The sequence below is a fragment of the Rhodobacteraceae bacterium M385 genome (assembly GCA_025141835.1).
In the GTDB taxonomy this organism is placed as follows: Bacteria; Pseudomonadota; Alphaproteobacteria; order Rhodobacterales; family Rhodobacteraceae; genus Gymnodinialimonas.
This window is the reverse complement of the sequence record CP081102.1, coordinates 2,275,834-2,389,438: the sequence shown is the minus strand read 5'-3', so window position 1 is coordinate 2,389,438 and position 113,605 is coordinate 2,275,834. Positions and strand designations below refer to the sequence as shown.

Here is a 113,605-nt window from a genome sequence, read left to right as displayed (position 1 = left end):
CGAAAAAATTCAGGATGACCAGATCTTCGCCCTCTAGGGCATCGCGGGTCAGAAGCGGGGTTCCGGGCACCAGCTCCAGATCAAGAGGCGGGGCAGGGTGGCCTTCCTGCGGCGACGGCAGGGCTTGTGTGTCAATGCCCGCGGTTTGAGCGTCTTGATTGTTCATCAACTGCCAGCCGGCAATTCCGAAAAAGCTGGCGGTCAGCGCCAGCGGAAGGATCATTAACCAGTTGAGTTTCAAGACGGACGTCCCGATGCTTTGCGGGCCTCAACCTCGGCCAAGCGTCTTGCAACCCGACGCGAACGGGCCACGGAGGCAGCGATCAGCGCACAAAGGCATAATATCGTCCCACCGTAAGCTGCCAGAACCGGCACGGCATATTGTCCAAGATCAACCATCAAGCCATTTGCTCCTGTGCGATCAGAGCCTTCAGCCGTCGAGCGCGGATTTCAGTTCGAGTGCGAAACAGGACGAGCGCCACGAACAACAGGAAAAACCCGCCGATACAGGTCCACAGCGGATAGGCGAAAACATCGGCGACGTTTTCTTCGGCATCCATGCTCAGCGACGCGCCCTGATGCAGGCTCTGGTTCCAGAACAAGATCGCATAGCGCGAGATGACCGCGAACACCGTCCCCACAAGGCACAGGACCGAGGTCAGATCAGCCGCCGCATCGGGGTTTTCGACCGCCTCCCACAGGGCAATATAGCCCAGATAGAACAGGAACAGGATCAGGAACGCGGTCAAGCGCGGGTCCCATTCCCACCAAGTGCCCCACATTGGTTGGCCCCAAACCGCCCCGGTCAATAGGCCGATCAATGCGAAGACCATACCCACCGGCGCGGCCGCTTTGGCCGCCAAGGCGCTGACGTGATGGCGGCGCACAACCCAGATGATAGAGGCGACCAGCATCATGAACCAAGCCGAGGTCGCCATGATCGCGGCGGGCACATGGATGTAGATGATCTTGACCGTCGAGCCTTGGCGGAAGTCATTGGGAGTAAAGAAGAAACCCCAGATCAGCCCACCCACCAAAAACAGCGCGGCCAATGCAGAAATCCAAGGCAGAAGCGCCCCAGAGGTTGCCATGAACCGTCGCGGGTTCGCGTATTCCCAGATCGAGGACATGGGCGGAACATAGGCGGGGTGTCAGCGGGTCACAATGGGGCGTTCGGACGCAAAGCTAGCGCAGATTGACGCGGAGGGCGCTGGCCGCCGCGAAGGGCAAAATCGCGCAGGCTCCAAGGGTGATCCCGGCCAATAGAAACAGCGGCGCGGCGGCGTCCAACCCCTGCGCCCCGCGGGTCACCGTCAACGCCCCAAAGATCAGCGTCGGCACGTAAAGCGGCAGGACCAGCAACGACAGGAGGAGCCCGCCGCGCTTAATCCCTACGGTCAGTGCGGCCCCGAAGGTGCCGATGGCCGACAGGGCCGGGGTGCCCACCGCCAGAGAGGCTATTAACCAAGGATAAGCAGCGCCGGGCAGGTTCAGCAAAAGGGCCAGAACCGGGGCCACTGCCACCAGCGGCAAGCCGGTCGTCAGCCAATGGGCCAGCGCTTTCACGGCGGCGGCGGCCTCCAACGGTAGGGGGGAGGTGGCGATCAGGTCCAGCGTGCCATCCTCCCAATCCAGTTGAAAGATGCGGTCCAACGACAAAAGGCACGCCAGCAAGGCCCCAAGCCACAAAAGGCCTGCCGCAATCTCGGACAGGCGCGCGGTTTCCGGCCCAATCCCCAAGGGGACAAGGGCGGTGAAGACTAGGAAAAACGCAAGGCTTAGACCAAAGCCGCCCCCCGCCCGGAAGGCGAGAGTGAGGTCGCGCTTCAGCAATGCAATCACAACGCCTCTCCCAAGAACGGGTCATCGGCGAAGGGATCGCTTGCGGGAAGACCTTTGGCGATGAAGGGCGTGATGTCCAGGGTGCGCGCGGTCGGCAAGCCAAGGTCGATATGGGTGGCGATGATGGCCGCGCCGCCGTCGCGCAAATGCGCCTCTACGGCAGAGGCAAAGCGGGCGGTGTTCTCGGTATCAAGGGAGACTGTCGGTTCGTCCAGCGCCCAGATCGAGCGGCCCGTGACCAGGAGGCGGGCTAAGGACAGGCGGCGTTTCTGTCCGGCAGAAAGCTCTCCGGCAGGGCGATCAGCAAGAGGGTGCAGGGCGAAGGCAGCAAGGGCGGGTTCGATATCCGAGCGTCCAAATATCCCGGCCCAAAACATCAGATTTTCTTGCACGGAAAGCTGTGACTTCAATCCATCCGCATGGCCGGCATAGGCGATGGAGTCCTCTGCTTGGGTAATGGTGCCGGCAAGGGGCGGGGTCAGGCCCGCTAGGGTGCGCAGCAGGGTGGTTTTCCCCGCGCCATTGGGACCACGCAAGATAAGCGCCTCTCCTGCCGCGAGGGAAAAGGACACGCCCGCAAGGACTTGGGCAGGCCCACGGGCGCAGGCTAGATCGGTGACGGTTAAGACCATTCTCTTTCGGTAACGGGTTTGGTGCGAACGGGGAAGGGGGACAGAGGGGCACATGAGTTGCCTTTTTCCTTAAATCGCCCAATCGGATTGCTTATGGACCTTGGGGGTGCCGGAATGTATGCAATTGCATACAAAAATTGTCGCAGGGACCTTTTGACCGCTTGTTTACATGCGGCAGAGGTGGCACATGCACCCGTGACAAGACCTTCGCAGCACACACCGGACAGGAGCCGCTTTATGCCCATCACCGTTGGCCACGATTCATCCAAGACCCGAAAGACATTGACCGTCGGGGACCAGTCGGTCGCCTATTACTCGATCGCCGCCGCAGAGGCCGCCGGCCTTGGCGATTTCTCCAAACTGCCCGCCGCCCTGAAAGTGGTGCTGGAGAACATGCTGCGGTTTGAGGACGGCAAGACCGTTTCCGTGGACGACATTAAGGCGTTCAGCGAATGGGCAACCAAGGGCGGCAAGAACCCCCGCGAAATCGCCTACCGCCCCGCCCGCGTTTTGATGCAGGATTTCACCGGCGTTCCCGCCGTGGTTGACCTTGCCGCCATGCGTGATGGCATCAAGGCCCTGGGTGGTGATCCGCAAAAGATTAACCCCCTTAACCCTGTTGATCTGGTCATCGACCACTCGGTCATGATCGACGAATTCGGCAACCCGCGCGCGTTCCAGATGAACGTGGACCGCGAGTATGAGCGCAATATGGAGCGTTACACGTTCCTTAAGTGGGGCCAGACCGCGTTTAACAACTTCCGCGTTGTGCCCCCCGGCACCGGCATCTGCCACCAGGTGAACCTGGAATACCTGTCGCAGACCGTTTGGACCGATACGGACCAGTCCGGCGAAGAAGTCGCCTATCCTGACACGCTTGTGGGCACCGACAGCCACACGACAATGGTTAACGGCGCCGCCGTTCTGGGTTGGGGCGTTGGCGGGATCGAGGCTGAGGCCGCGATGCTGGGCCAGCCGATTTCCATGCTGATCCCTGAGGTCGTCGGCTTCGAGCTGACTGGCGCGATGATGGAAGGCACAACCGGCACCGACCTCGTGTTGAAAGTCGTTGAAATGCTGCGCGAACGCGGCGTTGTGGGCAAATTCGTGGAGTTCTACGGCAAGGGACTTGATAGCCTGCCGCTGGCCGACCGCGCGACGATCGCCAACATGGCGCCCGAATACGGCGCGACCTGTGGCTTCTTCCCGATCGACGGCGAAACCCTGCGCTACCTGCGCACCACGGGCCGGGACGAGGACCGCATCGCGCTGGTCGAAGCCTACGCCAAGGAGAACGGTTTCTGGCGCGGCGACGATTACGCGCCTGTCTACACCGACACGCTTCACCTTGACATGGGCACCATCGTGCCTGCGATCTCGGGCCCCAAACGGCCGCAGGATTACGTTGCCCTGACAGAAGCGTCCAAGGTCTTTGGCGAATACATTTCCGGCCAGCGCCCTGAATGGTCCGCCGACCAAGAAGACAAGGCAGAGTGGACCGACGAGGGGGGGCAACCAGCGCCCCGCACGATCCCCGGCGATGAGGGCAAGCACAAGCGCGCCAAAGTTGCGGGCGAAGACTACACGATCCACGACGGTACAATCGTCATCGCTTCGATCACGTCGTGCACAAACACGTCGAACCCCTACGTGATGATCGGCGCGGGCCTTGTGGCGCGCAAAGCGCGCGCATTGGGCCTGACGCGGAAGCCTTGGGTCAAAACATCTCTCGCGCCCGGCTCTCAGGTGGTTTCGGCCTATCTGGAAGCGGCTGAATTGCAGGACGATCTGGACGCCATCGGCTTCAACCTTGTCGGCTACGGTTGCACAACTTGCATCGGCAACTCCGGCCCGATCCAGAAAGAACTGTCGGACGCCGTGAACGCGGGTGACATCATTGCGACCTCCGTTTTGTCGGGCAACCGCAACTTTGAGGGCCGGATCAGCCCGGACGTTCGCGCCAACTATCTGGCATCGCCGCCGCTGGTTGTGGCCTATGCGCTGGCTGGTGACATGAATGTCGACCTGACCAAGGACTCGCTCGGCAAGGACAAGGACGGCAACGACGTTTACCTGAAGGACATCTGGCCCACGACGCAGGAAGTCGCGGAATTGGTCGAAAAGACAGTCACGCGCAAAGCCTTCCAAGAGAAGTACGCGTCGGTCTTTGAGGGCGACGAGAAGTGGCAGGGCGTCGAGGTTCCCAAGCAGGAAACCTACGATTGGCCAGCGGCGTCCACCTACATCCAGAACCCGCCTTACTTCCAAGGCATGACCATGGACACCAAGAAGATCGAGAACATCGAAGGCGCGAAAGTGCTGGCGTTGTTGGGTGACATGATCACGACGGACCACATCTCTCCTGCGGGCTCGTTCAAAGAAACGCACCCTGCCGGTCAGTATCTGGTGGAGCGTCAGGTGCCGGTGCGCGAGTTCAACTCTTACGGGTCGCGTCGTGGTAACCACGAAGTCATGATGCGCGGCACCTTCGCCAACATCCGCATCAAGAACGAGATGCTGGACGGCGTGGAAGGCGGCTACACACTTGGGCCAGACGGCAAGCAGACCTCGATCTTTGACGCGGCCATGGCCTACCAGGATGCTGGCACCCCGCTTGTCATCTTCGGTGGCGAGCAGTACGGCGCGGGGTCTTCCCGTGACTGGGCGGCGAAGGGCACAAACCTTCTGGGCGTCAAAGCCGTGATCGCGGAATCGTTCGAGCGTATTCACCGTTCCAACCTTGTGGGCATGGGCGTTATCCCGTTCGAGTTCACCGGTGGCGACACCCGCAAATCCCTTGGCCTGAAGGGGGATGAGACGGTGTCGATCCACGGGCTCGACAGTGTGACCCCGCTGGCCGAAGTGCCTGCAACGATCACCATGGGCGACGGTTCCGTGAAGGAAATCACGCTGAAGTGCCGGATCGATACAGGCGTCGAGATCGAGTACATCGAAAACGGCGGCGTTCTGCACTACGTGCTGCGCAACCTCGCGCGCGATCCCATCGCGGCGGAGTAAACGCCAATTATGGCAATACAGGCGGGGCTCCTTCGGGGGCCCCGTTTGCGTTTAGGAGGTTAGCGCTTCCGGATCATAGACATCACGCACCCATGCCTCAAACCCGATACCGGTGGCGGCATGGGCCTTGGCGTAGCTGTCGAGAAGCAGGTTAACCACGCCCGCGCGCCCAAAAGGGTTGTGCATGTATTTCATCGCCAGTTGTTCCCGTGCTTGCGCGAGGGGGACGCCTTTAAAGACATGCAGGTACACAATGGCCGCAAACCCCGTGCGATCCGCACCGGATTTACAGTGAATGACCATAGGTTTGGGGCTATCGCGCAGCGCGTCGAGCAGTTCCAGCAGTGCGGCCTTTCGGGGCAGTTGCACGGCCCTAAGGGCGATGGCGTGGAACTCCAGTCCCAAATCGGCGCAGATCGCCGCCTCGCGGACGCTGTGGGTCGAGTCCTTCCCACGCAGGCTGAGGATAGAAGCCGCCCCCATCTCTTGCAGTCGCGCAAGTCGGGCGGCACTGGGGTGATTGTGACGCCACACGTCATCATCGAGCTTATGGAAATTGCGCCAGAACGCCCGAAGAACCCCATGGTCTTTCAGCCAGTATTGGAACCACGTCGAAAGGGCGGAAAGGGGGGGCGTCGTCTGCGTCATGCACCCGGCGGTATCATGGGCGGGCTTACATGGTCCAGTGATCCTTATGCGGTGGGACTGGTGTGGTGCGAAAACATCTATGTCACATGATCTCGCGAACGCTTGATTGGCGTTCAGGGCAGGGATGACATAGCTGTTGCGAGACAGGACATTCAACGGATGACCAACCACATGACACATCGTTTCGGGATTCTCAGCGCGGCAGCACTTTCGGTGGTGTCTCTTGGCACGACCGCATCGGCGGATGAGCCTGTGGTGGTGGAGCTTTTCACCTCGCAGGGGTGCGTTTCCTGCCCCCCCGCCGATGCGTTTTTAGCTGAATTGGCCGAGCGTGATGACGTGATCGCCTTGGCGCTGCACGTGGACTACTGGGACTACATCGGCTGGCAGGATACCTTCGCGCAAGCGGCCTTCACGCAGCGCCAGCACGCCTATGGGCGTGCCGCCCACTCCACTGTGGTTTACACGCCGCAGATGGTGATCGGTGGCGTGGATCACGTGATTGGGACCCACGCGATGGAAGTGGCCGAAGCCATTGCCGCCCATCGCAATACGCCAGACCCCGTCTCGGTCGAGGCGACGCAAACCCCGAACGGTTGGCAAGTCCACGCGACCTGGGAGGGGCAGGGACAAGCCCCCGCCATGGTGGTGCAAGTCGTGACCTATTCCCCCGCCGAAGAGGTCGCGATCAGCCGGGGCGAAAACGCCGGTCTGTCGGTGCAATACCATAACATCGTGCGGTCTTGGCAGGTCGTGGCCGAATGGTCCGGCGCGGCTGAGTTTGAGGCGCAAGTCGTGCCGTCCAGCGACATCCCCCATGTGGTGATCGTTCAAGCCGCCTCCCATGGCCCGATTTTGGGCGCTGAGCGTCTGAACTAACGCGGCGCCTCTTGGGTGGCTTTGTCCGCGCGTTCGGGCTTCCACCGATTGTGAACCCAAAACCATTGTTCGGGCGCGGCATGAACCCGCGCGGAAAGGCTGTCGTTCAGGGTGCGGGTCATGGTCTTGGCATCGGAATGGGGGATCGGGGCTTCCAGCTCGACCGAGAAATCAAGGCCATTTTCCAAGCGCGTAGAATAGATAGGCACAAGCAAAGCGTTGTATTTCAACGCCATTTCCGCCGCCGCAAGGGAGGTCGGCGCAGGGACGCCCATGAAATCAAGGATCGTCCCACCGTAGAGGTATTGGTCGATCAGGATCGCCCCTTGCGCCCCGGAACGCAGATGCTTCACGAAGCCCGCAAGGCCGCGTCTGTCGCGGGTGAACGCGCCGCCGCCGACATCGTCAATCGTGGCGACATAATGGTCGTTGAGGTAGTCGTTATTGAGCGGACGGTAGAGCCCCCCCATCTGATACCCCCGCGCATTCAGCGCCGCGCGGCCCGCTTGGTAGTTGCCGTAGTGGCCCGAGATAAACAGGATCGGGCGACCCTGCGCACGGGCCGTCTCGCAAGCGCTCCAGCCGGGCCCGGTAGGCTGCCACGTGAGCGCACGGGTCATTTGATAGGGGGTGGCGTAGTTCTCCATCACCACACGGCCCACGTTGTCCAGAACGGCGCGGGTGATGCGGCGACGCTCTCGCAAGGGCATATCGGGATAGACCATTGCAAGGTTCGCATCGGCCTGACGCGAACGGCCCGTAAGCGGCCCCAAGATACTGCGAAACAGCCAGCCCATTGCCGCCACCCGTGTCCGGTGGGGCAAGCGCAGCGCGGCCCAGATCAGCCCGCGCCAAAGGCGATCAATGATCCAGTCGGACGTTGTGCGCCCGGGTCCGGGGGCGGGGGTGGACATAGGTTTAAGCTCCGGTGGCAGTGGCGCGCATTTCGCGGTGCCAGACATAGACACCAGCCCCAACGATCACAAGCGCACCCACAATGGTCGCCGTGTCGGGCACCTCGGAAAACAGGGTCAGTCCCCAGATGCTGGAAAAGACCACCCCCGAGTAGCCAAAGGGGGCCACAGCGCCTGCCTCGGCGATGGTGAGCGAGCGGATCAACAGGAATTGCCCCGCCGCGCCGATGATCCCGAACACAAGGAAGATGCCCCAATCCACGGGCGCCACAGGCTGCCATTGCGGCACCACAAGGCAGGTCGCGGCCAGGGTACCGATCAGGGCGGTGTAAAGGAAGGACGTCAGGATCGGTTCGTCGCGCCCCAGAAAACGTGTCGTCAAAGCGTAGGAGGCATAGCAGCACCCGGCCGCCAAGGGCAGAAGTGAGGACCACGTCATCACGTCCGAGCCGGGGCGAATGATGATAAGCGCCCCGGTCAGGGCGAGGGCGATGCCGATGATCCGCCGCGGGCCAAGGCGTTCGCGCAGGATCAGCGCGGCCCCAAGGGTCAATAGAACGGGGTGGATGTTCATCACCGCGGTCGCCGAGGCGATCTCCATGAAAGAGAGCGAGGTGAAAAAGCAGTAGGTCGCCGCAAAAAGGAATGCAGAGCGCAGTAATTGCAGGCCAAGGTGCTTTGTGCGGATCAAGCTAGGCAGACGCGGCAGCAGGAGGACGGCGACGATAAACATCTGCCCCGCGTAGCGCGCCCAGACCACTTGAAGGACGTCAAAGCGCCCCATCAGCATCTTGGCCGTGGCGTCCATCGTCGAGAATAAAAAGATCGCGGCCAGCATCAACAAGATGCCTTGGGCCGTGGGGGAACGTTCCTTCACCCCAGGTTCCGGGCGGCGGCGGCCTCTAGCGCGGGGCGCAATTGCTCGAACGGGTAGCCGTAGGAGGTGGCGAGCGCGATGATCTCGTCAACCGGAACATGACCGGCGGCGCCGAACGCCCATACCACCGTGCAGCGATTGCCCGAGGCGCAGTATCCCACAACGGGGCCTTCCGCATCGGCCAGCGCGTCGCGCTGCTCGTCCACATGATCCTGGGTCATGGTGTGGCCCTGGAAGGGGTTAAAGATGAAGTCGATCCCGTGGGCCTCGGCCTCGGCCTGCATGGCGGCGGCTTGGAGGGGGGCAGGGTTTTCCGCATCGGGGCGGTTACAGATAAGGGTTTTGACCCCCATGCTTGCCAAGGTGGCGACATCGGATGGGTCGATCTGGGGGGTGACGGAATAGGTGTCGGTGATCTTGCGAAGGTCCATAGGGCGTGTCCGTGCTAGATTGGGTTGCGCGCAACCTGCCTTAAACCGGCGCGAAGGGCCAGAGCTGTGCCTGCGCCAATGGGCAGCAGATGCGTGCCGGCGATTTTGGGGGTGCTGGTATCGGGGTTGAGAGGGGGCTCTGCCCCCGCCGCATCGAAGATGCGCCTCCCCCGGAGGTGTAAGGCCAAGGTGAATTGGGGGGGGCGTGGGCTAGCTAAGGAAAACGCCCAGAACAACGAACATCAGGCCGAGAACAGAGAGCAAGAGGGCCCCCATGTTGATGGCCACGATTTTTTGCAGCCGTTGGCGCATGGCGGCGTCGTCAAGCCCGGAGCGTTTGGCGGAGATGGCTTGAAAGATGCAATAGCCGAGCAGGCACAGGCCGATACACGCAAGGACGCTGCCAACTAATACCAACCAACCCATGATGAACCCTCTCGTCGTTTTGGGAGACACTAGTGATGTTGGCGCGGGCTGCAAGTCTTGCAGGCGCGGTGCGGCGCGGCTACGGAAGAGTTATCGAGAAGTCCGGTGAATTAACAAGGATCAGGCCCCATGGAAGACATGCAAGAAACCGACGCCCGCCCCGATAGCTACCGCGTAACAGCCGATGAACTACGCCAGTTCATTGAGCGGTTTGAGCGTTTGGAGGCGGAGAAAAAGGACATCGCGGAGCAACAGAAGGAAGTGATGGCCGAGGCGAAATCTCGGGGTTACGACACGAAGGTGATCCGCAAGGTCGTGGCGCTGCGCAAGCGAGAGCCCGATGATATCGCCGAGGAAGAGGCCGTTCTGGAGATGTACAAAGAAGCGCTTGGCATGAGCTAAGCGTCCGGCGCTTTGGGCAGGGGCAGCCATTGCCCCGCCCGCAACGCTGCCACATCGGCTTGCGTGTTGAGGCGCAGAAGGTTGGAGATGGCGCCGTGATGGCTGCGGTCCTGGGCTGTCAGCCAAGGAGAGAGTGCGTCTCTTGCGGCGTGGAGAACCTTTGTGAGTGCAAGGTTCATGGAAGGCGTCCCCCGCGGAACGGATGAAGTTGGGGCGGTCTGGCCGAGAGCGTGCAGGGTCGCGAAGGCGATGGCGGCACGATCTGGCATGGCGTGCAGCGCGGCAAAATCCTGGGGCGTGATCCTAAGGCAAAAGCGGCGATCTAAATGGCCCATATCAACGGGCACCTCGAGGACAAGGCCGGATGCGGTTTCGACCACCAGCGGCTTCCAGGCCCCAACATAATATAAATTAGGGTCCGCATTACCCAGTGCCCGCACCCAAAGCTGGCTTGGCGCGCCTCCTAGTTGCACCTTTCCGGCGTTTCTGAATCCTGTTTTCTGCAACACACGGCCGGAGGCAGGGTTGGCGGGCCGTGCCAAGCCGTGAAGATACGTCACCTTCAGGGAGACCTCTGCCAAGGTGACCAGGCTGTTAGTCAGGAGGCTTGCCCATCCTTTACCCTAGTCCTGCGGCGTAGGTGATAGGAAAGGTTCAGGCCCGGAAATTGCCGTCGAACTGACAAGCCGCACAGGCCGATCTTGGCGTCGCCGGCCATCACCACATAGCGCCCCAGACCGTGGCGTTCCCAATGGCTGAGGTTTTCGCCATGGTCCGCCGCAATGGCCGCTTCCGTCGGCAGCTTCGGGTCCGGCTTGTGGCTATGCATCTGAGGGGCGGCCATCAAGCTTTGGACGAACGCCAAATCCTCTGCCCTGATGCGCCGTGCCGTTAAATTGCCTGCGGTAAAGGCTTCCGGCGCGGGGGCAGGGCGGGTCTTCATGGGGTCAGAAGGTTCACACCGGGAATGCGGGCGATGACGTCCATATCTTCATCATAGCTTTGGGACATCTCGTCCATCAGCTCTGCCGTCCAGCCGGGCAGGTTGAGGGTTTCCTCAATCTCGGCGTCCTTTGCATAGCGCTCTAGAAAGGCGGCAAGGACACGGCGGCGCTGGGTCTCGGTCTCGGGCGGGTTCTGATCCAGCCAGCCACGCATCCGCCGGTAGCCTTCCTCCTCCATAATCGAGGCGGCGAGATCATCTATCCCGTCGAGCTCAGCGCCGGGGCCTACGCCGGCCATTTCGCGCAGGATCTCTCCCCACAGAAGCGGCGTATCTTCGTTGCACCATGTGGTGATGTGGCAATCGGGATGGGCCATTTGCAGGCGACGCAAGGTTTCAGACCACGCGACGGCGTGGGGCTGCATGTTTTCGGTAAACTCTTGAAAATCCGAGAAACGAGAGGCCTTGAACAGGGCAGGGATCAACGTGGCGGGATCGCGCATACCGATAAAGAACTCGATCTGCGCTTGAGGGAAAAGGGCGCGTAACCCCGTCGCGGCGCGCTCCACCATGGGCCAGATTTGCGCACCTTGGACCACAAGGCGGTTGATGCAGACAAAGCGCGGGTCCGACAGAACCAGGCGATCCACCTCGGCATCATCGACGATGGCGTCCAGCAAAGCGTCCTGCACATCCTCGCCCGCTGGCCGCCCCTTGAGCGCCCGTGCCGTATCGCGGATCACGGAGCGATAGCGCCCCGGGGTCGGCACCGAAATCCCCGCCTGCGCCAACCGCAGACGGTTCTTCAACAACGACATCATTAGCTGGTCTGCATCGGTGCAGGGTGCGCCGAGATGATAGACAACCTGCATGGTCTGATTTCTGCCCTGATCAGAGTTTTGAAGGAGTGTAACCCCAAGCGGCAACAGGGTGCAATTGCCCTTCGCAGCCCACCGGTGTTGGAGATCCGGGGCCGCGTCCCGCCAAGATCGGAAGATTTGAGCAATTTCTGTCGACCCAGAGGCGTTTTCCCCGTTGCCCGTCGCTGCAAAACCTTGCTATAGCGCGTCCCGTAGCCAATGCGCTGCATGTGCCCCTATAGCTCAGCTGGTAGAGCAACTGATTTGTAATCAGTAGGTCCGCGGTTCGAGTCCGTGTGGGGGCACCACTTTCCAATCCGAATATGGTCAGCCGCATCCGATATCGCGGCCCTTACTGGGGTCTTCCGATGCGGCGTTGAACGAAGGCATCCAGCCGCAACCGGTGAAATGGCCGCCGTTTTTCGGGGAGGCATCGCGCAGACGCAAAATAGGATGCTCCCGGATGTTTCAGAGCGATGCCATACGACGCACGGGCAAGCCGACGCGACAGTGGGCGAAACAATGGTCACTGGGCTTGGCTTGCGGGAATTCGGGCCCTCCCAGTTGCGTCTACCACCGCGCCGATAATCCTAGCTGTTTGCGCGCGGTAGCAGCGGTGGGGAACGTTCAAACCGTCAAGCCTCGTGCACGGTCATGGGGTCGTTTCGCGACAAATCAAAAGCCGCAATGGATTGACTAATTTTTGGCTCATTGCGCGATGGTGTGACCGGTGACGAGCGTTCGGCAACCTCCCATGAAGAACCGTATCGGCCGAACTTGCGCCGCGCATAGAATCCTATGGGGGGAGGGAAGGGCGGATGTAAGTGATTTACGGTTTTCGACCTCTCGTATGGGAACGGGGATCGAAGAGTTTTTGCTAAGGCATTGAATAACATATGAAATATGAAATCATACTGGCTGTGCTCGACGATAGTTGACAGGTTAATTAAATGAAGATTAACATGTTAAATTAATTGGTGGGCCGGGAGGGCCGATCGGTTCGGCCATGGCCAGATTTGGGAGGAGAACACTATGAATAGGAATATCCGCAACATAACTTTCGGGGCGTTCGTCACGCTCAGCGTGGGCGCTTCCGGCGTCTATGCTCAAAGTGCCGGGCAGTTTGCTCTTGGTTTGCCCGGTGGGGCAGGGCCGACTGATGTTCCGACAATTCTGGCGATGGAGAGCTTTGCCGCAGACGGAATGGAAACGAGCACGATTGAGTTCGATTCTCCCGACATCCAGACGCAAGCGCTTCTGAACGGCGATATCCAAGTGGCGCTGATGGGGCCGGCCACTGTCTTTGCGGCGAACGCTGCGGGGGCCGATTTGCGGATGATCGCGCCAAACAACTCGATTGACCTGATGGTGGTGGCCGGGGCGGATATCGCCACGTGCGAGGACCTAGATGGTGAATTGGTTGCCTATCATTCTGCGGGATCCACCAGCACAGCGCATTTGCGCAAGTACCTCGAAGACACATGTCCCGATGCATCCCCCAATTTTGTTGTAATCTCGGGCTCGTCCAACCGAGCGGCGGCGCTTTTGGAAGGTCAGATCGCGGGCACGATTGTTCGTTTGGAAGACTGGCTGGCCGTCACCGGCGGCAACGATGAACGGGTGCATGTGCTGGCGATGCTGTCCGAGGCGCAAGCGACACTGCTGACCTCGACTATTGTGGTTACTGCCAGCACCCTTGAAGAGAACCGCCCGCAGTTGGAAGGCTACCTTGCCACACTGCAAGACCAGTACGCAGCCGCCTACGAGGACCCTGCGGCCTACGCTGCTCTCGCGCTGCCGCATCTTGCCGGTGCCACCCAAGAGAGCATGGAAATGGTTTTCGGTGCGCTTGCAGAGGCCAACCTGTTCCCCACCGACATGTCCTTTAGCGAAGTACAGGTGATCGATACGCTTACCTTCTACGAGAATGCTGACCGTATCGACGCCGGGGCGCTTTCTGCTGCCGACGTTGCGGACTTCTCGTTCTCGTCGAACTAGGAGAACCTCGTGGTGATATCTGCACCAACTGGGGTTGAGGCTCAGGCTTCAACCCCACGCCAAGTTTCGGTTCTGGAGTTGCGCGGCAGGCTTGGCTTGGGGGGGACGATTGTCAGCCGAGTGGTTGCTTTCATCGTCTTTGCGCTTTTGTGGGAAGTTTCGGCAACGGCGGCGGATTCAATCCTGATCCCGACATTCAGGGAAACTCTCGCCGCCCTTTACGAGACGATGTTTCTTACAGGAGAGATCTGGCCCGCCCTGTGGGTGAGCAATATCCCCCTCATAATGGGATACGCGATTGCCATAGCCATATCCGTCCCCTTGGGGCTGATGATGGCCCGATGGAAAACCGTGGATCGGGCGCTTAGCCCCATTACAGCACTCGCCTTGGCACTTCCGATCTCGCCGCTGATACCTATCGTTCTGGTTGCCCTCGGCTTTGGGCTCGCGCCCAAGGTTGTGATTATCGTCCTGTTTTCGTGGGTTTTCATAACCACCAACGTCCGGGCGGGTGCCCGCATGGTCGATAAGTCACTGGTCGAGATGGCGCGTAGTCTGGGGGCGAGTGAACGCCAGGTCTGGTTCCGCATCTTGATCCCCGGCGCCATTCCAGCGGTTTTCGCGGGGCTACGTATCGGATTGGGCCGGGCCTTTGCCGGGATGGTGATCGTCGAATTGATCATGCTGCCAGTCGGTATTGGGGCGCTCCTGCTCGACTACCGAGGAGATTTCGAGGCGGCACTGCTCTACGCGACAACGATCCTTGTGGTCATCGAAGCTGTGGCCTTGGCAATTTTAATGCAGGCGCTCGAACGCCATTTGATTAGGTGGAAGTGACGACATGGGAATGATCAACGTAGCATCTGTGACGCACCGTTATGGCGCGCCGGGGCGGGAACAGACCTTGGCTTTGTCAGAGGTGAACTTGGAGGTCGAGAAGAATGAATTCGTGACCCTTCTTGGCCCATCGGGCTGCGGCAAGACCACTCTAATGCGCGCGATCGGCGGGCTGGTGACGCCATCTCAGGGGAAAATCACCGTTAATGGGCGTGCGGTGTCCGGCCCCAACCAAGATTGTGCGATCGTATTCCAGAGCTTTGCCCTGATGCCTTGGGCCACTGTCTTGCAGAACGTGGCATTCGGATTGGAAATGCGCGGCGTTGAGAAGGCGGGGCGAATGGAAAAGGCCATGGCCGGGATCGAATTGGTCGGCCTGAAGGGATTTGAGAACAAATACCCAAAAGAGCTATCCGGTGGCATGCAGCAACGGGTCGGCCTTGCCCGCGCGCTGGTGATCTCGACACCGATCATGCTGATGGATGAACCCTTCGGCGCCTTGGACCATCAAACACGGCGATACATGCAGGAAGAGCTGCTACGCATTTGGCAGCAAGATCAGCGCACCGTCGTTTTCGTCACCCACGATATGGAAGAGGCGATCCTGTTGGGCGACAAGGTTGTGCTGATGTCCAACCGCCCCGGTCGCATTGAAGAGGTGATCGACGTGAGCTTCACCCGTCCCCGTGACCCGGAAGAAGTAGAGCGCTTGCCTGAGTTCACGGAGCTCAAGGAATACCTCTGGAACCGTCTGAAACAAATGCATGAAATGAGCATGGCATGAGTAGTGCTTCGCCAAATATGCCCGACGCAACAGCGGCCCCGACACCGTTCCGCGATGGTATGACATATCTCTTCACCAACTGGGGCGGGCTTTTCGGGATCGCATTGATCTGGGAAATCGCGGGGCAATTGATTGATTTACGCTGGTTGCCGCCGTTTTCCTCTGTGGTCGTCAGGCTCTTTGGGATGGTGTTCTCAGGCGAGATCACCCCGCATCTTCTGGGCAGTTTGGGGTCGCTGGCGATCGGTTTCTCCATTGCGCTGGTGATCGGATTGACGGTCGGCTTGTTGATGGGGTTATTCACTTGGGTAAACACGGCGCTTGACGTCTATGTGAATGCCTTACTTTTCACGCCGGGCTTGATATTCGCCCCAATTCTCTTCGCGATTTTCGGCCTGTCCTACGCCACGCGCGTCAGCGTCGTGGTGATCTATGCCGTCTTCATCATTATCATCAACACGGCCGCCGCAATCCGAAATGTCGATCAACCCTTGCTGGAAATGGCAGCCTCTTACGGGGCCAGCCGGACCTCTGCCCTATGGCGCATCGTGTTGCCCGCTGCTTTTCCGCTTATCGTGGCAGGCATTCGCATGGGCGTCGGCCGTGCCGTCAAAGGCATGGTCAACGGTGAGATTTTCATCTCTCTCGTCGGGATCGGCGGCCAAGCGGCCCGGTTTGGTAACCAGTTTGACTTCGTCTCTGTCTGGGCAATTTCCCTGTTCATCATGTGCTTGGCTGTCACGATCAACCAGACCGTAAGTCTCACAGAGCGCCGATTGACAGCATGGGTGGATTAACGAAGGCCGCAACCTAGGTTTCTTTGCGGTGTCAGGTTGTGTGACGCGCAACGGTTGGGCCGTTCACTTGGAAAAAATGCAGCAAAATGCTACGGCAACGCGCCGAGGGTCCGAGCTTGGCCAGCAGAGAAAACAATAGCGAGGCCAAAGCATGGGCATGTCGAACGTAGAGCGCGAAAGAAAGATGGCCGAAACGCTTGCCCGTACGCAGCGCACGCTTCCCATCGCTCTGTTGCGGGTTCGGGAGGCGGTTATGGACCGCCTGCGTCCCGTCCTAAGCGGCTATGGCATCAGCGAAGCGCAATGGCGGGTGTTGCGGGTGTTGCAGGAAATCGGCCACGCCGACGCCTCGCAACTCGCTCAACAGGCCTGCATCTCGCCACCGTCCTTGACGCGTATCCTAAGAAATCTGGCTGAACGCGATTTTCTTTCCATAGAGAAAGACAAAGCCGACGGGCGGCGTACGGTGATTGAGTTGTCACCAGATGGAGAGGCCCTAATTGTCAAGTTGACGCCGCCGGTCACCCAAATCCACATGGACATCGAAGCCAGACTGGATGCCGAAAGGGTCGAGAATTTCTTAAATGAACTTGAATACTTCCACACGGCCCTAAGCGCCCCCAGCCAATAATTCTAGACTGATGCTTGGGCAGGTGATGGCGCGCCATGTGGGCGGCTTTACCTAAGGGAACTATGGCAGAGACTTTTGCCGCGATAGCCGGTATACTGAGGGCCATAGATCGTTGCGCGGATTTTACGCGCCATCTTTATTGTACTGACTATTTTACCAAAAAAAGTTGGAAGGATTTCCTTTGTCTCGTTGTTTTCTCACCGTTGCTGGCATTGCTTTCTTCGCCGCGCCCGTCTTCGCCCAAGAGGTTGACCCCGCCCGATCCGCTGAGTTTGTCTCGGCGCTGGAAGCGCATGGTTGCGTGCTGTCGCAAGCGGATACACAGAATTTCGTGCTCTCCAATGGCTTTGCCGATGCTCGTGAAACCCAAGGGATCGTCGGGGCGCTGATTGCCGCAGGCACGGCGCGCACCGAAGGGGCTAACTTGATTTTGGAAAGCCCCAATTGTGCGAACGGGGCGGCGCAGGCGATACCGCAACCCGTTCCTGTTCCCGTTCCTACGCCGCAACCTGCGCCTGCACCGCAACCGGTCCCCGTGCAAACCCCGCAGCCCGTCCCGGTTCCGGTTCCCCAAGCCACGGCCACACTGGCGCTTTGCCCGTCAAACGCGCTGTCGCTGTCCGACAACATTCAATGCGCTTGCCCGGCGGGGGCGGCCAGTGGCTCGCTCTGGGGAACGGGGATCTATACCGCAGACAGCAGCATTTGTGCGGCGGCCCTTCATGGGGGCGCGATCTCTGCCAATGGGGGCAACATCAATGTCTTCCTCAGCGGACGGCTAGAGGCTTTCGCAGGATCATCGCAAAATGGCGTTACTTCCAGTGAATGGGGCGCCTACGATCGCAGCTTCACTGTTTCCCCGATGCAAGCCGCCGCAGCCCCTGCGCCGCAGCCGGTGCCGGTACCCGTGCCGCAAACCGCCAACGCTTGTCCAACGTTTGAGCAGATGGGCCAAACCTACACCATGACCGGTGACCAGCTTTATAGCCCGCACTCCCTGACGCTTCAGGCCGGCGGCTCTACCGATATTAGCGGTTGCAACGTCGGCGGCGTGGGCTTTGCCAACGCGGTACCGCATCTGTCCATAGGCCTGTCCGGGATGGAGGCCTATGGCCGTCTGGAGATCGAGGTGGATGCCCAATGCGACACCACTTTGCTGGTGAATACGCCGACTGCGCAATGGGTCTTTGACGATGACAGCGGCGGCAATTTCCAACCCCTGTTGAACCTGCCGTCCTCTGCGGCGCTGAACGGGAGGCTCGATATCTGGGTCGGCACCTACAACGGCTCTGCCTGTGCCGCCACGATCGAGCTAGAGACCTGGCACGGCTAAACGCCTCGCACCATCAGCGGTATGAACGAAAAAGGCCCGAGGGTGAGAACCTTCGGGCCTTTGTTAATGGCGAACGTCACAAAGCGCGGGCCTAGCTGTTGCGGCCACGCCCCTCAAACCGCGGCAACATGGCCGAGAAGTCTCGTCCCATGCCGTCCTCATCCTCTACGAACTTCTGATAAAGCGCCAAGGCGGCGGCCCCCATAGGCGTGTCCGCATCAGCAGCTTCTGCGGCGGCTTGGGCAAGGCCCAGATCCTTCAGCATCAATTCGGCCGCGAAACCGGGCTGATAGTCGTTGTCGGCCGGGCTCGCGGGGCCAACGCCGGGGGCAGGGCAGTAGGCGTTCATCGTCCAGCTATAGCCGCTGGAGGTGGAGACCACGTCAAACATGGATTGCCGCGCCAGCCCCAACTTGTCGGCCATGGCGAAGGCCTCGCAAGTGGCGATCATGGTGACGCCCAAGATCATGTTGTTGCAGATCTTTGCCGCTTGTCCGTTGCCCGCAGGCCCGCACAACACGGCCTTTTGGCCCATGATATCAAACAGCGGCGTGACCGTTGCGAAGGCGTCCTCTCCGCCGCCGACCATAAAGGTCAACGTGCCGCCCGCCGCGCCGCCAATGCCGCCCGATACAGGGGCGTCCAGCCACCCAAGGCCCGCCGCCTCGGCGGAAATGGCAACCTCACGCGCCGCGTCCACTTCCACGGTAGAGCAATCGACGAACACCGCGCCGGGGCGCATCTGGGGGATGACCTCGGCGGCAACCGCGCGCAGGATGGCTCCGTTCGGCAGCATGGTGATAACAACATCCGCGCCCTTGGCCGCCTCCGCGCCGCTGGCAACAGCGGTCACGCCCTCAGGCGCATCGGCGATGGTGTCGAACCCCATTACCTCATGTCCGGCCTTGGCCAGATTAGTCGCCATGGGCGCGCCCATGTTTCCAAGCCCGATAAACCCAATCCGCATCACGTCATCCTCCATTCATCTGGCCCAAGGGGCCGCAACATGGCTGCCACCTCCACCAGAGCCACATCCTTCGCGGCGCTATGTTTCCATGTCGGCGATCTGTCCTTGTCGATGATCGCCGCCCGAATGCCTTCCAGAAAATCCCCGTGCTCCATGGCGCGGGCGGTAAAGCGATACTCATGCTGCAGCGCCCTCACGATATCGTCGTGCATCCTTGCGCGGTGCACCAACTCAAGCGTGCATGCCATCGCGAGAGGAGAGTTCCGCCCCATCATCTTCAACGCCTTGTCGCCAAACTCCGATGGCGCATGGGCGATGTCCACCAAGACATCTCGCAACCCTTCGCCCCCGAACAGATGGTCAATCTCAGCCTGCTGCGCGGCCAGCTCGCTTTTCGGTGGCGTTTGCGCGGCCCGGTCCACCGCCTCCCAATCTCCGTTCAATAGCTCAGCTTTCAACGCATCCCATTCGGCTTCCGGTACGAAATAATCGGCAAACTCTGCGTGGATCGCGTCCCCCGGACCCATGCGCGAGGCCGTCAGCCCAAGATATTCCCCAAGCCGTCCCGGCGCGCGCGACAGCAACAATGTCCCGCCCACGTCAGGGACCAACCCGATCCCCACTTCCGGCATCGCTACCCGCGAGCTCTCGCCCACAATCCGGTGGGATCCGTGGCAGCCAATGCCAACACCGCCGCCCATCGTAAACCCATGTAAAAACGCTACCACCGGCTTGGGAAACGCAAACATCTTGGCGTTCATCCGGTATTCATCGGCCCAAAACTTGCGCCCATAGGCAAAGTCCCCGGCCACACCCGTCTCGTACATCTCCTGAATGTCGCCGCCCGCGCAAAAGGCCCGCTCTCCTTCGGCGTCGATCATCACCAAAGTGACCGCATCGTCCTCGGCCCAGGCATCCAGCGCCGCCTCTATCTCCAAACACATCTGGTAACTCAGCGCGTTCAACGCTTTGGGCCGCGTCAGGGTGATCCGCCCGGCGCGCCCCTCAATGCGGATGTCAATGTCCTCACTCATTGGGCGCTCCCCCCCTGCTTCACCTTTTCACAAATATCGAATCCCGCAGCCGCCACGCAGCGCAACCTCACCCGCGATCCGCCAACATCTGCCGCGAGACAATCATCCGCATGATCTCGTTAGTGCCCTCAAGGATCTGGTGAACCCTCAGGTCTCGTACGATCTTCTCGATCCCGTAATCGGCCAAGTACCCATAGCCCCCGTGCAATTGCAGGCACTGATCCGCAATCCGTGACCCGGCCTCGGTGCAGAATTTCTTGGCCATCGCGCAGGCCTTGGTCGCGTCCGGCGCCTCAGTGTCCAACTTCCATGCCGCTTGCCGCAGAAAGACCCTTGCCGCCTCCAACTCAATCTCCATGTCCGCCAACCGGAACTGGAGCGCCTGGAACTGGTCAATACTCTGCCCAAAGGCCTTGCGCTCACCCATATAGGTCAACGTCGCCCGCAGCGCCGCCGCGGCGCCGCCAAGGGAGCAAGCCGCAATGTTCAACCGCCCCCCATCAAGCCCCGCCATCGCATAGCGAAAGCCCTTGCCCTCGTCGCCCAAGAGGTTGCCCGCGGGCACGGCGCAATCGTCCATCTGCACGGCCCTTGTGGGCTGGGACCGCCAGCCCATCTTGTCTTCCAACCCGCCATAAGACAGCCCCTCGGTGCCGTCCTCGATAATCACCGCCGAAATCCCGCGCGGCCCGTCCTCCCCGGTGCGGCACATCACGACATAGGCGTCAGAATATCCTCCCCCGGAAATGAACGCCTTGGTGCCGTTCAGCCTGTAGCCATCGTCAGTACGCTCGGCGCGGGTCTTCAACGCTGCTGCATCCGAGCCTGATCCCGGCTCTGTCAGGCAATACGACAGCACCGTCTCCATGGTCAGCGCCTTGGGCAGGAACTTCGCCTTCACCTCGTCCGAGCCGAATTTCTCGATCATCTTGGCGCACATATTGTGGATCGACAAAAACGCCGCGACCGAGGCGCAGGATTCCGACAACGCCTCAAACACCAGCGTCGCCTCCAGCCGTGACAGGCCCGAGCCGCCGTTCTCTTCACTTACGTAGAGCCCGGCAAATCCCAGTTCTGCCAGCTTGGGCCAAATGGACTTCGGAATTTCCTCTGCGCGTTCCCAGGCATGGGCGTGGGGGGCGATTTCTGCCTCTCCGAACGCGCGGGCCATATCGTAGATGGCCTGCGCCTCTTCGCTCAGTGCAAATTCCATGTCATCCCTCCCAAGATCCGAATTGAACGCCCGTTTAATTAACGAGTGTTACATGAATATTGCAACCTCACACCCGGCGTTTCGCCAATAGCAACAAGATCAGCCCCAAAGTGGCTGGCACTGCCTGCACAAACAAGATCCTAGGCGAGACCGTCAGGGCACCAAATACGCCCGCGACCAGCACGAACCCAAGAAAGCAGATCCCCACATTGATCCGCCAAACGCTGTCGCGGATCAGCAGGGACCAGATCAAGCCCGCTGCCAAGAAGGCGTTGTATAGCCCCTGATTGGCGGCCATGGCGGTGGTCGGCTCAAATAATTCCCGGGGCAGGGTGGCGAAAACAACCGGGCCCCTCGTGGTCCAGGCGAAGATCTCAAACCAGGCAATGTAAAGGTGCAAGGCGGCGATCAGGGCAATAACAAGGGCGGCGGCTCTGTACATGGTGGCTCTCCAAAAAATCGCGCCACGATGATCGCCAGCGCGCGGCGATGTCGCCTGCGCATCGGCCTATCCCCACCGCCGCGCCCCGTCAAATCTGCGGTTTCACGGATCACCGATCATTTTCCGTTGGTCCGGTTTTCCGCAGTCGCGTGGAAAGGGGACATCGGGCAGAACGTCCCCATCAGTCCCACATTTTCGGGACACATTTGAACGAACCACATTTAAGGACCCATTATTATGAACCGTCGCTCCTTCCTCACCGCTTCCCTTCTTGCCGCTCCTTCGATCATGACCCTCTCCAGTCTTCCCGCCCTCGCAGGCTCTACCGGCTCCACCCTGATCGAGGCCGCGGGCCTCTCAGCCTCGGGCACTGTGGACATTCCGGGCTTCGGCGCGGGGGGCAACGGTTTGGTCAATATGGCCTTCACGTCCGGCCCCAATATCAACGCCCAATTCGGCCCCGCCGCTGTGTCCCGGGTGATGGGGGCCGCCTCCGGTGATCGCTTCGGCGTGGTATTCAATGGCTACAATGGCTCCGACACCCACCGCACCGAATGGATACTGGACGGCGCCTCAGCCGCGGGTGCCCATGGCCGCTTCCGTGTCGATGGCGGGCTGGAGGCCGACGCCTCCGCCGTCATCGGCGGCGACCAATACCAAGGTGCCGGCGTTGCCGCGATGATCATGGCGGCCCTCTCTGCGGGCTCCACTCTGCGTGGCTCTTCGGCCAGCTTGGTTCAAGCCCTCGTGCGCCCCCAAACCGCCCCCGCAGGCATGGCCTTCGGCCTCGAAGTGACCGTGCGCGCTGTCTGATCCGCGCACGCGGCCCTCGGCCCCTTTGGGCCGGGGGCTTTTTGCCAATAGGGTAAGGCTATCCAGCCCCTTCTACCGCTCCCGGTAAGGTTTCCCGCAATACCGCCGCTCTCACGCGCCAGCTACAACTAGGACAACGCTTTAAAGGAGACACTGCCATGCTCATCCGCTCAATCCTCACCGTTGCTGTCCTTGCCTCTTTCGTCTTTGGCGCCGCCGCGAACGCCTCTCCCCGGGCGCCTGCCTCAAACCTGACGGCCCAGATCGACGGTATCGCTGCCCCGGTGAGCGATGGCTTTGCCTCTGCCGGTGGCCTCGGCTCCGTGCGCCGCTAACTTAATTCCTGACGACCTCCCTGTTGGACTTGCCCCTCGGACCTCCCTCCGAGGGGTTCTTTTTTGCGCCAAGCCCCGAAAGCCACCGTCCCCCAATTCCTCGTTCTTAAAATATCCCGGGGTATGCGCATCTTCAGATGCGCAAAAGGGGCAGCGCCCCTTCCTCTTAAACATATAAAAAGAGGGGCCCACTGGGGGCCCCTCACTATTTTCAAACGGTGATCCGTTTGCTTATTCCATGACAGGAATGGTGAACTCGCCGCCCTCTTTGATGCCCGAGGGCCAGCGCGACGTGACTGTCTTGGTCTTGGTGTAGAACTTGAACGCATCGGGGCCGTGCTGGTTCAGGTCGCCAAAGGCCGATTTCTTCCAGCCGCCGAAGGTGTGGTAGGCCAGTGGCACGGGGATTGGCACGTTGATGCCGACCATGCCCACGTTGACCCGAGAGGCAAAGTCCCGCGCCGCGTCGCCGTCGCGGGTGAAGATCGCGGTGCCGTTGCCATACTCGTTATCCATCGCCAGCTTCAGCGCTTCCTCGTAGGACCCTGCGCGGACTGTGCTCAGGACCGGGCCAAAGATCTCTTGCTTGTAGATGTCCATATCAGGTGTCACCCGGTCAAACAGGTGTGGGCCGACAAAGAAGCCGTCCTCATAACCCTGCAAGCTGAAGTCACGACCGTCCACGACCAGTTCCGCCCCTTGATCCACGCCGGTTTGCACCAGCCGCAGGATGTTTTCCTTGGCCATAGGCGTCACGACAGGGCCGTAGTCCACATCGTTGCCGGAGGTATATGGGCCAACTTTCAGCGCTTCGATCTTCGGCACCAGCTTCTCGATCAGACGATCCGCGGTTTCCTCACCCACAGGCACAGCAACAGAAATGGCCATACACCGCTCGCCCGCGGCACCGTAACCAGCACCCACCAGCGCGTCGGCTGCCTGGTCCATATCGGCGTCAGGCATGATGATCATGTGGTTCTTCGCGCCGCCAAAGCACTGCACGCGCTTGCCGTTGGAACAGCCACGACCGTAGATATATTCCGCAATCGGGGTCGAGCCGACAAAGCCCACAGCCGAGATGGTCTCGTTATCCAGGATCGCATCAACGCTTTCCTTATCGCCGTTGATGACCTGCAAGACACCATCGGGCAGACCGGCTTCCTGCAACAGCTCGGCCAGCATCATCGGCACCGATGGATCACGCTCGGACGGCTTCAGGATGAAGGCGTTACCGCACACAAGGGCAGGGGCCATCTTCCACAAAGGGATCATCGCGGGGAAGTTGAAGGGCGTGATGCCAGCAGCCACGCCCACGGGCTGACGCATGGAATACATGTCGATGCCGGGGCCCGCGCCGTCGGTGAATTCGCCTTTCAGGTGGTGGGGCGCGCCGATGCAGAATTCCACAACCTCAAGACCACGCTGAACGTCGCCTTTGGCGTCAGGGATGGTCTTGCCGTGCTCGCGCGACAGCGCCTCGGCCAGCTTTTCCATGTCGCGGTGCAGCAGGCTGACGAAGGCCATCATAACCCGTGCGCGACGTTGGGGGTTGGTGGCGGCCCATTTGACCTGCGCTTGCGCGGCGTCTGCCACAGCCGCGTCCAGTTCCGCCTTTGAAGCCAGCGCCACCTTGGCCTGCACTTCGCCCGTGGCAGGGTTCCACACGTCCTGTGTGCGGCCTGATGTGCCCGCGACGTGTTTGCCGTTAATCCAGTGACCAATCTGTTGCATCTGTCTTCTCCCAAAAGGTTACGCTTTGGGGGCTTATACGCTTGCATTTGTGCCGGGAAAAGAGACAGGTTCGCAGGGTCATTTTGCAAAAATAGGCGTATAGGATGAATTGGGACGATCTTCGCGTATTCCTGGCCACGGCGCGGGCAGAAAGTCTGACGGCGGCGCGGGGCAGCTTGCGGATGGACCCTGCCACAATCGCGCGGCGGATTGCCCGGTTGGAACACTCGGCGGGCACCGCGCTGTTTCTGAAATCCCCTCAAGGCTATCGTCTGACCGAGGCGGGCCTGCGCCTTTTGTCCCATGCAGAAGAGGCCGAAGCCGCCCTGTCACGGGGCATCGGCGCGCTAACCGGCAGTGCCGAACAGCTTTCCGGCACCATCCGCATCGGCGCCCCGGACGGCTGCGCCACCTACCTTCTGCCGCAGGTCTGTGCACGGATCGCCGATCAACATCCCGACCTCGACCTGCAAATTCTTGCCTTGCCGCGTATCGTCAACCTGTCACGTCGCGAGGCGGATCTGGCCATCACCGTCAGCCGCCCCAAAACCGACCGGCTGGAGGGGGAAAGGCTCAGCGACTACAAGCTGTCGCTTGCGGCCTCTCGCACTTGGTTGGCCGAGAATGGCGCGCCTACTTCTCTTGGCGATATCAAGGGGATGCGGGTTATCGGCTATATCCCGGATATGATCTTCGACGCCGAGTTGGATTATCTTTCCTCCCTTGGGGTGGGACGGGTGGCCTTGGCCTCCACCTCGGTTTCGGTGCAACTGCAAATGGCTCGCGCGGGCGGCGGGCTGGCGGTGGTTCACGACTTTGCCTTGCCCACAGCGCCGGAATTGGTGCGGGTTTTGCCAGATGATGTCAGCCTTACGCGGACGTTCTGGCTGACCACCCACGCCGGACCGAAAGACGCACGCCTTGACCGGATCACGGCCCTTCTGCGCGACGGTATCCGCGATGAAATCGCCCGCCTAGAGGCCGAGGCAGCGCTTCCCCCGGTCTAGACGAATAGCAACGGGCATGGCCGAAAGTCTTGACAGGTTGGCGGTTTAGCGACGACGCTGAACCTCACCATTTTGTGAAGGAGGCGCCAAAATGCTCGTGCAACAGATCCTGAAAGACAAGGACGGGGACAAAGCAGGAGAGGGCGTTGTGACAATCACGCCCTCTGCCAGCGTGGGAGAGGCGGCAAAGGTGCTTTCTGCAAAGCGGATCGGTGCCTTGATTGTCTCTAACGATGGCACAGACGTGCAGGGTATTTTGTCGGAGCGTGACATCGTGCGGGCCATCGGGGCGGGCGGGCCGGGGTGCCTTGCGGACCCCGTGACATCGCTGATGACGGCTGAAATCATCTCGGCCACCCGTGATGAGACTGTGCAATCGGTGCTGGGGAAAATGACCCAGGGCCGGTTCCGCCACATGCCTGTGATGGATGGCGCGGCGATGGTTGGCCTTATCTCCATCGGCGATGTGGTAAAGGCGCAATTGGCCGAACTTTCCATGGAAAAAGAGGCGCTGGAAGGCATGATCAAGGGCTTCTAGCCCCAGAAATCCGCCATTTTGGTGCCGGTTTGCCCGCGTTCCGGTTGCAACCCGTGCAGCAATCGTGTTTGCGTCCTGCCCTAGAAAAAGGGGGACAGCCATGCGCACTGGGCTTTATCCGGGGACATTCGACCCGATCACTATGGGCCATGTCGATATCATCAAGCGGGCCTGTAAATTGGTCGACAAGCTGGTGATCGGCGTGGCGATCAACCGTGACAAGGGGCCGTTGTTCTCCCTTGAAGAGCGGGTCGCCATGGTCGAGGCCGAATGCGCCAAGATGACCGAGGCCTTCGGCACCGAGATTGTCGCCCATCCCTTCGAGAACCTGCTGATCAACTGCGCCCGCGACGTGGGGGCGGAATTCATCATTCGTGGCCTGCGTGCGGTTGCGGATTTTGAATACGAATACCAGATGGTGGGCATGAACCGGAAACTCGACGCCAGCGTCACGACCGTCTTTTTGATGGCCGAGGCCGAGCATCAGGCAATCGCCTCGAAGCTGGTGAAAGAAATCGCCCGCCTGGGCGGCGATGTGTCGTCATTCGTCACACCCGCCGTCAACGCGGCGCTACGCGAGAAATACCCGCGCTGAGAGCGGGGCAAATATACCAAAAGGAGAGCCAAAGTGGCCGATATCAAAGATCCCGAAAACACGATCCTGATCGAGTTGAAAGACGGCACTGTTGCCATTGAACTGCTGCCCGACGTGGCGCCAGAGCATTCCAACCGGATGAAAGAACTGGCCCGTGAAGGCGCCTACGACGGCGTTGTCTTTCACCGTGTAATCGATGGCTTCATGGCACAGACCGGCGACGTGCAGCACGGCAAAAAAGGCGGCAACCTGCGGGCTGCGGGCACCGGCGGTTCCGACAAGCCGGACCTTCCTGCCGAATTCTCCAAGCTGCCCCATTCCCGTGGCACCCTTGGCGCGGCGCGGTCGTCCAACCCGAACTCGGCCAACAGCCAGTTCTTCATCAACTTCAAAGACAACGACTTCCTGAACGGTCAATACACGGTCTATGGCCGCGTGATTGACGGCATGGAGCATGTCGACGCGATCACCAAGGGCGAGCCGCCCGCGAACCCTGACGAGATGATCTCGGTCAAGGTGGCGGCAGATGTCTAAGACACCTCGCTTTGCTCGGTCGGGGGGGCTGCTCCTCGCTGCGCTCCTCGCCGCGTCCCCGATTGGGGCGACAGGCATCGAGATTGACGTGACAGGCGAAGCTGAGGGCACGATCATCATCGACCTGTTCGAAGATGTCGCCCCTTTGCATGTCGAGCGGATCACCACATTGGCCGAAGAAGGCGCCTACAACGATGTCGTGTTCCACCGCGTGATTGACGGTTTCATGGCGCAAACCGGGGATGTCGAATTCGGCAACCTTGGCCAAGACATGCGCTACGCCGGGCGCGGCGGGTCCTCGTATGACGACCTGCCTGCCGAATTCTCGGACCTGCCGTTCGAGCAGGGCACCCTAGGCATGGCGCGGTCGCAGCGCCCGGACTCGGCCAACAGTCAGTTCTTCATCGTGTTCGAGGCCTCGCCCCACCTGAACGGGCAATATACCGTTTTCGGTCAAGTGGTTGAGGGCATGGACATCGTGGACATGATCCGTCGGGGCAGGGGCCGTAACGGCGCCGTCACCGGAGAACCTGACCGCATGACCGCTGTGCGTGTGCTGGACTACGATCCCGTAGCGCCCGAGCCTGAAGAAGAAGAAGCGACGGAGTAGACCTTCGATTGCTATTGATCCAATGAACGGGCGTGCCGCTAGGTGCGCCCGTTTCTTGTTTCCTACGCGCGGCGCTTGCCCGTTTCCTGCGCGCGGCGCTTGATTGTCCGGCCTTCGTGCCGTACGCCGCGTTCATGGCCAGACCTCCTCTCTTACAGCTTTCCGACATCGCCCTGACTTTCGGCGGCGATCCCGTATTTTCCTCGCTGGACCTTGTGGTTCAGGCAGGCGACCGCATGGCGCTTGTGGGGCGCAACGGATCGGGCAAGTCGACCCTTATGAAGGTGATGGCAGGGCTGGTAGAGGCCGACGCCGGCAGCCGCGTTCTGCCCGATGGCACGACAGTGGGCTATCTGGAACAGGAACCCGATTTTGAGGGGTTCGAGACCCTCGGCGAATTCGCCCTTGCGACCCTTGGCCCGTCGGAAGCGTGGCGCGTGGAAGCTGCGGCAGAGGGCCTGAAGCTGAACCTTGAGGCTCGCGTGGACGCGGCCTCGGGTGGGGAACGCCGCCGCGCCGCTTTGGCGCGTCTGCTGGCGGAAGCGCCCGAATTGATGCTCCTCGACGAGCCGACCAACCACCTTGATATCGACGCGATTGAATGGCTGGAGGGAGAGCTGAAATCGACCAAAGCGGGCTTTATCCTGATCTCTCACGACCGGGCGTTTCTTAAGGCTTTGGCCCGTGGCACCCTTTGGCTGGATCGCGGCGTCGTGCGCCGGCGCGACGGCAGTTTTGACGGCTTTGAAGAATGGCGCGATACCGTTTGGGCCGAAGAGGACATGCAGCGCCACAAGCTGGATCGGAAGATCAAGGCCGAGGCCCGTTGGGCGGTTGAGGGCATCTCGGCGCGGCGCAAGCGCAACCAGGGCCGGGTGCGGGCGTTGGGGGATTTGCGGGCTGAGCGGTCTTCGATGATCCGGCGTCAGGGCACGGCGGCGATGCAGTTGGAAGCTGGCAATGCATCGGGCAAGCGCGTGATCGAAGCGCGTGGCATATCAAAGACTTACGGCGACAAGGTGATCTTGCAACCGTTTGACCTGCGGGTGCTGCGCGGTGACCGTGTCGCCTTTGTCGGCCCCAACGGGGCGGGCAAAACCACGCTGCTGAAAATGCTGGTCGGAGAGCTGGCACCAGACACCGGGGAAGTCATCATTGGCACCGGGATCGAGATGGCGGTGTTCGACCAAACCCGCTCTGCGCTAGACCCAAACGCGACCCTTTGGGAGAGCCTTACCAACGACCCGACCTTGGGCGTCTCCGGCAGCTCGGACCAAGTTCTGGTGCGCGGTGCGCCGCGCCATGTGGTGGGCTATCTTAAGGATTTCCTCTTCGATGAGGCCCAGGCCCGCGCCCCCGTTCGCTCCCTCTCTGGCGGTGAAAAAGCGCGGCTTCTGCTCGCGCGGATCATGGCCAAGGAAAGCAACCTTCTGGTTCTGGATGAACCGACCAACGATCTGGACGTCGAGACGCTAGATCTTCTGCAAGATCTTTTGGGCGACTACCCCGGTACGGTGCTTCTGGTGTCCCACGATCGTGACTTTCTGGACCGGGTGGCGACGGCCACCATCGCGCTGGAAGGCGCGGGTAAGGCGGTTGTCTATGCGGGCGGCTGGACCGATATGCTGGCCCAACGCGGCGACAAACCGCGCCCGGATTCCGAGAAGGCCCGTGCGAAGGCCGCGAAGAAAGCGGAGCAACCCGTTGAGAAAGCGGCGAAATCTGCGCTGTCCTTCACCGAAAAACACAGGCTGGAAGAACTGCCGTCGGTCATCGCACGGCTAGAGGCCGAGATTGCGAAACTGTCCGAGTTGTTGTCCGATCCGCAGATATACACGACCCAAGCGGTGAAGGCGCAAAAGGCTTCGGACGCGCTGGCAGAACGTCAGGCGCTGCTGGAAGAGGCAGAGATTGAATGGTTAACGCTGGAAGAGAAGGCTGGGTAGCGGAGTTGGTTAACGGGCCGCGCCCATCTGCGTGATTGCGACCCCAAGCGCCATAACGGAAATCCCTGCCAGTCGCAGGCCCGTCACCGTATGCACCTGCGCCCCGAACAGCCCGAAATGGTCGATCGCGGCTGAGCTGACCAACTGTCCCACAATGACGAAGAACACCGCGTTCCCCACACCAAATGTGGGCGCCACATAGGTGATGCTCAGCACGTAGAAGGCGACGAGAATCCCCGCCAGAAACAAGTGTTTGGGCTGCGCCGGAATGGCTCGCAGGGCCTCTGGCCCGGTCACGATCATGGTGACAGTCGCGGTGATGAATGCCACGATGAAAAGCACCGTCGCGGCCGCCGCAGGAGATCCGATATTGGCCCCCAACCGCGCGTTCAATGCGGCCAGAACCGGGATGCCGATCCCGGCGGCGAACATGATAAGGGCTTGGGTGGGCATGGGGTAAGCCTTTGACTAAGAACAGATACCGCGAATGGGCGCATCTTCCCACGGCAGAAAAACGGGGGTGCTGTCGGCGCGGTCTTGCAAGGGCGTGACAGGCATCACTTGGCCGATAAGCGCCTCTAGCCGTGCGGTCCGCGCGCCCTGCGGGTCGGTGGCGCGGCAACAAACGTATTCCTCTACCAAAGAGGCCTGTTGCTCGTACCCATAGGACAGGAACGGCCGAGGGTCGTCGTTGGAAAAAAGGTAAGGATCGTCGATCGTTGCGTGTTCTGCAAAGGCGCGGAACGGGTGGTATCCGGTCAGCTCTCGGTTCTGCCATTGCCAGATGTGGGTCATCTCATGGGCAAAGAACATCGCCGCCACAAGGCTTCGGGTGCCATCGGGGAATTGGGTGTAGTCGTCGATGACCAAATCTTCGCGCAAATGTAGCGTGTTGAAAAAGACGATCCCCCCCGTCCGCGCCGAGATTGTGGGCGTTTGCGGTGGCGGAACGATGCGCTCGCGGCAGGTGGTGGGGGGGCGTGTGGCGTAGGTCTGGGTGATGAGGCCGACAAAGGGGTTTTGGGTGATGCGCACGGCGCTTGGATCAAAGGTTTCGCCTTGCAAATCAGCCATATAGGCGGCTTCAGCATCCGTTAACGGACGCCCGCATGCGGCCAGAAACGCCGTGGCGGCCAAGGTTAACAGGATCAGGTGCAATCTACGCATACGCGAGAACGTGCCGTGATTTCAGAAGGGACACAAGCGCTTAGGGCAGGGCCAGCGTGGCCGTCGCGGTCGCCACCAACTTGCCGCTGTCCTGAGCCGTCAAATCGGCCCGCGCGAATGCCATCGAGCGGCCCGCACGGATGATCTCGGCCCGGCACAAGATCGCGGTTCCCGTGCCGGGCCGCAGGAATTGCGTGTCGAGCGTGACCGTTCCCGCCGGAACAAACGCGCCGCGATGTCCCGCCAGCGCAAGGATCACGCTGGTGTCGGCCAGCGCCGTCAGGGCCTGCCCGCTGACGATCCCGCCCACACGCATTAACCGCGCCGACAGGGGCATTCGGGTGATCGTGTGGTTTGCAGCGACTTCAACCACCGATAGGTCCAAGTCCAACACCCAAGGGGCAAAATGTTCGGCCAAAGTGGCCTGCAGATCGGCGGGCGTCATTGCACGGTCAGCACGTGATACATGTCTCGGGCCAGCATGATTTGGCCGTCAATGACCTGCCAAAGGTGCATGTAACGGGTCACGATCCGGTTCTCTCCCACCTGCAAAACGACTTCTCCGATGGCGACGGCAGAGGTCTCGGTGGCTTGGATGTCGAAAGTGGTAAACTGCACGTCCCGCGCACCGCCTGCAATGGCATCGGCGTAGTGCTGCATGATCGCATCGCGCCCGATTATCATCCGCTCACCGGGGGCCAGAAGCGCCGCGTCGGGGGCATAAACCGCGCCAATCGCGGCCACATCTTGGGCGTTGTAGGCGGCCACAAGGGCATCAATGCGGGCGATGATCGGGTTAGAGGTGTCATTGGTTTGGCCATGAAGGGCCGCGGGAAGCAACAGGGCGAGGGCAAGGAAAAGAGCGCGCATGAAAACAGCTTTCGGTTGTGAATATGCGCGTAAGTGTGGGACAGAGCGGGCGATTTGGGAAGGGTAGACCGGGCCTTGGCCCGGATTTCCGCCATTCCCGGGCCGAGGCCCGGTCTACCAGTTGGCCTTGGGGATCAAGCCACTTGCAGGTCGAACACTTCGCCATCGGTGGTTTCGCATACGCCAATCGCGTTGATTGTTACGCCCGTGTAGCGGAATTCACACCGCATGGATCGCCCGCCATCACTCGTCAAAATCGCTGTTCCAAAACCCGCCTCAGTCTCGGACAACAGCCGCGCGGTGGAGCGTAGGACCGATCCATTGCCGTAGGCTTGCAGCAATTCAAGGCTTTGGTTCGCCCCTTCACGCACCGCGACCCAGCGGCCTGAGAATGTCTCGTGGGGGGTGATGATCGTCATGTCGCCCGAGTTGCGCAGCACGCCTTGGGTAATCTCTCCCGATCCGGTCAGACCGGTGCGGCGGCTCATGATCAGGGTTTCCGGGTCCGAGCCGCAGGCGGTTAGAGAGAGGGCGGCGATGATGGTTAATGCTGTTAACCTAAACATCCAATTCCTCCACAAACCGCGCGTTTTCCTGAATGTACTGGAACCGCATCTCGGGCTTCTTGCCCATCAAACGTTCCACCAGATCGCCGGTTTCGCCCGGCACTTCGTCGTCCACGGACACGCGGATCAACTTGCGTGAGCCCGGGTCCATCGTGGTTTCCTTCAGGTCTTTCGCGTCCATCTCCCCCAGACCCTTGAAGCGGGACACATCGATTTTGCCGCGTCCGCCGATGCCCTTTTCCAGCCACGCATCACGCTCTTCCTCGTCGACGCAATAGACGCGGTGGGCGCCTTGGGTCAGGCGGAACAGGGGCGGGCAGGCCAGATACAGGTGGCCGCCATCAATCATCGGGCGCATCTGGCTGAAGAAGAACGTCATCAGAAGCGCCGCAATATGCGCGCCATCCACGTCCGCATCGGTCATGATGATGATCTTGTCGTAGCGCAGGTCTTCAATGTTGAACTTAGTGCCCATCCCAACGCCAAGGGCCTGACACAAATCAGAAATCTCGGCGTTCTGACCCAGCTTGGACGAGGCCGCCCCCAGCACGTTCAGGATCTTCCCGCGCAACGGCAGCAGCGCCTGATTTTTCCGGTTCCGCGCCATTTTGGCCGAGCCACCCGCAGAGTCGCCCTCCACGATGAACAATTCGGTCCCATCGCGCGCCGATTGAGAGCAATCCACCAGCTTGCCGGGCAGGCGCAGCTTCTTGGTGGCGGTCTTGCGCTGAGTCTCTTTCTCCTGCTTGCGACGCAGGCGTTCCTCGGCGCGCAGCACAAGGAAATCAAGGATCGCGCCTGCTTCCTTCGTATTCTGCCCCAGCCAGTTGTCGAAATGGTCCCGCACTGCTCCTTCGACAAGGCGTTGGGCCTCGGTCGTGGCGAGGCGGTCCTTGGTCTGACCCACGAATTCCGGTTCCGAGATGAAGCACGAGACCAGCGCACAGGCGCCGTTTTGCAGGTCGTCGCGGGTGATGTTGGCGGCCTTCTTGTTGCCCGCCAGTTCACCGTAGGCCTTGATGCCTTTAAGGACGGCGGCGAAGAAACCTCCGACATGGGTGCCGCCTTCGGGAGTGGGCACGGTGTTACAATAGGATTGCATGAATCCGTCGCGAGCCGGGGTCCAGTTGATCGCCCATTCGACCTTGCCGGGCACGCCGTATTTTTCCTGGAAGTCGACGGTGCCTGCGAAAGGGTTATCCGAGTATGTGGAAGCACCGCCCAAGGTTTCGGCAAGGTAATCGGCAAGCCCGCCGGGGAAGTGGAAGGTGGCCTCAAGCGGCGTATCACCGTCATCGATGGCAGATTTCCAACGGATTTCGACGCCCGAGAAGAGGTAGGCCTTGGAACGGATGGACTTGAACATCCGCGCGGGTTTGAACCGGTGCGACCCGAAAATCTGCTCGTCCGCGTGGAACGTCGTGGTGGTCCCTCGGCGGTTGGGGGCAGAGCCGATTTCCTCAACCGGACCCAGAGGGATACCACGCGAAAAGCGTTGCTCGACCAACTTACGGTCCCGCGCCACCTGAACAACCATGCTATCGGACAATGCGTTGACCACCGAGGCGCCAACCCCGTGTAGACCGCCCGAGGTCTGATAGGCTTTGCCGCTGAACTTACCGCCCGCGTGAAGGGTGCAAAGGATCACTTCCAGCGCGGATTTGCCGGGGAACTTGGGGTGCGGATCAAAGGGCATGCCGCGCCCGTTATCGCGGATAGTGACAGAATAATCGGCGTGCAGCTCTACCTCGATCCGGTTGGCGTGGCCTGCGACGGCCTCGTCCATGGAGTTGTCGAGCACCTCAGCCACAAGGTGGTGCAACGCCCGCTCATCCGTGCCGCCGATATACATACCGGGGCGTTTGCGGACGGGCTCCAACCCTTCAAGAACCTCAATGGAGGAGGCGTCATAGGCCTGCGCGTCGGGCGTGCCGGAGAGAAGGTCGTCAGCCATGTGTCTGCTCTATGTTGTGGGCGGTTTTCCCAATAATGGCAGGTTTGGGGGGCAGGGGGAAGGGCACTCCGCAGGGCAGTGCCGCGAAGGGGGGCAGAAAAACAAAAGCACCCGGCGCGGTCCGACCAGACCACAGCAGGTGTAACACAACTAGAGGGATTTAAGTTTAGTTGGTGGCCGTAGGCGCGTTGGCCATGGTCATGTAATACGGGGTGGAACCGCCAAAGCCGAAGTAGTGATCCAAGACACCGTCATCCACGATGTTGCGCTGATACGCGACGGAGGCGAGCGCGACCAAAGTAACAAGCTCTTGTTCCGTAATCGTGCCTTCTTCCATCTGTGTGATGCCGGCGGCCAAGTTGGTGATGACATCGTGGTTCATCAGCTCTTCAACGTCCGTGTAGGCTGTTTCTGCCTGTGTTTCGGAGATGGCGCCAACAGCAAGGATCGGTTCGAAGTGGTTGGCATAGAATTGTACCCACTCATCGCCCAACTGACGCGATCGCAATTCGCTATCCATACGCATGGATAGGTTATCAATGGTGTCAGTCATGATCGCCGTGGTGGCGATGGCAACACTTACGGCGCCGGCAGACAGGACAGTCCAATCGACGCTCATCGAGCCACTGTCGTCTGCCAAGTAGTTTGATACGAGTGTAAGAACAGTCACAAAACTAGCCTCTTCATGGGTGGGGCTGTTTTGCGCAATGAAAAGGGCAGCAATGTGGCGCATTGTATCAAGACTTGTGAACAATACGAATTAGATTGAGCAACAATCCGCATGACCGTCTTGGGACCGCTTGCAGCAGGGCCGTGAGCGGATAATAAAGCGGCATGAAAAATCCACTGTCAATGTCCCGCCACGGGTTAAGCATCGCGCTGGGTGCCCTTGTAGGCTTGTGGCCAAGCGGCATTTGGGCGCATCCGCACATCTTTGTGGATGCCGGGTTAACCATTGTGGTGGAAGAAGGGCGCGTCACATCTGTCGAGGTCACATGGCTCTACGATGAGCTTTATTCCCTGATTTTGATGGAAGACTACAACCTCGATCCCGACTTTGACCTGCAACTGACGGAACAAGAAATTGCCCAAACCCTTGGGTTCGATCTGGATTGGTCCTACGGATTTGAAGGCGGTTTGGTGATGCAGCGCGATGGTGTGGCGTTGGAACTCGGCGCGCCCGAGCCAGTGTCGCTGGAGCTGGTGGCAGACGGCCAGTTGCGCACGGTCCACCGCCGCGCGGTCGTGGATACCGGTGCCGAGGCAGATCTTTTGGCGCAGGTGTTTGATCCAGAATTTTACGTCGCCTTTGAAATGACCGGAGAGATGAGCGTGAACGGCGCCCAATGCACGCCGCAGCTGATCCGCGCCGACATTGATGCCGCCTATGCCGGGTTAGAAGCCGCGATGGACACCATCGGCGGAGCGGTGGCTGCAGAAGATAACTTTCCCGCCGTCGGGGAATTGTTTGCAGACCGGGTGGTTTTTGAATGCGGGCCATGATCCCGAAGGTCATTGCAACGGTTGTCGTGGCCCTTGTTCTGGCAGGCGCCGTGCTGTGGCTCTTGGGGGCGGACCGGATCGTGTCTACCTGGGCGCTTGAGGGACAGCGCGAGGCACAGGGCGCCATGGCGGGCGCCTTGCGCCGCTTGCGTAGCGGCGACGCCACGGCGGTGGCCTCACTTATGGCGGTGTGCTTTGGCTATGGCTTTTTCCACGCGGCCGGTCCCGGACACGGCAAAGTGTTGATCGGTGGCTACGGCGCTGCCCGACAGGTAAGTGCGGCGCGGCTTTCGCTGGTGGCGCTGGCCTCCAGCCTCGCCCAAGGGCTGACGGCGGTGGTCCTAGTGGGCGCAGGTCTGTGGTTGGTGGGCTGGAGCCGAGAGCGGATGACCCAGTTGGCGGACGAGCTCTTTGCCCCCCTCAGCTTTCTGGCAATTGCGCTGGTGGGTCTTTGGCTGGTCTGGCGCGGCGCGCGCGGCTTGTGGCGTTTGCAACAGGCCCGTGCCGAAACCCATGACCATGGGCACGACCACGCCCATCACCACCACGACCACGCCCATGAAGGCCCCGACCACGTTTGCAGCAGCTGCGGCCATGCCCACGCCCCGTCGCCCGAGGCCGTCGCCCATGCCACCGGATTGCGAGAGATCATCGCCCTGATCGCCGCCGTCGCCATTCGCCCCTGTACTGGGGCGCTATTCGTGCTGATCCTGACCGCGCAGATGGATGCGTTCTGGGCCGGGGTCATGGGCGCTTTCGCGATGGCCCTGGGTACCGCCAGCGTCACCATTCTGGTCGCTTTGGCCTCTGTCGGACTGCGTAAGGGCGCTCTTGCGGGTTTGGCTGAAAGCGCGGCATTGGCCCGGGCACAGCCAATAATCGAGCTTGCGGTAGGCGCCATCATTGCGGTGATTGCCTTTCAACTGGCCCTCGCCGCCCTGTAGGACCGTCGAAAGCGCGCGCGCGACCTTTTTGCCTTGCCTGAAAACTGTGCGCTTGCCCCTTCCGAAAAGCCCTCGTAAGGCAATGGAATGACACTCAGTTCCCACATCCGCGCCACCTTGAAATTGGGCCTGCCCCTGATCGGCGGCCAATTGGCTCAGGTCTTTATTGGCGTGACGGACACGGTGATGATCGGCTGGTACGGGGTGGAGGAGCTGGCCGCCGTGGCGCTTGGCTCGTCCTATTTCCACCTGATCTTGATCCTTGGCATGGGCTTTGGCTTGGCCGTCATGCCCATGGTCGCCTCGGCTGCCGCGCGCGATGATGACCAACAAGTGCGCCGGGTCACGCGCATGGGGTTGTGGATCTCTTTGGGATTTGCGGCGCTGGTGATGCCGCTGTTTTGGTACTCCGAGGCGCTTTTGCTGTGGTCGGGCCAAACGGCACAGGTATCGGCGGACGCGCAAACCTATCTGCGCATCGCCGGATGGGCGATCTGGCCCGGTTGCCTGTTGGTGGTCTTGCGGTCCCACCTCAGCGCGTTGGAGCGGCCCAATATTGTGCTTTGGGCTTGGGTGGGCGGCGTGTTCCTGAACGCAGGCATCAATTGGGTGCTGATCTTCGGCAACCTGGGCGCGCCCGAGATGGGGATCGCAGGCGCGGCGACGGCTTCGGTCTTTACCAATCTGCTCATCCTGCTGATCCTCGCGCTCTATGCCTCCCGCGCCGAGGGCCTGCGCCACTACGCGCTATTCACCCGCTTCTGGCGCCCCGATTGGGAGGCGCTCTTGCAGGTCTTCCGCTTGGGCTGGCCAATCGCGATCACGTTGTTGTCGGAGGCCGGGTTGTTCATGGCCACGATGATCATGATGGGCTGGATCGGCACGATGGAACTGGCCGCCCACGGGATCGCGCTCCAGATCATATCGGTCACATTCATGATCCACATCGGCCTCAGCTCTGCGGCGACAGTCCGCATTGGCCGCACCCGAAGCCGCAACGACGCGCCCGCCCTGCGCCTCGCCGCTTGGGCCGCGCTTATCCTGTCGGGCGTCACGGTGGCTGTGACGATCGTGGCGCTGATGTCCTTTGCCGAGCCATTGGTGGGCCTTTTCGTAGACCCCTCCGACGCCTTGCGCCCGCAGATCATTGCCATCGGCGCCAGCCTGTTGATCGTGGCCTGTATCTTTCAATTGGCCGATGCCGCACAGGTCATGGCGCTGGGCCTGCTGCGCGGCGTGCAGGATACCAACGTGCCCATGGTCTACGCCTTCATCAGCTACTGGATCATTGGGGTGCCCCTGGCCTATGCGCTCGGCTTTCCCCTGGGATGGGAGGGCGAAGGCATTTGGGTCGGTCTGGCAATCGGCCTCGCGGTGGCTGGTTTCGTCTTGGTGATCCGTTTCTGGCGCATCGCGGCGCGGCTGGGATCAGAGCCATCGTCTGCCTAGGGTTACGGCCTCCAACCAGCGCTTCGTCTGCGGCATCGGTTGTGCAGTTAAGATGGATATTTGAAGAACGAGGAATTTAAGGTCAGCCCCCAGTTTAAAACCGGGGGCCTTCCTCGTTCACGGTCATCGGCTTCCCAGCCTGTACCGTGCCATGACACTAGCGCGCGATTGGTTAAGAAAGCGTTACGGGCCGCTTCCTCGTTCTAAAAATATTCCCGGGGGGCGGCTTTTCCTTGGGAAAAGACGTGGGGGCAGAGCCCCCTAGGGCATTGCCGATCGCGATTACCCCCATGGGGCAGGTTCTCCCTCCAACGCGCGCCCGAATACATTCTCGCGGTGCCATCGGAGGTTTTCGGGGTGGGGCGTATTGCGCTCATCGACGGGGCGGACAAGCTTCCCGTTCTTGGGCAGAAGGCGGGTCACCACGTCGCTGGGCACCTTGTTGTGAGAGACGAGGATGGTTTGGCAGTCGTCGGCGACCGAGATCAGCCCACGGTCGAACATCCAATGCAATGTGCCTGACAAGGCGAGCCCGTTGCGAACGGAATCGCTGCCCTGATGCTCGACGGGTCGGATGTGGGCCGCCTGGACTTCCGGCCGGCCGCCGCCGTTGCGGAGCATCAGGCCCGACATGGCACACCGATAGTCGTAGGCCTCTCGGACTTTCCGGCGAAAGGCGACATCACGATAGGGTCTTCGGGTAAGACGCTCCAGCACCGGGCGCCGAAAGATCTGCGCCCCTTCGTTGAGGGTTGCGCCTTGCGGTTCATAGCGGGTCGCTTCAATCTGCTCGAGGTCCTGCGGCAGGCCGAGGTTCACGATGCGGGCGAAGTCGGGCTCGGGCAGTCGGCGCACGGCGCGTTGAATGGCGCCCCCTTTCTTCGGCGTGCCGTCTGGCTCAGTGAGGGCACTTTCCAGGGGGCGCCCCTTTACCAGGCGGGGCACGTTCTGGTCGAAGGGCAGGAAGGTTCCGGGCGCAATCATCGCGAGGAACCGGCCCTCGACGCCCGGCTTGGGAATGACGCGGTCGATCTTGGCCACGGCGAAATAGCCGCGTGGGCCAGCTTTAACCGGTTCGTAGTAGACGATCCAATCTCCCACAGCCTCTGATGCCGCTTTCAGGTAGGCGCGCGGGAAATCATAGACGACGTCCGGCTCATCTTCGTAGATCGAGTCCGCCTTATGCATCAGTACCAACTTTGTCATGCGCCTAGCAAAGCGGTAACGGGCCGGAATGCAAGGGTTCTATCGCGCTGGTTGTGGCGAACCCAAGCAACGCCCGCTCGTCTTACCCCTGCGCCAAGCCGCCCAAGACCCGCGCCCAGGACCGGATGCCGCGGTGGAAGCTTTCCACGTCGTACTTCTCATTGGGCGAATGGATGGCGTCGTCATCCTTGCCGAAGCCGGCCAGCACCGAGTCCATGCCGAGGATCTCTTTGAAATAGCCGGCCACGGGGATCGAGCCGCCGCAGCCGATGAACGCGGCATCGCCGGGCCATTCGTCGCTAAGTGCCTTCAGCGTTGTCTCGAAGATCGGGTGGCTCGTGTCCATCTGACTGGCCGGAGAGCCGATGGCGGGCGCGAAGCTGGCGGTGCAGTCGGGCGGCAATTGCGCCTCGACCCAGGCCACGAAATTGTCGTGCAATCGCACAGGGTCTTGGCCTGCCACCAACCGGAAGCTGACCTTGGCGTGGGCCTGCGAAGGCAGGACCGTCTTGAACCCCGCGCCGGTGTAGCCGCCCCAGATGCCGTTGACCTCTGCCGTGGGGCGCGACCAGATCATCTCTAGCGGTGTGCGCCCCACTTCGCCCGCAGGCGCGCTCAACCCTACGGGGGCCAGGAACTCCTGCGCGTCGAAATTCAGCTTGTCCCAACTTTTCCGCAAGGCCTCGCTGATCTCGGGCACGTCATCGTAGAAGCCCGGCACCGTGACGGCGCCGTTTTCGTCGTGCAGGCCCGCCAAAATGCCCGACAACACCCGGATCGGGTTCATCGCGATGCCGCCGAACATGCCGGAATGCAGGTCGATGCTTGGCCCCGTGATGGTCAGCTCTTCCTTCATCATCCCGCGCAATTGCGTCACGATCGCGGGCACGCCCTCGGCAAACAGGCCCGTGTCGCAGATGAAGGCCACTTCCGCTTTCAACTCGTCCGCATGGGCCTCCATGAACGGCACCAACGACGGCGAGCCGCTTTCCTCTTCGCCTTCCAGAAAGATCGTCACCTTGGCGGGCAACTTCCCGGTCACCGCTTTCCACGCGCGGCACGCTTCGATGAAGGTCATCAACTGGCCTTTGTCGTCCGACGCCCCACGGGCGCGGATCACGGGCTTGCCGTTTTGCTCCTCTATCACCGGATCAAAGGGGTCGCGGTTCCACAGCGCCAGCGGGTCCACCGGTTGCACATCATAGTGGCCGTAGAACAGCACGTGCGGCCCCGCGTCATTGCCATGGGCCACCACCATCGGGTGTCCCGTTGTCTCTCGCACCGAGGCGTCGAACCCAAGCTCGCTCAGGTCATCGGCCAAGATCTGCGCCGCCTGCGCCACATCGCCATCATAGGCCGGATCGGTCGAGATTGAGGGCACGCGCAGCAGCGTCATCAGACGCTCTGTTGCGGCATCCAGATCGGCGTCCACACGGGCGAGAACGGCATCGAGGGTCATGGGGGCACTCCTAAAGGGGGAACATTTGCCGCCATCTTGGCGAGCCGGGCAGGGGGGCGCAACGCGATTGCAGGGCAGCGGGCCTATGCAATTGGTTAACTCCGCTCTCGATAACGTGAACGTGGTTTATTTCGTTAACCGAAAGGTAGCGATTAGCGTGCTTTTACCACGGGATCAAAACCAGCAGGACAGCCAGATATGTACACCCGCCTTTTCCTTTCCGCCGCCCTCGTAGCGGCCACCAGCAGCGTGGCTTTTGCCGACGCGCATTCTTGCACGTTCGAGGCTGATATCCTCGATTTCACCCAAGATCAGATTGACGCGTTGTACGACTGCGTAAGCGACGAATTGCTGGAGAACTACCAATCCGGCGACAATGAAATCGCCGCCGTGTACCGCGACTGGGGACACGCCCAAACCGGCCCCGCCGCGCCCGGCTTTCACGGGGGCCGCTTCCTGAATACCTTCGTCAACGACGTGGGCTTTGACGCTTACGTTCAATACGAAGAGGACGACGAAACCTTCGAGATGCCCGTAGGCTCTGTCATTGCCAAGGAAAGCTACACTCTGCGCGACGGCGCACCGCGCCGGGGTCCGCTGTTCATTATGACCCGTGCCGAAACCGCCGATTACCCCGATACCGATGGCTGGGTCTATTCCGCGGTGCAGCCCAATGGCGATCCCATGGGGATCTCGCAAAGCTTTTGCCACGACTGCCACGGCGGCTACACACATTCCGACAGCCTCGGCTATCCGGCCTTCGATGTACGTTTGAGCCAATAACACCGCTTCCCCATGGCCCCCGCAGCGCTGTGATGCGACGTAAGCGGGGGCCGTTTTCCCTTTTCTTTCGCATGTTTGATGCAGATCAAGGCCCACCTCGCGGCAAAATGTAGCTTGGCGTTATGGGGGCCGGCGCAATATGTCTGCACCAACGCGGGAATCCCCCGCTTTAGCCATCTATCTGCGGAGGCGACTGCGCCCCCGATGAGGAGACCGCCAGTGAACTACGATTCCGCGCTCGATTCTGCCCTTGGCAAGCTGCACGATGAAGGCCGCTACCGGACCTTCATTGATATTGAGCGTCGTAAAGGCCAGTTCCCCCACGCTGTCTGGAAAAAGCCCGACGGGTCCGAGCAGGAAATCACCGTTTGGTGTGGCAACGACTACCTTGGCATGGGCCAGCATCCGGTGGTTCTGGAAGCGATGCACGAGGCGCTGGAAGCCACGGGCGCAGGCTCGGGCGGGACGCGCAACATTTCCGGCACGACCGTGTACCACAAGGCGCTGGAGGCAGAGCTTTGCGATCTGCACGGCAAGGAAGCGGCGCTGGTTTTCACCTCGGCCTATATCGCCAATGACGCGACGCTTTCCACGCTGCCGAAGCTGTTTCCCGGCCTGATCATCTATTCCGACGCGCTCAACCATGCCTCCATGATCGAAGGCGTGCGCCGCAATGGCGGGGCCAAGCGCATCTTCCGCCACAACGATGTGGCGCACCTGCGCGAGTTGCTGGAGGCCGACGATCCCGCCGCGCCCAAGCTGATCGCGTTTGAATCGATCTATTCCATGGATGGCGATTTCGGGCCGATCAAGGAGCTCTGCGATCTGGCCGACGAATTCGGCGCTCTGACCTACCTCGATGAAGTCCATGCCGTGGGCCTATACGGTCCGCGCGGGGCCGGGGTGGCCGAACGGGACGGCCTGATGGACCGCCTCGACATCATCAACGGCACCTTGGGCAAGGCGTTTGGCGTCCACGGTGGCTATATCGCGGCCTCTGAAAAGATGTGTGACGCGGTGCGCAGCTACGCGCCCGGTTTCATCTTCACCACCTCCATTCCGCCAGCGGTTGCGGCGGGGGCGGCGGCCTCGGTGCGGCACTTGAAGACGGATCAAGCCCTGCGTGATCTGCACCAGGAACGTGCTGCCGTGCTGAAACTGCGCCTGAAGGGCATGGGACTGCCGGTGATTGACCACGGCAGCCACATCGTTCCTGTAATGGTCGGCAACCCCGTCCACACCAAAGCCATTTCCGATGCGCTTCTGGCCGATTTCGGCATCTATGCGCAGCCGATCAATTACCCGACCGTGCCCCGCGGGACCGAGCGTTTGCGCTTCACCCCTTCTCCGGTGCACGACATGGGCATGATCGACGGGCTGGTGCGGGCAATGGATGGCCTTTGGTCCCACTGCGCATTGAACCGGCAGGAACTGGCGGGCTGACGCCTATTTGTGGGGTAAAATTGTGAGCCTGCGCAATCTTTGTGCAGGCGCGATCTATGCCCTTATTTAGCAATGAAAATGATGCGCGTGTTCTCGCCTAGGGTTGCGATTTTGCAATGTTGCGGGGTGCATTCGTGCAACGCACCATGATATCTACGGCGCAACGCGGCAGACGCCCTTTGGGAATCACGCCGAATGGGGTAACATTTAGTTGTATTTGGACGCACCACTACTAGGCAGAGTGGGCTAACCATAGAATCGGGGCAGGCCGCATGGGCCAGGACAACGGGCAGTATTGGGACCACGAGACAGAGGGCCAGGCGCAAGCCTCTGGCACCCCGTCTTCGGCTGTGTCCCCTTCGGCCATGTCCGACGTGCCCGCCATGCCGGCGTTTGACGGCTATGACCTGAACGATGTCCCCCTTGGCGACCTGATGCGCGGCGAACGCGCCACCCTCGGCAAGTCGCTGCTTGATGTGGAGCGAGAGCTTCGCATTCGCGCCACCTACATTGCCGCCATCGAAAATGCCGATGTGGGCGCGTTCCAGTCTCCGGGCTTTATTGCGGGTTACGTGCGCTCTTACGCCCGTTACCTCAATATCGATCCCGAATGGACGTTCCGCCGCTTCTGCGATGAAACCGGGTTCCGGGGCATCCACGGCAGTGCCAGCAATCAGGCGGCTACGGTCAAACGCTCTGTCTCTACGGCGCCGCGCCGGATGGACCCGAATGAGGTCATGTCCTCGTCACGGATTTCCTACGCGCAAACAAGCGATAGCCTGCTGTCGCGGGTCGAACCCGGCGCACTGGGCTCGGTCGCTGTGCTGGTCGTTCTGGCGCTTGGCATCGGCTACGGCGCTTGGGCGATCCTGCACGACATCCAACGCCTGCAAATCGCCCCGATTGATGAAGCACCGGCCTTACCCCTCGCGCAACTCGATCCCTTGTCCGGGGTGCAGACAGGTACGCCAACGTTCGGTGGCGACCAAAGCTTTGATATCGCCATGCCGGGCCCCGAGGCGGGCAATACGCTCTACCGTCCTCAAGCCCTTGAGGCCCCGGTGCTGACACCCCGCGATGGCGCACTGGCCACCCTGAACCCCGATGAGGTCGGCACCCTGCCAGCCAGCGCAGGTACAACCACTGCCGCAGCTCCAACAATCGTGGCCGATGCAGGGGCCAGCGCGAATAGCGCCGTTCAAGTCACCGCAGGCCGAGCCGATGAGGTGATGATCTTCGCGACCCGTCCTACATGGGTCCGCATTTCCTCGGCCGATGGCTCGACCCTCTATGAGGCGACGCTCAACGCGGGCGATAGCTACGTGGTGCCCGCCTCCGATGGTGCGCCGCGCCTGCGCTCCGGCAACGCGGGCTCTCTCTATTTTGCGGTCAACGGCGTGGCGCTCGGACCCGCAGGCACAGGTGCTACAATCGTGCGCGACGTGGAACTTACCGCCGATGCGGTAACGGCCACCTATCAAATCGCCGATACCGAGGCTGACCCAGACCTCACCCAAGTCGCCTCCTTGATGTTCGACGCCACATCCGTGCCCGATGTGGCCCCCGTTGTGCCCGCCACGCCCAACCCGGCCCCGGCGGCTCTGGCCTACAACCCCACAGGCCCCGCGCCCGACGAGACCCAGGCACAGACCCTCGCGCTGTTCCCCGGTATCCCCGCCGATGTCGCCGCCGCCATCCACGCCAGCAACGCGCTGCCGGTGACGGTGCAGACCCCCTCGGCCACGGATGAGCGTCCGATCCCACGCCCCTAAGGCGCGGCGCCCAACAAACAGCGCCCCAATACCGCCCGCCTCCCCACAAACCGCGCGGCTTGGCCACAACGCCCTCCCTTCACCTTTTTACAAATATCGAATCCTCCCCCCACCTCCCTCGGGTCGGTGTCTTTTTGCCGCGACCCGAACCATCGCGTTGTCCCTGCGTCCCGACAGCCTTATCTAGAGCTTAACCAGCACGAGAAGGCCTGCGCCCCATGTCCCATAATCCGATCCGCCCTTGGCGCAACATCGACCGGCGCAAGAGCCGTCAGATCATGGTGGGCAACGTGCCTGTGGGCGGCGATGCGCCAATCTCGGTGCAGACCATGACCAACACGCTGACCACGGACGCCAGCGCCACGATCAAGCAAGTGATCGCCGCGGCCGAGGCCGGGGCAGACATCGTCCGCGTCTCGGTCCCCGACGCCGACAGCGCGCGCGCCATGAAGGAAATCTGCCGCGAAAGCCCGGTGCCGATCGTGGCTGACATCCACTTCCACTACAAACGCGGGATCGAGGCCGCCGAGGCGGGCGCCGCCTGCCTGCGCATCAACCCCGGCAACATTGGCGACGCCTCCCGCGTGAAAGAGGTTGTCAAAGCCGCCCGCGACCACAATTGCTCCATCCGTATCGGCGTGAACGCAGGAAGTCTGGAAAAGCAATTGCTGGAGAAATACGGAGAGCCTTGCCCCGACGCGATGGTCGAATCCGGCATGGCCCACATCAAGCTTCTGGAAGACAACGACTTTCACGAGTTCAAGATCTCCATGAAGGCCTCTGACATCTTCATGACCGCCGCCGCCTACAGCCAGCTCGCGGATCAAACCGACGCGCCATTCCACATGGGCATCACCGAGGCCGGGGGCTTCGTCGGTGGCACGGTGAAATCGGCCATCGGGCTTGGGAACCTGCTGTGGTCGGGGATCGGCGACACCATGCGCGTGTCCCTGTCGGCCGATCCGGTGGAAGAGGTGAAGATCGGGTTCGAGATCCTGAAATCCCTCGGCCTGCGCCACCGGGGGGTGAACATCATCTCCTGCCCCTCCTGCGCGCGGCAGGGCTTCGACGTGATCAAAACAGTGGAAAAGCTGGAAGAACGGCTGGAGCACATCAAAACGCCCATGAGCCTGTCGATCATCGGCTGTGTCGTGAATGGCCCGGGAGAGGCGTTGATGACGGACGTCGGCTTCACCGGCGGCGGCGCGGGCAGCGGCATGGTCTATTTGGCGGGCAAGCAAAGCCATAAGATGAGCAACGACCAGATGGTGGATCACATTGTTGAGCAGGTCGAAAAGCGTGCCGAAGTTATCGAAGCGCAGCGCCGCGCCGAGGAGGCAGCGCTTTAGCTGCCGAGGAGGCGGTTGGCGCAGAGCGAAGCGTTTGAGACGCCGATGGATTGCTTGGGGATAGGACGGGATTGAGTTGTATTTACCAAGATGAAGGAGCCAGCACTTGAGAGCCGCCAGCGGGGACGATAGACGTACGGAAAGTGAATAGGGAGGCTCCGATGGGCATGAACAAAGACATTCGGCGAAACGATGAGGGTATCGCCACGGCGCTTGGCATTCTAACGCAAGCCTATGGTCCTCGGGTGGAGACGGGCCAAGCGCTGCGCGAGCAGCATGGTCACACGACGACTTGGTTGCGAAACCAGGCCCCCGACGCGGTGATCTTCCCCAAGTCAACCGAAGAAGTGCAGGACATTGTGCGGATTTGTGCCGCCCATAAGGTGCCAATCATTGCCTTTGGCACCGGGACGTCGTTGGAGGGACATGTGAATGCACCTGTGGGCGGGATCTCGTTGGATTTCAGTCAGATGGATGCGATCCTTGAGGTGCACGCCGAGGATATGGATGTGGTCATTCAACCCGGCGTGACACGTAAAGCGCTCAACACCTATCTGCGTGATACGGGGTTGTTCTTTCCCATTGATCCGGGTGCTGACGCGTCCTTGGGCGGGATGGCGGCCACGCGCGCCAGCGGCACCTGTGCCGTGCGCTATGGCACGATGAAAGACAACGTCTTGGCATTGAAGGCGGTTTTGCCGTCGGGGGAAGTTGTGAAGACAGCGGCCCGGGCGCGAAAGACTTCGGCCGGTTATGATTTAACCCGGCTGATGGTTGGCTCTGAGGGCACGCTTGGTATCATCACGGAGCTTACCTTGAAGCTTCAGGGTATCCCCGAGGCGACCTCGGCGGCGACCTGTTCGTTTCCGAGCTTGGAGGATGCGTGCAATGCGGTCATTACGTGCTTCCAGTATGGTCTTCCAGTGGCCCGGATCGAGTTGCTCAATGAGTTGCAAGTGAAGGCCTGCAATGCCTATTCCAAGCTTTCCCTGCCCGAGACGCCCTTGCTGTTGCTGGAGTTCCACGGATCAGAGACCGGCGTGACCGAGCAGGCAGAGTTATTCGGTGAGATTGCCGCAGATCACGGCGGGACGGGGTTTGAGTTGACCGCCAAGGAAGAGGATCGCGCGAAGCTATGGCAGGCGCGTCACGATTCCTACTGGGCCGCGCTGCAATTGCGCCCCGGTGCGAAGGCGATTTCCACTGATGCCTGCGTGCCGATCTCTCGACTGGCGGATTGTGTTGCGGCGGCAGAGGTGAAGTTGGAAGAAATGGGGCTGATGGCCCCCATTGTAGGTCACGTGGGAGACGGAAACTTCCACGCTCTCTTGTTGCTCGACATGGAGAACCCTGCCGAGATTGAGACGGCAGAAAGTTTCATCGGGTGGCTTAATGACTTGGCGATCTCGATGGACGGGACCTGTACCGGTGAACATGGCATCGGGCAGGGCAAAGCCAAGTATCTGGAGCGAGAGCTTGGCCCCGGCGCGATGCAGGTGATGGGCGCGATCAAGCGGGGCATCGACCCCGACAATATCTTTAACCCCGGCAAGCTGGCGCTGTCGTAATGGTGCGCCCAACGGCCTCGGCGGTGCCCTCCGCCCATGCAGAACCGCATCTGTCGGGCCGAGCGGGCTGGCTTCGGGCAGCGGTCATGGGGGCCAATGATGGCATTTTGTCCACGGCGTCGCTGATTGCCGGTGTCGCGGCGGGCACGGGCGATCATGGGACGATCTTTTTGGCAGGTCTTGCCGGATTGGTCGCCGGTGCCCTTTCCATGGCGGCGGGCGAATACGTTTCTGTTTCCAGTCAGGCCGATGCCGAACACGCCGATATGGAGCGTGAACGCGAGGAATTGGAACGTAACCCAGAAGCGGAATTGGCTGAATTGACCGCCATCTACGTGGAACGCGGATTGGCGCCCGATTTGGCTGAGCGTGTGGCAATTGATCTGACCGAAGTGGATGCCTTGACCGCCCATTTGCGCGATGAGATCGGGCTTACCGATTTGTCGCCTCCGCGTCCGGTTCAGGCGGCGGTCGTGTCGGGGTTAACCTTTGCAGGCGGCGCGGCGGTGCCGTTGCTTGTCTCATGGATCGCACCACTTGATGGCGTGGTGATCTGGGTGGCCGTGGCGACCTTGGTGGCCTTGGGATCGCTCGGTGCCCTTGGGGCGCAAGCAGGGGGGGCGCACAAGGGCCGAGCGGCTTTGCGGGTTATGTTGTGGGGGGCTTTGGCAATGGCCGCGACAACAGTAATTGGCGCGATGGTGGGCGGCGCGATTTAAAGCTTGAGCTGTCGGCTCAATCCCGCCGATCCCCTTCGACTTCTGCAAAAAGTTTGCTTACGCCCCTAATGTTAAGGGGAAATTAACCAATTTCTTCACATTTGACGGGGGCATGACCGTTCGATATCGCGGGCGGTAGTGAATGTTGCAACTTGTAAGTTGATTGATCGCTGGCTGACCTTGGTCTTTCATGACCGGCCGCGTTATTGGGGCCTTGATGAACTTAAGCTCTCTTTCCCGTAAGCAGAAGCGGATCATGTTTCTGGTGTTCGATTGCGGCCTTGCCCCGATCGCGCTTTACTTGGCCTTTGCCTTGCGGTTCGGCACGGGACTGCCCTTGGATCAAATCCGGGGATCCTCGCCGCTTTTTGCGGTGATTATCTTCCTCGCGCCGTTTCTGATCATCGCGTTCCGCCTGCCTTGGATCAAGCTGACCGCGCTGGAATTTTCTTCTTTAACAAGGATCGCTTCTGCCGCCGCCGTCCTTGGCCTCGTCGCCATGTCGTCAAGCTACGTGATGAGCCTTGGCGCCCCGCGGTCCGTGCCCATCATCTTCGCCGTGACCTTCTTTGGTCTGTCAATCTTCGGCCGAACCATCCTATTCCTGCTCGTTCAACGCTCGTGGAATGACCGGGGCGGCGTGCCAGTGGCCATCTACGGAGCGGGCGCTGCGGGCATTCAATTGGCTTCTGCTCTGCGTCGCAGCTCCGAAGTGAACCCGGTCACGTTTGTTGATGATAACCCTTCTTTGCATGGTCTCATAATCTCGGGCTTGTTCGTGGCCGCTCCGCGAAAATTGCGCGAGATGGTGGAGACGGGGAGCGTGAAACGCATCCTCGTGGCGATGCCGTCGATGCCCAAGGGCCAGTTGGATACCCTTCTGGCGCGGCTGGGTGAATTGCCCTGCGAAGTCCAGGTCTTGCCCTCCTACGTGGATCTGATCTCGGGACGATCGACCCAATTGAACACCGTTTCACCCGACGCGCTCTTGGGCCGTGACAAGGTGGCGCTGGATGTGCCTGATATCGCAAAGGCCTATGCCGGGCGCTCGGTGATGGTAACCGGGGCTGGGGGCTCGATCGGGTCAGAACTGTGCCGACAATTGCTGGAATGTAACCCGGCGCGGATCGTGTTTCTGGAACGTTCGGAACTGGCGCTTTACCAGATCGACCGGGAAATTCGCCCCGCCGCGGCCCTGCGCGGGATTGATGTGACGGCTCGGCTCGGTTCGGTCACCGACGAGGCGCGGGTTCGCGCGGTGTTGGAGCAAGAAGGCGTTGAAATCGTTATCCACGCCGCCGCCTACAAACACGTGCCGCTGGTGGAAGAGAATGAACTGGAAGGCGCGCGCAACAACACCCTTGGCACCCAAACCGTTGCCGCCGCGGCAGAGGCGGCAGGGTGTGAGCGTTTCATTCTGGTCTCCACAGACAAGGCCGTGCGCCCGACCAACATCATGGGGGCCACCAAACGAATGGCGGAACTGGTCATTCAGGACATGGCGTCGCGGGCGATTAAAACCCGGTTTTCCATGGTGCGCTTCGGCAATGTTCTGGGCTCTTCCGGCTCGGTCCTTCCGCTGTTTCAAGACCAGATCCGCAAAGGCGGCCCCGTGACCGTAACCCACGGGGAAGTCACGCGTTTCTTCATGACCATACCGGAAGCGGCACGGCTAGTACTGCTGGCGGGGGCCTATTCCGAAGGGGGGGATGTCTTTGTCTTGGATATGGGCAAACCGATGCGGATCATCGACATCGCCAAACGCATGATCCTGATGTCGGGCGCCACCGTGCGCGAAGGGGATGATGGCCCCGGCATCGCGATTGAAATCACCGGCCTACGTCCCGGGGAAAAGCTTTATGAAGAACTGCTGATCGACTCGGCCTCGATGCAAACCACCCCGCACGAAAAGATTCTGCGTGCCCAGGAAGATCGCCTCAGTCAGATCGAAGTGGCCGGAATGCTTCGGGAACTGCGTGGCGCCATTGACGCGGGCGAAGCGTCCCGTGTTCGGGCCGCAGTGGTGGCCTCTGTGAAGGGATATCACGTGCCGGAAGTCGAAGGTGACGCAGAAAGATCCACCACCCCCGACGTTTCTGCTTAACGGCTTGCCTGGTTTCGATCGCGGAGCTAGCTCAGATCAATCGCGCGGCCCGTACGTGCGCTTTCCTGCGCCGCCATGCCCATGCGAACCGCCATAGCACCGTCATTCAAAGTGACCTGCGGACTTGCTCCGTTGCGGATGACATCCAGAAACTGGACGTGCTGGTAGTAGGTCGATCCGTGGTGATCGCCCGCGGTCAGCAGATCCTTATCGACTGGCGTGTCATGGACAACTTGTCCCGTAGTCGGCGCGCGGGGGCTGACCACAACTTTGGGCATCGGCGCAGGGCCCAGATCGGGGTTCCAGAACCTCGTGGGGCCGGGTACCAATGCCTCGATCTTGCCGGTCGGACCTACAGCGCTGATCTCTTCTTGATACTCGCTGCCCTCGGCGAACATGCACAACTCCAGCAGCGCACGCGCGCCGCCTTTGAAGTCCACAATCACATAGCCGTTGTCCCAAATGTCCGGTGTCTCACCGGCGTAGCTTTCGTCCAGATGGTTCACCGACTGCCCGGCACTGGCCATAATGCGGATAGGTTCATCGTTTAAAATCAAACGCATAAGGTCGAAGAAGTGGCAGCACTTTTCGACAAATGTGCCGCCAGAGTTGCGATTGAAGCGGTTCCAGTCGCCGACTTTCTCCAGAAACGGGAACCGATGCTCACGGATCGTCAGCATCTTGATCCCGCCCGTCGCGCCGGCCACCATCTCGCGGAATTTGGCGACCGGAGGCATGTAGCGATATTCCATCGCCACCCAGATCGGAGCGCCATAACTTTGCAACGCAGCCACCTCTGCGGCGTCCTCGGGCGCGGTGTAAAGCGGCTTCTCGCACAAGATCGGCAGTGTCACCTTGGCGGTAATCTCCTTAAGTTGCCCGACGTGGCAAAAGTTCGGAGAGGCGATCACAAGCGCGTCGATATCATCGCGCGCCAACAACGCATCAAGACTGTCGCAGCGCACAGCATCAGGCACCAGCGCCAGCGATTTGGCCGCCATTTCGTCGTTAGGTTCATAAAACGCCGTCACTGCCGTGTCTGGCAGCAAAGCGATGTTGCGGATGTGCTCTTGGCCCATCATGCCCGCGCCCACGAGACCGTATCTTGTCATGTCACTTGTCCTTTTTGCGGCCCCGGGGCCGGTGTCTCGGGAGCCGTCGGATCACGGAACTCTCGAATAATATTGAGCGAGTTCAGGGTTGAACCACGTCCAGGACGCCTCGCACGGCATCCCGTGTTGGTCATAGGCGCGGCGTTCCACAAAGCCCGCGAAGGTGCCCGGTACCAGCCCCAATTCGGGCGGCGTCCAATCGGGCAGGGGGGCCGCACTAATGACGTCCTCGGCCTCGCGAATGTGCAGGCCAAGGCGGTCGGCGTAGGTGCGATACAGCGATTCCGAGACCGTCCGCGCGTTCAGCCCGTTGTCATCATGCCACCGAAGGTCCAGCCATATTTCCTCGACTGCTACCGGAATATCCGCCAAAAACCGCAGCCGTCGCATCCGAATGCCCACATCAAAACTGCGGCCGATGTTAGGCAGGTCGTCGGGCTTTTTCGTCTTCTGGATATCCAGCAATCGCGCCGTGGGAAGCCCGCCCCCGATCCCGCGCAGCTCTAACCGAAACAGCGCGTAGGTGCCGATGTTCGTGGCCCCGCCAAGCACGTAGTTGCCTGAGCCCTGTCGCCGCTCAATCAACCCGCGTTCCACCAGAAGTTTCAGTGCCTTTCGCAAGGTCGCCACAGCCACGCCTTTGTCACGAGCCATCGCACGTTCGGGGGGCAATTTCTCGCCCGGTGCCAAACGGCCGCCGCCAATGTCGATGGTTAACGCCTCCGCGATCCGCAGATAGGTCGGCAACGCGCCCGAGGCGGCGTCGATGGTTGTCGCGGTGTTTTCTGTGTCCTCGGACATCACGACCTCCCTCGCGTTTTCCGAAATTGATATACCATTGATATACCCTTGTCGGATTGCTACGCCTTAGGTCTAGAACGGTCAAGGGCCCGACATGGGCGAGGGGAGAGCGCGCATGACAGTGGTTCCAGTCACATCAGCAGATTTAGACGCGGCGGAGGTCAGCTGGTTCGCCGCGCTCTGCTCGGACGATTATGAATTCCTTGGCGTGCCCGACGGAAAATTGCGGTCCTCTTGGGACCATTGCAGCGGTTTGGTGCGCGAAGCCGAGGCGCAGGGCTTCCGCAACATCCTGTGTCCGTCCTCCTATCAAGTCGGTCAAGACACCCTGTCTTTTGTGGCGGGTTGTGCGCCAATCACCAGCAAAATCAACATGTTGGCCGCAGTCCGCTGTGGTGAGATGCAGCCTATCATGCTGGCCCGTACCGTGGCCACGCTGGACCATATGCTGCAAGGGCGTCTGACGGTTAACATCATTTCCTCCGACTTCCCGGGCGAGAAGGCCGACAGCGCGTTCCGCTACCAACGCTCCCGCGAGGTGGTGGAGATCCTCAAGCAAGCCTGGACCCAGGACGAGATCAATTATCATGGCCAAGTCTATGATTTTGAAGGGTTAACCACTGATCCCGTGCGCCCCTATCAGACCGGCGGGCCGCTTTTGTACTTCGGCGGTTATTCCCCATCGGCGCTGGAGTTGTGCGGCCAGCATTGCGACGTCTATCTGATGTGGCCCGAGCCGAAAGAGGCCTTGGCACAGCGGATGAAAGACGTGAACCAAGTGGCTGAAAAGTATGGCAGAACGTTGGATTACGGCCTGCGCGTCCACATGATCGTGCGCGACACCGAAGCGGAGGCGCGGGAATATGCCGAGCATCTGACCTCCAAGCTGGATGACGAATACGGCCAGCTGATCCGCGAACGCGCCCTCGACAGCACGTCCTTGGGCGTGTCGCATCAGGCTAAGGCACGGGAATTGGCCGATAAATTTGGCTACGTGGAGCCGCATTTGTGGACTGGCATTGGCCGCGCCCGATCCGGTTGTGGGGCGGCTTTGGTGGGCTCTGCCGATCAGGTTCTCACCCAGATCGAGGAGTATAGAAAGATGGGCATCCGCGCCTTCATCTTCTCGGGCTATCCGCATATGGATGAGTGCAAGCACTTCGGCAGATTGGTCATGCCAGAGCTGAAAACATGTTCATTGCCAGAGGCTTACGGGCGCGTCCCGACCTCGGCACCAGCCACGCCGTTGGGCGTAGGGGAGAGACGATAATGGATCGCGTTACACTTGGCGGGGTTGATATGTCCCGCATCGTTTACGGGATGTGGCGCTTGGGCGACGATGCGGATACCTCTGCGGCCCATGTGCAAGCGAAGGTGGAGGCCTGTTTGGCACAAGGCATCACCACGATGGATCAGGCCGACATCTATGGCGGCTACGCCGCCGAGGCGCTCCTCGGGCAAGCCCTCCTCGCCGCGCCCGCGCTGCGCGATCAGATCGAGATCGTGACGAAATGCGATATCGTGGCGCCTATGGGCGTGCATGCGGACAAGCGGGTGAAATACTATGACACCAGTGCGGAGTATGTGACGGCGGCAGTCGATAGGTCATTGAAAAACATGAATATTGACGTGATCGACCTGTTGTTGATCCACCGCCCTGATCCGTTGATGGATCATGTCGAAACGGGCGCTTGTCTGGATGCTTTGGTGGCATCGGGCAAGGTGCGCGCGGTTGGCACGTCGAATTTCCGCCCCTGGGATTGGGAGCTTCTGCAATCGGCGATGAAAACTCAGCTGGCGACGAACCAGATCGAGACCTCGGTCCTGTGCCACGCGCCGTTTACCAATGGCGATGTTGCGTTCCATCAGCGCCAAGGCCAGCCGATCATGGCGTGGTCACCGCTGGCGGGCGGGGCGTTGTTTGCCGAGGAAGGGGCCGCCGTTCGTGCGGTGCTGGAACGGATCGGCGCCGATCACGGCGTGGGTGCCGATGCGGTTGCCGTGGCGTGGCTGCTGCGTCACCCGGCGCAGATCTTGCCGGTGATGGGGACGAATAACCTGAACCGGATCAAGGGCTTGTCTGACGCGATGCAGGTCACGCTGGACCGCCAAGATTGGTACGAGATCTACACCGCTGCCCTCGGTCACGAGGTCGCCTAACGCGGCGAGAACGGCTTGGCCCCATCAAGGGGCCGGGCCGGCGGAGCCGTTTGAAGCGGGGCGTCTCAGGCCCGTGACAGGTGGCTCGCACAGCCCGTCAAGGCGGCATAGTCATCGCTGACAACCGACACGCCGAACTGTTCCATGAAACCAGAGAATCGCCCTTTGGACCGGAACGCGCCCACGAAATCGAATTGTTCTAGATAGGGCGCGAAGGCGCGGGTCACGCCGCCCACAAGGAATACGCCGCCAAAGGGCAGATGCGACAGCACGAGGTTGCCCGCAACGTCGCCCAAGACCTTCACAAACAACGCGCCGGTGTCGCAGGCCAAGGCCTCACCTTCGCCGATGCGGGCCAAAATGTCTGCGGGATCAATGGTTTCCTCGTGTAGCGCCGCGTGAAGGTGGCTCACGCCTCGGCCTGACAGCACCTCTTCCACCGACGGGTAGCCGCCGGAATCCTTCAGTTTCTCTAGAAGCGGATGCAGCTCGGCAATAGATGTGGGCAGGCTCACGTGCCCCGCCTCCGATGGGGGCACAAAGCGGCCCGCGTTGGTGTCAAACACGGGGCAAGCGTTGAAGCCAGTTCCCAGGCCGATCACCAATTTCGCAGCTGTTTCAGGCACTTGCGGTTGCGGTAGCACCTCTTCCAGATCGCCCGCCGCGATGTTCCCGATGGCATGGCCCTGGGCTTGCAAGTCGTTCAGAACTGCCACACGCTCGGCGCTTAACACTTCGGCCAGCACGGCCTTGTCGATGCGCCAATCAAGGTTGGTCAGCGTGCCCACGCCGTCATGCACAGGTCCCGCCATCGCGACGCAAACCCCTGAAATCCCTGCCGCATCTTGGCCGCTATCGGTCAGATACCGCGCGATGACAGAGCCGATACCGTCGAATTCGGCGTTCCGGTATCGGCGCACGCTATCGACGCGCACGGTGGCGGCATTGGCCAAAGCGACGCGGGTGTTGGTGCCGCCGATATCGGCCACCAGCGAAAGGGTTGCGGGAACCATAATTCTTTTCCTTAACACGCGGTTAGCGCGGCCACTGTGCCAGCCGAAGGCGGCACGCGCCACCTCTTAGCTGCTCATTTCCTGTTAGCGCCACCAGTTTGCCAAAGCGTGATAGGACGCTTTGGGCGTCCGTGCCAAGGTGTCAAAATCAACATGGACAAGGCCAAAGCGTTTCTCGTAGCCCAGTGCCCATTCATAATTGTCCATTAACGACCACACATAATAGCCAGCCACGGGCGCGCCCTCGGCGATGGCGGCGCGGGTCGCGGTCAAATGATCGGTCAAAAACGCGATCCGGTCCGGGTCTGGATCGGTTGCCGAAGCCATGCCGTTTTCGGTCACATAGATCGGCAAATCGCCGGTGTATTCGCGGGCCGTGCGGGTCAGGAAATCTTGCAGACCTTGGGGGTAGATCTCCCATCCCATATCGGTCAGCGGGCCTTCGGCTGGCTCGTAGGCATAGGCGGGCCAGGGTTCATCCGTGGCCGAGATGCGCTTGCGGGTGTAATAGTTAAGGCCAACCCAATCGAGGGGGGATTGGATGGTGGCGAAATCGTCTTGCCAGCCTTGGGGCAGGTGGGGTTCCAGCCCCTCCAGCACGTCGGCGGGATATTCGCCCTTGAACAGGCCGCCCAAGAAAAAGCGGTTGTAAATCGCATCATAGCGGCGCGCGGCGGCCACATCGGCAGGGCTGTCGGTGGCGGGCGTGGACCATTCAAAGTTGCACACCGCCCCCAGATTCGACACGCCCAAACCTTTCATCACCTGTGTCGCGCGTCCATGGCTCAGCAAGACATGATGCATCGCGCGGGCGGTGGCGCGGATATCGCGCAGACCGGGGGCGTGGTGGCCCTCAAAATGCGATAGCCAACCGACGCACCAAGGCTCGTTAATCGGGGCGGCGGACCAAGTACGGTCGCCGATACGCCCCATGATGACCTCGGTGTATTCGGCGAACCAATTGGGCATATCGGCGTTGCGCCACCCCCCCAGATCAGCAAGCGCTTGGGGCAATTCCCAATGATAGAGCGTCACAGCGGGGTTAATGCCCCGTTCCAGCAGGCCGTCCACAAGGCGGTCGTAGTAGTCCAACCCTTCGGCATTCGGCGTGCCGCGAACCTCGGGTATGACCCGCGCCCAAGAGGTCGAGAAGCGATACACATCCGCCCCAAGATCGCGAATAAGATCAAGGTCTTCATCCATGCGGTTGTAATGGTCACAAGCCAAATCGCCGTTCTCGAACCGGACAACATTGCCCGGGGTGGCGGCGAAACTGTCCCAATGGGTCTGGCCCGCCCCGCCATGGGCGTGTCCCTCGATTTGATAGGCAGAGGTTGCGACCCCGAAGCGAAAACCCTCGGGGAAATCGGCGCGTGTGAAGTTCATGGTAAATCCTTAACGGCGTTAACTTGGAGCAGGTCCGGTGGAGCGCCCAAGGGTCAGGTCGGTTTCCCAAAGCTCCTGGACAGGTGGCTGGCTGGGATCATCAATGAGGGAGAGCAGGATTTCCGCGCAGCGCTCTCCGGCGTCGCGGATCGAGGACCGCGTGGCGGTAAACGCGGGGCCTTTGGGGGCGTTGATTCCATCGTTATCCATATAGCTCAGCACATCATCGTGGCAGATGATGGAGATATCGCGCCCGGTCCGCAGTCCCCGTTCTCCGGCCGCACGGCGCACGCCGACGGCAGGGATCATGGACGACACGATAAAGGCGGTCGGCGCATCATCGCGGTCCAGAAGCGCGCTGGCGGTGCGGTAGCCATATTGCTCGGTCATGGCGTCGGCCCGCATGAAATCAGGGTTCACGGGCACGCCGCGCTCGGCCATGGCTTCTTCAAAGCCCCGGCGGCGGCGCAATGCGAAATCGAGGGTTTCCTGGCCGTTCAAGAGGCAAATCCGCCGATGCCCAAGGTCCAACAGCAATTCCGTCGCCCGGCGAAAGGCGCGGACGTTGGCCACATCCAGCCAGCTATAGCTTTCCGCCGCGGCAGTGCGCCCGTGGACCACAAAGGGCAAACCAAGTTCCTGCAACAAGGAGATTCGCGGATCATGTAGGGTAGGGGCCTGCACCATCACGCCATCCACCGACGCGTTGGCCGCCATCTGGCGGTAGGCGGCCTCGACCCCATCGACGGGCACCATGGAGAGCAGAAGATCGTACCCTTCGCGAGCATAGACTTCGCCTACACCGGTGATGAAGTCGGCGAAAATCGGGTTCACCAATTCCTCTCGCCCGGACAACGGCAGCACATGGCCAATCGCCATAGATCGCCCTGTTGCCAATTTCCGCGCCCGCGAGTTGGGCGAATAATTCGCAGCCTTTGCAGCAGCTTGCACGCGCTGGCGCGTAGCTTCCCGAACCTCCGGGTAGCCGTTCAAAGCTCGGCTGACAGTTGTTTGACTAAGTCCGAGTTGCTCGGACAATTGCTTGAGGTTCATTGCGGGGCGGCTTCCAAAGCGCTTCGAATTGTGGGGAGGCTATGAAAGCTTGCCGGGTCTGTCAAAGGGTGAATTTCCGGCGTTGCCTTGGCGCTTTGCTTGAAAAGATGCTATTTCATCAAGAAACAAAGAGACTCGTTGACTCGGTTAAAATAATACGCAAGGTTGCGGGCGATCCAAAGCGCTTTGGGAATTGCGCGATGGACTTGGAGATAATGGACTGCCGGAGCTTGAGCTATCATTCGGGCGCACGGTAAACTGACTGGGAGGTCACCTAATGAAGAAGTTTTATTTGGCCAGCGCCGCCGCGCTGGCGATTTCCGCGACAGGTGCGCTGGCTGATGGCCATGTCGAGCATGTCTTCCCCGTGGGCGAGGGCGCTTTCAACTGGGATAGCTACACCGCCTATGCGGATGCGTTCGATCTGTCTGGCCAAGAGCTGACGATCACCGGGCCTTGGACCGGCGCGGATGCGGAACTGGTTAACTCCGTTATTGATTACTTCGAAAGCGCGACCGGCGCGACCGTACAGTATTCCGGTTCTGACAACTTCGAGCAGGACATCGTGATTGCAACGCAAGCGGGTTCGGCGCCAAACATCGCTGTTTTCCCTCAGCCCGGCTTGATGACGGACCTCGCCGCGCGTGGCGCACTGACACCTCTGTCGGCTGAAACCGCCGATTGGATCCGCGCCAACTATGCTGCGGGCGATAGCTGGGTGTCCCTTGGCACCGCCGCCGGCGCTGACGGCGAAGAGGGGCTTTATGGCTTCTTCTATAAAGTCGATCTGAAATCGCTAGTCTGGTATTCGCCAGAAGCGTTTGAGGAAGCGGGCTACGACGTTCCAGAAACCATGGAAGAACTGCTGGCGTTGAACGACCAGATCGTGGCCGACGGCGAAACCCCCTGGTGCATCGGTCTGGGTTCCGGTGGCGCTACGGGTTGGCCAGCAACTGATTGGGTCGAAGACCTGATGCTGCGCACGCAATCGCCAGACGTTTATGACGCCTGGGTGTCGAACGAGATGCCGTTCAACTCCCCAGAAGTGGTTAACGCGATCGAGACCTTCGGCACGTTCGCCCGCAACGGCGACTATGTGAACGGTGGCGTTGAAGCCGTTGCTTCCACGGACTTCCGCGAAAGCCCCCTTGGCCTCTTCACCTTCCCGGCAGAATGCTACATGCACCGTCAGGCGTCGTTCATCCCGACGTTCTTCCCAGAAGACGCGGACAGCGATTTCTTCTACTTCCCGGCCTATGAAAGCGAAGATCTGGGTTCCCCAGTTCTGGGCGCAGGTACGTTGTTCGGCATCACCCAAGACAGCGACGCGGCACAAGCGTTCATGGCGTTCTTGCAGACCGAGATCAGCCACGAAATCTGGATGGCGCAATCTGGCTTCCTGACACCGCACACCGGCGTCAACAGCGAGCTGTTCGCTTCGGACACGCTGCGTCAGATGAACGACATCCTTCTGGGCGCCACGACCTTCCGTTTCGACGCATCCGACCTGATGCCGTCCGAGATCGGTCAGGGCATCTTCTGGTCCGGCATGGTTGACTATGTGGGCGGCGAAGACGCAGCATCAGTTGCGGGCCGCATTCAGGACCGTTGGGCAGAGATCCAGTAAGTCGCTGACCTAACAAAATTTCCCGGCCCCGCGATACACATCGGCGGGGCCGGGCTCCGGGCCAAGGTCCGGTCTACGGCTTGGCAGCGCTTTCGGGGGCAGTTGGCCGATCCAGGCACAGGGGGAGGGCATGGGCATGCCGCCAATTCTTCAAGGCATCATCACGATCATCATCGGCGTCGGTGGCTGCGTTGGCTATTTCTACGCCGCTAACTTGTTCCTCGACAAAGTGCTGTTTCCAGCCCGTGGGCCAAACGCCGGGCGCAACATCAACCGCGCCAATATCGTCCGCCCTTGGGTGTTCCTGTTTCCCGCTGTCTTCGCCTTGGGCCTTTACCTTGTCTATCCGGTAGTCGGCTCTTTCATCCGGTCCATGTACGACCGCTCGGGCGATGAGTTCGTGGGGGCGGGCAACTATATCCGCTTGTTTAACAACCCAGATTTCCGCCAAGCCTTCCTGAATAACATCCTTTGGGCCTTGGTCGTGCCTGCTGTCACCACGTTTATGGGGCTGCTGATCGCGCAACTCACCGACCGCTTGAAGTGGGGCAATATCGCCAAGTCGATCATCTTCATGCCGATGGCGATTTCCTTTGTGGGCGCGTCCTTGATCTGGAAATTTGTCTACGCCCAAGACCCCGATCTGGGCATCATCAACGCCATTCGCGCCAGCTTCGGCGGCGAGGCGTTGGACCCTTTGCAAATCCCGTTCTGGAATAACTTCCTGCTAATGGTGATCCTGATTTGGATTCAAACCGGCTTTTCTATGGTGATCCTGTCCGCAGCCCTGCGTGGCGTGCCTGAAGAAACGATCGAGGCCGCGATCATCGATGGCGCCAACCCATTCCAGGTCTTCTTCAAGATCAAAGTGCCGCAGATTATCGGCACGATTGTCGTGGTCTGGACCACGATCACCATCCTCGTGCTGAAGGTCTTCGACATCGTCTACACGATGACTGGGGGCAACTATGGCACCGAAATTCTGCCGTCTTTCATGATGGATTTCATGTTCCGCGATGACGGGCAGGCGACGGCGGTGGCCTTCGTCATCATGCTGGTCGTCTTGCCAGTGATGATCTGGAACATCGTGCAAGCCCGCAAGGAGATGCGCTAATGGCCCGTGACGTGAGGAGCGAAATCAATGGATAACATCGCAGGACAGAAATCCGGCCTTTCCATTGTGACCAATGTGGCTGTGTTCATCATCGTATTGTTGTGGTTGATCCCGACGGTGGGTCTATTCGTGTCCTCTTTCCGGGACCGCGACCAGATCAGCGCCTCGGGCTGGTGGGAGGCGCCTTTCTCGGTGGAACTCAGCTACCGAACCCGCGCCGACGATGCGCCGACCCGCGACGGTGATCTTTTCGTGGCCCAAGGCAATATCTTCGAGACCGGTGAAGTACGCGATCAGTTCGCCTCAGGGGCAAACTCCATTGCCGCTTTTGGTCTCCGGGGCCGAGAGCCGGGGGCCTTTGCCGCTGGCGAAACCGTTGAGAACCGCGATGGCGGGACGGTTGTGGTGAATGCCGATGGCGGGTACGTCTACACCTCGCCCGAGCCGATTGATGACGCGGGCCCCAGGCTCTACTTCCTTGCCGAAACGCCCCCCGATTTCACTATGAGCAACTACGCCGAGGTCCTGACCGGCTTGGATGAGGAAGAACGCGCGCAAGAGATTGCTTCGGGCGCCACCTTTGGTGAGCTGTTATTTGAAGAGACGGGTATTTTCCGCAACTTTATCAACACATTGACCGTCACCATCCCCGCCACGATCATTCCGATCCTGATTGCAGCTTTCGCGGCATATGCGTTGGCGTGGATGGATTTCCCGGGGCGTGGGTTCTTAATTGCCTGCGTCGTAGGTCTGCTTGTGGTGCCGTTGCAATTGGCGCTGGTGCCGCTGCTGAACCTGCATAACCAGATCGGGATTGGGCAATCTTTCCTGGGGATATGGCTGGCCCACACGGGCTTTGGCTTGCCGCTGGCAGTCTATCTGTTGCGCAACTACATGGTCGGTCTACCCCGCGATATCATCGAGTCCGCCAAGGTCGATGGGGCCACGGATTTCCAGATCTTCACCAAGATCATTCTGCCGCTCTCATTCCCGGCGCTGGCCAGTTTCGCGATCTTCCAGTTCCTGTGGACGTGGAACGACCTTCTGGTCGCCAAAGTGTTCTTGCCCTCCACCGGGGACGCGCAGGTGATGACCGTCAAAATCGCCGATGACCTTCTGGGGTCTCGCGGTGGCGATTGGGGCATCCTTGCGACGGCGGCTTTTGTTTCCATCGCGATCCCGCTCGTCGTCTTCTTCTCCATGCAACGCTATCTCGTGCGTGGCCTTCTGGCCGGGTCCGTGAAGTAAACCCTCTAGCGCAGAGTTCTTGCCAATGTCCGCTATTCAAGCCTTGCACCCTGAACAAATCCTTGCACCTGACGCCGATTGGTGGCGCGGGGCGGTGATCTATCAGATCTATCCACGCAGCTATCAAGACAGCAATGGCGACGGGATCGGTGACCTTAACGGGATCACCCAACGTCTGTCGCACATCCAGTCCCTTGGGGTGGATGCGATCTGGATCAGCCCTTTCTTCACCTCTCCGATGAAGGATTTTGGCTATGATGTCAGTGACTACTGCGATGTGGACCCGATGTTCGGATCGCTCTCGGATTTTGATGTCCTGATCGAAACCGCCCACAGCCTTGGCCTGAAGGTGATGATTGATCTGGTGCTGTCGCACACTTCGGACGCGCATCCTTGGTTTGCGCAAAGCCGTGCGAGCCGCGACAACGACCGCGCCAATTGGTACGTCTGGGCGGACCCAAACGAAGATGGCACGCCCCCCAATAACTGGCTGTCGATCTTTGGCGGCTCTGCCTGGCATTGGGATGCGCGGCGCGAGCAGTATTACCTGCACAACTTCCTTGTCTCGCAACCCGACCTGAATTTCCACGAACCTGCGGTGCAGGACGCGCTACTAGACGTGGTGCGCTTTTGGCTGGATCGGGGCGTGGATGGGTTCCGCCTTGATACAATCAACTTCTACATGCACGACAAGCAGCTCCGCTCGAACCCGGCGCTGCCCAAGGATCAGCGCGACGATTCAATTGCGCCAAGCGTGAACCCCTATAACCACCAGCTGCACCTCTACTCCAAAAACCAGCCCGAGAACCTAGAATTCCTGCGGCGGTTCCGCGCTGTCTTGGATGAATTCCCCGCCGCCACCGCCGTGGGTGAAGTGGGCGATGCGCAGTTCGGGCTAGAGATCATGGGTCAGTACACCGCTGGCGATGACATGGTTCACATGTGCTACAGCTTTGAATTCCTGTCGAAAGAACGCCCCACCGCCGCGCGGTTTGCGGACGTTCTGGCAAAGATCGACGAGGCCGCTCCTGATGGGTGGGCCTGCCTTGCGTTTTCCAACCACGATGTGGTGCGCCACACGACACGGTGGGATTTGCCGCCTGCCGCGGCGCGTGCCGTAACGACGTTAATGATGTGCCTGCGCGGGTCGTTGTGCCTGTATCAGGGCGAGGAATTGGGCCTGCCAGAGGCCGACGTCCCGTTCGAGGCATTGCAAGACCCCTACGGGATCGAGTTCTGGCCCGAGTTCAAGGGCCGCGACGGGTGCCGCACTCCGATGGTATGGGAGCGTTCAAACCAAAATGGCGGCTTCTCGGCGGGGCAGCCTTGGTTGCCGGTCAGTCATGAACACCTGTCCCATTGTGTCGCCGCGCAAGAGGAAGACCCCGGGTCGCTTCTGCACCACTACCGCCGCGCCATTGGCTTTCGCCATGCCCACAAAGCCCTTAGCAAAGGCACCCACGCCGATGTAACGGCCCAGGGCGACGTGCTGCATTTTACAAGGACGCAAGGCGATGAGACCGTCTTTGTTGCCGTAAACCTTTCGGGCGAGCCTGCCGTCATCGACGCGCCCGCAGGAAACTGGGTGCAGATCGGACAAGAACTGGGATCGACCGGCCCCGCGCCGGACGGAAAATTACACCTCGGACCGTGGCAGCCCGCGCTTGCGCTGCGCGTGGCAGGATAGGGAGAAACGGCAATGGCCAATCTAAAACTCACGGATGTGGAAAAGACCTATGGCGGCGCAGTGCAGGTGCTGCGCGATATCAACCTGGAAATTGAGCAGGGCGAATTGATCGTCTTCGTCGGCCCCTCTGGCTGCGGCAAGTCCACGCTGCTGCGGATGATTGCGGGCTTGGAAAAGATCACCGGCGGAGAGCTGGAGATCGACAATCAGGTGGTCAACGATGTGCCGCCCTCTGAGCGTGGCATTGCGATGGTGTTCCAATCCTACGCTTTGTATCCCCACATGACCGTGCGCGATAACATGGCGTTCGCCCTGAAGATCGCGGGCGATGATGCTGCCACTATTGACGCCAAAGTGCAGGCCGCCGCGGAAAAGTTGCAGCTAGAAAACTTCCTAGATCGTCTGCCAAAGGCGCTATCGGGCGGGCAACGCCAACGGGTGGCCATTGGCCGTTCCATCGTGCGCGACCCGAAGGTGTATCTGTTTGATGAGCCGCTTTCCAACCTCGACGCCAGCCTGCGCGTCGCCACCCGCATCCAGATCGCGCAACTCAAGGAAGAGATGCCTGACAGCACGATGATCTACGTCACCCACGACCAGGTAGAAGCCATGACACTGGCGTCCCGCATCGTGGTGCTGGCCGGCGGTGGCGTGGCCCAAGTCGGCGCACCTTTGGACCTGTACGAGCGGCCCAATTCCACCTTTGTGGCCAAGTTCATCGGCTCGCCTGCCATGAACCTTCTGGGCGGCAAGATTGTGGGCACCGGCACGAAGACGACGCTCCAGATGCACGAGGGCGGCGGTATGATCATCTCGGATTACCCCTCCACCGATGCAGACATGGGCGCAGAGGTCGAGGTCGGCATTCGCCCCGAGGATATGGTGGAAACCGACGCCTCTGATTTCGCCTTCCAAGCCAAGGTCGAAATCACCGAAGCCCTGGGCGAAGTGACCCTGCTCTATTTCGAAAAAGCCGCCCCAGATCATGAGCCGGTCATCGGCAAACTCGCGGGCATCCACAAGGACTTGCGTGGCACCTCGGTCAAACTGACCGCCGCGCCCGAGAAGGTCCATGTGTTCAGAAACGGCATCTCCTTGCTCTACCGCGATCAGGCGGTGTTTCTGCCGGGCGTGCAGCCCCACTAGACCCAATCGCGGCGAGGAGCATCGCGAGGAGCCGTCTATTCCCCAAAGGGCCACAGCGAAAGCCGTGGCCTTTTGCACGTGGCCGCAGGGCAGGGGACAGAACAGTGTTTTCGCCCTCTGGACGTGTTAGCGCTAACATGATACCTGAGGCGCAACTGACCTCACGGAGCAGCCCCCCATGCCACTCGACAGCCGTATCGCCGCTATTACAGACCGCATCATTGAACGGTCCCGCCCGACCCGCGTTCCCTATCTGGAGCGGATGCGCAAACTGGCCGAGGATGGCCCCCGCCGCGCTCATCTGACCTGCGGTAACCAAGCCCACGCCTATGCGGCGATGGAGGGTGACAAGGATGCTCTGGTCGCGGCACGCGCGCCCAATATCGGCATTGTGACCGCCTACAACGATATGCTGTCGGCGCATCAACCCTTTGAAACCTATCCGCAACAGATCAAAGCCGCCGCCCGCGCCGTCGGCGCCACGGCGCAAGTGGCAGGCGGGGTTCCGGCCATGTGCGATGGCGTCACGCAAGGACAGGTCGGGATGGAGCTGTCGCTGTTCTCCCGCGACGTGATCGCTATGGCTGCGGGCGTGGCGCTTTCGCACAACACATTTGATGCCGCCCTCTACCTCGGCGTCTGCGACAAGATCGTGCCGGGCCTCGTCATGGCAGCGGCCACCTTCGGCTATTTGCCCGCGCTCTTCGTGCCCGCAGGCCCCATGGTCTCGGGCCTGCCCAACGACGAAAAAGCCCGCGTGCGCCAGCAGTTCGCCAATGGCGAAGTGGGCCGTGACAAGTTGATGGAGGCCGAAATGGCCTCCTATCACGGGCCGGGCACCTGCACGTTCTATGGCACGGCAAACTCCAACCAGATGCTGATGGAGTTCATGGGCCTCCACCTGCCGGGCGCGTCTTTCGTGAACCCCAATACGCCCCTGCGCGATGCTCTGACAGCCGCCGCCACCGAACGCGCGGCTGCTATCACCGCGCTCGGCAACGCCTATACACCGGTTTGCGATATCCTTGACGAAAAAGCCTTCGTGAACGGCCTCGTCGGCCTCATGGCCACGGGCGGCTCCACCAACCTGGTAATCCACCTGATCGCCATGGCGCGGGCGGCGGGCATCATTCTGGAATGCAGCGATTTCAACGACATATCGGAAGTCACCCCGCTGATGGCGCGGGTATATCCCAACGGCTTGGCCGACGTGAACCATTTCCACGCCGCCGGTGGCCTTGGCTACATGATCGGAGAGCTTCTGGACGCGGGCCTGATGCACAACGATGTCAAAACCGCCGCCGGTGATGGCCTTTCCCTCTATACACAGGAACCCGCCTTGAAAGACGGCGCGTTCCACTACCGCGCGGGCACGAAAACCAGCCTGAACGACAAGATCCTGCGCCCCGTGGCCGATCCATTCGCGCCCACGGGCGGTCTGGCCGAGCTGAAGGGCAACCTCGGCATCGGCGTGATGAAAGTCTCTGCCGTCGATCCCGAGCGGCACTGTATCGAGGCACCCGCCGCCATCTTCCACACCCAGGATGCGGTGAAAGAAGCCTTCAAGAACAACGAACTCAACCGCGACGTCGTCGTGGTCGTCCGCTTCCAGGGCCCCAAAGCCAACGGCATGCCGGAACTTCATTCCCTCACGCCGCTGCTCTCGATCCTCCAAGGCCGTGGCCACCGGGTGGCCCTGGTCACCGATGGCCGCATGTCCGGGGCATCGGGCAAAGTCCCCTCCGCAATCCACGTCGCCCCCGAGGCGCTGGACGGCGGCCTGATCGGCCGCCTGCAAGATGGCGACATGATCCGCGTCGATGCCACCAACGGCACCCTCGATGTCCTCACGGAAGGCGTCGAAACCCGCCCCATCGCCACCGCCGACCTCTCCGCCAACTCCCACGGCGTCGGGCGCGAGCTGTTCGAAATCTTCCGCCAATCCGCAGGTCCAGCTACCAACGGTGCCGGTGTCGTGGTTTAACCCGACCCGAAACGGAAACGCTCCCCGGCTTCATCTTGGCCGGTACAACTCCCGCCGGAGGCTCCCGTCCTCGCCACGTGCGCCCCGGCCAGAAAGGAAGTCGCCATGACGCCCCAAGCACAATCCCTCGCCGCCCACCGTATTGCGGCCCTCGCGCCGATCATCCCGGTCCTCGTGGTGAACGATGCCGCCCATGCCAAACCTCTGGCTCAGGCGCTGGTGACCGGTGGTCTGCCCGCGTTGGAGGTCACGCTGCGTACCCCTTGCGCGTTGGAAGTCATCTCGGAAATGGCCACGGTCGAAGGCGGCGTTGTGGGGGCGGGAACATTGCTCACCCCCCAGGACGTCGAGAACGCCAAAGCCGCCGGGGCAACCTTCGGTGTCTCTCCCGGTGTCACGGCACGGCTGATTGATGCCTGCATCGCCAACGAACTGCCCCTGCTTCCCGGTGCCGCCACGGCGTCCGAGGTGATGTTCCTGTTCGAGCAGGGCTTTGATATGCTGAAGTTCTTCCCGGCCGAGGCCAATGGCGGCGCGCCCGCGCTCAAAGCCATCGGTGCGCCGATCCCTCAGGTCTCTTTCTGCCCCACGGGCGGGGTCAGCATGGGCAACGCCAATGACTACCTCAGCCTGCCCAATGTGGTCTGCGCGGGGGGCTCTTGGGTGGCCCCGAAATCCGCCGTTGAAGCGGGCGATTGGGCCGAGATCGAACGTCTCGCCCGAGAGGCCGCCGCCCTTCCTCGATAACCTTCCCAAACGTCACCTCACAACGATGTGACGTGCCGGGACGCGGCGGCAATTTGCTGCCTATCGAATTGAAAACAAGCAGGTTTTAGCCGTCAATCTCGGCTCACCTGCTTGTGAGATGTAATCGCGCCGAAAGACCTTAGCTGTGTGTCGGAACCAACGCCAACCCAAGGCGTTGGCCACCCGGAACCTATAGAATTCCTGACACGGAAATGAGGAAAACAGCTATGAAAAACGCACTCTTTGCAGGCACGATCGCTACCATCATCGCCCCCGCCGCAGCCTTTGCGGGCGGCGTGGCTCCGACGCCAGCGCCAGCGCCGGCACCTGTTGTGGCGCCTATCGCGCCCGTTGGCACAGACTGGACAGGCGCCTACGGCGGTATCCAGCTGGAATATGGCGACTTTGAAGCGGGCGCCGACGAAGGCGACGACGCCCTTTATGGCCTCTTCGGCGGCTACCGTTATGACTTCGGTAACGTCGTTGTTGGTGGCGAATTGGACCTGAACTTCGCCGATATTGATCTCGAAGACGCTGCGGGTACGAACGTGGGCAATATCGAAGCGATCTACCGCCTTGGGGCGGAAGTTGGCTACGATGCCGGTCCCGCATTGATCTACGCCACCGCCGGTGTGGCGCAGGCCCAGGCCGAGCTGGGGGGGACCGACTATGACGACACCGGTTACTTCTTCGGTGCGGGCGTTGACTATCTGGTCACCGATCAGATCACCCTTGGTGCAGAAATCCTTCAGCACGAGTTCGAAGACTTCGACAGCACCGGAACCGATATTTCGGCCACGACCTTCGGCATTAACGCGGCCTTCCGCTTCTGATATCCGATAGTTCAAACCGAAGGCCCGTCCCCGACCAAATGGGGGCGGGCCTTTTTGTTTGAGGGGAGGGGCAGTTAAGTCGCCAATTTCCGCGCGGTAAAAGCGAAAAGGCGATCCATCGCTTCGGCGAAAATCTCATCGGGCAGGGTCAACGCGACCCGCACATGGCCCGCTGCGGCCTCGCCAAAGCTTTCGCCCGGCATCACGGCGACCATTTCTTCGTCCAGCAAAGCCTCGCCGAACGCGTTCCCGCTCAGGCCCGTCGCGCGAATATCGAGCATCACATACATTGCCCCCGCTGGCGGAATGGCCTTGATCGCTTGCTGACCCGCCAGCTTTTCCAGCAGTATCGCGCGGCGGCGCAGGAACGGAGCGGCCACGATTTCCTCGGCCTTGGGGCCTTGGGACAGCGCAAATTCGCCCGCGTCCTGAATGTAACCCGGCACGCCATAGGTGGTGTGGGTGGACAGGTTCGTCAGATGTTCAATCGCCTCCGCAGGGCCCGCAACCCACCCGAGCCGGGACCCGGTCATCGCGTGGGATTTCGACAAAGACCCCACCGTCAGGGTGCGCTCAAACATGCCGGGCAGGGTGGCGATGGGGCGGTGCTTCCCTTCCCAAACCTGACTGTCGTAGACCTCGTCCGAGATCACCCAAAGGTCATGGGCGATGGCGACGCGGGCAATCCCGTCGAGCGTCGCGTCGGTGTAGACCGCGCCTGTGGGGTTGTTGGGGCTGTTCATCAGCAAGCTGTTGGCGCCATCGGCGGCGGCCATCAGGTCCGCCTCGCGCGGTTGAAACCCGTCTTCCGGGTAGGTCGGCACGGCGCGGGGGATTGCGCCGACACCGCGCAGGGTGCCGGGGTAGGTGGCATAATAGGGGTCGATCATCAGCGCCGTGTCGCCATGGTCGCAAGCAAGGCTATGGGCGGCAAACAGCGCCGATTGCCCGCCCGGCGTTACCAGCACGTTCTCGGGGCCATAAGGTAGATCAGCGAAGGATCGCAAGCGTTTGGCAACCGCTTCGCGTAGGCCCGGCGTGCCGGGGATCGCAGCGTATCCCGTATGTCCACCCCGCGCCGAGGCATCCATGGCGTCAAGGATTTCGGGGGCCGTGCGGATGTCGTGTTCCCCGATGGTCAGCTCTAGCACCGGCTCTCCGGCGGTCTTCATGGCGCGGGCGCGGTAGAACAGGCCCCAGCCGTCGTCCCCTCCGCCGTTTAATCCTTCGAGACGGGTTGAATATGCAGGCATGGGCAAAGCTCCGAGACGTAGTTGGTCGAGCGGGCCATTCATGCCCGCATTTCGGCCAGACGGTGCTTGGACGGGCGGGTACACGCAACCCCAATTGTGTCACGCATCACAGCAAATTCACGGGCGGCTTGTCGCCAAGAAGCCCGCCGTGCTACATGGGCCCTATGACGCACATTATGTCCTGTCCCGGTTGTCTCATTATCCGCTAACTTCTGCGGACCGGCTACGTGTGGTTTTCTTAATTCTGCCAATCTGCTAGCCCGGTCTCGCGCTTTGTTCTCGCCTGCCCGAAAGCTTGATATTATGGTCGAAATCCGCCTCAAGAACTCTAAGTCCCGCAGCATCGAGGTGTTGCAGCCGATCATTCCCGGCAAGGTCTCGATGTATGTCTGCGGGCCGACGGTCTATGACCGCGCCCATATCGGCAACGCGCGGTCTGCGGTGGTGTTTGACCAGCTGTACCGGCTGCTGCGCCACGTCTACGGGGGCGAAAGCGTCACTTTCGTGCGAAATTTCACCGACGTGGATGACAAGATCAACGCCCGCGCAGCCGAAGAGGGGCGCGAGATCGCTGACCTAACCGCCGAGACCGCGCAATGGTATCTGGATGACACCCGCGCCCTTGGCGTTCTGGACCCCACCCACATGCCGCGCGCTACTGGCTACATCGCTGAGATGGTTGCCTTTATCGAGGATTTGATCGCCAAGGACTTTGCCTATGCCCGCGACGGCCACGTGTTGTTCCGGGTGCGTAGCTTTGAGGGTTACGGCAAGCTTTCGGGGCGCTCTGTCGATGACATGATTGCAGGCGCGCGGGTCGAGGTCGCGCCCTATAAAGAGGACCCGATGGACTTCGTGATGTGGAAGCCATCGTCGGACGATATCCCCGGGTGGGAGTCACCTTGGGGCCGCGGTCGCCCCGGTTGGCACATCGAATGCTCGGCTATGGCCCATGCTTTGTTAGGCAAATTCGATCCCGAAGGAAAAGGTCGTTTCGACATCCACGGCGGCGGCGCAGACCTGATGTTCCCCCACCACGAAAACGAGGTGGCACAATCCTGCGCGGCGGGCCACGGCTTTGCGAATATCTGGATGCACAACGAGATGTTGCAGGTCGAGGGCAAGAAGATGTCCAAGAGTTTGGGCAATTTCTTCACGGTGCGCGATTTGTTGGATAGCGGCGTACCGGGCGAGGTGATCCGCTTCGTGATGCTGAGCACGCACTACGGCAAGCCGATGGATTGGACCGAGAAGAAGCGGGTGGAGGCAGAGAAGACGCTGCGGAAGTGGTACGAGGCGGCAACGGCGGGCGACGCGGTGTCGGAAGTGATCGTGGCCGCCTTGGCCGACGATCTGAACACCCATCAGGCGCTGACAGAGATGTATAAACTAAGTGGCGCTGACCTTGGTTCAGCGTTGTCTTTGATGGGGCTTTGGGAAGGGAAGGTGCCTGATTGGGCATCGGCGGCAGATGTCGATTTATCGGAATTAGTCACACGTCTAACTCAAGCCCGCGCCACCGCCATGGAAACCAAGGACTTCGCCCCCGTGGATGCGTTGAAATCTGCCCTCACCGCAGCGGGCGTCGAAGTACGCATGTCAAAAGCGGGCGTTGATCTTGTTCCCGGCCCGGATTTCGACCCCACCAAGCTGGAGGGCCTCTAGATGCGCGTCTGTAGACCGGGCTTTAGCCCGGGTCCCCTTGCCAACGGCGGGCCTAGGCCCGCCCTACGGGTGCTCTCATGACGGATCGCCTTTACCTCTACGACACGACGTTACGCGACGGGCAGCAAACCCAGGGCGTACAATTCTCGACTCCCGAAAAGGTCCGTATTGCCGAAGCGCTCGATGCCCTCGGCCTTGATTACATCGAGGGCGGTTGGCCCGGCGCGAACCCTACTGACAGTGCGTTCTTTGAAGAAGCCCCCGCCACGCGGGCGAAGATGACCGCTTTTGGCATGACCAAACGGGCAGGGCGCTCGGCCGAGAATGACGATGTGCTCGCTGCCGTTCTGAACGCGGGCACCAAGACCGTGTGCCTTGTGGGCAAATCTCACGATTTCCACGTGACCGAGGCCCTTGGCATCACGCTGGACGAAAACGTGGAGAATATCCGCGCCTCGATCACTCATTTGATCGCCCAAGGTCGCGAGGCGCTGTTTGATGCCGAGCATTTCTTCGACGGCTACAAAGCCAACCCCGACTACACGTTACGATGTATCCACGCCGCCTATGATGCGGGCGCGCGGTGGGTGGTGTTGTGTGACACCAACGGCGGCACGTTGCCCGCCGAGATCCACACCATCACGAAAGCCGTGATCGCCTCTGGCATTCCCGGCGACCATTTGGGGATCCACACCCACAACGACACGGAAACAGCCGTGGCAGGCAGCCTTGCGGCGGTGGAGGCAGGGGTGCGCCAGATCCAAGGCACGTTGAACGGTTTGGGCGAGCGGTGTGGCAATGCCAACCTGACGACGCTGATCGCCACGTTGCTGCTGAAAGAGCCCTATCGTTCCGCCTATGACACCGGAATTGCAGAGGAAAAATTGGCCGGACTGACACGTCTGTCGCGGATGTTGGACGATATCCTGAACCGCGTGCCCCATCGCCAAGCGCCCTATGTGGGGGCTTCGGCCTTTGCCCATAAAGCGGGGCTCCATGCCTCGGCAATCGTCAAGAACCCGACGACCTATGAGCATATTGAGCCGGAAACCGTGGGCAACGCGCGGATCATTCCGATGTCTAACCAAGCGGGCCAATCCAACCTGCGTAAACGGCTGGCGGATGCGGGTTTGCAGGTGGTCAAGGGCGACCCGGCGCTGGCGCGTATCCTTGATACGATCAAAGAGCGTGAAGATCAGGGTTATAGCTTCGATACCGCGCAGGCCTCGTTCGAATTGCTGGCCCGGAGGGAGCTTGGCCTTTTGCCCGACTTCTTTGAGGTGAAACGCTACCGCGTCACGGTCGAGCGGCGCAAAAACAAGTATAATCAGATGATTAGCCTGTCCGAGGCCATGGTTGTCGTGAAAGTGGGCGGGGTGAAGACCCTGTCCGTCAGCGAGTCGATGGATGAAACCGGAAGCGACCGCGGCCCGGTAAACGCGCTCTCCAAGGCGTTGGCCAAGGACTTGGGCCCGTATCAAAACCTGATCGAAGATATCCATCTGGTCGACTTCAAGGTGCGCATTACCCAAGGCGGGACTGAGGCCGTGACCCGCGTTATCATCGACAGCGAAGACAGCAACGGGCGGCGGTGGTCGACTGTGGGGGTGTCGCCCAACATAGTCGACGCCAGTTTCGAGGCGCTGTTGGATGCAGTGAACTGGAAACTGATCCATGAAGGGGCGAAGCCATGACGCAATTGCCGATCTCTGCCGATGATGTGGCCGCTCTGGCACCGGTGCGTCTGAGCAATATGGAGCTATACGGCGATGGGTTCCGCACTGTGGAGGTTGTCAGCAGCGACGACCGGGTCGCAGTGCTGACCGCCGACCCGGAAGGCGGAGACTTGACCACATTGATCGAACCGGGCCGCTTTGCGCAGACTTGGGCGCGGCTCGCGCCGCATCTGGTGGGGCTGGCAGCGGTGACCGGAGAGCCCGGCAGCGGAGACGACAGTCTGCGCCACGAGATTGCCGCGCATCTCTCCGATGGCACGGCCTTGCGTTGGGTCGCCCATGGAGAGGACAACGATGTCTACCACGCCACGGCCGCCTTCGGCATGGACGACGAGCGCAGCTATACCGACCTTGCGCTAGAGCAGGTCGAGAGTGACCATCCCATGTTCACAGCCCCCCTTGGCGACTGGCCACAGCCGGTCTGAGACGGGAAGAAGGATACCACCTGCAATGTGCGCATGGGATAAAGAGAGCTTCTTCAAGATCCACGCCGACCTGCCCCGAGGGGGGCCGGGCGAAACCGCCGATGTCGCTTGGGCGGCAGAGGTGGCGGGGCTTCGGGCGGGGGCATTGATCTGCGACGCGGGCTCTGGCCCCGGCGGCGATCTGGGCGCTTTGTTGCGGGCGGCAGAGGGCGCGCATGTCACCGCGATCGACGCCCACGCGCCGTTTATCGAAGCGGCGCGAGAGCGCTGGGGCGCGGATAAGCGGGTTGAGTTGGTAGCGGGCGACTACACAGAAATCAGCGGGCCGTTTGATTTCATCTGGTCGGCGGGGGCGGTCTATTTCCATGGGATTGCTGATCTGCTTCCCCAATGGGCACCCGCCTTGGCACCGGGCGGGGCCATTGCCTTCTCGGAACCTTGCGTATTCACCGATGGCCCGCCCTCGGACGTGGTGAAGGCCCTTTGGGGTGATTACCCGCGCCTGACCGATGCCAAGGGTATCGCGGCGCAGGTGACACTGGCGGGGTTTGAAACGATTGCGACAAGGAAGCTCTCGGATGTGGCGTGGGAAAGCTATTATCGGCCGATGGAGGCGCGGATTGCTAAGCTGCGACGCACAGCGGATACCCGCATGAACGGCGCGTTGGATGAGGCCGAGGCCGAGATCGCCGCGTGGCGGGCCAACCGTGCCGAGACTGGATATCTGCTGTCCGTTGTGAGGCCCTTGTGAGCATCCAAGCCTGTGCCGATCTGGTCGCCCGCGGCGACCCGCGCCGGTTTCGTGCCGCCATGGCCGCGCCCTTGGCCGCCCGCGAGATTTTGTTGCCACTATATGCGTTCAACATCGAAGTCAGCCGCGCCCCTTGGGTGACGGAGGAACCGATGATCGCCGAGATGCGCCTGCAATGGTGGCGCGACGCTTTGGAGGAAATCGCCGAAGGGCGGGCGCGACGGCACGAGGTTGTCGATGCCCTTGGCTTTCTGGACGCTGAAGGGGCGGCGGCGCTGGACCGACTGATCGCGGCGCGACGGTGGGATATTTACAAAGATCCGTTCGAGGATGAGGCGGCTTTTGCGCAGTATATCGAACGGACCTCGGGCCATTTGATCGACACGGCCTTGCGGGCCTTGGGGGGGGCGCCTTCGGCGGAAACGGATGCCATCGGCTACGCCGCTGGTTTGGCACGGTATTTGGTGGCGGTGCCCGCGCTTGAAGCGCGCGGGCGGGTGCCGCTCCTCGATGGCCGCGCGGCGGCCATCTCCTCGCTGGCGACAGATGCGCTGCGCGCGTGGCCGGGACGCCACGGGGTGGCGATGCCTGCCCGTGCGGCCCTGTTTGAGGTGGCGGGGGCTAAGGCGATCCTGAAGCGCGCCGTGGCAGACCCGATGGCCGTGGCGGAGGGGCGGTTAGAGCCGCCAGCAGGCCGAGAGAAGCTAAGCCTGATGGCGGCGGCGTTTCTCGGGCGGATCTGAGCCGGAGGGGATCTAGGCGGGACGCGCTTGCGGGCGCATCGCGAGCCAGATCAAGGCGGCCCCGGCAAGGACCAAGAAGGGGACCATGGCGAGGTTCACAGAGGTCCAGCCTCGCACGACATCTTCGCCGCCGGAATACATCAGCACGCCAGAGCTTAGCGAGGCGATAAAGACCGAGCCGAAGACGATGAAGTCGTTCATGCCCTGCACGGCGCCACGTTCCTCAGGGGCGTGGGCAGACGTCAGCATAGCGGTTGCGCCGATAAAGCCGAAGTTCCAGCCAAGGCCCAGAAGGATAAGGGCAGCGAAGAACTGGAACAGCTCCACCCCCGTCATGGCGACAACGCCCGCCGCGGCCAGAAGCGCCAGCCCGGTCGCGACGATCTTGGTGGCCCCGAAGCGCGCAATCAGATGTCCGGTGAAGAACGACGGCGCGAACATGGCGATAACGTGGGCAGAGACAACATCGGCGGCGTTACCTGTGGTGAAGCCACAGCCCACCACCGCCAGCGGCGTAGACGTCATCATCAAGTTCATCAGCGAGTAAGACACCGCGCCGCAGATCATGGCGACGATGATCTTGGGGTCCCGCAACAACTCGGCTCGGGAGCGGCCCTTGGGGGCATCGGCACGGGCAGGTTCGGGGCGCGGCAATTGCAGGAAGGCAAACAGGATCGCGCCGAGGGCGTTGATTGCAAAGATAAAGGCGTAGGTGCCGAGGAAGGGAATAACTGTGGCTTCGCTTGAGGCCTTGACCAATTGCGGGCCGATCAGGGCCGAGATCAGGCCCCCGGCCATGACATAGGAAATCGCCTTGGGCCGGAACGCCGGGGAGGCGGTATCAGTGGCGGCAAAGCGGTAGAAACCTTGGGCAGACATGTAGATGCCGCTGAAATAAGAGCCGATAAGAAAGACGAGGAAGCTGTCGATCCAAAGCCCCAAGCCTGCCACGGCCGCCCCTAGGGCCCCGCCTAATGCGCCTACATAGAAGCCAGTCTTGCGGCCAAACTTTTGCATCAGCGGAGAGATCCAGGGCGCCGTGGTCATGGAACCAAAGACGATCAGCGAAATCGGCAATGTCGCAAGGGCAGGGGACGGCGCGATCATCAGGCCCGCGAGCCCGCCGATCACGAAGAGCATTGGCATTTGCGCCCCGAGGAAGGCCTGGGCCATCACTAAAACGATTACATTGCGCTTGGCGCTGGTGTCATCATGGGCGGAATGGGGGAGCGTGCTATCGGTCATGGCGCAAGCGGTATAGGGTTTGCGAGCGAGCGTCCAGATGAGCCGGCGTCACGATTTGTGGCGGGTGGTATTTTCGATATTTATGAAAAGATGAAGGAGGGGGCATGGGGCAGATCTTGGCGCGTATCGAGACGGCGGCGGATGTGGCCGAGGGATTTGAGCGGTTGTGCCGGATAGAGCCTAGATTTCAGGTGATTGCGGGCCCGCTCCCGTTGCGGCGCAGGGACGATGGGTTTGGCGCGTTGTTGAACGCGATTGTTGGGCAGCAGGTCTCGACCGCGTCGGCGGCGGCAATATGGGGACGGGTTCTGGCGGCAGGTTTTGGCGAGGAGGGGGCAGTTGCCGCGGCCTCGGAGACGCAATTGCAGGCGTGTGGGTTGTCGCGACCGAAGGTGCGCTATGCCAAGGCTTTGGCCGAAGCGGGCCTTGATTACGAGGCGATGCGCGGGGCGCCGGTGGAGGACGTCTTGGCCACGTTGATTGCGGTGCCAGGAATTGGGCGGTGGACCGCAGAGATTTATGCGAAGTTCGCCCTGGGTCATGCGGATGTTTTTGCGGCGGGGGATTTGGCACTGCAAGAGGGGGCAAAGTTGTTGTTTGGGCTGGAGGAGCGGCCATCGGAAAAGGAAATGCGTGCCATGGCGGAGGCTTGGAGCCCGGTGCGGGCCATTGCCGCCCGGGCGCTCTGGGCCTACTACCGAAAGATGACCAAGCGAGAGGGTGCGATATGAGTGATGTGTTGGATTATGGGACGAAGGCGTCGCAATCTGGGGATGTAACCTCGCTTGTGGTGTTTTTGCACGGCTATGGTGCCGATGGGCGCGATTTGCTGGGGCTGGCTGATCCATTGGCCGAGCATATGCCCAACACGGTTTTTGTGGCCCCCGATGCGCCGGAGCGCTCGGCGATGAACCCGGCGGGGTTTCAGTGGTTTCCGATCCCCTGGATTGACGGATCCAGCGAGGCGGCGGCGGCGGAAGGGATGGCGCGCGCCGTTGTGGATTTGAACGCCTTCCTGGATCACGTCATGGAAGAGCACGGCGTGAGTGCCGCGGAAACGGCGATTGTGGGCTTTAGTCAGGGCACAATGATTGCCTTGCATGTGGCCCCGCGCCGGGAAGAGGAATTTGCCGCTGTCGTGGGCTTTTCAGGGCGATTGTTGGAGCCCGAGGCGCTGGCGGAAGAGGTCGTTGTGCGGCCCCCCGTTTTGTTGATTCACGGCGACGCCGATGATGTGGTGCCGCCTCAATCTTTGCCTGAGGCCGCAGAAGGCTTGGAAGCGGCGGGGTGGGAAGAGGTCTATGCCCACGTGATGAAGGGCACGGCCCACGGAATTGCGCCGGACGGATTGTCGGTGGCTTTGGCTTTCCTGAAAGACAAACTGCCGAGATAACGGGCGATTTATCGTCATCTGATTGTTGCATAAGCGCCCTAGAACTAGGGTGCGACCACATCATGTTGTTTTGCTTGCCCCAGGGTCGCGCCTAGATATAGTGGGGTGACGGCTTGGGCGGGTGCTCTCGCCCTGGAGCCACAACGGCGAACCGGGTGGGGAAGCTTTGCGATGCAGGTGCAGGCCAGCGAAGAGATTGATTTCAAGACATCATTTGTAAGGGCGCCGGGGGCTTTAAAGCAGAACCCCGCTTTGGTGCTGAATGCAGATTACCGCCCGTTGAGTTATTTGCCGTTGTCGCTCTGGCCGTGGCAGGAAGCTGTGAAGGCGGTCTATCTTGATCGGGTGCAGATCGTATCGGAATACGAGGAGGTTGTGCATTCGCCATCGACTACGATCCGTATTCCGTCGGTGGTGGTGTTGAAGGATTACGTGAAGCCGCAAAAACGGGTGGCCTTCACGCGGTTCAACCTGTTTTTGCGCGACCAGTTCAGTTGCCAGTATTGCGGGGCGAAGGGGGATTTGACCTTTGACCATGTGGTGCCAAGGGCCCGTGGGGGGGTGACGTCGTGGGAAAACGTGGTGGCGGCCTGTTCCCGGTGCAATTTGCGCAAGGGTTCAAAATCGTTGCGGCATTCGGGTTTGGCGTTGAGGCGCGCTCCGAAGCAGCCGGAGGCGGCAGAATTGCACAATCATGGGCGGAGGTTTCCGCCGAACTATCTGCATGAGAGTTGGATGGATTTTCTGTACTGGGATACGGAATTGGAAGCCTAGGCGCTTGGGGCCGGCTGCGGGATTGAGTTGTATTTGCCAAGATGAAGCAGGGGCGCGGTGCGGGGTGACAGGGTGGGGACAGCGCGTTAGCGTCGCCGGGATAATTTGAGAAGGAATCCCCATGTCCGATCCGTTTTTCCAGCCGCCCTCAGGTACTGATCTGCCCCGCTATGCCGGGGTGCCGTCGTTCATGCGGTTGCCGTATCTGACGGCGGACGATCCGAAGCGTGCGGAGGTGGATATCGGTGTGTTTGGGTTGCCCTGGGATGGGGCGACGTCGAACAGGCCGGGGGCGCGCCATGGGCCGAGGGCGCTGAGAGATGCCTCGACCATGTTGAGGGAGATGAACCGGGCCACGGGGCAGTTGCCGTTTCAGGCGAAGCGCATTGCCGATTTGGGCGACGTCGCGATGTCGCCCGTGGATCAGGATGAAGCCTTGGAGAATGCGCAGGCTTTCGTGGCGGGCGTGTTGAGCCAGGGGATCGCGCCGTTCATGGTGGGGGGCGATCATCTGTGCACGCTGACCGTTTTGAGGGAGTTGCGCGCGGCCCGTGGGGAGGCGTTTGGGTTGGTGCTGCTGGATAGTCACACGGACCTCTACCCGCCGTATTTTGGCGGCAAGACCCTGACTCACGGCAACCCGTTTCGCCAAGCGATCGAGGAGGGGTGCATCGACCCCAAGCGCTGTGTGATGGCGGGGATGCGGGGCACGTCTTACAACACCTCGGATTTCTATTACGGCCACGAGAAAGGCGTGCGGATCATGCCAATCGAGGAGTGCATGGAGCGCGGTTGGCCGCAAGTCATGCAGATTTGCCGCGATGTTGTGGGAGACGCGCCCACATATGTATCGTTCGATATTGATTTCATTGACCCGGCTTACGCGCCGGGCACGGGAACGCCGGAAGTGGGAGGGCCGAGTTCGTTCGAGGCAATCTCTTGCGTGCGGGCACTGAGGGGGTTGGACGTGATCGGCGCCGATTTGGTCGAAGTTTCACCGCCGTTCGACAATGGTGGAATTACGGCGTGGCTTGGGGCGTCAATCATGTTTGAGTTGATCTGCGCGATGCAGCCCTAAGTAGGGCAATAGTGCACACCCAGCTTACGGGGATCATCGGGCTGATCCTTGCCGATTTCGGCGCCAGTTGACGCGATGTTGATCGCTGCGTCGGTTTTATTAGACATTCGGTTGCAGTGTCAGTTAGAAGGGCGCTGTTAGCGCTAACGCAAATCGAGGAGGACCTCCATGGTCTCGCGCGTCATACCGGTTGAACCGTTTGATTTGGTCATTTTCGGCGGCACGGGCGATCTTGCCCGACGCAAAATCCTGCCGGCTTTGTTTCGGCGCTTCAGTGATGGGCAGATGCCGGAGGAGGCGCGTATCATCGGTGCTGCGCGGACCGAACAAGACGCTGCGGCCTGGGCCAAGTGGGTTGAGAAGGCGCTGAAGGAATTCTTGCCGAAGGCAGAGCTGGATAAGGCGCTGATCGCGGCGTTTCTGGAACGGCTCGACTATCTGGCGATTGACGCCATGGGCGATGGGGGCTGGAAAGAGCTGAAGGGCAAGATGCGCGACGGGGTCACGCAGGCCTTCTACTTCTCGGTCGGCCCTAGCTTGTTTGGCGCACTGGCAGAGCGGCTTCATTCCTATGAGATCGCCAACAGCGACGCCCGCATCGTGGTGGAGAAACCGTTCGGGCGCGACCTCGCCTCGGCCAAGGCGCTAAACGCCACGCTGGCCGAGCATTTTGATGAGACTCAGATCTACCGGATCGACCATTACCTCGGCAAAGAGACCGTCCAGAACCTTATGGCGATCCGCTTCGGCAATGTGCTGTTTGAGCCGCTTTGGAACGCGCAATACGTGGATCACGTGCAAATCACCGTCGCCGAAGAGGTCAGCGTGGGCGGGCGCGGGGCCTATTACGACAAGTCCGGCGCGATGCGCGATATGGTGCAGAACCATCTGATGCAGCTGCTTTGCCTGACGGCGATGGAGCCGCCCAACAAGTTTGAGCCCAATGCCGTTCGGGACGAAAAACTGAAGGTGATCCGGGCGCTTGATCCTGTGGCACCTGCGGACATCGTGCGCGGGCAGTACAAGGGGAAGCACTCGTATTTGGATGACGTGGAAGATCCGGCATCGCGCACGGAATCCTACATCGCCATGAAGTTGCACATTGCCAACTGGCGCTGGAACGGCACGCCGTTTTACCTGCGCACGGGCAAATGCATGAAGGCGCGCGGGTCCGAGATTGTGGTGCATTTCAAGGATACGCCCCATTCGATCTTTGAGGCTGACGCCGGAAGCCGGGCCAATGTCTTGTCGATCCGGTTGCAGCCCGATGAGGGCATTGACCTGCGGGTGACGATTAAGGAACCGGGGCCGGGGGGTATGCGCCTTGTGGACGTGCCTTTGGACATGTCCTTTGCGGACGCATTGGGGCCAGACGTGGGCCATGTGCCAGACGCCTATGAGCGGCTGATTATGGACGTCATCCGGGGCAACCAAACGCTGTTTATGCGCGGTGATGAGGTCGAGGCCGCTTGGGCCTGGACGGACCCGATCATCGAAGGCTGGACAGAGCGGGCAGAGAAGCCAGTGCAATATGAAACTGGCAGCTCGGGCCCGGAAGAGGCGCTGATGCTGCTGCACCGCGATGGCCGCCGCTGGAGGGATATCGCATGATGGATTTTGTCGAATATCCAGACCGTGAGATGATGATGCTGAATTTGGCCGACCGGCTGACCGGAGAGCTGGCCGAGGCCCTGCGCGGGCATGATCGGGCAACGCTTTGCGTGCCGGGCGGCACCACACCGGGTCCGATTTTCGATGTGTTGAGCGAGCAAGACTTGGACTGGGACCGCGTTTCAGTGGTCCTGAATGATGAGCGTTGGGTGGGCGAAGATAGCCCCCGGTCGAACACCGCGCTGATCAAGAAAAAGCTATTGGTATCAAAGGCGTCTGCCGCGACGCTCATCCCATTGTTTAAGGATGGCGCAAGCGCGGAAGACAGCATGGACGCGTTGTCAGAGGGGCTGGAAGGGCATTTGCCGATTTCGGTCCTGCTGCTTGGGATGGGCGCGGATATGCACACGGCCAGCCTGTTTCCAGGCGCGGACAATCTGGAGGCGGCTTTGGCCCCTGACGCGCCGCTGCTGATGCCGATGCGCGCAGAGGGCGCGGGCGAGCCACGGATCACCCTGACGGCGCCGGTGTTGAACGGCGCAATCAACAAACATGTGGTCATCACGGGCACAGAGAAGCGCGAAGCATTGGAACGAGCGCTGAAATTGCCCCCGGAAGAGGCGCCGATTGCGGCGGTTCTGTCTGGGGCCACGGTGCATTGGGCGGAGTAGCGGACATGGGTGATATTTGGTCAGAGTTGCGGGCGCATGGTGCATCAATTTCGCACCGCAACATTCTGGAATCGTTTGATAGACCGGGCCGGGTAGAGCGTTTTTCTGCCCGGGCGGATGGTCTCTATTTTGATTTCTCCAAGACCCAGATGGATGACGGGGCGCTGTCGCTTCTGCTGGAACTGGCTCGCGTCAAAGGGGTTGAGGCGCGGCGGAGCGCGATGTTCTCGGGCGAGAAGATCAATGAGACCGAGGGCCGCGCCGTTCTGCACACCGCGTTGCGTGCTGACCAAGGCCCGATCCTGGTGGATGGCGAAGACGTCATGCCCGAGGTTCTGGGCACCCGAGCCCGCTGTTTGGATTTTGCCGAGGCCGTGCGCACGGGCAGCTTTGCCGGACAAGGCGGGCGGTTCACCGACGTGGTGAACATCGGCATCGGCGGCTCGGATCTTGGGCCGGCCATGGCGACCCTCGCGTTGGCCCCATATCATGACGGTCCACGTCTGCATTACGTGTCCAACGTTGACGGCGCGGACATGAACGACGCTTTGCAAGGGCTTGATCCAAAAAAGACTTTGGTGATTGTAGCCTCCAAGACATTCACCACGATCGAGACCATGACCAATGCGCAGACGGCGCGGGATTGGATGGCGAAGGAGGTCTCTGACCCTTCGGCGCAATTCGTGGCACTATCCTCCAGTACCGAGAAAGCGGGTGCCTTTGGCATTCCGGCGGAGCGGGTCTTTGGGTTCGAGGATTGGGTCGGCGGGCGCTATTCCCTGTGGGGGCCGATTGGCCTTGGCCTGATGATCGCCGTGGGCCGTGACGCTTTCACCGCTTTCCTCAATGGCGCCGCCACCATGGACCGTCATTTCCAAGAGGCCGATCTGGCCGACAATCTGCCGGTTCTGCTGGCCCTGGTCGGTATGTGGCACAATCAGGTGCAGGGCCATGCCACCCGTGCCGTTCTGCCCTACGACAACCGCCTCAGCCGTCTGCCTGCCTATCTTCAGCAGCTTGAAATGGAGAGCAACGGCAAGTCAGTTGCGATGGATGGAAGCGCTCTGGAGCTGAACTCTGGCCCTGTGGTTTGGGGGGAGCCGGGCACCAACGGCCAGCACGCCTTCTACCAGCTGATCCACCAAGGCACGCGGATTGTGCCCTGCGAATTCCTTGTTGCCGCCAAAGGGCATGAGCCCAATCTGGCCCATCATCACCGTTTGCTGGTGGCCAATTGCCTTGCCCAATCCGAGGCGCTGATGCGGGGCCGTTCCATGGACGAGGCGCGCGCGATGATGGCCGCCAAGGGCCTTGAAGGGGCCGAGCTAGAGCGTCAAGCCGCGCATCGTGTGTTTGCCGGTAACCGGCCTTCCACGACGCTGCTCTACGATCAGTTAACGCCGTTTACCCTTGGCCAGATCATCGCGCTCTACGAGCATCGCGTGTTTGTGGAGGGGGTCATCCTTGGCATCAATTCCTTCGACCAATGGGGCGTGGAATTGGGCAAAGAGCTGGCCGTCGCGCTAGAGCCGGTCTTGACCGGCGAAAGCGATGGTACGGGCAAGGATGGATCGACCCTTGCGTTAGTAAAGGCCGTTCAGGCAGTGGGCGGGGTCTAAGACCCGCGCCCTTGATCGGCCTGTGTTAGCCCACGTTGCAATCGGTCTCGCATTCATCAAGCTCATGGTATTGTGGTGCTTCGGGCTCGCGCGCCGGTTCGGATGGCTCATTCGAGATACCGCAGATGAAACCGTTGTAGTTTCCAAAAAGCGTATCCTCGGGGAAAAGGCCCGAGGCCTCTGCCCAGGCCAATGCTGCACGGCGGTTCATCACGATATTACGGGTTAAGCCGCCTTGGCCAACCGCAACGGTAAAGCGACGTCCACCATCGACGAAATGCAATACAGGCTCTGAGCTGCCGCCGGATGCGTTACATTGGCTGACGCCCACAAAGTCCGCTGCAGCAGGCATGGCAAGCGCAGCGCTTGCCAGGACCGAAGCGGCAAGCACGTTACCCATTTTCTTTTGAAATTTCTTCATGATCTAATCCTTTCAGTCAGCGAGGTGACGGCTTAAACGCACCCGGCAGATTATGTTGCGTACAAAGCATTTCTGAAGCCCCGAATTGCTCATCCTAAAATGAAGAGGCTCCGGGCACTTATTGTGAATTGTTAATTTTTTTGATAGTCTCTCAACTGCGGAATCCCCGACCTGTGATCTAACCCTCAGACACGGCGCTATCATGCGTGATAAACGCCTCACGCCCGGCCTCGGGGATCAGATAGCGTCCCGGTCCGTCGCGGTTCAGCAAGACGACGACGCAGCCGCCGTGGGCGGTCCGTTCGGCCGGGCGATCCGTTGCCAACCGCCATGCCCCGAATTCCATCGTGAAAGATGTGTTGCGAAAGGCGCTGACCCGGCCCGTGACAACGTAATCCTCGCCCATCAACATCTCGGCGTCATAGGTGCAGGACACTTGTTTCAGCACCAAGCGCGGGCTGGACGGGCCATAATCGGTGACATGGCGGGCTTGCAGGAAGGGCAGGCGAAAGCTCTCGAACCAGCGCAGGTAGGCGGTGTGGTTAACGTGGCCGACGGCGTCCAACTCTCCGAAACGGACCCGGTCGGCAAGGCCGAAGGTCCAAGGGGCGGGAATACCGATGGCGCGCAGGGCGTCGGCGGAAAGTGGCGTGAGATAGGGGGGCATGGCAGTCTCCGGTTGGTTGCCTTGTCTTCCCCCGAACGCCTCGTTACCTCAAGAGGCAGAGCAGCATTGGAGGATACCATGGCCCGCATCGTTTTTGACCTCGACGGAACATTGATCGATAGCGCGGCAGATATCGCCGCCGCCGCCAATGCCACTTTGGCCGAAGTGGGCGCAGCGCCGCTCAGCGTCGATGAAGCACGCGGTTTCGTGGGCGCGGGCGCGGTGGTGTTCGTGCAGCGTATGGCGCGGGCCCGGAACTTGGCCGATCCTGCCGCGTTGCAGCCGCGCTTCGTTCACCACTATGAGGCAGCGGTGACAGAAACGGTGATCTACCCCGGCGTGGAAACCGCCTTGGACGCCCTTTGCGCGGCGGGCCACAGGCTGGGGCTTTGCACCAACAAACCCGGCCGCCCCACCCAGGCAGTCTTGGCGCATCTGGGCTGGCAGGATCGGTTCGAGGTGGTGTTCTCGGGCGACACGTTGGCAAAACGCAAACCCCACCCGGCGCCGCTTCAAGCCGCCTTCGAGGGTTTGGGTGAGGGGCCGAAGATCTACGTGGGCGACAGCGAGGTCGACGCCGAAACCGCCGAGCGCGCGGGCGTGCCGTTCTTGATTTACACGCCCGGATATAGAAAATCCCCTTTGGAGGACTTGCCCCACACCGTCGCCTTCGACAATTGGGCCGAGGTGCCCGGCATCGTGGAAGGCTTGCTTTAAAGATAAGGGAGGGATCACCCGATGGAAATCGTACTCTGGGCCTTTGCGGGGTTTGCTGCACTTGTGTTCGGGATTATCGCGATTGCTGCATGGGTTGTGTTTCGCCGCGATGGCGATCATCCCAACATCCGCACTAAACCCAAACGGCGACCGGGCAGGGGGCCAAGACATGGCCCCGGACGCGGAGTCCCAAAGTCTCGGTAAGATTCAGTGATCCGCGATGATCTGAGGGAATTTCTGGAGCGGGTAACGGGAATTGAACCCGTAACTAAAGCTTGGGAAGCTGCCGTGATACCTTTTCACCATACCCGCACCGGATATGGGCCTGAGATATGCGAGCCCGCCCCGCGCGTCAATGGCAGACGCGTCGGAATGCGCTATCCGCGGCGGCGTCTGCGGCGGCCACCGCCTTCGCCGGGGGCTGTGCCGCTGGCCCCAAAGGCGACGTTGGGCAGGGTCACGATCTGCGCCAGTTCGGGGAAGGGATCGGTGGCGTGGGGAATGGCATTGGCGTTGACGAAATGCTCCTGAAACTTGGGCTCTACCGCGGTCTCGATCTTGTGGATGTCGCCGACGATTTGCTCGATCCGGGTGCGGGCGGCGCGGTTGCATAACGCGATCCGCGCGCCATGACCTGCGGCGTTGCCTGCCGATTGCACCATCTCGAGCGGTACATCGGGGATCATGCCCAGAACCATCGCATGCTTCGGGCTGATATGCGCCCCAAACGCCCCGGCCAGCACCACGCGGTCCACCTTGTCCACGCCGCGTTGATCCATCAACAGACGAGCGCCTGCATAGAGCGCGGATTTTGCCAGCTGAATTGCGCGGATGTCGCCTTGGGTGACAGTCACGCGGGGGCCTCCCGTCGCCGTGGCATCGTGGATCAGGTAGGCGTGGACGCGGCCGTTAGGCTCACACCGCGCGGTGCCAGTGGTCTCGGCGCTGCCGATCAGGCCCGAGGCATCCAGCAGGCCCGCCATGCGCATTTCCGCGACGGCCTCAATGATGCCGGACCCACAGATGCCGGTGATCTCCGTGTCCGCAGCGAAGGCAGGATCGTCCGACCAGATGTCCGAGCCTATGACACGGAAGCGCGGTTCTTTGGTAATGGGATCAATCTCGATCCGCTCAATTGCACCGGGCGCTGCCCGTTGGCCCGAACTGATCTGCGCCCCCTCGAACGCAGGCCCAGTGGGGGAGGAGCAGGCTAGGACGCCGTTGGTGTCGCCCAAAAGGATTTCCGCATTGGTGCCCACATCGACGATCAACACGAGGTCTTGAGAGCTGTTCGGCTCCTCCGCCAAGGCGACAGCGGCGGCATCGGCCCCCACATGGCCCGCGATGCAGGGCAGCAGGTAAAGCTGCGCGGTGGGCGCGATGTCTGATAGACCAATGTCTCGGGCGTCCATGGTGAGGCTACCCGAGGTGGCCAAGGCGAAAGGTGCCTGACCGAGTTCGACCGGGTCAATGCCAAGCAGAAGGTGATGCATCACGGGGTTGCAAACGATCACAGTCTCGAAGATCAGAGCGGGGTCGACGCCCGCCTCTGCCGCGATTTCCAGCGCCAGCGTGTTCAGAGCGTCCTGGACAGCGGCGGTCATCTCCGCATCGCCGCCCGGGTTCATCATGACGTAGGACACGCGGCTCATGAGGTCTTCGCCGAAACGGATTTGCGGGTTCATCAGGCCCGATGACGCAAGCACGCGACCATCGGAGAGGTCACACAGATGTGCCGCAATGGTGGTCGAGCCAAGGTCTACCGCCAGCCCATAGAGACCGCCCTCGTGATAGCCGGGCCACACGCCGAGAATTTCGGAAGCCGCCGCGCCTGCAGGCGTATGCACAGCGACCGAGACCTGCCACTGCCCCTTACGCAGCGCCGGTTGCAATGCCTTCAGAACGGGAAGCCGTGCCGTTACCGGCCCGATGCCCCACTGGGCTTGCAGCGCGTCCGCGACCCGTTCCAGATCACCGGAAGGGGAGTGCATGTCAGGCTCTACCACGTCGATCATCACCAGCTTAGTGGCCGGGTCCATCACGATGGGTTTGGTAGAGGCCGCCTTGCGCACAACTTGCTTGTGGACTTGGCTTTCTGGCGGCACGTCCACGACGATGTCGCCTTCCACCTTGGCCTGACAGCCTAAGCGGCGGCCCTTCTTCAAGCCACGAATACGGTCGTAGCGCGCCTCTACCTCATTCCAGTCGCTCAGCGCACCTTCATGAACGGTAACGCCATGCTTTGGGAAGTCGCCGTAAGCCGGTGCGATTTGACACTTGGAGCAGATGCCCCGCCCGCCGCAGACGCTATCCAGGTCCACGCCCAATTGCCGCGCCGCTGTCAGGATCGGCGTGCCAACGGGAAAGTGGCCGCGTTTACCCGAAGGCGTGAAAATCACGAGAGGGGGAGTATCAGGCATCGAGACGCGCTCCAGAATTTTCGTACGAAAATTCACATGGTGTGAAAATTCTTACGAATTTTCTGGTTAGAATAGAAAACGGACCGGGCGTATGGTGCAGAAAACGACCAATTGGCCGTTGCATTCTGCCATGTGCCAGCCGCGCCGGCGCACTTCGTGTTCGAAGACGGTACGGCCCACTTCCGCTTCCACCCATCGCAGCGATCGTTTGACCACGCCGCCAAACCTGACGGTTTTCGCGGAAAAGACCTGATCGACCCAAGGGGCGGAGGGGAGCGGGATGGCGGGGCGCATATGCATCCCCGCATCCTGCTGCGATTCTGGTTAACACACCCTTACCCAAGAACTTAGCCGCGTCCGCGACGCCCGCCTGCACGACCCCTGCGGGGCGCGGCATCGGGATCTTTGTTGAAAGTGATCCATGCGCCGCCACCGTCATCGTGGTTAAGCAGAAAGTTGGCGGCGCGGATTGCCTCCATCTCTTTGCCGGCGCGCGGCTTGGTGGAGCCCATTCCGAAGAGTTTGACGAAGGCCTCATCATCCATGTCTTCAGGCAGGACCACGCCCGCAGCCTCTACCAGCGCCTTCTTTTCGGCGATCTTCTTGGGGCCGACGGGAAGAGCAACGGGGTTCATGATGGCCGAAGTCATGCCAGCGGAAAACGCCATGGGCAGGAAGGCGTTATTGATGCCGTGGCGATTGGGCAGCCCGAAAGAGATGTTGGACGCGCCGCAGGTAGTGTTCACGCCCAATTCCTCGCGCAATCGGCGCACGAGGGTGAACACTTGGTGCCCCGCCGTGGCCATCGCGCCGATGGGCATGACCAGGGGGTCCACGACGATGTCATGGGCGGGGATGCCGAAATCGGCGGCACGCTCGACTATCTTCTTGGCGACGGCAAAGCGCACATCAGGGTCTTCGGAAATGCCGGTATCATCGTTGGAAATCGCCACAACGGGGACATTGTATTTAGCGACGAGCGGCAAAACCAGTTCCAGCCGTTCTTCCTCGCCAGTCACGGAATTTAGGAGCGGGCGCCCTTCGGCGGCGGCAAGACCGGCCTCCAGCGCGCCGGGAACGGAGCTGTCAATGCACAGGGGGCAATCGGTGACGGCCTGCACGACCTCGATCAGCCGTTTCATCAGGGGCGGCTCAACAAAGTTGTTGTCCGCATAGCGCGGGTCTTCGGCCATCTTGCCCGAGAAAACAGCGCCTGAGTTGACATCCAGCACCGTGGCGCCGGCGGCGACTTGGGCGAGGGCATCGGCCTCCACGCGGCTGAAATCGCCGTTCTCAAGCTCTTGGTTCAGGATCTTGCGGCCCGTCGGATTGATCCGCTCACCGATAACGCAGAAGGGCTCGTCGAAGCCGATCACGGTGGTTTTGGTCTTCGACTCGATAACAGTGCGGGTCATTTATTTGCTTTCAGGTAGAGGAGCCACGGGCGCCGCAGAGGCACCGCCATTGGCGATGGCCCAATTGGCGTTAGTCTTAATGCCGCCAAGGGGGAAGAAGTGGATGGATTGGATCAGGCTGTCGGGGTTGGCGGCCTTGTAGGTTGCCAGTTCGGCCAGGATGTCAGTGGGCTCAAACGGCATCAGAAGTTTGGTGACATCCTTGGCGCGCTTTTGCAGCACTTGCAGGGAATTGCCGACACCGCAGGCAATGGCGAACTTGATGAGCGTTTGCAACTTGCCTGGACCCGCGATGCCCAAATGGATGGGAAGAGTGATGCCTTCAGCGGCCAGGCGTTCCGCCCACGCGATGACGGGGCCCGCCTCGAACGCGAATTGCGTCGCCATAGCCATGGAGGCGTCAGAGCGCTCGTTGAACGCCTGCTTCCAACGCAAGGCCTCCATCACGCCCGCGTCGCCGGTCGGGTCGATGTCACGGTTGCCCTCGGGGTGACCTGCGACGTGTAGGTGGGTGAAACCGGCTTTGTCGAACAGACCCGTTTCCAGCAGTTGCATTGAGGCGTGGAAATCGCCCCGTGGCTCGCTGATGCCGCCTGCAAGGATCAGACCTTGGCGAACGTCTGCTTCCCCTTGGTAGCGCGCGATCCAATTGGCCAGCGTCGCCTGATCCGGAATGGAGCGGGCGGCGAAATGGGGCATCGGCTCGTAGCCCTCGGCGCGAACGCGTTTTGCCGTGGCGACCATATCATCGATTGGAGTGCCGTCGATATGGGCGATGTAGACGCGGGTCCCGGCGGGCAGGTAATGGCGGAAATCGTCCACCTTCTCGGCAGTGCGGGGCATGACCTCGATGGAATAGCCCTTCAGGAGCGCCTCCATAGCGGCATTGGAAGCCGTGGGGGCGGGGGCGGACTTGCGGAAATTGAGAAGGGCCATGAAGAACTCCCGGAGGGTGGTCAAGGGATTAAGCAGGTTTGGAAGGGTCATACCCTTCGGCGTTGATCAGAACTTTCAGCCGGTCATTGTCGTAGGCGGCATCAAGCTTGGCCGCCTCGGCGGTGGCGGCTTCTTTCAGGTCACCGTCGACCTCGCCCACAACAACCCGGTGAAACCCGGCCAGATAGGCGTCATCGTCCTTGGCCCCGACCTTCATCGCCGCGCGGTCGATGGCTTGTTCAAAGCGTTCTGGCAAAGGCATTTTCGCCCCAGAGCGGCCTTTCCCGACAATCACCTGCGCGGGAATATCGCGCCAGAAAACATGGGTGATAGCGGGCATGATGAACTCTCCGGTGTTGGGGCCCGAATCCGGCCCTGTTCTTGGCACCATAGGCGGCGGATCACGCCGTGTTGGGCCTGTTTTCGACATCAAGGGCTGTCAAAACGACCTGCTTGCCCTGAGGCGCACCATAGTCGCCCCGCCATCACGCAGGCCAGAGGGGGCGCGGCCCATATTCTTCATCATCTTCATGAGGGAACGGGGAGGGAGGGGCGCAGTTCGGCGGCGACACGGGGGGACAGGCGATCTGGCCCATTGTTTGAAACAGGTGAACCAGATAGGCTGGAGGCAACTCAAATCGGAAAGGCCCCAGCCCGATGTCGCAAAAGCGCCCCGGTGGAGATGGCCCGTTCCCCAGACCTGTCGCCCCCGTGATCCCGAAAGGAGAGCCGGGCGCGGCCCCGACTGTTGAACGGCGCACCCCGCCCCCCGCCCAAAGTCACAAGAGTGGCCCCGATCCCGATGATCTATACGCAGCGTTGGATTTGGGTACAAATTCGTGCCGGATGCTGATTGCGCAACCCAAGGGGAGCCAGCTGCATGTGGTGGATTCGTTCTCCAAATCTGTGCAGTTGGGGCAGGGGTTGGAAGCCTCGGGCCGGATGAGCCGCGCTTCCATGGCCCGCGCTGTGGGTGCGTTGAAGATTTGCCAAAAGAAGTTGTCCAAGCACCGGGTCGAGATTGAGCGGGCCCGGCTGGTAGCCACGGAGGCCTGTCGCCGTGCGGTGAACGGGTCGGAGTTCATCAGTTTGGTGAAGCGAGAGACGGGTCTTGAGTTGGAGATCATCAAGCCCGAAGAGGAAGCGCAGTTGGCGGTCGTGTCCTGCGCACCCCTTGTATCCACGCGGACCGAGCAACTGCTGGTCGTTGATATCGGCGGCGGCTCCACCGAATTGGTGTGGATTGACCTAAGCCGGGTGCCCAAGCTGGAGCGGCCCAAGGCGATTATGCGCCTGCATCAGGGGTTTGACTACGACGACAGCATTTTCCCCAGGGCGAAGGTTGTGGATTGGATCTCGATCCCGCTGGGCGTGGCGACCCTGAAGGATATGTATGACGATGTGACCGACGATGGGGCGCGGTTTGCATTGATGTCGTGGTATTTTGAAGAGCAATTGGCAGAGTTTTCGCCCTATACGGACGCGGCAGAACAGACGCTGGAGGGGTTCCAGATTATCGGAACCAGCGGGACGGTGACGACGGTGGCGGCATCGCACCTTGGGTTGCGTCGGTATGACCGCAACAAGGTGGATGGATTGCGGATGACCTCCACCCAGATTGATACGGTTATCAATGGCTATCTGGCGCTGGGCCCCGATGGGCGGCGCAGAGATCCGAGGATCGGGCGGGACAGGCAGACGTTGATCATGTCTGGGGCGGCGATTTTGCAGGCGCTGTTGCGGGCCTGGCCGACGGACCGGTTGTCGGTGGCGGACAGGGGGCTCAGAGAGGGCTTGTTGTACGCGCAGATGAGCCGGGACGGGGTTCTGGAAGATGGGCCTTACTGAGGTTTTGCGCTGACTGCGTCATCGCGCGTGCAAATTTTCTACGAAAATTTGGCGGGGCGGGTGGCGGAGCCTGTTAGTAATTGTCATGGGACAGATTGGGTTGATACGGCGCACATGAGTTGTATTTGCCAAGATGAAAGAGCGCGTAGGCGCGAGGGTTTAGGCGATGGTTAAGAACACGAGCGGGCGCGGGCAGCGCGATTTGAAGGTTAAGGTGAAGACCGCGAGGGGTCGCAAGTTGAGTTCGACCCGGTGGTTGGAGCGGCAACTGAACGACCCTTATGTGGCCGCCGCCAAGCGCGATGGTTACCGGGGGCGGGCGGCTTACAAGATTATTGATTTGGACGACAAGTACCGTTTCCTTGTGCCGGGCGCGAGGGTCGTGGATTTGGGCTGTGCGCCGGGCGGATGGTGTCAGGTTGCGGTAAAGCGCGTGAACGCTTTGGGGGAGAAGTCTGGCAAAGCCGTTGGGCGGATTATTGGGCTCGATTTGCAAGAGATGGAGCCGATTGCGGGGTGCGAATTGCATCAGCTCGACTTCATGGAAGATGACGCGGACCTGAAGGTTAAGGAATGGCTTGGCGGGCGGGCTGATGTGGTGATGAGCGATATGGCGGCGTCGGCATCGGGGCATAAGCAGACCGATCACATGCGGATCATGGCGTTGTGCGAGGCGGCCGCGGAGTTGGCATTCGACGTGTTGGAGCCCGGTGGCACCTTTGTGGCCAAGGTCTTGGCCGGCGGGGCCGAGGGCACGTTGCAGGCATTGTTGAAGCAGCGTTTCAAAAAGGTGGCCAATGTGAAGCCGGGCGCGTCCCGCGCGGACAGTTCCGAGAAGTTCGTTGTGGCCACAGGCTATCGGGGCCGTGAGGGGGACGAGGCATAAATTGCACCAGATTTAGGTCTTGCCCCTAAGTCCCCCCCATGGGATAGCGACGTGCCAACCGACATCCCCTCCAAGGAGCACCCAGATGGAGATTCGCGAGGCCCTCACATTCGATGATGTTCTGCTGGTTCCCGGCAAATCCTCGGTCCTGCCGTCGGACGCCGATACGCGTACGCGAGTGACCAAAAGCATCTCTCTCAACATTCCGTTGCTGAGTTCCGCCATGGATACTGTGACCGAAGCCCGCATGGCGATTGCCATGGCGCAGGCCGGTGGCATGGGCGTTATTCACCGTAACCTTGATATCGACCAGCAGGCCCGCGAAGTGCGCCGCGTTAAGCGGTTTGAGAGCGGGATCGTCTATTCCCCCGTCACGCTAACGCCGGATCAGACATTGGCCGACGCGAAGGCATTGATGGAGCGCTATGGCTTTTCGGGCTTTCCGGTGGTGGATGAAAACCGCCGGGTTCTGGGGATCGTGACCAACAGAGATATGCGGTTTGCCCAAGATGATGCGACGCCCGTTGCGGCGATGATGACCTCGGACGATCTGGCCGTGCTGCGTGAACCGGCGGACCGCGATGAGGCGATTAGCCTGATGCGCGCACGCCGGATTGAGAAGCTACTGATTACCGACGGGGAGGGCGCGTTGACGGGCCTTCTGACGTTGAAAGATACGGAGCAGGCGGTGCTCAACCCACAGGCGTGTAAGGACCCGTTGGGCCGTTTGCGGGTGGCAGCAGCGACCACTGTGGGCGACGCGGGCTTCGAGAGATCGCAAGCGCTGATCGAGGCGGGCTGCGACCTGATCGTGATCGACACGGCCCACGGCCATTCTGAGGGCGTGGCCAAGGCGGTGGAGCGGGTAAAATCCCTGTCCAATGAAGTGCAGGTGGTGGCGGGTAATGTTGCCACCGGGGAAGCCACGCGCGCGTTGATCGGCGCCGGAGCCGATGCTGTGAAAGTGGGGATCGGGCCGGGCTCGATCTGCACCACGCGTATTGTGGCGGGCGTTGGTGTGCCGCAACTGACTGCGATCTCGGATTGTGCCGAGGCGGCAGGCGATACGCCGGTGATCGCCGATGGGGGCATCAAGTTCTCGGGCGATTTCGCCAAGGCAATCGCGGCGGGGGCCCATTGCGCCATGGTCGGCAGCATGATCGCGGGCACCGATGAAAGCCCCGGAGAGGTGATCTTGTATCAGGGTCGCTCGTTCAAATCTTACCGTGGCATGGGCAGCCTTGGCGCCATGGCCCGCGGCTCTGCCGATCGGTATTTCCAGAAGGATGCAGCCAGCGACAAACTGGTTCCGGAAGGGATCGAGGGGCAGGTGCCTTACAAGGGCTCTGCGGGCGCGGTCGTGCATCAGTTGATCGGTGGTCTGCGGGCAGCCATGGGCTACACGGGTAGTGCGACGGTGGACGAAATGCGGTCGAACTGTCAGTTCGTGCGCATCACCGGTTCTGGCCTGAAAGAAAGCCATGTGCATGATGTCCAGATCACCCGTGAAAGCCCGAATTATCGCGCTGGATAAGGGCGTTACGTGCTGTAGTTAAAGTGGTGGATTAAGATGCAACCTGCGGCACGATATTCGGCAGCGATAGAGGTTTTGGAGGCTTGGCTAAGCGGGATACCCGTAGAGCAGGCCCTGACCCGTTGGGCACGAGGGGCGCGGTATGCGGGCTCCAAGGACCGGGCGTCGGTGCGCGATCATGTCTATGACGTGTTGCGCCAAAAGGGCGTTTGCGCGGCCTTGGGGGACGCCACTGGACGCGGGTTGATCCTTGGGTTGATACGGGCGCAGGGCGCGGATATCGACGCGGTATTCTCGGGCATTGGGCACGCGCCAGAACCGCTGTCCGAGGCGGAAAGGCGCGCGGAACATAGCGCCGTTGATCCCGCTTTGAACGTGCCCGATTGGACCTTGCCCCTGTTGGAGGCCCGCGCAGGTGAGGCCCTGCCAGACCTGCTGCAAACCTTCACGCAACGGGCACCGTTATGGCTGCGGGTTAACCTTCGTCTCGGCACCCGAGAGGCAGCGCAGGAGGCTCTTGAAGGCGATGGCCTGACCTGCCGCGCGCACCCCAATATTGCGACCGCGCTAGAAGTGACGGAAGGCGCGCGACGGTTGCGGCAAACCATGGCCTATATGAATGGTCTGGTGGAGCCGCAGGACTTGTCGGTGCAAGCGGCAATTGGGCGAGTTAACTGGCGGGACAACGGCACAATTCTTGACTATTGCGCGGGGGGCGGGGGCAAGGCTCTGGCGATTGCAGATTGTTGTAATGCCAGGCTTTTTGCCCATGACGCCCTGCCTCAACGTATGGCCGATCTGGCGCCGCGGGCCGAGCGGGCCGGGGTTCGGATCACGCCTGTTGAAACCTGCGAAATCGCGGGCCGTGCGCCATTTGATCTGGTGGTCACAGATGTGCCCTGTTCCGGGTCTGGCACATGGCGGCGTGACCCGGAGGCGAAGTGGCGACTTACGCCGGAAGCCCTCGAAAATCTGGTCGAAACGCAGGCTGAGATATTGGATGAGGCGGCAAAGGTTGTGGCCGCTGGGGGACGTCTGATTTACATGACGTGCTCGTTGTTTGAAGCTGAAAATGAAGCGCAAGTTGCCGCGTTTTTGGTCCGGCACAAGGGCTGGAGCGCAGGTGCCATCCATGTCGATACGCCTTTGACAGCCTCTGACGGGTTCTTTTCGGCAGAACTGGTGCGCGACATTCCCTAGCCAAAAGGCGCATTTTCCGACAGGCTCGTTTATAGGTAATCTTAAGGTTAATTTAACTCTTTTGGTCGAAACCCTTAGGATGATGGAGAGGGCCGTTTCGGGACGGTGCCTCTGACCTTTGGAAAGCGATTGAGACTGTGACAGACGAAACGGCTGATCGGGTCATTAAGGACGCACGGGGAATAAAACCGTTTGTTCAGCCAGTTGTGCTACTGGTCCTAGGCGTTGTCGCGGGGGGCGCGACGCTTTTGGCACCAGGGGCTGAGCTGCGCTTTGGCCTGATGGCCGCGACCGGTGGTTTTTTAGCTGCGGCGGGTTTGGTTGCTTTGCGCGATATTTGGCGCATGTGGCGGCTTCAGAATACGTTTCAAGCGGCCTTTTCCTTAATACACCATGATCCTGCGCCGTGTTTCTGCACCGACGAAGACGGCGCGATTGTCTTGCAAAATGCGGCGGCAGAACGTCGGTTTGGCGACCGGTTGGGCCAGCCCATGGCACGGGCAATTGCGGGCGTATTGCCCAATGCAGCGGCGGTGGTGTTTCGGCAGGAAACCGCCCTTGGCCGCCGCCCTTCTGCCCATGAAATCGTAGTGACGCCGCGCGGGACAGTGCGCTTGGCGGCGCATCGGCTAAACGGCGGCGTGATTTGGCGTATGGACGACATGGCAGATGCCAACTCTCGCCATGGGGAATGGATCGGTTTGCCGATGATGGTGGTCAGTCACAATGACACCGTGCTGTCGATGAATTCCGCGATGCGCGAAGTCCTGGGCCGTCGTGCAACGACCTTTGAAGATGTGTTTCCAGATCAACCACTTGTGGCGGGCAGACGCTCCAGTCTTTCGGGCGTGGACGGCAGTATTGAGGTTATTCCTATTGTTGTCCCCTCCAAGGACGGCCGCCGAGAGGTTTATGCCGTCCCCGGCCTGTCCGAGCCGCCCGCCGCCTCGGTCGCTGCGCGGGCCTTTGAGTCGCTGCCTGTAGCGCTCTTGCATATCAGCGCGGACGGAGAGGTCTTGGCCTCCAACTACCGCGCCCAAGCTCTTTTGGGGATCGAGGCATCGGCCACGGGCCCGATGTCGCAATTCGTGGAAAACCTGGGCCGCCCCGTGGGCGACTGGGTCGCAGATTCCTTGGCCGAAAGGGTGCCGAACCGTTCAGAAGTGGCGCGAGCCAAGCAGCGCAAGGATGAGACTTTCTTGCAGATTTCCCTAAGTCGGATTGTGGATGGCACGGGGCCATCATTATTGGCCGTGCTACACGACGCGACCGAGTTGAAGAACCTGGAACAGCAGTTTGTTCAAAGCCAGAAAATGCAGGCGATTGGCGAGCTTGCTGGCGGCGTGGCCCATGACTTTAACAACCTGCTCACCGCGATCACCGGCCATTGTGATCTGCTTCTGCTGCGCCACGATCAGGGCGATCCCGATTATGCGGATCTGGTTCAGATTAACCAGAACGCCAACCGCGCCGCGAGTCTTGTGGGGCAACTTTTGGCGTTCTCTCGCAAACAGACGCTAGAGCCAGAGGTTATGGATCTCAGCGATTCTATCAGTGAATTGACACATCTTCTCAACCGCCTCGTGGGGGAGAAGATCTCACTGTCCTTGTCCAACGACCCGGACTTACAACCCATTCGGGCGGACCGGCGGCAGTTGGATCAAGTAATCATGAACCTCGTGGTGAACGCCCGTGATGCAATGCCTGATGGTGGCGAGGTTCGGGTTGAAACGCGCATGGTGCATCTGACCTCGCCCATGGCCCGTGACCAGGTGATCGTGCCCAACGGGTCCTATGTGACGATCCGCGTGCGCGACCACGGGCATGGCATTCCTGCCGACAAATTGAACCGAATTTTCGAACCGTTCTTCACCACGAAACGAACTGGGGAGGGGACGGGCCTCGGACTCTCGATGGCGTATGGCATCATTAAGCAAACCGGCGGCTACATCTTCGTGGATAGCGTCGTGGGCTCGGGCACCACGTTCACAATTTACATTCCCGCCCATGCGAAGGCCAATCTACAAGAACCAACTGACGTTATCGAAGCCAAGGCGACGGAGATCACCGATCCAACCAGCGACGGCCGCCCCAGCGTGGTATTGTTGGTGGAAGATGAGGCGCCGGTCCGCGCCTTCGCCTCTCGGGCGTTGCGGCTTCGGGGCTACACGGTTCTTGAAGCCGCCTGCGCCGAAGAGGCGTTGGAAACCTTGTCCGATGACACGCTGGAGATCGATCTATTCGTGACGGACGTCATCATGCCGGGCATGGACGGCCCCTCATGGGTACGCGAAGCGCTGAAAGAGCGCCCGGCAACCAAGGTGGTGTTCGTGTCGGGCTACGCGGAAGATGCGATGGAGGGGGGATCAATTGGCGTTCCGGGTTCGGTCTTCTTGCCGAAACCGTTTTCGCTAACCGACCTGACGGAAACTGTGCGGCAGCAATTGCACTAGAGTGGCTCGCCGCCCAATTGCTCCCACAGGGCGAATTCCTCGGGGGCTTCCGTTCGCAATCTTGCCTCCATCTCTGGGCTTAGACCGACGTCGCGAACAGGGGATACGTTACTGCGGCCGACCTCCAGCTTTCCGTTGATCCGCCCTTCCAGAAACGCCACGGCGCGGTCCAATTGGTCATGGCGAAACAGATGGTCCACACCAAGCGATCCATCCTCCTCAGCCACAAAGCGCGATTGACGCCCAACCTTGGCGAACTCCGGCGGAGACTCTTGCAGCCAAGCGTCCACGAAGTCATCAAAGCTGATCTCGGCGGTAGAATTAGCGCTACCGCGAATGTCGTCGCGGGCCCGGTAACGATACCAGCTGGAAAGCCATCCGACGGGTTCGCGGACCACGGCCATCAGCTCGAGCTTTCGCTGACCGCGCTGCTCAAAAAACTTCTGCACTTGGTTCCGGTAGCGCCGAACGGTGCAATGCTTTTGCTGCGGCGGGTTGAGAATTGCTGAATCCGCATAGGGCAACAGCGCTTGTTCCAGCGCCGTCGTCCCTGTCTTCGGGACCGCCAAAAGCACCAGCCGCGCCTTCCAGAACACTAACATGGGCCGCTTTCCTCATTTTTCCGTCCAATCGTAACCGATTGTTAACGCCTCACCGTGAAAGATCACAGCATAGAAGATTTAACTTGATTTGTTCTCGTTTTGTTTAGTACCCAAGGCGAGAACAAGAGTAGAACAAAATATTGCCGGACCCAAGGGCGCTTCCCCAACCGGCCCCATTGCCGCCAGACCCTGCGGCGTGACATAAGGACGTGAATTCCATGGCAACGGCGAACCTTCTCGACATGACCGATCGTAAATCAGCAGATAAGCAAAAAGCCCTCGATAGCGCATTGGCGCAGATTGAACGCCAGTTTGGCAAGGGTTCCATCATGAAATTGGGCGGCGAGAATGCCATCCAAGAGATTGAGTCAACCTCAACCGGATCTCTCGGGCTGGATATCGCCTTGGGGATTGGTGGCCTGCCCAAGGGGCGGATCGTTGAAATCTATGGCCCCGAAAGCTCGGGCAAGACCACGCTGACGCTTCACGCGGTCGCGGAAGAGCAGAAGAAGGGCGGGGTTTGTGCCTTTGTGGATGCGGAACACGCGCTAGACCCACAATACGCGCGGAAGTTGGGCGTTGATCTGGATGAGTTGCTGATCTCGCAGCCTGACACTGGCGAACAGGCGTTGGAGATTGTCGATACGCTGGTTCGTTCCGGCGCGGTAAGCATGGTTATCGTCGACTCGGTCGCGGCACTGACGCCGAAGTCCGAGCTTGAGGGCGACATGGGCGACAGCTCGGTCGGTGTTCACGCCCGCCTGATGTCTCAGGCAATGCGCAAATTGACCGGCTCGATCAACCGTTCCGGCTGTATGGTCATCTTCATTAACCAAATCCGCATGAAGATCGGCGTCATGTTCGGCTCGCCCGAGACAACGACAGGCGGCAACGCGCTGAAGTTCTATTCCTCCGTCCGGTTGGACATCCGCCGCATCGGCGCGATCAAGGATCGGGATGAGGTCGTGGGCAACGCCACAAGGGTTAAGGTCGTTAAAAACAAAGTCGCGCCGCCGTTTAAGCAGGTGGAATTTGACATCATGTACGGCGAAGGCATTTCGAAGATGGGTGAGCTGATCGACATGGGCGTGAAAGCGGGCATTGTTGAAAAATCCGGCAGCTGGTTCTCCTACGGGGATGAACGCGTGGGCCAAGGCCGCGAGAACGCCAAGCAATTCATGCGCGACAATCCCAAGATCGCCCATGAGATCGAAGACAAGATTCGCGCCGCCCACGGGCTCGACTTCGATATGGATAAAGACGATCCCGATATGGTGGAAGACGACGCGTAAATCACCGCAAGTCGCAGATGGGTGACTGCTGAAATCCACCCCCCTGATCGGTCCCACCCCGAGCAGGAGAATATCCGGGGAAAGGGTGGCCTTCACGGGCCGCCCTTTTTCGTGCGCGACACGCGCAGCCTTTTTCGCGAAGGGAACATGGACAGGGGCGCGGGGCAGGGTTACATCATGCGCCGCACCTCTAGCTTTGGAACCGCCGCGCCATGACCAGCCTTAACGATATCCGCTCCACCTTTCTTGATTACTTTGGGCGGCAGGGGCACGAAGTTGTCCCCTCCAGCCCGCTGGTGCCGCGCAACGACCCGACGTTGATGTTCGTGAACTCGGGCATGGTGCAGTTCAAGAACCTGTTTACCGGGGTCGAGAAGCGCGACTATGTCCGCGCCACCTCTAGCCAGAAATGCGTGCGCGCGGGCGGCAAGCACAACGACCTTGATAACGTCGGCTACACAGCCCGCCATCACACGTTTTTCGAGATGCTCGGCAACTTCAGCTTTGGCGACTACTTTAAGGAAGACGCGATCCGCTACGCGTGGGAGCTGATTACAAACGATTTCGGCTTGGCCAAAGACCGCCTTTACGTGACGGTTTACCATACCGACGACGAGGCGTTTGATATCTGGAAAAAGGTCGGCGTGCCCGAGGCGCGGATTATCCGCATCGCCACAAACGATAACTTCTGGCAGATGGGGCCCACGGGGCCCTGCGGTCCATGCACCGAGATTTTCTATGACCATGGGGAGCATATCTGGGGTGGCCCTCCGGGCTCGCCCGAAGAAGACGGCGACCGGTTCATTGAGATCTGGAACATCGTCTTCATGCAGAACGAGCAGTTCGCCGATGGCTCGATGGTGCCACTGGACATGCAGTCGATCGACACCGGCATGGGGTTGGAGCGGATCGGCGCGTTGCTGCAAGGCAGCCACGATAACTACGATACCGACACGATGCGCGCGTTGATGGAGGCTTCGGCCCATGCGTCCTCCACCGATTTGGACGGGGATCAGAACGTGCACCACCGGGTGATCGCCGATCACCTGCGCTCGACCTCGTTCCTGATTGCCGATGGCGTAATGCCCTCCAACGACGGGCGCGGTTATGTGCTGCGCCGGATCATGCGCCGCGCCATGCGCCACGCGCATCTTTTGGGCGCGAAAGACCCGCTGATGTACCGCCTTGTGCCGGCTTTGGTCAGCCAGATGGGGCAGGCATACGCGGAACTCGGCCAAGCGCAATCGCTTATCACCGAGACCCTGAAGCTGGAGGAAGAACGCTTCCGCCAGACGCTCGATCGCGGCCTGAAATTGCTGGACGATGAAGTGTCCAAACTGCCCGAGGGCGGCAACCTGCCCGGCGAGGCGGCGTTCAAGCTTTACGACACCTATGGCTTCCCGCTCGATCTGACCCAAGACGCCCTGCGCGAGCAGGGCCGCGCGGTGGATACCGAAGGGTTCGACACCGCCATGGCCGAGCAAAAGGCCAAGGCGCGGGCCGCATGGAGCGGCTCGGGCGACGCGGCGGATGCCACGATCTGGTTTGATATTGCAGAGAAAAACGGCGTGACAGAGTTCCTCGGCTACGACACGGAAGTGGCCGAGGGCCAAGTGTTGGCGCTGGTGCAAGACGGCACCCAAGTAGATGCGGCCAAGGGTAGCGTCACCGTGGTCACGAACCAGACGCCGTTCTACGCGGAATCTGGCGGGCAAGTCGGCGACACGGGGCTTATTCGCACCGAAAGCGGCGTCGTGACAGTGACGGACACGCGCAAGGTGGCGGACGTTTTCCTGCATATCGGCGATGTGACTGAGGGCGAAATCAAGGTGGGCCAAGGGGCGGAATTGACCGTCGATCACGCCCGACGCACGACAATCCGCGCCAACCACTCGGCCACGCACTTGCTGCACGAGGCGCTGCGTCGCGCCCTTGGCGATCACGTTGCGCAACGGGGCTCTCTCAACGCGCCGGACCGGCTGCGGTTTGACTTCAGCCACGGCAAGGCATTGTCGCGCGAAGAACTGGCGGCTGTTGAGGCTGAGGTGAACGAATTCATCCGCCAAAACGGCGCGGTGGAAACACGGATCATGACGCCCGATGACGCCCGCGATCTGGGCGCTCAGGCGCTGTTCGGTGAGAAATACGGCGACGAGGTGCGCGTGGTCTCCATGGGGGCGCAGGCCGGATCGGGCAAGGGCACATCGGGCGACACATATTCGTTGGAGTTGTGCGGCGGCACCCATGTGCAGCGGACCGGCGATATCGGTGTTTTCGTGACGCTTGGTGACAGCGCGTCGAGCGCTGGTGTGCGCCGGATCGAGGCGCTGACAGGCCCCGCCGCGTTCGACTATCTCAGCGCGCAAGACAGCCGTATGGGCGCTTTGGCGCTTGAGCTGAACGCTCAACCTGACGACGTGATGGATCGAGTAAAGGCCCTGAAGGACGACCGCAAGAAGCTGGAAAACGAAGTGGCGCAGCTACGCCGGGAATTGGCCATGGCGGGCGGCGCGCAGGCTGCCGAAGCAGAAGCCGTTAACGGCATTAACTTCCACGGCCAAGCGCTGAGCGGCGTGACAGGCAAGGACCTGGCCGGGATCGTGGACGAGCATAAGGCGCGTCTGGGGTCGGGCGCGGTGCTGCTGGTGGCCGACACGGGCGGTAAGGCGGCTGTTGCGGCAGGCGTCACCGATGATCTGAAAGGCAAGATCAGCGCCGTGGATCTGGTTCGCGCGGCTGTGGCCGAACTGGGCGGCAAGGGCGGCGGTGGTCGCCCGGACTTTGCCCAAGGTGGCGGGGCCAGCGCAGAGAACGCCGATGCCGCAATTGCAGCCGCGAAGGCCGTACTGGCTCAGACAACATAAAGGAAAACAAGATGCCCCAAGCCTATTGGATTGCCCATGTCACCGTCACCGACGAGGCGGCCTATTCGAAATATGCGGCGCTGGCGACCGATGCGATCACCGCCCATGGCGGCTGTTTCCTGGCCCGCGGCGGTAAGGCGATCCAGAAAGAGGGGCGGGCGCATCCACGCAACGTCGTGGCGGTGTTCCCTTCGCTTGAGGCAGCGAATGCCTGCTACGAGTCCCCCGAGTATCAGGAGGCGATGACCCACGCGACGGGCGCGTCCGAGCGAGATTTGGTGCTGATTGAAGCGCCCTGACCCCTTGACCCTGCGCCGCACGCCCTAGCTTCCGCCTAAGGAGGGCGGCGCATGACATCACTCTATTGGGTAAGGCGGGATTTCCGTTTGTCGGACAATCCGGCCATGGTGGCGGCTTGCGCGAGCGGTGCCGTGGTTCCTGTGTTCATCTACGACGAGGTTGCGGCCGATTTGGGCGCGGCTCCGTTGTGGCGATTGGGCCTTGGGCTTGCGGCGTTCGATGCGGCGCTTCGCGCTGCCGGATCAAGGCTGATCCTGCGGCAAGGGGCTGCTCTGCCGACCCTTCGGGCCGTTATCGCCGACGTAGGGGCAGGGGCGGTGCATTGGAACCGGCTCTATGATCCTGAAAGCCGCAATCGCGATGAGGCGGTGAAGGCGGGCTTGAAGGACGACGGGATCGAGGCAGTTAGCCACAAAGGCCACGTCTTGTTTGAACCTTGGACGGTGGAGACCAAGACCGGCGGCTTCTACAAAGTCTACACACCGTTCTGGAAGGCCGTGCGTGACCGCTCGCCCGGTGATGTTCTGCCCGCACCGAAAATTCACGCACCCGCGACGTGGCCTGCCTCGGACACGCTGGAGGATTGGCAGCTTGGCGCGGCGATGAACCGGGGCGCTCGGGTGGTGGAACCGCATTTGAATGTAGGCGAAGCGGCAGCGCAGGGGCGTCTTGGGGCCTTCATAGCCCACGGGATCGGTGACTATGCCGATGCACGGGACAATCTGGCGAAGAACGGCACCTCGCTTCTGTCAGAGAACCTGACCTACGGCGAAATTAGCGCCCGCCAGTGCTGGCACGCGGGTCAGCGCGCCATGGCCGAGGGGAAATCGGGCGCAGAAACTTTCCTGAAAGAAGTGGTCTGGCGCGATTTTGCCTATCATCTGGTCTACCACACACCGCGTATCACCCACGCCAACTGGCGCGAGGAATGGGATGCGTTTCCTTGGAACACCGACGCCGACAGCAAGGAAGTGATCGCCTGGAAGCAGGGGCGCACCGGGATGCCGGTGGTCGATGCCGCCATGCGCGAGATGTATGTGACGGGTCGAATGCACAATCGGGCGCGGATGCTGGTGGCCTCTTACCTGACCAAGCACCTGATGTGTCACTGGAAAATCGGCCTCGACTGGTTTGCAGATTGTTTGGTGGACTGGGACCCGGCCAGCAACGCGATGGGGTGGCAATGGTCGGCGGGCTCTGGCCCCGACGCGACGCCGTTCTTCCGCGTCTTTAACCCTGAAACTCAAGCCGAGAAGTTCGACAAGGCGGGCCGCTACCGCATGAGATGGCTGGCCGAGACGACGCAACCAGCGCTGGAAACGGCGCTGGATTACTTTGAGGCAGTGCCGCGATCTTGGGACCTGTCGCCCGATATGGGCTACCCGGCAAAGCCAATCGTCAGTGCCGCCGAGGGGAGAGCAAGGGCGCTGGAAGCCTACAAGGGCAGGCCGCAGGCTGGCTGAAGCGCCGCCGTGGAAGGTGAGTCTTATTGGCCACCCCACCAAAGCGATAGAGCGCGCGACCCTTGCGCAAAACCCGTTCATCTTCGAAATTGCCCCCAACACGGATGCCGCATAGTCGGCAGGTCCGGGCGCAACGGGACAGGGACGCGATTATGCCTACAGGGGCGAAACTGGCTGGCGGTTTTCTTTTCTTCGCGGTCGCCTATCTGGCGGCGATGCAGGCGAAACTGACGTTTCCGCCGGAAACATCGGCGACCTATTTCAACATCACGATCGCGGTGATCGGCTTCTGGCAAGGCTGGGTGGTGATGGGCAACCGCGCGGGCGCAGGCATCAGCAGAGCTTTGTCGAATGGGATGCGCACGGGAGCCCAGATTGCGTTTTTTGGACTGTCGCTGTTTGCGTTGCGGACGATGTTCATGCGCTCGGCCGATCTGCGCTATGACAACCCCGGAGAGGCGGTCACTGCCACGATGGAGTTGTTCCTAGAGTATTTCCTGCAATCTCTGACCCCCGGCGTCTGGGGCGTGCTGCTTGTGGGCGGGCTAATTGGCGGCTTCCTGACAGAACTCGCCGCGAAAGCGTGGCGCTAAATGACCCCGATTTTTCTGTTTGGCACCCTGTGCCACGCTCCGCTTCTGGACCTTGTTGCCGGGGTAGAGACACGGATGGAACCGGCGCGTCTACCCGGCTACAGGGCGGCTTGGGTGGCGGGCAAGTCCTGGCCGATGCTGGAAGAACGCGACGATACCGCCGCCGAGGGCGCACTTATTATCCCAGAGCCGCAATCGCTTCTGCGGCTCGATTTCTACGAGGCCTGTTTTGGCTATACCCGCCGCCCGGTAAGGGTGATTTGGGATGAGACTGAAATTGATGCAGAGGCATGGTTTCCGCCCGAACAGGCCGGGGAGCCCGGGGAAGATTGGTCTTTGCCCACTTGGGCCCGCCAATGGGGTGAGATACAGGTGAACGCCGCCGCCGAGGTGATGCGCCAGATGGGCAGCCAGGACCCGCTGGACGTCGGGCGTCGGTTCGGCATTATCCGCGCCCGCGCCGAAGCCACTGTGCGGGCCGGGCGGTGGCGCAGGCCGGGCCATGTAGGTGCCGGAATGACCCGCGATGACGTGGCCGAGAAGGGCACGCATCACATTCACGACGGCTTCTTCAACACCGAAGAACGCAGCCTGACCCATCGCCGCTTTGACGGGGCCACGCAGGGGCCGATCAGCCGCTCGGTCTATCGGGTGGCCGATGCCGTGACCGTTCTGCCCTATGATCCGGTGCGTGATCGCATCTTGTTGGTGGAACAGTTCCGCATGGGCCCCTACGCCCACGGCGACGCCTCGCCTTGGTTGCTGGAACCCATTGCGGGCATCATCGACGCGGGCGAAAGCATCGAGGCAACCGCCCGCCGCGAGGCCCGTGAAGAGGCGAAGCTGACCCTTGGCCAACTGCATTTCATCGGGCGCTATTACCCCACGCCCGGCGGCATTGCGCAGGTCTTGTTTTCCTATCTGGGAATCGCCGATCTGCCCGACACGGTGGCGGGGTTGGGCGGCCATGCGGACGAGGGCGAAGACATCCTTAGCCATCTGGTGCCCTTTGATTTGGCCTGCCGGATGCTGGCCGAAGGCGACATGGCCAACGCACCGCTGATCTTGTCGATGCAATTCCTGATGATGCACCGTGATCGCCTGCGCGCGAAAGTCAGGTTGGGTTGAGTTCGCCCTATCGCGGGTCTACCTATGCGGGAACCTCTGGGGCGTGATATGCGCCTATTCCAAGAGCAAACTGAAAGGGCCCGCGCCATGACGATCCATTCCGACCTCGCCTCTGCCATCGGCAACACGCCTTTGATCCGCCTTCGGGCCGCGTCCGAGGCCACGGGCTGCGAGATCTTGGGCAAGGCCGAATTCCTCAACCCCGGCCAATCGGTCAAGGACCGCGCGGCGCTGTTTATCATCCGCGCGGCGGTAGAAAGCGGCCAATTGCGGCCCGGCGGCACGATTGTGGAAGGCACGGCGGGCAACACGGGGATCGGCTTGGCGCTGGTCGGGGCCTCGCTTGGGTTCAAGACGGTGATTGTGATCCCCGACACCCAATCCCAAGAAAAGAAGGACATGATCCGCATCGCCGGGGCGGAGCTGATCGAGGTGCCAGCGGTGCCGTACTCTAACCCAAATAACTATGTGAAATACTCGGGCCGACTGGCCGAGCGGTTGGCGCAATCCGACCCCAACGGCGCGATCTGGGCCAATCAGTTCGACAATGTCGCCAACCGCCAGGCCCATATCGACATGACTGGCCCCGAAATTTGGGAACAGACAAATGGCGAAGTGAACGGCTTTACTTGCGCCGTCGGTTCCGGCGGGACGCTGGCGGGCGTGGGCATGGCGTTGCAGCCCAAGGGTGTGAAAGTTGCGCTGGCGGACCCCGAAGGCTCGGGGCTCTATAAGCTCTATACAGGCCAAGAGGCGGGCGGAAACTCCATCACCGAGGGTATCGGTCAGGGGCGTATCACGGCTAACCTCGAAGGCTTCACGCCAGATATGTGCTACAAAATCCCCGACGCCGAGGCGCTGCCGATTGTCTATGACATCCTTGCCGATGAGGGCCTTTGCCTTGGCGGATCATCGGGCATCAACGTGGCGGGCGCGATCCGCATGGCCAAGGAAATGGGGCCGGGCCATACCATCGTGACGGTGCTGTGCGATTATGGCACGCGCTATCAGTCCAAGCTGTTCAACCCCGAATTTCTGCGCGAAAAGGGCCTGCCTGTGCCTGCATGGATGGACGGGGCAGGCCGCGACGTGCCGTCGGTCTTCGCGGAATGAACATGCGCAGCCTTCGCTTATGGGTGGCGGTGCTTTTGGCGCTGCTGCCCCTTGCGTTTTCGCCCCTGCCTCAAGGCAACGGGGCGGCCTACGCGCAGACCACAACTGCCGCCGAGGCCATTGATTATGAGGCGTGGGAGACCTTCGCCGCTGCTGCCGAGGCGATTATTTCTGGGTCGCGGGCATCTACGTCGATGCTGGAAACGCGCCGGTCTGAACTGGTGAGCTGGCGCGCGCGATTCTTGGCAGCGGATGCGCAGAACGACGTGCGCATCGCCACGATCCAAAGCCAGATCGAAGCATTGGGGCCAGCCCCCGCCGAGGGCGAAACCGAACCTGATACCATCGCGGCCCGCCGCGCGGCACTGGCCAATGCGCTGCGCGAAGCCCAAGCGCCCGGATTGCAGGCAAGCGAGGCGTTCAACCGGGCCAATGGCCTAATCTCCGAGATTGATGCCATTGTGGTGGATCGGCAGACGGAAGAACTGCTGCAACTTGAACCCACGCCCGCCAATCCGGTTAACTGGGCCACTGCGTTGAGTTCATTGGTCGATCTGGCAAATGATCAGTACAGCCAAACGTCCGCCCGTCTGAACAATCAAGCTGTACGTGCCGAAGTTGCCGATAATGCGCCGCTGATCTTGCTGATGGTGCTGGTGGGCATCGTTTTGATCCTACGGGCCCGTTCCTTCGTGGCGCGCATGGGCGACAGGTTCCTAGACACGGACCGCCGCCGGGGCCGCGTAACCCTTGGGTTCCTCGTGTCTTTGGGTCAGCTTTTGCTGCCTGTAGTGGGCTACCTGTTGCTGACCATCGCGCTGGCGATTTCGGGCTTTTTGACCGACGAAGGCGATGCCATCGCAGATTCCGCCTTTGTGTTGATTATCGCAATTTACGCCGCCCTTTGGTTAGGGGGCAGGCTATTCCCCAACCACGAGGAACGCGCCGCGGCTTTTGAAACGCAGATGCCTTTGCGCAAAAACGCGCGACGTACGATTTTGTTTATCGGCGTCTTCATGGGCCTCGCTAATGTGACCGAGGTTATTGCCGCCCTCGACATTGTACCGCCTTCGGCCCGTGGGGTTCTGGTGTTGCCAGTCTACGTGGGTCTTGCGTTGATGTACTGGCGTTTCGCCCGTTTGATGCACCGTATCCGCGGGGATCTGGCCGAAGGTGACGTGTCCTCTTTCAACCTAGGGGTGATGAACATTCTGGCCCGCGCCCTGTCTTTGGTGGCGGTTGTGGGCCCGGTATTGGCGGCCATTGGCTACCTTAACGCGGCCGAGGCCGTTATGGTGCCCACGGCGACCACCTTGTTCATTCTGGGCGTGTTGCTGGTGTTGCAGGCGGTTGTGCGCGACCTTTACGCGGTTGTCTTTCGCACCAACATCGAGGCCGCGTCCGAGGCGCTGCTGCCGGTGTTGGCGAACTTCATCCTGTTCCTGATAGCCGCGCCCCTTGTGGCGATGACTTGGGGTGTGCGGGCCGAGCGTTTGGGGGAGCTCTACACCCGTGTGCAGGAAGGGTTCACCCTTGGCGACACACGGATCACCCCCGGCGTCGTTCTGGCGGTGGTGCTTGTGTTCGCAGCGGGGCTTTTGGCCACGCGTCTGCTGCAAGGGGCGCTAAAATCCACGGTTCTGCCGCGTACCCGCATGGATGTTGGCGCGCGCAATGCCGTGACCTCGGGGGTGGGCTATATCGGGATCGCGCTGGCGTGCCTGATCGCGGTCACCAGCGCGGGCATTGACCTGACGGCTTTGGGTTTTGTGGTTGGCGCCTTGTCGGTGGGTATCGGGTTTGGCTTGCAAAACGTGGTCTCTAACTTCGTATCCGGCATCATCTTGTTGATTGAACGCCCGATCAGCGAAGGCGACTGGATCGAGGTCGCGGGTAACATGGGGATCGTCAAGGACATCTCGGTCCGCTCCACCACGATCGAGACTTTCGACAAGACCGACGTCATCGTCCCCAACGCGGATTTCATCAGCGGCACCGTCACCAACTGGACTCGCGGCAATACCGTGGGCCGCGCGGTGGTGACCGTGGGCGTGGCCTACGGCAACGACACCCGCCGTGTTTCCGAGATCCTGCTTGAGATCGCGCGGGATAACCCAGATGTGGCCACCTTCCCGGAACCGGGCGTTGATTTTCTGGGGTTTGGGGCCGATAGCCTCGACTTCCGGGTGCGCTGCATTTTGCGCGACATTAACCAATTGGTCGCTGTGAAGACCGAAATCCATCACCAGATTAATGAGCGTTTCAAAGAGGAAGGGATCGAAATTCCTTTCGCACAGCGCGACATCTGGCTGCGCAACCCCGAGGCGCTGACCCAAGCCATGCCCCCAAAGGACGCCCCTGAATGACGACCCAAACGCTGTTTCTTGACGATCCCTATCGCACCACGACCACAGCCCGAGTGATTGGCCAGACAGAGGAGGGCGGGGTGATCGTTGACCGCTCTATCTTCTATCCCCGAGGCGGCGGGCAACCGGGTGACAGCGGTACTTTGGATTGGGAAGGCGGGCGCATCCCCATCGCCACTGCCGTGAAGGGAGACGCAGGAGCCATCGTGCTGATCCCGGCAGAGCCCGCCGCGCTGCCCCCCGTGGGCGCCGAGGTGGAACAACGCCTTGATTGGGACCGCAGACTTGGCCACATGCGCATTCACACGGCGCTGCACCTGCTTTCCGTGGTGATCCCTATGCCTGTAACCGGCGGCGCGATTGCGGCTGACAAGGGAAGGTTGGATTTCCATATGCCCTATGCGCCCGAAGACAAGCAGGTGCTAGAGGGCCAGCTGAACGCCCTGATTACCCGTGATCTGCCCGTCAGCGTTGACTGGATTACCGAGGCCGAGTTGGACGCCAACCCCGATCTGGTCAAAACCCTTTCGGTGCAACCGCCGCGCGGCGCGGGCAAAATTCGCCTCGTTCAAATCGGAGAGGGCAAAGACCGCATCGACCTGCAACCCTGCGGTGGCACGCACGTGGCGCGCACCTCTGAAATCGGCAAGCTGAGCGTTGTGAAGATCGAGAACAAGGGCAAACAGAACCGCCGCGTGACCATCGCGTTCGCTTCGTGAATTTCTACCGCGTCCTCTACACCCTCACGGGTCTTTTCGCGCTTGCGCTATCCGCCTTGCTCCTTCTGGCCCCCCGGATCTACCTGTCGCTATACGTTCCAAGCTATGATCCCGCGATGGCCTTTGCCGCCCAACGCCTTGCCCCCGCAATCTTTGGCCTAGGCGCGCTGGTCTTTCTGGCGCGCGACTTGCCCGACGGCGCTTTTGCAGCGCGTTTTGCGGGATTTGCCGCTTTGGTGTGGTTCGGCGTGGCGGGGACGGGCGTATTCCACTTTGCAACCGGTGTGGCAACGCCGATGATCTTGGCCGCCGCCGCGTCCGAGGCCGCGTTAGGCGCACTTTTTCTGCTTGCGGCATGGGGGAAACGCGCCCGCTAGGCTCTGCTGCGCATTGGGGTGAATTTTCTCCGCAAAACCTCTTGCAAACCTAGCCCGATAGCCGCTAAACGCACCGTCACGGACAGGTGGCCGAGTGGTCGAAGGCGCACGCCTGGAAAGTGTGTAGGCGGGAGACCGTCTCCAGGGTTCGAATCCCTGTCTGTCCGCCACCATACCATTTTCATGAGTTTGATCGGGTCGCCTTGGGCGGCCCTTTTGCTGGTCAATACTAGCTGCGGAGCGTCTATTGCCGATCGCGCATGCCTTTGGATCTGTTCAGATGAGCGGATGAAAGGTGGTCTTAGGCAGCGCTTTCAGCTTATTGACGCAATGTAGGCGTTGGAAGACCCGTCGAGGGTGCGCCGGTTCGAATATGTGCCCGAGACGCAGAAGCGGCACCGTCGGCTGTCACACATGACATCGATCGTCAAAATTAGTGCGCCGAGCGCGGGGCAGGGCGTTGAAGCAGCGCACCGGTTGGTGCGCTGCCTCCTATTGCTGCCGTTTTGGGAGGAAAGGCTCCGCGCTCAAACGTGGCCTGCAACAGGTTTTGGCTTGTATGCGGCCTCCAGTAGCGACGTTTCTTCCTCCGACAAAGAGATTTCAAGGGCGTCGATGGCATCTGTGAACAGTTCCACCCGTGAGACACCAATCAACGGCGCGGTGATCGCAGGCCGCGAGGCGACCCAAGCGTAGGCGATTTGGGCCATCGGAACGCCGCGGGCCTCTGCGATCGTGCGCACGGCCTCGATGATTACGTCATCGACCGATTGAGACGCGCCATAGAGCTGTTCTGCCACCCCGTCCGTGTCGGCCCGTACTGATTTGCGCTTTCCGGCCAGCATGCCGCGGGCGAGGGGGCTCCATGGTAGAACGCCGATCCCCTCAGACTGACACAGTGGTAGCATCTCACGTTCTTCCTCTCGGTAGAGCAGGTTGAAGTGGGGCTGCATGGAGACGAATTGGGCCCAATTGTTCGCCCGCTGGATGCCAATGGCTTTCATGAACTGCCACGCGAACATGGACGACGCCCCGAGGTAACGCACCTTGCCAGAGCGCACGACATCGTTCAGCGCCTCCAGTGTTTCTTCAAGCGGCGTCTCATAGTCGAACCGGTGCAATTGCAGCAGGTCAATATGGTCCGTCTTGAGGCGGCGCAGGCTGCCATCAACGGAATCCATCACGTGTTTGCGCGACAGTCCACGATCATTGGGGTCATCACTCATCGGGTTGTATAGCTTCGTGGCCAGGACCATTTTGTGCCGGGACATGAGCGGCATTAACACCTCTGCCAGCACCTCTTCCCCCGCGCCGTTAGAGTACATGTCGGCCGTATCAAACAGATTGATGCCCAGATCGACGGCTTTCTCGATGATCGGTTGGGACGCGGCCTTGTCCAGCACCCATGGGGCCCACTGTGGGGAGCCGAACGTCATGCACCCAAGTCCGATGCGAGACACCTTCAATCCGGTTCTACCTAAATTGACATATTCCATAATGACACAACCTCATGTTGAAATTCTTGAGTTTTCAGGCCTGATACCGCTTGGGGATCTTGGCCATTCATATGTGTTATGGGTTTGGTAGTGCGAGCCGTCTAGTTATATTATTCAATAATAGTAAGTTTCTTGCTTAATTTTTCATCGCCAGCGCATCAGTCGGGTACAAAATTTCCTGATGAATCATAGTGATATGTCCGAGCAGTACACTTCTGCAAAATTAGTGCTTGATCGGAATCGATTCTCGATCCTACGATAGAACTGTAACAACCGAGTATAACACTATGGCGTTCGCTCTCGACCCAAGCCACATCGACAAATCTCTGCCGGTTCCGGTTGGCAGGCAGCTGTATGGGTTGCTGAGCTACCAGCTTTCGCATGGGGATTTGCCGAAGGGTACAAAGCTACCTTCCGTGCGGCAGATGGCCCGGGATGTGGGCATTGCGCAGGTGACAGTTTCGCAGGTTTACCAGGATTTGCGCGATGCTGGTCTGCTGGAGATGCGGCAGGGCAGTGGTGCTTACACGTGCCTGTCGATCCCGCAGCAAGCTGACCACGATCGCGGGTCTCTGCGGAGCGAGGTCGAAATCCTTCTCAACAAAGCGGAACGCTTAGGCATCAACCGTGGCACGCTGGTTTCGATGGTGAACGCACAGGCGCAGTTGCGCCGCGCTAGGGCAGGGTTGAAGATAGTCTTTGTAGGCGTGTTCGAGGCCCCAACAGCGGACTACGTAGATGATGTGCGCTCGGTCGTTTCGCCCAATGACCGTATTTCGATTGTGACCTTCGACCATCTCTCGGAAAGCGAAGCCGCTCGGAAAAAATGCTGTGACAGCGACATTGTGCTGACCTTCCTGCACCGGGAGACGGAGCTTCTTAACCTTGTCCCGGATGCTAATGTCATGGGTATTCGCTTTATCCCTGCCAATAAGACGCGCACTGCGCTGGCCTCGATTGATCCTAGGGCCCGGGTGGCTGCGATTACGCAGCTTGAAGATTACATCGCTATCATGCGCCCCAGTGTGCAGCGCTTTGCGCCCCATG

Annotated in this window: 109 protein-coding genes and 3 tRNA genes (2 of these 112 running past the window's edge); 68 read left to right on the top strand and 44 right to left on the bottom strand. The window is 60.9% G+C overall.

All coding sequences use genetic code 11. The annotated features are described in order from the left end of the window. The 5 genes in view from K3728_11620 to ccmA are tightly spaced (at most 55 nt apart) and all read right to left on the bottom strand, a layout consistent with a single transcriptional unit that may run on beyond the window. Nucleotides 1–223, bottom strand: partial view of a DsbE family thiol:disulfide interchange protein gene (locus K3728_11620; protein ID UWQ94368.1) — the start only. It extends 359 nt beyond the left edge of the window; only the first 223 of its 582 coding nucleotides appear in the window; the start codon lies at nt 221–223; its stop codon lies beyond the left edge, outside the window. A 14-nt stretch (nt 224–237) separates the two neighbouring features. Next, on the bottom strand, nt 238–402 hold the full coding sequence (gene ccmD, locus K3728_11615) for a heme exporter protein CcmD (protein ID UWQ94367.1): 165 nt from the start codon (nt 400–402) through the stop codon (nt 238–240). Continuing rightward, the gene (locus K3728_11610) at nt 399–1,130 is read right to left on the bottom strand and encodes a heme ABC transporter permease (GenBank protein ID UWQ94366.1); all 732 of its coding nucleotides are present in this window, start codon (nt 1,128–1,130) and stop codon (nt 399–401) included. The genes ccmD and K3728_11610 overlap by 4 nt, the downstream gene beginning before the upstream one ends. Before the next feature lie 55 nt (nt 1,131–1,185). After that, complete coding sequence (gene ccmB / locus K3728_11605) at nt 1,186–1,842, bottom strand: heme exporter protein CcmB (GenBank protein ID UWQ94365.1); 657 nt, start codon at nt 1,840–1,842, stop codon at nt 1,186–1,188. After that, nucleotides 1,839–2,474, bottom strand: a complete 636-nt coding sequence (gene ccmA / locus K3728_11600; protein ID UWQ94364.1) for a heme ABC exporter ATP-binding protein CcmA — start codon at nt 2,472–2,474, stop codon at nt 1,839–1,841. The genes ccmB and ccmA overlap by 4 nt, the downstream gene beginning before the upstream one ends. A 237-nt stretch (nt 2,475–2,711) precedes the next feature. Between ccmA and acnA the strand changes: the two genes are divergently transcribed. Next, complete coding sequence (acnA, locus tag K3728_11595; protein UWQ94363.1) at nt 2,712–5,492, top strand: aconitate hydratase AcnA; 2,781 nt, start codon at nt 2,712–2,714, stop codon at nt 5,490–5,492. A gap of 51 nt (nt 5,493–5,543) precedes the next feature. On the opposite strand, the gene K3728_11590 is transcribed toward acnA, so the two are convergent. Then, nucleotides 5,544–6,140 carry a tyrosine-protein phosphatase gene (locus K3728_11590; protein UWQ94362.1) on the bottom strand — a complete coding sequence of 199 codons (597 nt, stop codon included), beginning with the start codon at nt 6,138–6,140 and terminating at the stop codon, nt 5,544–5,546. Nucleotides 6,141–6,311: 171 nt separating this feature from the next. Between K3728_11590 and K3728_11585 the strand changes: the two genes are divergently transcribed. Continuing rightward, the gene (locus K3728_11585; GenBank protein ID UWQ94361.1) at nt 6,312–7,019 is read left to right on the top strand and encodes a DUF1223 domain-containing protein; all 708 of its coding nucleotides are present in this window, start codon (nt 6,312–6,314) and stop codon (nt 7,017–7,019) included. On the opposite strand, the gene K3728_11580 is transcribed toward K3728_11585, so the two are convergent. The 4 genes from K3728_11580 to K3728_11565 all read right to left on the bottom strand — a co-directional run bounded on the left by K3728_11580 (nt 7,016) and on the right by K3728_11565 (nt 9,667). Next, a complete protein-coding gene (locus tag K3728_11580) occupies nt 7,016–7,933 on the bottom strand; it encodes a lysophospholipid acyltransferase family protein (GenBank protein ID UWQ94360.1) in 918 nt (305 codons plus the stop codon). The two genes, K3728_11585 and K3728_11580, sit on opposite strands and share 4 nt — an antisense overlap. 4 nt (nt 7,934–7,937) lie before the next feature. Further along, nucleotides 7,938–8,810, bottom strand: coding sequence for a DMT family transporter (locus K3728_11575; protein ID UWQ94359.1), 873 nt, complete (start codon nt 8,808–8,810; stop codon nt 7,938–7,940). Then, the gene (locus K3728_11570) at nt 8,807–9,241 is read right to left on the bottom strand and encodes a TIGR01244 family phosphatase (GenBank protein ID UWQ94358.1); all 435 of its coding nucleotides are present in this window, start codon (nt 9,239–9,241) and stop codon (nt 8,807–8,809) included. The genes K3728_11575 and K3728_11570 overlap by 4 nt, the downstream gene beginning before the upstream one ends. Nucleotides 9,242–9,451: 210 nt before the next feature. Continuing rightward, nucleotides 9,452–9,667: a hypothetical protein gene (locus K3728_11565; GenBank protein ID UWQ94357.1), complete on the bottom strand. Its 216-nt coding sequence runs from the start codon at nt 9,665–9,667 to the stop codon at nt 9,452–9,454. Nucleotides 9,668–9,796: 129 nt separating this feature from the next. Between K3728_11565 and K3728_11560 the strand changes: the two genes are divergently transcribed. Then, nucleotides 9,797–10,069 carry a DUF2312 domain-containing protein gene (locus tag K3728_11560; protein UWQ94356.1) on the top strand — a complete coding sequence of 91 codons (273 nt, stop codon included), beginning with the start codon at nt 9,797–9,799 and terminating at the stop codon, nt 10,067–10,069. On the opposite strand, the gene K3728_11555 is transcribed toward K3728_11560, so the two are convergent. The 3 genes from K3728_11555 to K3728_11545 all read right to left on the bottom strand — a co-directional run bounded on the left by K3728_11555 (nt 10,066) and on the right by K3728_11545 (nt 11,884). Beyond that, nucleotides 10,066–10,248 carry a hypothetical protein gene (locus K3728_11555; protein UWQ94355.1) on the bottom strand — a complete coding sequence of 61 codons (183 nt, stop codon included), beginning with the start codon at nt 10,246–10,248 and terminating at the stop codon, nt 10,066–10,068. The two genes, K3728_11560 and K3728_11555, sit on opposite strands and share 4 nt — an antisense overlap. A gap of 419 nt (nt 10,249–10,667) precedes the next feature. Further along, nucleotides 10,668–11,012, bottom strand: coding sequence for a hypothetical protein (locus K3728_11550; GenBank protein ID UWQ94354.1), 345 nt, complete (start codon nt 11,010–11,012; stop codon nt 10,668–10,670). Beyond that, the gene (locus K3728_11545; GenBank protein UWQ94353.1) at nt 11,009–11,884 is read right to left on the bottom strand and encodes a hypothetical protein; all 876 of its coding nucleotides are present in this window, start codon (nt 11,882–11,884) and stop codon (nt 11,009–11,011) included. Before K3728_11545 ends, K3728_11550 begins: the two co-directional genes overlap by 4 nt. Before the next feature lie 220 nt (nt 11,885–12,104). Here K3728_11545 and K3728_11540 point away from each other — a divergent pair. The 7 genes from K3728_11540 (at nt 12,105) to K3728_11510 (ending at nt 18,252) form a co-directional block, all read left to right on the top strand. Continuing rightward, nucleotides 12,105–12,180, top strand: a tRNA-Thr gene (locus K3728_11540). A 724-nt stretch (nt 12,181–12,904) separates the two neighbouring features. Further along, nucleotides 12,905–13,870: an ABC transporter substrate-binding protein gene (locus K3728_11535; GenBank protein UWQ94352.1), complete on the top strand. Its 966-nt coding sequence runs from the start codon at nt 12,905–12,907 to the stop codon at nt 13,868–13,870. Nucleotides 13,871–13,882: 12 nt separating this feature from the next. Beyond that, nucleotides 13,883–14,707, top strand: a complete 825-nt coding sequence (locus K3728_11530) for an ABC transporter permease subunit (protein ID UWQ94351.1) — start codon at nt 13,883–13,885, stop codon at nt 14,705–14,707. A gap of 4 nt (nt 14,708–14,711) precedes the next feature. Then, nucleotides 14,712–15,491, top strand: coding sequence for an ABC transporter ATP-binding protein (locus tag K3728_11525; GenBank protein UWQ94350.1), 780 nt, complete (start codon nt 14,712–14,714; stop codon nt 15,489–15,491). A 17-nt stretch (nt 15,492–15,508) separates the two neighbouring features. Further along, nucleotides 15,509–16,288, top strand: coding sequence for an ABC transporter permease subunit (locus K3728_11520; protein ID UWQ94349.1), 780 nt, complete (start codon nt 15,509–15,511; stop codon nt 16,286–16,288). Nucleotides 16,289–16,439: 151 nt separating this feature from the next. Beyond that, the gene (hpaR, locus tag K3728_11515; GenBank protein ID UWQ94348.1) at nt 16,440–16,919 is read left to right on the top strand and encodes a homoprotocatechuate degradation operon regulator HpaR; all 480 of its coding nucleotides are present in this window, start codon (nt 16,440–16,442) and stop codon (nt 16,917–16,919) included. A gap of 181 nt (nt 16,920–17,100) precedes the next feature. Further along, nucleotides 17,101–18,252 carry a hypothetical protein gene (locus K3728_11510; GenBank protein ID UWQ94347.1) on the top strand — a complete coding sequence of 384 codons (1,152 nt, stop codon included), beginning with the start codon at nt 17,101–17,103 and terminating at the stop codon, nt 18,250–18,252. 91 nt (nt 18,253–18,343) lie between these two features. On the opposite strand, the gene mmsB is transcribed toward K3728_11510, so the two are convergent. From mmsB to K3728_11490, 4 genes are all read right to left on the bottom strand, one after another. Next, entirely contained in the window at nt 18,344–19,219 is an 876-nt protein-coding gene (mmsB, locus tag K3728_11505) for a 3-hydroxyisobutyrate dehydrogenase (GenBank protein ID UWQ97533.1), read from the bottom strand. Next, nucleotides 19,219–20,253, bottom strand: a complete 1,035-nt coding sequence (locus tag K3728_11500; protein UWQ94346.1) for an enoyl-CoA hydratase/isomerase family protein — start codon at nt 20,251–20,253, stop codon at nt 19,219–19,221. Before K3728_11500 ends, mmsB begins: the two co-directional genes overlap by 1 nt. Nucleotides 20,254–20,320: 67 nt before the next feature. Then, entirely contained in the window at nt 20,321–21,466 is a 1,146-nt protein-coding gene (locus K3728_11495) for an acyl-CoA dehydrogenase family protein (GenBank protein UWQ94345.1), read from the bottom strand. A 67-nt stretch (nt 21,467–21,533) separates the two neighbouring features. Continuing rightward, complete coding sequence (locus K3728_11490; protein ID UWQ94344.1) at nt 21,534–21,908, bottom strand: DUF1304 domain-containing protein; 375 nt, start codon at nt 21,906–21,908, stop codon at nt 21,534–21,536. 237 nt (nt 21,909–22,145) lie between these two features. Here K3728_11490 and K3728_11485 point away from each other — a divergent pair, with 237 nt between their 5' ends. After that, nucleotides 22,146–22,721, top strand: coding sequence for a hypothetical protein (locus K3728_11485; GenBank protein UWQ94343.1), 576 nt, complete (start codon nt 22,146–22,148; stop codon nt 22,719–22,721). Between the two features lie 158 nt (nt 22,722–22,879). Beyond that, nucleotides 22,880–23,056, top strand: coding sequence for a hypothetical protein (locus tag K3728_11480; GenBank protein ID UWQ94342.1), 177 nt, complete (start codon nt 22,880–22,882; stop codon nt 23,054–23,056). 231 nt (nt 23,057–23,287) lie between these two features. On the opposite strand, the gene K3728_11475 is transcribed toward K3728_11480, so the two are convergent. Further along, nucleotides 23,288–24,787: a CoA-acylating methylmalonate-semialdehyde dehydrogenase gene (locus K3728_11475; GenBank protein UWQ94341.1), complete on the bottom strand. Its 1,500-nt coding sequence runs from the start codon at nt 24,785–24,787 to the stop codon at nt 23,288–23,290. Nucleotides 24,788–24,891: 104 nt separating this feature from the next. On the opposite strand from K3728_11475, the gene K3728_11470 reads away from it, so the two are divergent. The 6 genes from K3728_11470 (at nt 24,892) to K3728_11445 (ending at nt 30,017) form a co-directional block, all read left to right on the top strand. Then, nucleotides 24,892–25,794 carry a LysR family transcriptional regulator gene (locus K3728_11470; GenBank protein UWQ94340.1) on the top strand — a complete coding sequence of 301 codons (903 nt, stop codon included), beginning with the start codon at nt 24,892–24,894 and terminating at the stop codon, nt 25,792–25,794. Between the two features lie 91 nt (nt 25,795–25,885). Beyond that, a complete protein-coding gene (locus tag K3728_11465) occupies nt 25,886–26,332 on the top strand; it encodes a CBS domain-containing protein (protein UWQ94339.1) in 447 nt (148 codons plus the stop codon). Nucleotides 26,333–26,432: 100 nt separating this feature from the next. Then, entirely contained in the window at nt 26,433–26,927 is a 495-nt protein-coding gene (gene coaD, locus K3728_11460) for a pantetheine-phosphate adenylyltransferase (GenBank protein UWQ94338.1), read from the top strand. A 33-nt stretch (nt 26,928–26,960) separates the two neighbouring features. Continuing rightward, entirely contained in the window at nt 26,961–27,461 is a 501-nt protein-coding gene (locus K3728_11455; GenBank protein ID UWQ94337.1) for a peptidylprolyl isomerase, read from the top strand. Then, nucleotides 27,454–28,071 carry a peptidylprolyl isomerase gene (locus K3728_11450; GenBank protein UWQ94336.1) on the top strand — a complete coding sequence of 206 codons (618 nt, stop codon included), beginning with the start codon at nt 27,454–27,456 and terminating at the stop codon, nt 28,069–28,071. Before K3728_11455 ends, K3728_11450 begins: the two co-directional genes overlap by 8 nt. Before the next feature lie 134 nt (nt 28,072–28,205). Next, nucleotides 28,206–30,017, top strand: coding sequence for an ATP-binding cassette domain-containing protein (locus K3728_11445; GenBank protein UWQ94335.1), 1,812 nt, complete (start codon nt 28,206–28,208; stop codon nt 30,015–30,017). A gap of 9 nt (nt 30,018–30,026) precedes the next feature. Here K3728_11445 and K3728_11440 read toward each other — a convergent pair whose 3' ends face one another. The 7 genes from K3728_11440 to K3728_11410 all read right to left on the bottom strand — a co-directional run bounded on the left by K3728_11440 (nt 30,027) and on the right by K3728_11410 (nt 35,244). Then, on the bottom strand, nt 30,027–30,470 hold the full coding sequence (locus K3728_11440; protein UWQ94334.1) for a DMT family transporter: 444 nt from the start codon (nt 30,468–30,470) through the stop codon (nt 30,027–30,029). A gap of 15 nt (nt 30,471–30,485) precedes the next feature. Continuing rightward, nucleotides 30,486–31,184: a hypothetical protein gene (locus K3728_11435; protein ID UWQ94333.1), complete on the bottom strand. Its 699-nt coding sequence runs from the start codon at nt 31,182–31,184 to the stop codon at nt 30,486–30,488. A gap of 40 nt (nt 31,185–31,224) precedes the next feature. After that, a complete protein-coding gene (locus K3728_11430) occupies nt 31,225–31,629 on the bottom strand; it encodes a PaaI family thioesterase (GenBank protein ID UWQ94332.1) in 405 nt (134 codons plus the stop codon). Continuing rightward, entirely contained in the window at nt 31,626–32,054 is a 429-nt protein-coding gene (locus tag K3728_11425) for a nuclear transport factor 2 family protein (protein ID UWQ94331.1), read from the bottom strand. The genes K3728_11430 and K3728_11425 overlap by 4 nt, the downstream gene beginning before the upstream one ends. A 134-nt stretch (nt 32,055–32,188) precedes the next feature. After that, nucleotides 32,189–32,620: a hypothetical protein gene (locus K3728_11420; protein UWQ94330.1), complete on the bottom strand. Its 432-nt coding sequence runs from the start codon at nt 32,618–32,620 to the stop codon at nt 32,189–32,191. Continuing rightward, nucleotides 32,613–34,574 carry a DNA topoisomerase IV subunit B gene (gene parE / locus K3728_11415; GenBank protein ID UWQ94329.1) on the bottom strand — a complete coding sequence of 654 codons (1,962 nt, stop codon included), beginning with the start codon at nt 34,572–34,574 and terminating at the stop codon, nt 32,613–32,615. The genes K3728_11420 and parE overlap by 8 nt, the downstream gene beginning before the upstream one ends. A gap of 166 nt (nt 34,575–34,740) precedes the next feature. Further along, a complete protein-coding gene (locus K3728_11410) occupies nt 34,741–35,244 on the bottom strand; it encodes a hypothetical protein (protein UWQ94328.1) in 504 nt (167 codons plus the stop codon). A 164-nt stretch (nt 35,245–35,408) separates the two neighbouring features. Between K3728_11410 and K3728_11405 the strand changes: the two genes are divergently transcribed. The 3 genes from K3728_11405 to K3728_11395 all read left to right on the top strand — a co-directional run bounded on the left by K3728_11405 (nt 35,409) and on the right by K3728_11395 (nt 38,470). After that, complete coding sequence (locus K3728_11405) at nt 35,409–36,077, top strand: DUF1007 family protein (GenBank protein UWQ94327.1); 669 nt, start codon at nt 35,409–35,411, stop codon at nt 36,075–36,077. Further along, nucleotides 36,065–37,021, top strand: a complete 957-nt coding sequence (locus K3728_11400; GenBank protein UWQ94326.1) for a hypothetical protein — start codon at nt 36,065–36,067, stop codon at nt 37,019–37,021. Before K3728_11405 ends, K3728_11400 begins: the two co-directional genes overlap by 13 nt. 87 nt (nt 37,022–37,108) lie before the next feature. After that, nucleotides 37,109–38,470 carry an MATE family efflux transporter gene (locus K3728_11395; protein ID UWQ94325.1) on the top strand — a complete coding sequence of 454 codons (1,362 nt, stop codon included), beginning with the start codon at nt 37,109–37,111 and terminating at the stop codon, nt 38,468–38,470. Nucleotides 38,471–38,752: 282 nt separating this feature from the next. Here K3728_11395 and K3728_11390 read toward each other — a convergent pair whose 3' ends face one another. Then, complete coding sequence (locus K3728_11390; GenBank protein ID UWQ94324.1) at nt 38,753–39,676, bottom strand: HNH endonuclease; 924 nt, start codon at nt 39,674–39,676, stop codon at nt 38,753–38,755. Nucleotides 39,677–39,758: 82 nt separating this feature from the next. Then, nucleotides 39,759–41,135, bottom strand: a complete 1,377-nt coding sequence (locus K3728_11385; GenBank protein ID UWQ94323.1) for a M20/M25/M40 family metallo-hydrolase — start codon at nt 41,133–41,135, stop codon at nt 39,759–39,761. A 198-nt stretch (nt 41,136–41,333) separates the two neighbouring features. Between K3728_11385 and K3728_11380 the strand changes: the two genes are divergently transcribed. From K3728_11380 to K3728_11350, 7 genes are all read left to right on the top strand, one after another. Further along, nucleotides 41,334–41,918 carry a cytochrome P460 family protein gene (locus K3728_11380; protein ID UWQ94322.1) on the top strand — a complete coding sequence of 195 codons (585 nt, stop codon included), beginning with the start codon at nt 41,334–41,336 and terminating at the stop codon, nt 41,916–41,918. A 219-nt stretch (nt 41,919–42,137) separates the two neighbouring features. Continuing rightward, nucleotides 42,138–43,361 (top strand): 5-aminolevulinate synthase, encoded by a 1,224-nt coding sequence (gene hemA, locus K3728_11375; protein ID UWQ94321.1) that lies wholly within the window; start codon nt 42,138–42,140, stop codon nt 43,359–43,361. A 383-nt stretch (nt 43,362–43,744) separates the two neighbouring features. Further along, nucleotides 43,745–45,133 carry a DUF4115 domain-containing protein gene (locus tag K3728_11370; GenBank protein ID UWQ97532.1) on the top strand — a complete coding sequence of 463 codons (1,389 nt, stop codon included), beginning with the start codon at nt 43,745–43,747 and terminating at the stop codon, nt 45,131–45,133. A gap of 218 nt (nt 45,134–45,351) precedes the next feature. Beyond that, nucleotides 45,352–46,482: a flavodoxin-dependent (E)-4-hydroxy-3-methylbut-2-enyl-diphosphate synthase gene (gene ispG, locus K3728_11365; protein UWQ94320.1), complete on the top strand. Its 1,131-nt coding sequence runs from the start codon at nt 45,352–45,354 to the stop codon at nt 46,480–46,482. 161 nt (nt 46,483–46,643) lie between these two features. Further along, nucleotides 46,644–48,050, top strand: a complete 1,407-nt coding sequence (locus K3728_11360) for an FAD-binding protein (protein ID UWQ94319.1) — start codon at nt 46,644–46,646, stop codon at nt 48,048–48,050. Next, nucleotides 48,050–48,769 carry a VIT family protein gene (locus tag K3728_11355; GenBank protein ID UWQ94318.1) on the top strand — a complete coding sequence of 240 codons (720 nt, stop codon included), beginning with the start codon at nt 48,050–48,052 and terminating at the stop codon, nt 48,767–48,769. The genes K3728_11360 and K3728_11355 overlap by 1 nt, the downstream gene beginning before the upstream one ends. 217 nt (nt 48,770–48,986) lie before the next feature. Then, nucleotides 48,987–50,873 (top strand): polysaccharide biosynthesis protein, encoded by a 1,887-nt coding sequence (locus tag K3728_11350; protein ID UWQ94317.1) that lies wholly within the window; start codon nt 48,987–48,989, stop codon nt 50,871–50,873. Between the two features lie 26 nt (nt 50,874–50,899). Here K3728_11350 and K3728_11345 read toward each other — a convergent pair whose 3' ends face one another. Next, nucleotides 50,900–51,985: a Gfo/Idh/MocA family oxidoreductase gene (locus tag K3728_11345; protein UWQ94316.1), complete on the bottom strand. Its 1,086-nt coding sequence runs from the start codon at nt 51,983–51,985 to the stop codon at nt 50,900–50,902. Between the two features lie 51 nt (nt 51,986–52,036). After that, entirely contained in the window at nt 52,037–52,732 is a 696-nt protein-coding gene (locus K3728_11340; protein ID UWQ97531.1) for a GntR family transcriptional regulator, read from the bottom strand. Between the two features lie 169 nt (nt 52,733–52,901). Between K3728_11340 and K3728_11335 the strand changes: the two genes are divergently transcribed. After that, on the top strand, nt 52,902–54,056 hold the full coding sequence (locus K3728_11335) for an LLM class flavin-dependent oxidoreductase (protein ID UWQ94315.1): 1,155 nt from the start codon (nt 52,902–52,904) through the stop codon (nt 54,054–54,056). After that, nucleotides 54,056–54,946, top strand: a complete 891-nt coding sequence (locus K3728_11330; GenBank protein UWQ94314.1) for an aldo/keto reductase — start codon at nt 54,056–54,058, stop codon at nt 54,944–54,946. Before K3728_11335 ends, K3728_11330 begins: the two co-directional genes overlap by 1 nt. Before the next feature lie 65 nt (nt 54,947–55,011). On the opposite strand, the gene K3728_11325 is transcribed toward K3728_11330, so the two are convergent. From K3728_11325 to K3728_11315, 3 genes are all read right to left on the bottom strand, one after another. After that, complete coding sequence (locus K3728_11325; protein ID UWQ94313.1) at nt 55,012–55,959, bottom strand: glucokinase; 948 nt, start codon at nt 55,957–55,959, stop codon at nt 55,012–55,014. Between the two features lie 84 nt (nt 55,960–56,043). Next, on the bottom strand, nt 56,044–57,345 hold the full coding sequence (locus K3728_11320) for a beta-glucosidase (protein ID UWQ94312.1): 1,302 nt from the start codon (nt 57,343–57,345) through the stop codon (nt 56,044–56,046). A gap of 18 nt (nt 57,346–57,363) precedes the next feature. Further along, complete coding sequence (locus K3728_11315; GenBank protein ID UWQ94311.1) at nt 57,364–58,398, bottom strand: substrate-binding domain-containing protein; 1,035 nt, start codon at nt 58,396–58,398, stop codon at nt 57,364–57,366. Between the two features lie 277 nt (nt 58,399–58,675). On the opposite strand from K3728_11315, the gene K3728_11310 reads away from it, so the two are divergent. From K3728_11310 to K3728_11275, 8 genes are all read left to right on the top strand, one after another. Next, nucleotides 58,676–60,025 carry an ABC transporter substrate-binding protein gene (locus tag K3728_11310; GenBank protein ID UWQ94310.1) on the top strand — a complete coding sequence of 450 codons (1,350 nt, stop codon included), beginning with the start codon at nt 58,676–58,678 and terminating at the stop codon, nt 60,023–60,025. Between the two features lie 136 nt (nt 60,026–60,161). Beyond that, nucleotides 60,162–61,139 carry a sugar ABC transporter permease gene (locus K3728_11305; GenBank protein UWQ94309.1) on the top strand — a complete coding sequence of 326 codons (978 nt, stop codon included), beginning with the start codon at nt 60,162–60,164 and terminating at the stop codon, nt 61,137–61,139. 27 nt (nt 61,140–61,166) lie between these two features. Beyond that, the gene (locus K3728_11300) at nt 61,167–62,387 is read left to right on the top strand and encodes a carbohydrate ABC transporter permease (protein UWQ94308.1); all 1,221 of its coding nucleotides are present in this window, start codon (nt 61,167–61,169) and stop codon (nt 62,385–62,387) included. A 25-nt stretch (nt 62,388–62,412) separates the two neighbouring features. Next, nucleotides 62,413–64,074 (top strand): alpha-glucosidase family protein, encoded by a 1,662-nt coding sequence (locus K3728_11295; GenBank protein UWQ94307.1) that lies wholly within the window; start codon nt 62,413–62,415, stop codon nt 64,072–64,074. A 12-nt stretch (nt 64,075–64,086) separates the two neighbouring features. Next, the gene (gene ugpC / locus K3728_11290) at nt 64,087–65,220 is read left to right on the top strand and encodes a sn-glycerol-3-phosphate ABC transporter ATP-binding protein UgpC (GenBank protein UWQ94306.1); all 1,134 of its coding nucleotides are present in this window, start codon (nt 64,087–64,089) and stop codon (nt 65,218–65,220) included. A gap of 178 nt (nt 65,221–65,398) precedes the next feature. Further along, the gene (gene edd / locus K3728_11285; GenBank protein ID UWQ94305.1) at nt 65,399–67,204 is read left to right on the top strand and encodes a phosphogluconate dehydratase; all 1,806 of its coding nucleotides are present in this window, start codon (nt 65,399–65,401) and stop codon (nt 67,202–67,204) included. Nucleotides 67,205–67,309: 105 nt separating this feature from the next. Next, nucleotides 67,310–67,951 carry a bifunctional 4-hydroxy-2-oxoglutarate aldolase/2-dehydro-3-deoxy-phosphogluconate aldolase gene (gene eda, locus K3728_11280; GenBank protein UWQ94304.1) on the top strand — a complete coding sequence of 214 codons (642 nt, stop codon included), beginning with the start codon at nt 67,310–67,312 and terminating at the stop codon, nt 67,949–67,951. A 227-nt stretch (nt 67,952–68,178) separates the two neighbouring features. After that, complete coding sequence (locus K3728_11275; GenBank protein ID UWQ94303.1) at nt 68,179–68,784, top strand: outer membrane beta-barrel protein; 606 nt, start codon at nt 68,179–68,181, stop codon at nt 68,782–68,784. Nucleotides 68,785–68,858: 74 nt separating this feature from the next. Here the strand turns inward: K3728_11275 and K3728_11270 are convergent, their stop codons facing one another. Beyond that, nucleotides 68,859–70,037: an aminotransferase class I/II-fold pyridoxal phosphate-dependent enzyme gene (locus tag K3728_11270; protein ID UWQ94302.1), complete on the bottom strand. Its 1,179-nt coding sequence runs from the start codon at nt 70,035–70,037 to the stop codon at nt 68,859–68,861. A 303-nt stretch (nt 70,038–70,340) separates the two neighbouring features. Here K3728_11270 and cysS point away from each other — a divergent pair, with 303 nt between their 5' ends. The 5 genes from cysS (at nt 70,341) to K3728_11245 (ending at nt 75,357) form a co-directional block, all read left to right on the top strand. Then, on the top strand, nt 70,341–71,702 hold the full coding sequence (gene cysS / locus K3728_11265; GenBank protein UWQ94301.1) for a cysteine--tRNA ligase: 1,362 nt from the start codon (nt 70,341–70,343) through the stop codon (nt 71,700–71,702). Between the two features lie 77 nt (nt 71,703–71,779). Next, complete coding sequence (gene cimA / locus K3728_11260) at nt 71,780–73,396, top strand: citramalate synthase (GenBank protein ID UWQ94300.1); 1,617 nt, start codon at nt 71,780–71,782, stop codon at nt 73,394–73,396. Beyond that, the gene (locus K3728_11255; GenBank protein UWQ94299.1) at nt 73,393–73,863 is read left to right on the top strand and encodes a hypothetical protein; all 471 of its coding nucleotides are present in this window, start codon (nt 73,393–73,395) and stop codon (nt 73,861–73,863) included. Before cimA ends, K3728_11255 begins: the two co-directional genes overlap by 4 nt. Nucleotides 73,864–73,888: 25 nt before the next feature. Beyond that, nucleotides 73,889–74,614: a class I SAM-dependent methyltransferase gene (locus tag K3728_11250; GenBank protein ID UWQ94298.1), complete on the top strand. Its 726-nt coding sequence runs from the start codon at nt 73,889–73,891 to the stop codon at nt 74,612–74,614. Next, the gene (locus K3728_11245; GenBank protein UWQ94297.1) at nt 74,611–75,357 is read left to right on the top strand and encodes a squalene/phytoene synthase family protein; all 747 of its coding nucleotides are present in this window, start codon (nt 74,611–74,613) and stop codon (nt 75,355–75,357) included. The genes K3728_11250 and K3728_11245 overlap by 4 nt, the downstream gene beginning before the upstream one ends. A 12-nt stretch (nt 75,358–75,369) precedes the next feature. On the opposite strand, the gene K3728_11240 is transcribed toward K3728_11245, so the two are convergent. Next, nucleotides 75,370–76,602: an MFS transporter gene (locus tag K3728_11240; GenBank protein ID UWQ94296.1), complete on the bottom strand. Its 1,233-nt coding sequence runs from the start codon at nt 76,600–76,602 to the stop codon at nt 75,370–75,372. 104 nt (nt 76,603–76,706) lie between these two features. Between K3728_11240 and K3728_11235 the strand changes: the two genes are divergently transcribed. The 7 genes from K3728_11235 to pgi all read left to right on the top strand — a co-directional run bounded on the left by K3728_11235 (nt 76,707) and on the right by pgi (nt 83,748). Beyond that, nucleotides 76,707–77,333, top strand: coding sequence for a DNA-3-methyladenine glycosylase 2 family protein (locus tag K3728_11235; GenBank protein ID UWQ94295.1), 627 nt, complete (start codon nt 76,707–76,709; stop codon nt 77,331–77,333). After that, nucleotides 77,330–77,995, top strand: coding sequence for an alpha/beta fold hydrolase (locus K3728_11230; GenBank protein UWQ94294.1), 666 nt, complete (start codon nt 77,330–77,332; stop codon nt 77,993–77,995). Before K3728_11235 ends, K3728_11230 begins: the two co-directional genes overlap by 4 nt. Before the next feature lie 171 nt (nt 77,996–78,166). After that, complete coding sequence (locus tag K3728_11225; protein UWQ97530.1) at nt 78,167–78,769, top strand: HNH endonuclease; 603 nt, start codon at nt 78,167–78,169, stop codon at nt 78,767–78,769. Nucleotides 78,770–78,890: 121 nt separating this feature from the next. Beyond that, the gene (locus K3728_11220; protein UWQ94293.1) at nt 78,891–79,847 is read left to right on the top strand and encodes an agmatinase; all 957 of its coding nucleotides are present in this window, start codon (nt 78,891–78,893) and stop codon (nt 79,845–79,847) included. A 168-nt stretch (nt 79,848–80,015) separates the two neighbouring features. Continuing rightward, the gene (gene zwf / locus K3728_11215) at nt 80,016–81,458 is read left to right on the top strand and encodes a glucose-6-phosphate dehydrogenase (protein UWQ94292.1); all 1,443 of its coding nucleotides are present in this window, start codon (nt 80,016–80,018) and stop codon (nt 81,456–81,458) included. Next, nucleotides 81,458–82,129 carry a 6-phosphogluconolactonase gene (gene pgl, locus K3728_11210; protein UWQ97529.1) on the top strand — a complete coding sequence of 224 codons (672 nt, stop codon included), beginning with the start codon at nt 81,458–81,460 and terminating at the stop codon, nt 82,127–82,129. Before zwf ends, pgl begins: the two co-directional genes overlap by 1 nt. Nucleotides 82,130–82,134: 5 nt before the next feature. After that, nucleotides 82,135–83,748 (top strand): glucose-6-phosphate isomerase, encoded by a 1,614-nt coding sequence (pgi, locus tag K3728_11205; protein ID UWQ94291.1) that lies wholly within the window; start codon nt 82,135–82,137, stop codon nt 83,746–83,748. Between the two features lie 25 nt (nt 83,749–83,773). Here pgi and K3728_11200 read toward each other — a convergent pair whose 3' ends face one another. Further along, the gene (locus tag K3728_11200; GenBank protein ID UWQ94290.1) at nt 83,774–84,169 is read right to left on the bottom strand and encodes a hypothetical protein; all 396 of its coding nucleotides are present in this window, start codon (nt 84,167–84,169) and stop codon (nt 83,774–83,776) included. 178 nt (nt 84,170–84,347) lie between these two features. Further along, the gene (locus K3728_11195; GenBank protein UWQ94289.1) at nt 84,348–84,836 is read right to left on the bottom strand and encodes an acyl-CoA thioesterase; all 489 of its coding nucleotides are present in this window, start codon (nt 84,834–84,836) and stop codon (nt 84,348–84,350) included. 78 nt (nt 84,837–84,914) lie between these two features. On the opposite strand from K3728_11195, the gene gph reads away from it, so the two are divergent. Next, on the top strand, nt 84,915–85,553 hold the full coding sequence (gph, locus tag K3728_11190; GenBank protein UWQ94288.1) for a phosphoglycolate phosphatase: 639 nt from the start codon (nt 84,915–84,917) through the stop codon (nt 85,551–85,553). Between the two features lie 238 nt (nt 85,554–85,791). On the opposite strand, the gene K3728_11185 is transcribed toward gph, so the two are convergent. The 6 genes from K3728_11185 to K3728_11160 form a co-directional block, all read right to left on the bottom strand. Next, nucleotides 85,792–85,865, bottom strand: a tRNA-Gly gene (locus tag K3728_11185). A gap of 65 nt (nt 85,866–85,930) precedes the next feature. Then, entirely contained in the window at nt 85,931–87,973 is a 2,043-nt protein-coding gene (locus K3728_11180; GenBank protein ID UWQ94287.1) for an ASKHA domain-containing protein, read from the bottom strand. A 66-nt stretch (nt 87,974–88,039) separates the two neighbouring features. Then, entirely contained in the window at nt 88,040–88,267 is a 228-nt protein-coding gene (locus tag K3728_11175) for an N-(5'-phosphoribosyl)anthranilate isomerase (protein ID UWQ97528.1), read from the bottom strand. 53 nt (nt 88,268–88,320) lie between these two features. Continuing rightward, nucleotides 88,321–89,388 carry a dihydropteroate synthase gene (locus tag K3728_11170; GenBank protein UWQ94286.1) on the bottom strand — a complete coding sequence of 356 codons (1,068 nt, stop codon included), beginning with the start codon at nt 89,386–89,388 and terminating at the stop codon, nt 88,321–88,323. Beyond that, nucleotides 89,389–90,324: a methylenetetrahydrofolate reductase gene (locus K3728_11165; protein ID UWQ94285.1), complete on the bottom strand. Its 936-nt coding sequence runs from the start codon at nt 90,322–90,324 to the stop codon at nt 89,389–89,391. It lies immediately after the preceding gene. A 28-nt stretch (nt 90,325–90,352) separates the two neighbouring features. After that, complete coding sequence (locus K3728_11160; GenBank protein ID UWQ97527.1) at nt 90,353–90,664, bottom strand: virulence factor; 312 nt, start codon at nt 90,662–90,664, stop codon at nt 90,353–90,355. Between the two features lie 317 nt (nt 90,665–90,981). Here K3728_11160 and K3728_11155 point away from each other — a divergent pair, with 317 nt between their 5' ends. From K3728_11155 to K3728_11135, 5 genes are all read left to right on the top strand, one after another. After that, nucleotides 90,982–92,172, top strand: coding sequence for a Ppx/GppA family phosphatase (locus K3728_11155; protein ID UWQ94284.1), 1,191 nt, complete (start codon nt 90,982–90,984; stop codon nt 92,170–92,172). A gap of 166 nt (nt 92,173–92,338) precedes the next feature. Beyond that, the gene (locus K3728_11150) at nt 92,339–93,058 is read left to right on the top strand and encodes an RlmE family RNA methyltransferase (GenBank protein UWQ94283.1); all 720 of its coding nucleotides are present in this window, start codon (nt 92,339–92,341) and stop codon (nt 93,056–93,058) included. A gap of 85 nt (nt 93,059–93,143) precedes the next feature. Beyond that, entirely contained in the window at nt 93,144–94,592 is a 1,449-nt protein-coding gene (gene guaB / locus K3728_11145) for an IMP dehydrogenase (GenBank protein ID UWQ94282.1), read from the top strand. 36 nt (nt 94,593–94,628) lie between these two features. Further along, complete coding sequence (locus K3728_11140) at nt 94,629–95,792, top strand: RsmB/NOP family class I SAM-dependent RNA methyltransferase (protein UWQ94281.1); 1,164 nt, start codon at nt 94,629–94,631, stop codon at nt 95,790–95,792. Nucleotides 95,793–95,974: 182 nt separating this feature from the next. Then, nucleotides 95,975–98,245: a response regulator gene (locus K3728_11135; protein ID UWQ97526.1), complete on the top strand. Its 2,271-nt coding sequence runs from the start codon at nt 95,975–95,977 to the stop codon at nt 98,243–98,245. Here the strand turns inward: K3728_11135 and K3728_11130 are convergent. Further along, the gene (locus K3728_11130; protein UWQ94280.1) at nt 98,242–98,847 is read right to left on the bottom strand and encodes a gamma-glutamyl kinase; all 606 of its coding nucleotides are present in this window, start codon (nt 98,845–98,847) and stop codon (nt 98,242–98,244) included. The genes K3728_11135 and K3728_11130 overlap by 4 nt on opposite strands. A 218-nt stretch (nt 98,848–99,065) precedes the next feature. On the opposite strand from K3728_11130, the gene recA reads away from it, so the two are divergent. The 11 genes from recA to K3728_11075 all read left to right on the top strand — a co-directional run bounded on the left by recA (nt 99,066) and on the right by K3728_11075 (nt 111,232). Next, nucleotides 99,066–100,139, top strand: coding sequence for a recombinase RecA (gene recA, locus K3728_11125; protein UWQ94279.1), 1,074 nt, complete (start codon nt 99,066–99,068; stop codon nt 100,137–100,139). 212 nt (nt 100,140–100,351) lie between these two features. Next, a complete protein-coding gene (alaS, locus tag K3728_11120) occupies nt 100,352–103,003 on the top strand; it encodes an alanine--tRNA ligase (GenBank protein UWQ94278.1) in 2,652 nt (883 codons plus the stop codon). A gap of 11 nt (nt 103,004–103,014) precedes the next feature. Then, complete coding sequence (locus K3728_11115; protein ID UWQ94277.1) at nt 103,015–103,302, top strand: DUF1330 domain-containing protein; 288 nt, start codon at nt 103,015–103,017, stop codon at nt 103,300–103,302. Nucleotides 103,303–103,353: 51 nt separating this feature from the next. Further along, complete coding sequence (locus K3728_11110; protein UWQ94276.1) at nt 103,354–104,766, top strand: DNA photolyase family protein; 1,413 nt, start codon at nt 103,354–103,356, stop codon at nt 104,764–104,766. A 104-nt stretch (nt 104,767–104,870) separates the two neighbouring features. After that, the gene (locus K3728_11105) at nt 104,871–105,359 is read left to right on the top strand and encodes a TrgA family protein (GenBank protein UWQ94275.1); all 489 of its coding nucleotides are present in this window, start codon (nt 104,871–104,873) and stop codon (nt 105,357–105,359) included. Next, on the top strand, nt 105,360–106,487 hold the full coding sequence (locus tag K3728_11100; protein UWQ94274.1) for an NUDIX domain-containing protein: 1,128 nt from the start codon (nt 105,360–105,362) through the stop codon (nt 106,485–106,487). It begins immediately after the preceding gene. An 87-nt stretch (nt 106,488–106,574) separates the two neighbouring features. Continuing rightward, nucleotides 106,575–107,600 carry a cysteine synthase A gene (locus K3728_11095; GenBank protein UWQ94273.1) on the top strand — a complete coding sequence of 342 codons (1,026 nt, stop codon included), beginning with the start codon at nt 106,575–106,577 and terminating at the stop codon, nt 107,598–107,600. A gap of 2 nt (nt 107,601–107,602) precedes the next feature. Then, nucleotides 107,603–109,966, top strand: coding sequence for a DUF3772 domain-containing protein (locus K3728_11090; GenBank protein ID UWQ94272.1), 2,364 nt, complete (start codon nt 107,603–107,605; stop codon nt 109,964–109,966). Then, nucleotides 109,963–110,685 carry an alanyl-tRNA editing protein gene (locus K3728_11085; protein UWQ94271.1) on the top strand — a complete coding sequence of 241 codons (723 nt, stop codon included), beginning with the start codon at nt 109,963–109,965 and terminating at the stop codon, nt 110,683–110,685. The genes K3728_11090 and K3728_11085 overlap by 4 nt, the downstream gene beginning before the upstream one ends. Beyond that, nucleotides 110,682–111,062, top strand: a complete 381-nt coding sequence (locus K3728_11080; protein UWQ94270.1) for a hypothetical protein — start codon at nt 110,682–110,684, stop codon at nt 111,060–111,062. The genes K3728_11085 and K3728_11080 overlap by 4 nt, the downstream gene beginning before the upstream one ends. A gap of 80 nt (nt 111,063–111,142) precedes the next feature. Beyond that, nucleotides 111,143–111,232 (top strand) — tRNA-Ser (locus tag K3728_11075). Between the two features lie 357 nt (nt 111,233–111,589). Here the strand turns inward: K3728_11075 and K3728_11070 are convergent. Further along, nucleotides 111,590–112,558, bottom strand: a complete 969-nt coding sequence (locus K3728_11070) for an aldo/keto reductase (GenBank protein ID UWQ94269.1) — start codon at nt 112,556–112,558, stop codon at nt 111,590–111,592. 287 nt (nt 112,559–112,845) lie between these two features. On the opposite strand from K3728_11070, the gene K3728_11065 reads away from it, so the two are divergent. Continuing rightward, a protein-coding gene (locus K3728_11065; GenBank protein ID UWQ94268.1) for a GntR family transcriptional regulator crosses the window boundary here: on the top strand, nt 112,846–113,605 show its 5' portion. 275 nt of this gene lie beyond the right edge of the window; only the first 760 of its 1,035 coding nucleotides appear in the window; the start codon lies at nt 112,846–112,848; its stop codon lies beyond the right edge, outside the window.

Excerpts from the sequence above, each read along its gene's own strand:
- K3728_11300 (UWQ94308.1), top strand. The coding sequence starts at position 61,167 with ATGGATAACATCGCAGGACAGAAATCCGGCCTTTCCATTGTGACCAAT.
- K3728_11350 (UWQ94317.1), top strand. The coding sequence starts at position 48,987 with ATGAACTTAAGCTCTCTTTCCCGTAAGCAGAAGCGGATCATGTTTCTG.
- K3728_11520 (UWQ94349.1), top strand. The coding sequence starts at position 15,509 with ATGCCCGACGCAACAGCGGCCCCGACACCGTTCCGCGATGGTATGACA.
- K3728_11295 (UWQ94307.1), top strand. The coding sequence starts at position 62,413 with ATGTCCGCTATTCAAGCCTTGCACCCTGAACAAATCCTTGCACCTGAC.
- K3728_11240 (UWQ94296.1), bottom strand. The coding sequence starts at position 76,602 with ATGACCGATAGCACGCTCCCCCATTCCGCCCATGATGACACCAGCGCC.
- K3728_11565 (UWQ94357.1), bottom strand. The coding sequence starts at position 9,667 with ATGGGTTGGTTGGTATTAGTTGGCAGCGTCCTTGCGTGTATCGGCCTG.
- K3728_11335 (UWQ94315.1), top strand. The coding sequence starts at position 52,902 with ATGACAGTGGTTCCAGTCACATCAGCAGATTTAGACGCGGCGGAGGTC.
- K3728_11545 (UWQ94353.1), bottom strand. The coding sequence starts at position 11,884 with ATGCAGGTTGTCTATCATCTCGGCGCACCCTGCACCGATGCAGACCAG.
- ccmA (UWQ94364.1), bottom strand. The coding sequence starts at position 2,474 with ATGGTCTTAACCGTCACCGATCTAGCCTGCGCCCGTGGGCCTGCCCAA.
- K3728_11310 (UWQ94310.1), top strand. The coding sequence starts at position 58,676 with ATGAAGAAGTTTTATTTGGCCAGCGCCGCCGCGCTGGCGATTTCCGCG.
- K3728_11380 (UWQ94322.1), top strand. The coding sequence starts at position 41,334 with ATGTACACCCGCCTTTTCCTTTCCGCCGCCCTCGTAGCGGCCACCAGC.
- K3728_11370 (UWQ97532.1), top strand. The coding sequence starts at position 43,745 with ATGCCGGCGTTTGACGGCTATGACCTGAACGATGTCCCCCTTGGCGAC.
- K3728_11555 (UWQ94355.1), bottom strand. The coding sequence starts at position 10,248 with ATGAACCTTGCACTCACAAAGGTTCTCCACGCCGCAAGAGACGCACTC.
- eda (UWQ94304.1), top strand. The coding sequence starts at position 67,310 with ATGACGCCCCAAGCACAATCCCTCGCCGCCCACCGTATTGCGGCCCTC.
- K3728_11230 (UWQ94294.1), top strand. The coding sequence starts at position 77,330 with ATGAGTGATGTGTTGGATTATGGGACGAAGGCGTCGCAATCTGGGGAT.
- K3728_11465 (UWQ94339.1), top strand. The coding sequence starts at position 25,886 with ATGCTCGTGCAACAGATCCTGAAAGACAAGGACGGGGACAAAGCAGGA.
- mmsB (UWQ97533.1), bottom strand. The coding sequence starts at position 19,219 with ATGCGGATTGGGTTTATCGGGCTTGGAAACATGGGCGCGCCCATGGCG.
- K3728_11345 (UWQ94316.1), bottom strand. The coding sequence starts at position 51,985 with ATGACAAGATACGGTCTCGTGGGCGCGGGCATGATGGGCCAAGAGCAC.
- K3728_11255 (UWQ94299.1), top strand. The coding sequence starts at position 73,393 with ATGACGCAATTGCCGATCTCTGCCGATGATGTGGCCGCTCTGGCACCG.
- K3728_11485 (UWQ94343.1), top strand. The coding sequence starts at position 22,146 with ATGAACCGTCGCTCCTTCCTCACCGCTTCCCTTCTTGCCGCTCCTTCG.
- coaD (UWQ94338.1), top strand. The coding sequence starts at position 26,433 with ATGCGCACTGGGCTTTATCCGGGGACATTCGACCCGATCACTATGGGC.
- K3728_11420 (UWQ94330.1), bottom strand. The coding sequence starts at position 32,620 with ATGTTTAGGTTAACAGCATTAACCATCATCGCCGCCCTCTCTCTAACC.
- K3728_11450 (UWQ94336.1), top strand. The coding sequence starts at position 27,454 with ATGTCTAAGACACCTCGCTTTGCTCGGTCGGGGGGGCTGCTCCTCGCT.
- K3728_11430 (UWQ94332.1), bottom strand. The coding sequence starts at position 31,629 with ATGACGCCCGCCGATCTGCAGGCCACTTTGGCCGAACATTTTGCCCCT.
- K3728_11090 (UWQ94272.1), top strand. The coding sequence starts at position 107,603 with ATGCGCAGCCTTCGCTTATGGGTGGCGGTGCTTTTGGCGCTGCTGCCC.
- K3728_11220 (UWQ94293.1), top strand. The coding sequence starts at position 78,891 with ATGTCCGATCCGTTTTTCCAGCCGCCCTCAGGTACTGATCTGCCCCGC.
- ispG (UWQ94320.1), top strand. The coding sequence starts at position 45,352 with ATGTCCCATAATCCGATCCGCCCTTGGCGCAACATCGACCGGCGCAAG.
- K3728_11525 (UWQ94350.1), top strand. The coding sequence starts at position 14,712 with ATGGGAATGATCAACGTAGCATCTGTGACGCACCGTTATGGCGCGCCG.
- K3728_11275 (UWQ94303.1), top strand. The coding sequence starts at position 68,179 with ATGAAAAACGCACTCTTTGCAGGCACGATCGCTACCATCATCGCCCCC.
- K3728_11495 (UWQ94345.1), bottom strand. The coding sequence starts at position 21,466 with ATGGAATTTGCACTGAGCGAAGAGGCGCAGGCCATCTACGATATGGCC.
- K3728_11180 (UWQ94287.1), bottom strand. The coding sequence starts at position 87,973 with ATGCCTGATACTCCCCCTCTCGTGATTTTCACGCCTTCGGGTAAACGC.
- K3728_11490 (UWQ94344.1), bottom strand. The coding sequence starts at position 21,908 with ATGTACAGAGCCGCCGCCCTTGTTATTGCCCTGATCGCCGCCTTGCAC.
- K3728_11195 (UWQ94289.1), bottom strand. The coding sequence starts at position 84,836 with ATGCCCCCCTATCTCACGCCACTTTCCGCCGACGCCCTGCGCGCCATC.
- K3728_11110 (UWQ94276.1), top strand. The coding sequence starts at position 103,354 with ATGACATCACTCTATTGGGTAAGGCGGGATTTCCGTTTGTCGGACAAT.
- K3728_11475 (UWQ94341.1), bottom strand. The coding sequence starts at position 24,787 with ATGCAACAGATTGGTCACTGGATTAACGGCAAACACGTCGCGGGCACA.
- K3728_11315 (UWQ94311.1), bottom strand. The coding sequence starts at position 58,398 with ATGAACCTCAAGCAATTGTCCGAGCAACTCGGACTTAGTCAAACAACT.
- K3728_11130 (UWQ94280.1), bottom strand. The coding sequence starts at position 98,847 with ATGTTAGTGTTCTGGAAGGCGCGGCTGGTGCTTTTGGCGGTCCCGAAG.
- K3728_11360 (UWQ94319.1), top strand. The coding sequence starts at position 46,644 with ATGGGCATGAACAAAGACATTCGGCGAAACGATGAGGGTATCGCCACG.
- K3728_11535 (UWQ94352.1), top strand. The coding sequence starts at position 12,905 with ATGAATAGGAATATCCGCAACATAACTTTCGGGGCGTTCGTCACGCTC.
- K3728_11405 (UWQ94327.1), top strand. The coding sequence starts at position 35,409 with ATGAAAAATCCACTGTCAATGTCCCGCCACGGGTTAAGCATCGCGCTG.
- K3728_11165 (UWQ94285.1), bottom strand. The coding sequence starts at position 90,324 with ATGGCCCTTCTCAATTTCCGCAAGTCCGCCCCCGCCCCCACGGCTTCC.
- K3728_11585 (UWQ94361.1), top strand. The coding sequence starts at position 6,312 with ATGACACATCGTTTCGGGATTCTCAGCGCGGCAGCACTTTCGGTGGTG.
- K3728_11085 (UWQ94271.1), top strand. The coding sequence starts at position 109,963 with ATGACGACCCAAACGCTGTTTCTTGACGATCCCTATCGCACCACGACC.
- K3728_11400 (UWQ94326.1), top strand. The coding sequence starts at position 36,065 with ATGCGGGCCATGATCCCGAAGGTCATTGCAACGGTTGTCGTGGCCCTT.
- pgl (UWQ97529.1), top strand. The coding sequence starts at position 81,458 with ATGGATTTTGTCGAATATCCAGACCGTGAGATGATGATGCTGAATTTG.
- zwf (UWQ94292.1), top strand. The coding sequence starts at position 80,016 with ATGGTCTCGCGCGTCATACCGGTTGAACCGTTTGATTTGGTCATTTTC.
- pgi (UWQ94291.1), top strand. The coding sequence starts at position 82,135 with ATGGGTGATATTTGGTCAGAGTTGCGGGCGCATGGTGCATCAATTTCG.
- K3728_11395 (UWQ94325.1), top strand. The coding sequence starts at position 37,109 with ATGACACTCAGTTCCCACATCCGCGCCACCTTGAAATTGGGCCTGCCC.
- K3728_11440 (UWQ94334.1), bottom strand. The coding sequence starts at position 30,470 with ATGCCCACCCAAGCCCTTATCATGTTCGCCGCCGGGATCGGCATCCCG.
- K3728_11270 (UWQ94302.1), bottom strand. The coding sequence starts at position 70,037 with ATGCCTGCATATTCAACCCGTCTCGAAGGATTAAACGGCGGAGGGGAC.
- K3728_11155 (UWQ94284.1), top strand. The coding sequence starts at position 90,982 with ATGTCGCAAAAGCGCCCCGGTGGAGATGGCCCGTTCCCCAGACCTGTC.
- K3728_11235 (UWQ94295.1), top strand. The coding sequence starts at position 76,707 with ATGGGGCAGATCTTGGCGCGTATCGAGACGGCGGCGGATGTGGCCGAG.
- K3728_11385 (UWQ94323.1), bottom strand. The coding sequence starts at position 41,135 with ATGACCCTCGATGCCGTTCTCGCCCGTGTGGACGCCGATCTGGATGCC.
- K3728_11325 (UWQ94313.1), bottom strand. The coding sequence starts at position 55,959 with ATGGTTCCCGCAACCCTTTCGCTGGTGGCCGATATCGGCGGCACCAAC.
- K3728_11425 (UWQ94331.1), bottom strand. The coding sequence starts at position 32,054 with ATGCGCGCTCTTTTCCTTGCCCTCGCCCTGTTGCTTCCCGCGGCCCTT.
- K3728_11560 (UWQ94356.1), top strand. The coding sequence starts at position 9,797 with ATGGAAGACATGCAAGAAACCGACGCCCGCCCCGATAGCTACCGCGTA.
- K3728_11150 (UWQ94283.1), top strand. The coding sequence starts at position 92,339 with ATGGTTAAGAACACGAGCGGGCGCGGGCAGCGCGATTTGAAGGTTAAG.
- K3728_11320 (UWQ94312.1), bottom strand. The coding sequence starts at position 57,345 with ATGAACTTCACACGCGCCGATTTCCCCGAGGGTTTTCGCTTCGGGGTC.
- K3728_11500 (UWQ94346.1), bottom strand. The coding sequence starts at position 20,253 with ATGAGTGAGGACATTGACATCCGCATTGAGGGGCGCGCCGGGCGGATC.
- K3728_11330 (UWQ94314.1), top strand. The coding sequence starts at position 54,056 with ATGGATCGCGTTACACTTGGCGGGGTTGATATGTCCCGCATCGTTTAC.
- hpaR (UWQ94348.1), top strand. The coding sequence starts at position 16,440 with ATGGGCATGTCGAACGTAGAGCGCGAAAGAAAGATGGCCGAAACGCTT.
- K3728_11225 (UWQ97530.1), top strand. The coding sequence starts at position 78,167 with ATGCAGGTGCAGGCCAGCGAAGAGATTGATTTCAAGACATCATTTGTA.
- alaS (UWQ94278.1), top strand. The coding sequence starts at position 100,352 with ATGACCAGCCTTAACGATATCCGCTCCACCTTTCTTGATTACTTTGGG.
- K3728_11140 (UWQ94281.1), top strand. The coding sequence starts at position 94,629 with ATGCAACCTGCGGCACGATATTCGGCAGCGATAGAGGTTTTGGAGGCT.
- K3728_11570 (UWQ94358.1), bottom strand. The coding sequence starts at position 9,241 with ATGGACCTTCGCAAGATCACCGACACCTATTCCGTCACCCCCCAGATC.
- K3728_11095 (UWQ94273.1), top strand. The coding sequence starts at position 106,575 with ATGACGATCCATTCCGACCTCGCCTCTGCCATCGGCAACACGCCTTTG.
- gph (UWQ94288.1), top strand. The coding sequence starts at position 84,915 with ATGGCCCGCATCGTTTTTGACCTCGACGGAACATTGATCGATAGCGCG.
- parE (UWQ94329.1), bottom strand. The coding sequence starts at position 34,574 with ATGGCTGACGACCTTCTCTCCGGCACGCCCGACGCGCAGGCCTATGAC.
- K3728_11355 (UWQ94318.1), top strand. The coding sequence starts at position 48,050 with ATGGTGCGCCCAACGGCCTCGGCGGTGCCCTCCGCCCATGCAGAACCG.
- K3728_11200 (UWQ94290.1), bottom strand. The coding sequence starts at position 84,169 with ATGAAGAAATTTCAAAAGAAAATGGGTAACGTGCTTGCCGCTTCGGTC.
- K3728_11175 (UWQ97528.1), bottom strand. The coding sequence starts at position 88,267 with ATGCGCCCCGCCATCCCGCTCCCCTCCGCCCCTTGGGTCGATCAGGTC.
- K3728_11170 (UWQ94286.1), bottom strand. The coding sequence starts at position 89,388 with ATGACCCGCACTGTTATCGAGTCGAAGACCAAAACCACCGTGATCGGC.
- K3728_11580 (UWQ94360.1), bottom strand. The coding sequence starts at position 7,933 with ATGTCCACCCCCGCCCCCGGACCCGGGCGCACAACGTCCGACTGGATC.
- K3728_11610 (UWQ94366.1), bottom strand. The coding sequence starts at position 1,130 with ATGTCCTCGATCTGGGAATACGCGAACCCGCGACGGTTCATGGCAACC.
- edd (UWQ94305.1), top strand. The coding sequence starts at position 65,399 with ATGCCACTCGACAGCCGTATCGCCGCTATTACAGACCGCATCATTGAA.
- K3728_11445 (UWQ94335.1), top strand. The coding sequence starts at position 28,206 with ATGGCCAGACCTCCTCTCTTACAGCTTTCCGACATCGCCCTGACTTTC.
- K3728_11160 (UWQ97527.1), bottom strand. The coding sequence starts at position 90,664 with ATGCCCGCTATCACCCATGTTTTCTGGCGCGATATTCCCGCGCAGGTG.
- K3728_11480 (UWQ94342.1), top strand. The coding sequence starts at position 22,880 with ATGCTCATCCGCTCAATCCTCACCGTTGCTGTCCTTGCCTCTTTCGTC.
- cimA (UWQ94300.1), top strand. The coding sequence starts at position 71,780 with ATGACGGATCGCCTTTACCTCTACGACACGACGTTACGCGACGGGCAG.
- K3728_11070 (UWQ94269.1), bottom strand. The coding sequence starts at position 112,558 with ATGGAATATGTCAATTTAGGTAGAACCGGATTGAAGGTGTCTCGCATC.
- K3728_11470 (UWQ94340.1), top strand. The coding sequence starts at position 24,892 with ATGAATTGGGACGATCTTCGCGTATTCCTGGCCACGGCGCGGGCAGAA.
- K3728_11100 (UWQ94274.1), top strand. The coding sequence starts at position 105,360 with ATGACCCCGATTTTTCTGTTTGGCACCCTGTGCCACGCTCCGCTTCTG.
- K3728_11115 (UWQ94277.1), top strand. The coding sequence starts at position 103,015 with ATGCCCCAAGCCTATTGGATTGCCCATGTCACCGTCACCGACGAGGCG.
- guaB (UWQ94282.1), top strand. The coding sequence starts at position 93,144 with ATGGAGATTCGCGAGGCCCTCACATTCGATGATGTTCTGCTGGTTCCC.
- ugpC (UWQ94306.1), top strand. The coding sequence starts at position 64,087 with ATGGCCAATCTAAAACTCACGGATGTGGAAAAGACCTATGGCGGCGCA.
- acnA (UWQ94363.1), top strand. The coding sequence starts at position 2,712 with ATGCCCATCACCGTTGGCCACGATTCATCCAAGACCCGAAAGACATTG.
- cysS (UWQ94301.1), top strand. The coding sequence starts at position 70,341 with ATGGTCGAAATCCGCCTCAAGAACTCTAAGTCCCGCAGCATCGAGGTG.
- K3728_11550 (UWQ94354.1), bottom strand. The coding sequence starts at position 11,012 with ATGAAGACCCGCCCTGCCCCCGCGCCGGAAGCCTTTACCGCAGGCAAT.
- K3728_11590 (UWQ94362.1), bottom strand. The coding sequence starts at position 6,140 with ATGACGCAGACGACGCCCCCCCTTTCCGCCCTTTCGACGTGGTTCCAA.
- K3728_11105 (UWQ94275.1), top strand. The coding sequence starts at position 104,871 with ATGCCGCATAGTCGGCAGGTCCGGGCGCAACGGGACAGGGACGCGATT.
- recA (UWQ94279.1), top strand. The coding sequence starts at position 99,066 with ATGGCAACGGCGAACCTTCTCGACATGACCGATCGTAAATCAGCAGAT.
- K3728_11390 (UWQ94324.1), bottom strand. The coding sequence starts at position 39,676 with ATGACAAAGTTGGTACTGATGCATAAGGCGGACTCGATCTACGAAGAT.
- K3728_11435 (UWQ94333.1), bottom strand. The coding sequence starts at position 31,184 with ATGCGTAGATTGCACCTGATCCTGTTAACCTTGGCCGCCACGGCGTTT.
- K3728_11305 (UWQ94309.1), top strand. The coding sequence starts at position 60,162 with ATGCCGCCAATTCTTCAAGGCATCATCACGATCATCATCGGCGTCGGT.
- K3728_11250 (UWQ94298.1), top strand. The coding sequence starts at position 73,889 with ATGTGCGCATGGGATAAAGAGAGCTTCTTCAAGATCCACGCCGACCTG.